Raw genomic sequence first — 111,793 nt, 5'->3', positions numbered from 1 at the left:
GACGTGACGGAAGCGCGCGAACACGCCTGCGCCGTCAGTCTCGGCCGATTCATACAGCTCTTTGGGCACGTTCTGCAGCGCGGCCAGATACAGCAAGATGTAGAACCCGAGCTGCTTCCAGGTGACGTAGAAGGCGATCATTGGCATCGCCAGCCCACTGTTCACCAGCCACGAAGGGTCGGGGGCAAGTGGACCGAGGATGGAGTTGATCAGACCGTTGCCAGAGAACAGCAACATCCAGACGCCCACCAGCGAAACGCTCGCCGTCAGGTAGGGCACGTAGAAGGCAACGCGATACGCCGCCACCCACCGGATCCCGGTGTTCAGCGCAGAGGCGAGCACGAGGGCGAGTACCGCGGTGAGCGGCACGTTGATGACCAAGAAGATCAGGGTGTTGCGGAACGAGCCGAGCACCCGGGGGTCGCTGAGCACAGTCACGAAGTTGTCGAAGCCCACGAATGGGCGGTCAACCTCGATGCCTGGGGCAGTGAAGAAGTAGTCGTGAAAAGCGATGTAGACCGCGAACGCGAGGGGATACGCGAAGATCGCGATCACAAACACGAAGTACGGCAACGCGAACAGGCCACCGATCGGTTGCGCACCCAGAATGCGGGTGCGCAACCGTCGTTTGTCTGTCACGACATCACTCGGCGACGAGTTCATCGATCTTCGTCGAGGCGTTTCCGAGGAAGTCGTCGACCGACTCCGTACCGAAAATCACGGCGGGGGAGTACTCGTCGCGGAACGCCTGCCATGCTTCAACGGAGTTCTGGACACTGGGCACGTCGGCGGTAGCCTCCGTCTGCTCGGCGAACGCAACATAGTTCGGGTTCGCGTCGAAGTACTCGCCGTAGGTGCCGAGAAGGTCGGTACGCATCGGCATCTGACCGGTGAGCTCGAGGAACTGTCCGTCGTTCTCTTCGTTCGTTGAGAACTGCAGGAACTCCCAAGCAGTGCCCTGGTTCTCGCATGCCGTGAACATGCCGACGCTCTTCGAGTCAGCGAAGGTGATGGGCATCTCGCGGCCATCGCTTGTCGGGACCTGCATGAACCCGACGTCTACGGTGTCGGCGTAGGTGGGGATCGCCCACGGTCCTGCCAGCTGCATCGCGGTGGTGCCAGCCGACATTGCGTCGTCGGTGGAAGCCTCGTTCGGGGCGAGCTTCTCGTCGTAGAAGGTCTTCCAGAACTCGGCCACGCTGCGGCCCGCATCCGAATCGAACGTGGACTTGCCGTCTTCGACAAGCATCGTTCCGTTGGTCTCAGCGAGGTACAGCGGGTAGAAGTCGAACCAGGGCTGGTAGAACTCGCTCGTCGGCGCTGGCCAGATCGCGCTTTGCACGCCGGAATCGACGATTGCGCGCGAGCCTTCCAGGAACGCATCGTAGGTGTTCATCTGCGGGTCTTCTGGATCGATGCCCGCGGCCTCGAAGAGAGCCTTGTTGTACATCACCATGACCGGGTTCGACTTCCATGGAAGCTGGTAGAAGCTGCCGTCGCTCGCGTACGCCTCAACGTCGCCACCGCGCTCTGTGATGTAGTCGCTACCGCCATCGAGCGTGCTGAGGTCGACGAGGCCGCCCTGCTTCACCCATCCGGAGACGGCGGCAGGCGCCACGTTGTAGACGAGGCAGGGTGCGGTGCCGGCGGTGATAGCGGCAGTGATCGCCTCTTCAGACGATGATCCGGCGGGAATCTCCTGCGCCGTGACCTGCTGGTCGGGGTTCTCGGCATTCCACGCGTCGACAACGGCTGTGCCCCATGCGAGCTCTTGTTCATTGTTCGACAGCCAGATGTCGATAGCGCCGGTGCCGTCGGCTGAGGCTTCTCCGCCTCCGCCGCCTGCCGAGCATCCGGTGGCGACCAGCGCGACAGCGCCGATGAGTGCTACTGCACGGATCTTCTTCATGGTGTCCTCCTCGACACTGTGTTTTATGCGGATGCCGACGGCGCTGTGCTCTCACGGAAGTGCACGATGTTGCAGTCGACGATCTCGGTGCGCGGCTGCGCCCCGAGGATGTCTGCCCGCAGGAGGCGGGCGGCAGCGCGGCCTCGAGCCGCGGGGTCAGAGGAGACGCTGGTGAGCGCCGGAGAAAGGTGGGCGGAGAGGTGGTCGTCGTCAAACCCTGAAATTGCGAGGTCTCGGGGAACGGCGAGCCCCTGCGAGCGCGCGTATGAAAGACCAGCGATCGCCATCGTGTCGTTCGAGTACAGGATCGCCGTTGGACGGTCGGGGAGCGCGAGCAGTTCAGCGGTGCGCGTGCGACCGCTCGCCGCGGTGAAGTCGCCTTCTCTGAGCAGCTCATCGCTACCGATCTCTGCGGAGTAGGCCTCAGCGCGCGCCTTCGAGTGCACGTAGTCCAGTGGTCCAGAGATGTGCGCGATGCGCTCGTGCCCATCGGCGCGAAGCTGGGCGATGATTTCACGCACGGGGGTGGCGTCGTCCGTGCGCACGCAGGAGAACTCGGTCGGCTCGTCGTACGCGCCGACCAGCACTGTCGGCAGCCCGAGGTCGTCGAGGAACGGCACCCGCCAGTCGTCGGTCCGGAGGTCGAGCAGGAGTGCGCCATCTGCGCGCCCGTGGGTGAGCGTGCGATACGCGCGCTCTTCGGCATCGCGGTCGGGCACGACCTGCAAGAGCAACGCCGTCTCGGTTTCGGCGAGCACTGATTCCACTCCGGCGATGAATGCCGGGAAGAACGAGTCGTTTGCGATGACATCGGGGTCGCGGGCCAAGACGACGGCAACAGCGTTGGCTCGCTGCGTTGCCAGCGCGCGTGCGCTTTGGCTAGGTACCCAATTCAGCTTCTCAACAGCAGCGAGGACTTTTGCCTTCGTGTCGTCGGAGATCGGGCGGTTGCCGCTGAGGGCGTGCGAGACCGTGGCCTTGGTCACGCCTGCTTCACGTGCGACATCGGCAATCGTTGTACGGCTCACGCCACACCTCCAGGGAATCTGGCACGCCGACATGTTCGTCAGTGAACCGGTTTGATGAGTGTAAACCGGTTTGATTCCGAGTGTCAACGATTGGATCTGACCAGGGTGGTCAGGCGACCGATGTCGCGTCAGACGAAGCGGACGGTCTGCTGCAGGCGCGTGCGCACGTCGAACAGCTCATTGCCGCCGATCGCTCGTGCCTGCGGAACGCCCTGCCGCAAGACCATCGCGAGGGCACTGCGTCGCACCACCACAACGGGCACGCCACGGCTGGTGCCCAGCGGCGTCACGGCCTGCGCGAGGTCGTCATCTGGGAGCACGATGATCGCACCGCCGAATCGCACGCGTGCCTTTTTGGCGACAGTTCGCATTCGGCGCAGAGCAGAGGTGACGGGCGCACGCGTACCGACGATGGGGCCGGTGATTTCTCCTCGGCGGAAGCCGACGACGCCGCCGAAGTCTTCCGACATCACCCCGTACAGGCCGGAGGGGCCCAGTACAACGTGGTCGAGTTTGTCATCCGCATCGGCGCCGGCTTCGACGTCGTGCCAAACCGTGAATCCCATTCCCAGATCGGAGACGGTACGCGCCGTCGCCTCTTCGGCCAGCGCATCGGCCAGAATTCGGCGAAGGTCACGGGGTGCCGAGCGCACCAGTGCAGGGTCGTAGGGGTCTGGAACCTCAACGCCACGGCCAGCCCACTCTCGGATGAGCGACAGATAGCGTTCGCGTCGCCACCCTCCGGGGTGACCGTAGGAACGTGCTCGCGGACGTGTGTCTGTGCGAGCGGCACGTGGGCGCCAGCCACTCCATCCGCTGTCTGAGTCTGAACCAGCATCGGTGGTGGGAGAGGCATGCACTCCGCTGCGGCGATCGTAGGCGGCGCGGCCCTCGGCGGTGCCGATCAGTTCCCATGCGCGCTGCACCTGTACGAACGTTTCCGCATCGCCGCCGGTATCTGGGTGCGTTTGCCGCAACCGTAGACGGTACGCGCGGCGCAGCTCATCGTCGTCGACCGTAGGGTCAACTTCGAGAATCTCGTAGGCCGAAGCCGAGAGCGGACTGTCAAACATCGCTCTCCTTCCGCGACCGCGGTGTCCAGGATATCGGGGAGAGTTAGGGTCAACCTGGAAGGTCAACGATGCGTTCGACGCCCGTCACCGGCACGACGGTTCCGCCAGACGCCGCTGCGATCTCATGCTGAAGCTGCGCGAGGGCTATCTCAGGAACCCAGAGCTCCAGAACGGCCATTGCCGCGTAGGCCGGTTCGCCCAGTGAGGCGTCGTGATGCGATGCCCAGTCGCGCAACAGGTTGTCGTAGCGACCGGCATCGGCGTGCGGAACCTCAATCGTCACCTGCCTGAGGGAGGCGCGACGCAGAAGCGTGCTCAGATCGAGTGTCTCGGAAACAGCAGAAGAGTAAGCGCGCACCAGGCCGCCTGCACCGAGTTTCACCCCACCGAAGTAGCGAGTGACCACGGCAACGACGTCCGTCAGTTCCCGCCGGCGCAACACCTCCAGCATCGGTACACCCGCGGTTCCAGAGGGTTCGCCGTCGTCAGAAGAGCGTGCCTGATCGCCGAGGAGACCGGTGACCATCGCCGTGCAGTTGTGGTTCGCGTCCCATGCCCGCTTGCGGATTCCTGCAATCACCGTCTCGGCGTTTTCCACCGAAGAGACGGGCTCGATGCGGGTGAGGAATCGCGACTTTCGCACCGAGATCTCGTGCTCGACCGCCCCCGCGATCGTGGCGGGGTAGCGGCGGGTAGTCACCACCTCACTCTACCGAATCGATTCGATAGGCTGGGTTGCCTCCCCTGATCACCCCCCAGTTCTGTGAGCAGTTTCTTCATGGCCACCTCTCTGACCACTGGCCGCCCGTGGCGCGTCATTCTTTCGTTTGCTATCCCGCTCTTGCTCGGCAACGTAGTGCAACAGCTGTACCAATTTGTCGATGCGATCGTCGTCGGCAGGCACCTCGGCGTCACCTCGCTCGCGGCAGTCGGCGCCACTGGCAGCCTGTTGTTCCTGCTCCTCGGGTTCGCGTGGGGTCTCACGAGTGGATTCGCCATCCCGGTCGCTCAGGCCTTCGGGGCGAGAAATGACTCTGCTGTGCGGCGCTCTGTTGCCACTGGCGTGTTCCTCAGCCTCATCACCAGCGTGATCCTGACGATCGGCGCGCCACTGCTCGCCGGCCCATTCCTCTCGTTGATGCGAACTCCGGACGCGCTGATGGCTGAGGCGACCGTGTTCACGCAGATCAGCTTCCTGGGCGCTGGCGCGACAATGTTCTTCAACTACCTGTCTGCGATCATCCGCGCCATCGGCGACTCCAAAACACCCCTGGTCTTCCTCAGCGTCTCGTGTGCGATCAACATCGGGTTGGTCATCCTGATGGTCGGCCCGCTCGGGTGGGGCGTCGGGGGTGCGGCCCTTGCCACCGTGATCGCGCAGGCGGTGTCTGTGGCGCTCTGCCTCGAGTTTGTGCGGCGGCGTCTGCCGATGTTGCACCTGCGCCGCGCCGACTGGCGCATCTCTCGTTCAGACATCGCAGAGCACTTGCGGCTCGGATTGCCGATGGGCTTCCAGGCATCGATCATCGCGATTGGCACACTCACGGTGCAGGTGGCGCTGAACACGCTGGGCGCAGATGCCGTGGCCGCGTACACAACCGCAGCTCGCGTCGACAGTCTCGCTGTCGCGCTGCTCTCGTCCCTCGGGCTTGCCGTATCAATGTACGCGGCGCAAAACCACGGAGGGCGTCGCCCCGACCGCATCCGTCGCGGAGTCGTAGAGGCGACCTGGATGTCGGTCGCCGCTGGTGTGATCCTGGGGGGCTTGCTCATCGCATTCGGTGCCCAGATGGTACGTCTGTTTATCGGAGAAGGGGCAGACGACGTCGTCGATATGGCGCACCGGATGCTCATCATCAACGGGTGCGGTTACTGGGCGCTCGGCATGCTGTTCGTGTTGCGCGGTGCACTCCAGGGGCTCGGCCACACCCTGGTGCCGACCGTCACCGGAGTGATCGAACTGGTTATGCGGGTCGGCGCAGCGATTGTGCTCGGCGCGTGGATCGGATTCGACGGTGTCGCGCTGAGTAATCCCCTTGCCTGGGTGGGAGCCATCCTGCTGCTCGTGCCGGCCTATGTGCGCGCGCACCGGGCGCTCGGACGCCTGCCGGTTGATCCAGCCGAGGCAACCGAAACGTCGGCGATCGCCATTGTCGGCCCCGTCGACGGTTCGATGGTGGTCGATGCCGTCCTCACGCAGCCCATTCGGGTGGCGCGGCCTCGCCGGCTGAGGTGGCTTCGACGTCGCTGATATCCACCTACAGAATGACGCGACTCACGCGCGCGGTGGATGGGGGGACTCCCCGTGTTCTCTTAGGCTGGAGCTAGCGGATTTTTCGTCGACGGGGGGTCGTCATGAATACAACAAGGGTGGCCAGTGATCTGGCAGCGGTGATGGTACCGCTTGGTTATGCGGGGGCGGTGTTCGCCGTCATTTGCGCGCTTGTCGCCGCGGTCGCGATCGTCCGTGGCAACGGTGGGCTTACCGGTGGGGCAGTCGGCGTGTGGATCGTCTGCGCGTTGCTGAGCCTTGTCGCGTCGTTTGCAAGCGACTGGTTGCCGCCGATTTTGGCAGGCTCCGCGCTTGTGGTGCTGCTGGCTGCGGGTGGAGTCGTGAAATGGATCGTTTCTGCCACCAGCGCTAGGCGAGCTGTCGATGCGACACCTGAGACACAGACCGCCTCGAAGACGGCCATCACGACCGTATCGAAGCCCGCACTCGTCTAGCGGTAGTCGCGGTCGCGGTGCTGTCCGGTTTCGTCGGCAGACTGCACTCTTTCTGCTTCGCGTGCGCGCAGTTCGACACGTCGGATCTTCCCAGAAATTGTCTTCGGCAACTCGGGGACGAACTCGATAATCCGCACCCAAAGATGTGACGAGAGTCGCTCGTGTGCGTGCGCGAAGATCGCCCGTGCGGCCTCTGCTTCGTCTGAGACAGCATCCGTTGCCACGCAGACGTACGCCTTCGGCACGGTAAGGCGCGTGGGGTCTGGGCTGGGAATCACCGCGGCCTCGATCACGAGGTCATGCTCCAGCAGAACCGACTCAAGCTCGAAGGGCGAAATCTTGTAGTCCGACGCCTTGAACACGTCGTCTGATCGTCCGAGGTATGTGAGGTAGCCGTCGCTATCCCGCATCGCGATATCGCCCGTGTGATGGTAGCCGCCGCTGCGGGATTCGGCCGTCTTTTCGGGATCCTGGTAATACCCGGCCATCAGCCCGAGTGGTGACCGTGAGAGGTCGAGCGCAATCTCGCCTTCCGCGTCGACAACCGCGCCGGTGACGGGATCAAGCAGCACAACCGGATACCCGGGAAGCGGCCGACCCATCGAGCCGACCTTGATCTTCTGCCCCGGTGAGTTGCCAATGCACGCGGTCATCTCGGTCTGCCCGAATCCATCGCGAATGGTGCCGCCCCAGACGTCGCGCACTCTGTCGATTACTTCCGGATTGAGCGGCTCGCCCGCGCCGACAAGCTCACGAGGTGGATGGGTCAGGCGCGCGAGGTCTGCCTGAATCAGCATCCGCCACACGGTGGGAGGAGCGCAGAAAGTGGAGACGCGGTGGGTGTCCATCACCTGCATGAGGGTGAGTGGGTCGAATCGGTCGTAGTTGTAGACGAAGACGGTGGCCTCGGCAAGAAAGGGCGAGTAGAAGCTCGACCATGCGTGCTTCGCCCATCCTGGGGAGGAGATGTTGAGGTGGACGTCGTCTGGACGCACGCCAAGCCACCACATGGTCGACAGGTGCCCGATCGGATACGACACGTGGGTGTGCTGAACGAGTTTCGGTCGGCTGGTCGTTCCGGAGGTGAAGTACAGCAGCGCTGTATCGGTTGCAGGAGTGGGGGCGTCGGGGGTGAAGTGGGCGGCAGCGGTCAAAGAGTCGGCATAGCGCAGCCAGTCACGGGGAGCGCCGCACCCGACCCCAATCCGCAGAATCGCCGCATCAATACCAGCCACGCGGTCGGCGAGTGTTCCGAGTGCGATGACCGCGCGGGCTTCGCCGTGGGCGATTCGATACGCGAGGTCTGCCGTTGAGAGCAGGGTGGAGGTGGGGATCGCCACCGCGCCGATTTTGGTGAGGGCCAGCATCACCTCCCAGAGTTCGATCGTGTTGTTCAGCATGACGATCACGTGGTCGCCTCTGACGATTCCGCAGCTGGACAGCCACGTGGCGACCTGATCTGACCTGGTCGCAAGTTCGCCGTAGGTCCAGGAACGGGTGCTCAGGTCTGCCTCGACGATTTGTACTGCAGGGCGGTCGGGATTTTCTCCTGCGACGACATCGAACCACTCGAGTGCAAAGTTGAACTCCGCTACCTCCGGCCAGGCGAAACCGGCGCAGGCGGCGGTGTAGTCGGTGGCGTTCTCGAAAAGGAAGTCCCGCATCTCCCGGATCGTGTGCGTGGCGGCGGTGGCGCTGCGGCTCATGAAGGCTCCTTTGCTGCTTTCTGCCGCTCCCGCGCTGTTCTCGCGCTGTTCCCGTGCTGCTCCCATGCGGCGTGCCCCCATCCTGCCTCACCCGCCCCCTCCGGAGTACCCCCTCCCACCAATCCGCTCCCGTCGCACTTTCTGTCGCTTACATCGCAATTCGCCGACAGAAAGTGCGACGGGAGCAGAATGAATTGGGGTGGGGTTATTGGGGGAGGAGGCCGGTGCCGTCGCGGAGTTCGAAGACGAGCTGCGTTTCGGTGCCGCGCACAACCGGATGCACCGTGATGTGTTCGAGGACGATGTCGCGGAGCGCGGTCGCGTCCTGCACGGCGACGTGGAGAAGAAAGTCGTCTACACCCGCCACATGAAATACCTGAAGTACCCGCGGCATGCTCGCCAGTGCATCGAACAACGCGGTCACATTGGCGCCAGTGTGGTTCGCGAGGCGCACTTTGATGATCGCCTGGAGGGGGAAGCCCAGAGCCGCCTCATCGACCCGAATGCGCGTGTCACGGATGACGCCACGTTCACGGAGAGACCGCACGCGGTGGGCGCACGTTGACTCCGCTAACCCCAGCTGGCGAGCGAGGGCCTTGTTGGTCGTGTCTGCGTCTCGGGTGAGCACGGCCAGCAGCTCCAGGTCGATCTCATCGAGTTGTGCTTTCGGCAATCTACGCGCTCCTCACCTCTGCGTTTCTGCTCAGAATAGTGCCAAGCGGTCTATATCTTGCTTCTTCTGTCGAATCACTGCACGTTCTTCGCGATTCGGGCAACGTAGAGGCATGACTGCACCGTTGCACCCCGACACCATCGCCGTTCACAGCGGCCGCTCCGACCTCGAAGGTCTTGGCGTGCACGCGCTTCCCATCGACCTCTCGACGACGAACCCGCTGCCCGACATCGAGCGCGGTGGCGACTCGTACGAAGCGATGGCGACGGGGGGACGGCCGCCGGCAGACGGCAGCATGGTCTACGCACGACTCTGGAATCCCACGGTCGCGCGGTTCGAAGATGCACTCGCTGAGCTAGAGCATGCCGAAGCTGCCGTCGCATTCGCCTCGGGGATGGCGGCGATGACCGCCGTGATTCTGGCCCACACGGGAGCAACCGGAAAGCGGCATGTCGTGGCTGTGCGCCCTCTTTATGGCGGCACCGACCACTTGCTCGGCTCGGGGTTGCTGGGGGTTGAGACGACCTACTGTCACCCGGATGAGGTCGCGGCCGCTGTGCGCCCAGACACCGGACTTGTCGTTGTGGAAACCCCGGCAAACCCGACGCTGGAGATTGCAGATATCGCTGAGGTCGTGCGGCAGGCTGGCGCAGTCCCTGTCGTCGTCGACAACACTTTCGCGACTCCCGTGCTGCAGAACCCCATCGATCTGGGGGCCGCGATGTCGCTGCACAGCGCCACCAAGTACCTCGGCGGACACGGAGACGTGATCGCCGGGGTCATCGCGTGCAATGAAGAGACTGCGGAAGCACTTCGCCGAGTGCGCGCCGTGACCGGCGGGCTACTGCACCCGCTCGGGGCCTATTTGTTGCATCGTGGCCTCACGACGCTGCCGGTACGCATCCGTCACCAGCAAGAGAGCGCGCAGCGAGTAGTGCAGTGGCTCCTCGATCGGCCAGAGGTGGCTGAGATCTACTATCCCGGTCTTGATGGCGACCCGCGGGGCATTCTCGAACGGCAGATGCGCGGCACCGGGGCGATGATCGCGATGCGCATGCGCGGCGGTTATGCGGCGGCGTCCGCTGTGACAACGGCGACGACGTTGTTCACCCATGCCGTGTCGCTGGGTGGGGTGGATTCTCTGATTCAGCATCCGGCCGCCCTCACCCACCGTCCTGTGCCACCAGAGGCCCGCCCCGCCGCCGATGTGCTGCGGTTGTCGATCGGGCTGGAGAACGTCGACGACCTGATCGCCGATCTTTCGCAGGCTTTTGCCTCAGCCTCAGCCTCAGCCTCAGCCTCAGCCTTAGCCTCAGAGCAAGACTCTTAGAGCGAGGGCAACCGAATCGTGCCGGTGGCGAGACGCTCGGTGGGCATCCGGTCGCGGTCGTAGGTGATTTCGTTGTAGCCGTGCGGGGTGGGCACTCCGTCGTCGTCAAGGCTCACAAAAACGATCTTTTCGATTGTCAAGATGCGCTTGCGAGTGATCATGTTGCGCGCCACGGCGCGCATCGTCAGCGACGTGGTTCCGAAATGTGTGGCCTGCAGGCCGATCTCGATGAGGTCGCCCTGGACGGCCGAGGCTTCGAAGTTGATCTCGGAGATGTGCTTTGTCACCGCACGATAATTGCCCAGCTGCACGATCGCGTAGATCGCGGCCTCTTCATCAATCCACTTCAGCAGGCTTCCGCCGAACAGTGAGCCATTCGCATTGAGGTCTTCTGGACGCACCCATTTGCGGGTCCGAAAGTTGATGCCGTCTTCGGACCACTGCCAAGCCGGTGCCTTAAGTTTCGCCATGCAGCTGAGGGTAGGCGCGTTGTGAGTCGGCGATGTTTCGGAGCGTTTTCGTTCAGCGCACAGCAGGCGCCCCGCGATGTTCTACGATCACGAGCGTGACCGCATACTTCGATCGACTCTCGCACGGCAGCTTCCGGGCAACGCATGAGGTGCAGGGAGCGTGGAACACCGCCGAGCAGCACATCGCCCCGTCGATTGGCCTCCTCGCGCACCTTGTGGAGGCTGATCACCGCGCTCGACGCGATGAGCGGCTCATGTTGGGACGGGTGTCATACGACATCCTCGGCGTGCTGCCGATCGACGTCGTAGACATCGAGATCGAGGTTGTTCGTGCGGGGCGAACGATCGAGCTGGTCGAGGCGACCCTGCGTCATGGCGGGCGTCCTGCGCTGATTCTGCGTGCCTGGTTTATGCAGCACACAGACACCACGGCGATCGCCGGCGGCGGGCTAGATCCGATGCCTCCCCTCGAGACGCACGCTCCCTGGAACATGGGCGAGGTCTGGCCTGGTGCATTCGTGCGTTCGATCGACGTGCAACGCAGTGAGGAAAGACCAGGAAAAGTGTCGGCATGGATCATGCCGCACCCTCCGCTTCTCGATGACGAAGAAGTGAGCTCTACCGCGCGAGCGCTCGGGCTGATCGACCTCGCCAATGGGCTCACGCAGTTGGTGCCGGTGGGAAGCGCGTTTTATCCGAACGTGGAGCTCACCGCGCATCTGTTCCGTGTGCCGGATGCAGGATGGATCGGTCTCGACACCACGGTGACTTTTGGGGCGGCTGGTACCGGGCTCACCCACAGCATTCTGAACGACGCCGCAGGCCCTTTCGGGGTATCCATGCAGAGTCTGACGGTGCGTGCGCGCTAACGCGCCAGCCGGCTACAACGCCGCCGTTACTTCGGGAAGAAGTTTGCCGAGAATCGTGCCGAGCTGTTCACGTTCTGCCGGCGTGAGCGGATCGAGCACGAGTCTGCGCACCTGCTCAATATGCGCGGGAGCAGCGTCTCGCAGAACCGCTCGTCCTTCAGGGGTAAGCGTCGCGGAGAGCGTGCGTTTATCGCTGCTGCACGAAGTGCGTTGCACCCACCCGCGTTGCTCCAAAGCATCGAGCGCGTGGCTGAGACGCGAACGGCTGAGTCCCGCAACGTGGGCGAGCTCTGTCATAGTCACATCCTGGTCGTGCCTGCCGGCCAGCGTAACCAAGATCGCATAGCGCGCATGGTTGAGGCCGACTTCGTCTTTCAGCGACCGGTCAAGCACCTGCGGAAGAAGCTGAACGAAGCGGATGACGGGAAGCCAAGTCGCCAGCTCTTCCTCGTCGAGATCGCGATGCCCCTGTTCCGCCGCGGGGGTGCGTACTTCGCTCACGCTGCCGACAGGTCGAGGGTATGAGCGGTGTGATCGCGTTTGGCTTGCAGGTAGCGAGAGTTGGACTCTGAAAGGTGCACCTCGGTGCGAACCCGCTCGCTCACACGAATGCCGAGAGCCTCAAGCTGCACTTCTTTGTCTGGGTTGTTACTCAGAAGGCGGATGCTGTCAGCGCCGACCGCGCGGAGCATCTGCGCCGCGACCGTGTAGTCGCGCTCATCTTCGCCGCGTCCCAGCGCGACGTTCGCTTCGTAGGTGTCCAGTCCTGCATCCTGCAGAGCGTAGGCATCGAGCTTGGCGTAGAGGCCGATTCCACGCCCCTCTTGACGCAAATACAGCAAGAAGCCGCCTTCCGCGGCAATGCGCTCTACGGCTTCGCGGAGCTGAGGGCCGCAGTCGCACCGTTCTGAGCCGAAGACATCGCCGGTGAGACATTCGCTGTGTGGGCGGACGAGGGGGCCGCCAGAAGTTGCCGCATTTTCTAGCGCTGCGCGCCAGTTTCCGAGTCCGAGGAGAAGGTGCTCTCGCCCATCGACCAGGCCCTCGAATGTGACCACGTCTGCCGTGGTCGAAAATCCGTCTCCAAAGCGCAACGGAACCCGCACGCTGGTACGTTCCGTCGCGACCGGAACAACGGTTGAATTTTCAATCATGCCGAATTAAACGCGTGGATCTGCACGGTATTCCCGCAACTTTTACGCCGCGAAGGAGCGTGATGGGTGCGAGACGAGATCTTGGTAGCCTCGCGGCATGAGTGACTTCGTGAGTGCGGGCGAACTGCAAGAACTGATGGCCAAGGGGGCCGTGCGCGTCATCGACGTGCGGTGGCGACTGGATCGGCCAGAGGCAGGGCACGATGACTACCTGACAGGGCATATCCCCGGCGCCGTTTTTGCTGCGCTCGACACCGAACTTTCCACTCACGGCGCACCCTCAGAGGGCCGTCACCCGCTGCCAACGACAGAGGTTCTTCAAGCCGCCGTTCGCCGATGGGGTGTGCGCACCGGCGACACAGTGGTCGCATACGACGATGCCAAAGGCATGGCGGCCGCGCGCGCATGGTGGCTGCTGCGTCAGGCTGGCGTTGAGGTGCGGGTGCTCGATGGCGGCCTCAGCGCGTGGGTGGCTGCAGGGTTCGCGGTGGCGAAAGACGACGTAGCCCCTGAACGCGGAGACATCGTGCTGGCGGAGCTAGGCCGCGACGCGTTGACGATCGATGAAGCTGCCGGCTTCCCGGCATCGGGGGTTCTTCTCGATGTACGCGCCCCTGAGCGTTACCGCGGTGAAACCGAACCCATCGACCCGATCGCAGGTCACATCCCCGGCGCGCGCAATGTTCCCACCACACTGCACCTCGATGCAGACGGCCGGGTGCGAGACGCCGACGCTCTGCGTGCGAACTTCGCAGAGGCTGGGGTCGTCTCTGGCACTCCGGTTGCGGCGTATTGCGGTTCGGGCGTTACCGCAGCGCACACCGCCCTGATCCTTCACGAACTGGGTATCGAAGCGAAGGTTTTTCCCGGTTCGTGGAGCCAATGGTCAAACACCCCAGGCAGGCCGGTCGCGGTCGGTGATCAGCCGGGCTGACCTTGCGCTGAGTCGCGCGGACCGTAACCCCAGCGCAGCTCAAGTGCTCCGGGCCCAAAGGCTCGACGGACCAGGTGCACCGACCCTCCACGGGTGAGCGGCACAGGGGTGATCGTTACCCCCTCTGGGGTTTCCACGTGTTCCTCGCACCAGTCGGGGATGGCATCGGGGTGAAAGCGCGTCCAGACCAAAAGCTCGCGGCTCTTCTGCGCCAACGCATGGCCAGTTTCACGCGTTGGCGGATAGTTGGGAGGAAGTTCGACAGACCATTCGACGATCGCGGTCTCTGGCGCCGTCAACGGAAGATCGAGCTCGAAAAGAACACCGTGAACCTCGCCATCAGGATGCGAGTAGCGCTGGGAGATTCGCCCTCCCGATACAGCCTCCAGGAGAGGCGGTGGAGTGCGTACCCCTGGGCTGATCTCCAAAAACGGGATGGACGTTATGGTCCCGGCCGTGGACTGCACAATGCTGCGCGTGACGCAGCGACGCACGTTGCCGTCTGCCCCGACGTCGGTCACGGAGTGAGTAGTGAGCTCCCGCGAGGTGTCTGGATACTCCGCGCCGAGAGCATCAAAGACGTCGATGACGGCCTGTTCCAACTCTTGTTCGTCGATCGGAAACTGGTTGGGACCAAGCGGACCGGTGCGGTTTGTGGAACGGAGCAGCCTACTGAGCGAGCCAGTGTCCAGCCCCAGGAGATGCTCGATGTCGGTCACGGCAGCGAGTGACTGCACCCCTTCGGGGCGTCGAGCCCCGGAGCGCCAATAGCTCAGCGTCGCCATCGAGACATGGTTGCCTCGGGCCTTCAGTCGTCGCTGCAGCCAAGACAGCGTCACTGGTCGTGCATTGATCGCGTCACGCAGTGCGTTCGCGAACGAATCCGAAGCAGTTTTGTACGCGTCATCTTCGTAACTCATCACAGAGCCCTTCCTGTATGTGAAGATCAGCGCTCTAAAGTGAGCATACGACCGCACGCGCACACCTTAGGGGACCGGGTGGACAAATGGGGTCACTGGCCGTCTTCACAGACAGGTTGCCCGACTGGGAACGACTGGCCTGACGCAGTGATACCCCCCTTGCTGCGTACATCGTGAAGCCCGGCAATCGATCTGGGGAGATCCGCCGGGCTTCACGAATGCCCTCGCGCCCCGCGTAGACTGAGGGCAACACCCCGGAGGATTCTGGAACGTCATGCCTGCCCCTGCTAGCGCATTCACCATGCGCCACGTGCAATTGCTGCGCGCTCTGTTCGCAGCTGTCGCCGCGACGATGATTACTTTCTCGTCCGACCACTCCGCGGCGGTGGGACTCTCCGTCTTCAGCGGTTTTGTGCTGGTCACCGCTCTGGTGCAGATACTGGCCGCGTGGTTGGTGCTCCCCGCAGGGAATCGCTGGTCTTACGTAGCGCTTGCCGTGGTGGGAATCATTGCAGGAATGGCGAGCGGAGTCCCGGCTTCACGATCAGAAGACCTGTTCTTCATCGTGGTGTCGGCGTGGGCGATCATTAGCGGCGGTATTGAACTCCTTGCTGGCATCAGGTCGCGCGGAGACGCTGACCGACTTTCCCGCGACGCCATCACTGTGGGGGCCCTGGGCATTGTCTTCGGAATCGCGCTCCTGCTGATCCCGTCTGGATTCCTGCACGAGTACACGGTGGCTGAAGCGGGCACTGGTGTGCTCTCCGGCATCATCATCGGTGTCGGCATCCTGGGCGTTTACACGGCCATCGTCGCGGTATTCCTAGGAATCGCAGGCCTGACGCCGAAAAAGGTTGATGCCGCCGAATCACACAACAGCACCGCCCCCGCGGAGCACGGAGGAAAGCGATGAGCGACGAGAAACCCACCCGTCGGGACATCCTGCGGCCCCTGCACCTTCTGGGCATCGCCCTGGGCTGCGGCATTTTTGCGATGGTCGTCACGCTGGTGTCGACGGGAGCTTTCACGTTGCGCGTGAATACATCGATCGCCAACGGCACGTACGACGGGTTGACCCCTATCGCGCTCGGTCTCGTGGTCGGTGGCGGTGCCTTCATCGTCACGCTGCTGATCCTCGCGATGCTGATCCTCGCCGTTGACCCCGCCGACGTGACGAAAACTATTGACCGCCCTGTGCTGTACGACCCTGTGCTGGACGAGTCTGAGCCAGAGGGCGAGGCCGAGAGCGACGAACCCGGTCGCCGCTCCACCTCGTAACGTGGGGGACCGGCGCTGTGCCGGAACAGTGAAACAGCAGAGCGGCTTGTTGTCGTGATGAACGGCTCCGTCGCGCGCGCCTCGATCGGACTCCGTTCGGAGCGAGGGCCGGTCCTCGGCGCACTGATGCTCGCCACCGGGCTTATCGCGATTGACGCGACGATTTTGGCCACCGCCGTTCCGAGTATCGTCCGCGATCTCGGGAGCTACCAGCAGTTCCCATGGCTGTTCTCCGTATACCTGCTCGCGCAGGCCGTGAGTGTTCCGATCTACTCGCGCCTTGCTGACACGATCGGCCGCAAACCGATCATCATGCTGGGTATCGCGCTCTTCCTGATCGGTTCAGTGCTGTGCGGATTCGCGTGGAACATGTCGTCCCTCATCGTCTTCCGCATTGTGCAAGGGCTCGGGGCGGGGGCAGTGGCTCCGATGGCGATGACCATCGTGGGCGATATCTATACGGTCGCTGAACGCGCCAAAGTTCAGGGGTACATCGCGAGTGTGTGGGCAATTTCCTCTGTCGTGGGGCCAGCGCTGGGCGGGGTGTTTGCGCAGTTCGACGCGTGGCGATGGATCTTCTGGGTCAACATCCCCCTGTGCGTGATTGCCGGATGGATGTTGCTACGCAACTACAAAGAGCAGAAGCAGACGCAGCGACACCGCATCGACTATGTCGGGGCCGTCTTGCTCACGATCGGACTCACCGCCGTCATCCTCGGCATGCTCGAAGGTGGCAACGCGTGGCCGTGGCTCTCTGTGCAGAGCGCGCTCTGTTTTGGCATCGGCGTGGCTGCGTTGGCGGCATTCTCGATGGTCGAGCGGCGAGTCGCCGAGCCGATCGTTGACCTGCGCCTTGCAGGCAGGCGACTGATCTTGACGACGACGCTTGTCTCGCTTGGCGTCGGCGCACTGATGATTGGTGTGGTGAGTTTCGCCCCCGCCTACCTCGAAGGCTCGCTCGGGATCGCTCCTTTGCTGTCGGGGTTGGCCGTTGCGGCGCTGACTCTCGGCTGGCCGGTCGCCGCAGCGAACGCGGGGCGGCTGTATATGCGCATCGGCTTCCGCCGCACCACTCTGATCGGGGTGTCCATTACGACACTGGCTGCCATCGTGCTGGCGTCTGTCGCTTCGTGGCCGAATCCGTTCATGATCGCGGCGATTGCATTCTTCTTGGGATTTGGTCTCGGCTGGACTGCGGCGCCCACGTTGATCGCCGCGCAGTCATCGGTCGGTTGGAGTGAGCGCGGTGCCGTCACCGGGATGAACGCTTTTGCCCGATCTGCGGGCAGCGCCGTGGGCGTCGCCATCTTCGGGGCGATCTCCAACACTGTTATTGCGCAAGGCGAAGGCCCCAGCGACCCAGACACCATCATCCGTGCGTCGGTGTGGGTGTTCGTGGCCGTGGCGGTGACGGCCTTACTCACGCTCGTGGCCGCCGTATTTATGCCGAAAGATGACCCCGCTTCGCGCTCAGGTGAGGTGCGCGCCTGAGGTCAGCGGGCCAGACGCTCGGCGATACCTGTGTACGACGCGGGGGTGAGGGCGAGGAGTCGCTGTTTTGCGGCGTCTCCGATCTCTAGACCTTCCACGAACGCCGCCAGGTCAGCGGCACCTACACGATGCCCGCGCGTCAGCTCTTTGAGAAGCGCGTAAGGGTCGGTGATGGTGGAGCGGCCGGCGACGACCTCGGCGCGAATCACGGTCTGGATGGCTTCGGCGAGTACTTCCCAGTTCACGTCGAGGTCGGCCAACAGCACGTCCCGCGACAGGGAAATCGCGTTCAAGCCGCGACGCAGGTTGTCGAGGGCGAGCTGCGAGTGTCCAAAAGCCACACCGATGTTGCGCTGGGTGGTGGAGTCGGTCAGATCCCGCTGCAGACGGCTGGTGACGAGCGTCTGGCCCAGCGAGGCGAACAATGCGCCAGAGATCTCGAGGTTCGCCTCGGCGTTCTCGAAGCGGATGGGGTTGATCTTGTGCGGCATCGTCGAAGAGCCGGTAGCGCCAGCCACCGGAATTTGGGCGAAGTAGCCGAGCGAGATGTACGTCCAGATGTCGGTGGCGAGGTTGTGCAAGATGCCGCCGGCGTGACGCACTCGATCGTAAAGCTCGACCTGCCAGTCGTGCGATTCGATCTGGGTGGTGAGCACGTTGAAGCCGAGTCCGAGGCCCTCAATGTACTCGCGGGCGATGGTTGGCCAGTCGGCGTCTGGGTCTGCGGCCAGGTGGGCCGACCAGGTGCCGGTAGCGCCAGAAAACTTTGCCAGGTAGTCGGATGCCGCAATCTGACCGCGCACGCGCTCCAGACGCCACGCGAACACGGCGAGCTCTTTGCCCATGGTCGAGGGGGTGGCTGGCTGGCCGTGGGTACGCGACAGCATCGCTGCATCGGCGTGCTCCACGGCAAGCTCGCGCAGCTTGGTGATCACGATATCCAGAGAGGGCAACCACACCTCTTCGACCGCACGTTTGACGGTGAGGGCGTAGGAGGCGGAGTTGATGTCTTCGCTTGTGCAGGCAAAGTGCGTGAGCTCGGAAATCGCGTCGAGGCCCAGAGTCGAAAGGCGGTCGCGCACGAGGTACTCGATGGCCTTGACGTCGTGCTGGGTGACAGCTTCTTTCTCGGCAAGCCAATCGATCTCGTCCTGCCCGAAATCACGGTAGAGCGCGCGCAGGCGCTCCTTGTCGGCATCAGAAAGCGGAGACGTCTCGAAGAGCGATCGATCAGTGAGCGCAATCAGCCACTCAACTTCAACTTCTACACGAGCCCGATTCAGGCCCGCCTCCGACAGGAAGTCGGCGAGTCCGGTGACGGCACCGCGATAGCGACCATCAAGAGGGCTGAGCGGCTGCGGCGGGAGTGAAGGCTGAAAAGTCAGGGGAGTCCTCCTGATCGGGCCCCTGAGATGGGGGGCGTGCGGGGGAAACGAAGAGCAGGTTCGAGCTGGTTGAACAGGCCCTGAGTCGCCGTTTCAATCATACCGAGCACGGAATCGAACATGTCTTCACCGGCGTAGTACGGGTCAGGTACGTCGTGGGTCGATGCTTCTGGGTCGAAGGTCAACAGCAGGATGACTTTTCCTTCGTTGTCTTCGTCGTGTGCCCACTCGCGCAAAATGCGCTCATGGGTGCGGTCGAGTGCGACGACGAGATCGTTCTCAGCAAAGTTTGCTGCGGTGAATTGCCGTGCTCTGTGCGCTGAGCCGTCGTAGCCGTGACGGGAAAGAGAGTCGATGGTGCGGTGATCGGCACGCTCTCCGAGGTGCCAGTCACCGGTTCCTGCGCTCCGCGAAACGATGTGGGAGTCGAGCCCTCGCTGTTTCGCAAGCTCGCGAAAAACGACCTCGGCCATGGGGGAGCGGCAGATGTTCCCCGTGCAGACGAAGATCACACGGAAGGGATCCGGGGATGTCACACATACATTCTGCCCGCCGACAGTCATCCTGCCCAGCGCAGGGGCGGCCGCGCGTTTCCTGCACAACCCCAGACCCCTCGAACATCTCCACTGCGGGTGGATTTATCGCTAAGGCTCGTGTCCCGACCCTCGATGCTGGAGCCATGTACATGTTCACGCAGGAGCAGGCCGTCAGTGCAGAAACGGTCTGGCTCTGGCACCTGGTCTATCAAGAGATTGGCACGGCCATTTCGGCACTTGAAGAAGCCGGAGCAACGCTGGTGGCGCTCGTAGACAGCTCGGCTTGGGAGTCCGATGGCTTTCGGGCGCTCAATGAGCTGATCATCCGGCTGCGCGACGACACCGGTGTCGAGCTGGGGAAGCTCTCGGTGCGCGAATGGGAACTGGGTGAGGGGCCAGAAGCATGACCATGGTGGGGGCAGCTGCAGGGGGCGTGGACATTGACTACGGCGGCGCCATTGGGGTCGACACTGATCAGCTACGTGACGTTGGTGCACGAATGCTGACGGTCGCGGCACAGTACGGTGACGTTCGCGCGGCGATCGGTCGCGCGCAGGCGCACATCGCATCAGCGCCGCAAGCCTTCCCTCGTGTCGATGTCGGCGCCTTGCAGCGCAGCGGAGAGCGGGCAGGTGCGCTCGCCGCGGAAGTCGAAAGCGCCTGCACGGGAACGCTCCTCATGGCTGACGCCTTTGAGGTGGTGGAGTTGCGGGCGCAGGCTGAGGCGCTCGCGCTTACTGATGCGGCCGCTGCTGCCGCGTTGCAGGCGCGCGCTGACCGGATGATTGCGGGCGACGAACGGCTGGGCGAGATGGCGGACTGGCTTGTCGCAGGGTGGAAAGAGCAGCGGTTTGAAGGCTTGGGCTCGCAGTACGACATGAATGGCGCGCTCCCACCGGTGTTCCTCAGCGGTGCATGGGTGGGTGTTGCTCTGGGGCTCGGAAAGATCAGACCTGGTGCCATCTTGAAGGGCGTAGCGGATCCTGTGCGCGTGACGCCAGTGGCCACATCGGCACCCGCCGCCGCGACCAGCCTTGCTTCCGCTTTTCGCCGTATGCCCGCGGGGCAAGCTCAGGTAGCCGTCGAGAAGTACACGATGACAGATGGTGCAAGCAGGTACGTCGCCTATGTCAAAGGCACCCAGAACTCCCAGCTGAGGGAGTCGGGTAAACAGGAGCCATGGGATCTCAAGTCGAACGTTGAGCTTTACCGGGGCGATAACGCTGCCTCGTATCAGGCCACGCTCGATGCGCTGGCCGCTGCCGGCGCAGAGGCCGGAGATCAGGTCGACGTGGTCGCATACTCTCAGGGCGGGATGATCGCGGCTCGACTTTCGATGCAGAGCGAGTTCGACGTAGCGATGCAGATGACGGCAGGCAGCCCGAACGAACCGACGCTGTCTGACGATCAAACCTTGCTGCAGCTACGGCACTCAGACGACGTTTTCTCTGCGCTCGCCGCTGGCGGTTCTCCTGAAGGCACAGGGTCGCCGGATAGCTTCACGGCGACTCGAGTGGGTGACCCGCTGCCAGGGCTGCAAGACCTCACGCTACGCACTCACGCGCTCGACACATACATCGAGACGGCCGAGATGGTTGACGCTTCAGTCGACCCCCGCGCCGAAGCTCTTGACGGGTATTGGCAAGAGCTGGGGGAGGCGGTGACCATCGAGCGCACCGAGTTCTACGCCGAGCGAACGAAGTGACCGCGCTGTTCGTCAGTCGCGGCGCGACTTCTTATCTTGCGGGCGCAAGATGGAGCCGAAGATGCCGTTGATCACCGAGATGATCAGGGCGGCGAGCACGCCCCACCAGAAGTCGCCGACGGTAAGGCCCCAGCCGAAGCCACTCGTGATCCACGCGGTCAGCCACAGCAGGAAGCCGTTGATGATGAAGCCGATCAGGCCCAAAGTGAGGATGTAAAGCGGGAACGCGACGATTTTCACCACGGTGCCGATGATCGTGTTCACGAGGGCGAAGATCGCGGCGACGGCAAGCAGTGTCAGAACTACCTGCAGGGTCCCGCCGGGGGCGAAAGCTCTGATCGCAACCTGCAGGGCAGGGATCAGCGTGACAACCCAGATGGCGAAAGCGTTGATGACGACGCGAATAATGAAGCGCATAGTGTGACTATTTTTGCACGGCACTCAGCGGTAGTGATTGCGGAGCAACGCGGCAATCTCATCGAGATCAGCCTTGCTCTGCGCCGTCTGCAGAATGAGGGTGAAGGCAGTGTCCGTGTCCATGTCGACGATCACATCGTTCATCCCGAGAAAAGTGAGCGTGAGGATCCAGGAAAATCGCTTGTTCCCATCGAACAGCGGGTCGTTCTGGCTCAACGACGACAGGAGTCCCATGTCGCGAACGTGGAATCCGATGGCGAGTCACGCGTCCTTAAGCTTTTTCGGCAGGGCGGATATCGGTGCCCATGTCGGTCGCGGCAACTCGTAGACTCAACCTCGTGACCGAGCCGATCCTGCCCCGCATCCGCCCCGCTATCGCTGCCCTGGCGCCGTACAAGCAGGGAAAGCAAGCAGGCCCCGATGCGTTCAAGTTGTCGAGTAACGAGAACCCGTTCGAGCCGTTGCCCTCGGTGCTGGAGGCTTTGCAACGCACGGCGCCGATCAACCGGTACCCAGATGCGACCGCGTCTCGCCTCCGCGCCCGGCTGGGCGTTCGGTACGGCGTAAACGTCGAGCAGGTGCACGTTGCCTCTGGCAGCGTCTCGATCCTGCAGCAGCTGATCCTCGCGACAGCGGCTGCGGGAGACGAAGTGATCTACGCCTGGCGTTCCTTCGAGGCGTACCCGAGCCTGCCTCTCGTTGCAGGCGCGACCGGCGTGCAGGTGCCACTCACGGCAGATGCTCGTCATGATCTCAACGCGATGGCCGATGCGGTCACCGATAACACTCGCGCGATCATTCTCTGCACCCCGAACAACCCGACAGGGCCGATCATCACTTCGGCGGAGTTCACTGCCTTCGTCGAGCGGGTCCCAGCCGACGTTTTGGTGATTCTTGATGAGGCGTACGCCGAGTTCGTGACAGTGCCAGACGCGGTAGACGGCTTGGCGGAGCGTGTGTACGAGAAACACCCGAACGTCGTGGTGTTGCGCACCTTCTCCAAGGCCTACGGCCTTGCGGGGCTTCGAGTCGGCTACGCCATTGGGCATGAGAAGGTTCTGGATTCTGCGCGCACCACAGGCATCCCCCTCTCGGTGACCTCTGCGGCAGAGAATGCCGGAATCGCGAGCCTCGACGCAGAGGCCGAGTTGCTGGAGCGCGTTGCCGTGATCGTCGAGCGTCGCACGCGCCTGCTCGAAGGTCTCCGCGCTGCCGGGTGGGATGTTCCAGACTCCCAGGCAAACTTCGTGTGGTTGCCAACGGGGGAGCGCACTGATGAGATCGCGGCGGCCTTCGTAGCGAACGACCTCGTGGTTCGTCCATTCTCCGGCGACGGAATCCGCATTTCGGTCGGAGAAGAAGCGTCAATCGATCGTGTGATCTCGGTCGCGACTTCGGTTCGCTGAGCGGCGGCGGCTCGCCCTGCGAGGCGCTTCCTCCGGTTTCCCGCCAAATACAAGGGTCTCCTAGTTATGCGTGACCGCGCATGCGAGCGCGGGTAGCGTGAGAACGTGACCACCCCCGAGACACCCCTTGTGCGCGTTCTGGACGAGTTTGGTCGGTTCGAACCGTCGGATGCCGCCGAACAGTACCTTCCACTGATCGAAGCCATCAGTGACGCCGAGCTTGAGCAGTTCTACCGCGACATGGTCGCCATCCGCGCGATCGATACTCAGGCGACAAACCTGCAGCGCCAGGGCCAGCTCGCGCTGTGGCCGCCGAGCCGAGGGCAAGAGGCGGCGCAGGTGGGCTCCGGCCGTGCTGCCCGTCCACAGGACACGATCTTTCCTTCGTACCGCGAGCATGCGGTTACCCGTATCCGCGGCGTCGATCCTGTCGACATCATCAAGCTGATGCGCGGTGTTTCCCACGGTGGATGGGACCCCACAGATCCGAAGAACGGCAACACCCGGCTCTACACCCTCGTGCTCGGCTCCCAAGTGCTGCACGCAGCGGGCTACGGGATGGGTCTCGCCTTCGACGGGCGAAGTGGCACCGGCGACCTTGCTCACGATGAGGCCGTGATCGCCTACTACGGCGATGGTGCTTCGAGCCAGGGCGACGTACACGAAGCGATGGTTTTTGCGGCGAGCTACCAGGCGCCCACCGTGTTCTTCCTGCAGAACAATCACTGGGCTATTTCGGTTCCGGTGGCTACGCAGTCGCGCGTGCCATTGGTTGAGCGCAGCGCCGGCTACGGCATCCCGAGCGTGCGCGTCGACGGTAACGACGTGCTCGCCAGCTATGCGGTTTCTCGTGTGGCGCTGGATGAGGCTCGCAGTGGCAATGGCCCGCAGGCGATCGAAGCCGTGACTTACCGGCTCGGAGCACACACCACCAGCGATGACCCGACCAAATACCGCGGCAGCGACGAAGAGCAGTACTGGGCCGATCGCGATCCGATCGTGCGGATGCGTGCGTTCTTGGAAGGGCGGGGTGCATCGGCAGAACTGTTCGCTGACGTCGAGGCTGAGGCGGCAGACGCCGCCGAAGATCTTCGCGCCAGGAGTGTGGAGCTCGGCTTGCCGAACGCAGAAAAGATCTTCGATCACGTGTACAGCGAACCGCACCCGCTGATCGACGAGCAGAAGGCATGGCGCCAACGGTACGAAGCGTCGTTCGAAGGAGGCGCACAGTGACCCTGGAGACGATGCCGCTCAGCAAAGCGCTGAACGCAGGCATGCGCAAAGCGATGGAGAACGACCCGAAGGTCTTGCTCATGGGCGAAGACATCGGCAAGCTTGGCGGTGTCTTCCGCGTAACGGAGCACCTACAGCGCGACTTCGGCGACCGCAGGGTGCTGGACACGCCGCTCGCCGAATCCGGCATCGTCGGCACTGCGATCGGTATGGCCATGGTGGGTTTCCGCCCCGTCATCGAGATCCAGTTCGACGGCTTCGTGTTCCCGGCGTTCGACCAGATCACTACCCAGCTTGCGAAGCTCACCAACCGGCACGAGGGCGCGATCAGCATGCCCATCGTGATCCGCATTCCTTACGGCGGCCACATCGGTGCTGTCGAGCATCACCAGGAGAGCCCCGAGGCGTACTTCGCCCACACGCCCGGCCTGCGAGTGGTCTCACCATCGACACCTAACGACGCGTACTGGATGATCCAAGAAGCGATCGCCTCCAACGATCCAGTGATCTTCATGGAGCCGAAGAGTCGCTACTGGCAAAAGGGCGAGGTCGAGCTCGATGCGTCTGCCGTGCCGCTGCACTCCTCGCGCGTTGTGCGCACAGGCAGCGACGTCACCCTTGTGGGTCACGGTGCCATGGTCACCACTCTGCTGCAGGCGGCAGCGCTCGCCGAGGCAGAGGGAACGAGCTGCGAGGTTGTCGATGTGCGCTCGCTTTCTCCGGTGGACTACGCGCCCATCCTCGATTCGGTTCGCAAAACCGGTCGCATGGTTTACGCGCAAGAGGCGCAGGGGTTTGCGAGCATCGGCGGCGAGATCGCCGCAACGGTGATGGAGCGCGCGTTCTACGCTCTCGAAGCACCCGTGCTGCGAGTCTCTGGCTACGACACCCCATTCCCGCCAGCAAAGCTTGAGGGCGCGTACCTCCCGGATGCCGACCGCATCCTGGAAGCCGTTGACCGCTCGCTGGCATACTGACACCTCCGCTCGGCCGAAAGGACTCGTCATGAGTACGCAGAACTTCACGCTCCCCGATGTGGGGGAAGGTCTTACCGAGGCTGAGATTGTGGCCTGGAAGGTTGCGCCAGGCGACAGCGTCGCCATCAACGATGTGGTCTGCGAGATCGAGACGGCTAAGTCTCTCGTCGAGCTGCCTTCGCCTTATGCGGGTGTAGTGGGCGAGCTCCTCGCCGCAGAGGGTGCGACCGTCGAGGTGGGCGCTCCCATCATCACTTTTCTGACCGAGCCGGTGGCGGGTACCACTGCTCCTGCACCGGCCGCCCCTGCTGCCGAAGAGGGCGGCGGTTCGGTGCTGGTCGGCTACGGCACCGGCGGCGGCGCCACTTCGCGCCGCAAGCGTGTGCCCGAGCGCCAGGTGCGCTCCTCTGTAGGCGTGATCGCTAAGCCACCGATCCGCAAGCTGGCGCGTGATCTCGGCGTCGACCTCACCACGATCACCCCGTCTGGTGTCGATGGCGAAGTCACGAGAGACGACGTGATGAGTAACGCCTCGCAGGCCAGCGTCTTCCGCAACATCGAGACTCCGGAGTGGGGAACGGTCCGCGATGAGACGGTCCCTGCACCACACTCTGCACCGTCTGGGCTCGCTCGCGGACTCACCTCCACGCAGCCGTCGTCAGCGAATGATGACCGCACGGAGTCGATTCCGGTCAAGGGCGTGCGCAAGGCCACGTCGTCTGCCATGGTGCAGAGTGCTTACTCGGCCCCGCATGTGACCGTGTGGAAAGAGATCGACGCCACCCGCACGATGGACCTCGTGAAGCGCCTCAAAGCTTCTCCTGACTACGCCGACATCAAGGTGTCTCCGTTGCTTATCGTCGCTCGCGCCGTGATCTGGGCAGTGCGTCGCACGCCGATGGTCAACGCCGCCTGGATCGACACCGATGCGGGGGCAGAGATCGCGGTGCGTCACTACGTGAACCTTGGCATCGCCGCGGCCACTCCTCGTGGACTCTTGGTGCCGAACATCAAAGACGCCCAAGACCTGAGCATGAAAGACCTCGCGCGCTCTTTGAACCGGCTGACGCTGACGGCACGCGAAGGCAAGACACCGCCAGCCGACCAGCAGGGCGGCACCATCACCATCACGAACATTGGTGTGTTCGGGATGGATGCCGGGACCCCGATCATCAATCCGGGCGAGGCGGGCATCGTGGCCATGGGCACCATCAGCCAGAAGCCGTGGGTTGTTGACGGTGAAGTGCGTCCTCGTTGGGTGACCACGGTCTCCGGATCCTTCGACCACCGCGTGATCGACGGTGACGGCATGAGCCGCTTCATCGCCGACGTCGCCTCCGTGCTCGAGGAGCCAGCCCTCCTCGTCGACTGACGTGAGACGGCGCGCTGTTGGCGGGTGAGAAGATCGGACATGGCGTACTTCCACCCAGATCTTGCCGCGGCCCGCTTTATCCCGTCGATATCGTTCGGCCCGAGGCTTGCCGCCCTTGCTCGCCGAGGCACACCGAGAGTCGCACAAGCGCCAGACGACATCATCGTCGAAGACCTGCGGGTTCCTGGTCCGGAGGGTGCGCCAGAAGTTGAGCTACGTTCGTACCGCCCGCGGGGTGCGGCCGCGGTAACTCCCGCACTGCTGTGGATTCACGGCGGCGGCATGATCATCGGCAATCACCTCAGCGATCAGCCAGGCAATATCAGCTTTGCGCGGGAGCTGGGGATCACGGTGTTTTCGGTCAAGTATCGGCTTGCGCCCGATAATCCGGCACTGGCGGCTATCGAAGACGTCTACGCAGCGTTCCGCTGGCTGTCTGCGCATGCGGCCGAGCTGGGCATCGATCCGGCCCGGATCGCGATTGGCGGAGCAAGCGCAGGCGGCGGGTTGGCTGCAGGCACCACCCTCTTGGCGCACGACAGTGATGGCCCGGTGCCGATTTTTCAGCTGCTGGTCTATCCGATGCTCGATGACCGCACCGTGAACCGCACCGATCATCATGTGAAGGGCGTGCGCTTGTGGACCAAGCGCAGCAATCGCTACGCCTGGAGCGCTTACCTCGGGAAAGCAGCTGGGGGCAGCTCCGTGTCGGATTACGCCGCGCCAGCGCGGCGGTCGAATCTGGCCGACTTGCCCCCTGCATGGATCGGCGTCGGAACAAACGACCTCTTCCATGATGAGGATGTCCGCTACGCCGAGCGTCTCCGAGCCGCAGGGGTGTCGTGTGAGCTGATGGTGGTGGATGGCGCGTTCCACGGCTTCGACATCGTCATGGCAAACAAGAACATCTCTCGCACCTTCTGGCAGGCCCAAGTGGCCGCCCTGTCGAACGCCTTCGACGCACGGAGCAACGAGAACGAATAACTACGCGCTGGCGCGCAAACGCTGTTCGGCCAGCAGCGGCACGGCGTAGTCCCTCGCTGCGCGCCGTGCTGTGGCAACAGCCCCACGGGAGACCACCTCAGCGCCGAGGGTTGAGGCGAGGATCTCGGGTGCAGGCAGGTGTAGTTCCCCGGGGAGGATGCGCCGCGCGGCCGTGAGCACGGGCTCGATGCTCTCGGCAATCGCCCCGCATACGATCACGCGCGCTGGATCATACATACTGCCCAGTACGCCAACGATTCGGGCGACCGTCGCACCAACCCGCGAGGTAACCAGTAGTGCGTCCGGGTCGCCGGACGCTGCCAGCGTCAAGATGATTCGCGAGTCGACGCGGTCGTCGGCTGCGAGTCTGCCCACCGCACTGTCTGCCGCAATCTCGTCGGCGTCGACGGCAGCCCGCACATGGTCTTGCACGGCGTATCGAAGCCCGATGGCGGATCCGACTCCCACGATGTGGTCGAACACGACGCCCTCGCCGACGCCGCCGTGCGCGCCATGCAAGACGTGGTCATCAACGACCACGCCGCCTCCGAAACGTTCGCTGGAGAGCAGGGCGACGTAGTCGCTGCATCCGATCGCCGCGCCCTCTGCGCCCTCTGCCACAGCCGCCAACTGCGCGTCGTTTTTAATCTCGACGACAGGTGCCCAGTCGCGCAGGGCTTCCGCGAGGCCAGGGTTCGTGCGCTCCCAGAAACCATCCGGATGGGGAGGGGAGACACCGTCGCGATCCACAGGGGCTGCGACGCCGACGCAGATGGCGAGCACGTCTTCTCGTTCCACCTCTGCTTCAGCGAGTGCTTCATCGAGGCGGGTGAGAATCAGGGCGCGTCGAGCGTCCGCAGACTGCAACGGATCGAGATCGACCCTGTGGTGCACGAGCGTGCGGTCCAGAGGGTCGGCAACCGTGACGGCGAGGTGGGTATCGCCGGCGTCAACTCCGACGACGACACCGAGGTCTTTGGCGAGCGCGAATCGGCGGGAGGGGCGTCCGGAACGATAGCTGCCTGCGGCGCGCGCGTTCGGGAGCTCACGCAGCATCTCGGCCCCCAGGAGGGTGTCGATGGCGTCGATGGTGGTCGAGCGGGTCAGGGAGGTGTTTGCCATTGCTTCTGTGGCGGTGAACTTGCCCGCGGTCCAGGCGAAGTCGAGAACGGCACCGACGCTCGCGCGGCCGGTGCCCAGGTCTGCAGAGACATCTGTCACGATGCTTGACCTCCCTCTCTTCTAATGAGACAGTATCGCTCAGCAGAATAAATTCGCTCACTAGATTTAGTGTGTGGATTTAAGCAACCGGAGGGACAATGGTGTCTAAGAAGAAATATGTGGCGCGCGCAATAGCCGCTGGTGTGGGGGTCGTGTTAGTCGGCACCGCGCTCGCGGCGTGTGCGCCGAGCTCCAGTGCGGAGACCATCCGCTTCACGTTTAGTAAGCGCGAGGCGATCGAGTTCATGACCGAGCTCGTCGCCGAATACAACTCGTCGCAGTCCGACGTGAAGGTCGAAATTGACACGTCGGGTGTTGATGTCGTCTCCGCCAGCTTCGTGCGCGGCAATCCGCCAGACATCATGCTCGCGAACTACAACTATGAGATCGCCCGATTCGTGCAGCGGTGCGCTCTCACTGATCTTTCTGACACCGACGCTGCGTCCGAGGTGCGTGACGATCTGCAACCCCTGATGGATCAGTACGGGTCGTGCGAAGGTCGCCAGAGCGCTCTGCCCTACTCGGTGATGGCCGCTTCAGTGATCTATAACAAAGAGATTTTCGACGAGCAGGGGCTGGAAGTCCCGCAGACCTGGGATGAGCTTCTTGAGGTGTGCGAGCAGCTAAAGGCGGCCGGAATCGACCCGTTCTACGCCACATTCAAAGACGACTGGACCGTGGGTCAAGGCTGGTTCGACTACACAGCTGGCGGGTCCCTCGACGTGATCGAGTTCTTCGACGCGCTTGCCACTGAGGGAGCCGACGTCGGCCCCGACTCCGAGGTCTCGTTCGAGAAAGACTTCGCCGATCCCATGGATCGCATGCTCCAACTCACCGGGGAGTACACGAATTCTGACGCTGCCAGCCGCAGCTACTCCGACGGCAACCTCGCGTTCGCGAAGGGGGCGGCAGCGATGTACCTACAGGGGCCGTGGGCCTTCAGTGAGATTGCCAAAACTAACCCGGACCTCGAGCTCGGAACCTTCCCGCTGCCGATGACCGACAATCCGGAAGATCTGGGTGTGCGGGTCAACATGGACCTCGCCGCCATGATCCCTGAAGGCTCGACACATCAAGAAGCGGCACGGGACTTTCTGGAGTACCTCTACCTGCCAGAGAACATCGAGGCGTACAACGCATCGCAGCTGGGGTTCACCCCGACGAACGATGCGGCGCCTTCCGATGACCCCCGCATCGAAGGAATGGTCGAGTACTACGACAACGGTCAGATCTATCAGGGGCCTTCCGTGCTGGTTCCCAAAACGATTCCGGTCTTCAACTACGCGCAGGCAATGGTGCTCGGTGCTTCGCCCGCATCCACGCTGCGCACGATGGATGCGGACTGGGCCAGGGTCGCCTTCCGCGCTCCCATTCCCACAACGCAAGACTCCGCGAACGGCGAGACAGAGGAGTCCGCGCCATGAGCAACACAACCGCATCCACAAACAGAACCGCATCCACAAGTACGACTGTTTTGGTCACAGGCGGAGAGCGAAAGCTCCGACGTCACACCCGTCGGGTAGAGCCGATCTACTATCTGTTCCTGTTGCCGACGCTCGTGATCTTCACTCTTGCGATCACGGTGCCAGGGGTGATCGGCATCTTCTTTAGCTTCACGGACTCGATTGGGATCGGGGAATGGAGCTTCAACGGACTGACAAACTACATTGCTCTGTTCAGCGACCCCGCCATCCTGCAGAGCTACCTCTTCACGTTCGGTTTCTCGATTGCCACCGTGGTTGTCGTCAACGTCATCGCATTCATGCTCGCGGTGGGGCTGACCTCCCGTATTCGGTTCAAGACGAGTCTGCGCGCAATTTTCGTGATCCCGATGGTCATCTCGGGCATCATCATCGCCTACGTCTTCAACTTCCTGTTCTCAAACTCGATTCCTGCGGCCGGCGCGGCGGCGGGAATCCCCTGGCTAGAGACGAGCCTGCTCGCGAACCCTGACCTGGCGTGGGTGGCGATCGTCATCGTCACCGCATGGCAGGCCATTCCCGGCACTTTGCTCATCTACATCGCCGGGCTCCTCTCGGTGCCGGGCGAGGTATACGAGGCGGCGAGTATCGATGGCGCCAGCAAAGCCCAGCAACTGACGCGAATTACACTTCCGCTCGTCGCTGGATACGTCGTCATCAACGTGATTCTTGGATTCAAGGGTTTCCTGAACGCGTACGACATCATCGTTGGTCTCACCAACGGTGGTCCAGGAACCTCTACCCGCAGCGTCGCGATGACGATCATCGCGGGCTTCAATGGCGGCGACTACGCCTACCAGATGGCCAACGCGACCATCTTCTTCATCGTCGCCGTCCTCATCTCCCTCCTCCAGCTGTCGCTGACGCGCGGAAGGAACGCACTCTGATGTCAACGCAGACAATCACCACCCAAACGGCCTCTGGCCGCAAGCCGCGCGTCCGCATGGAGCGCGTCAACTGGTCGGGCACGATCATCTTGATCCTGTGCGCGGTGACCGTGCTTTTACCGCTCTATGTGACCATTTCGATGGCGTTCAAAACGACAGGTCAGGCCGTCGACGGCAACGCCTTCTCGTTGCCTGCGCCGTTCAGTATCGACGGGTTCGTCGAGGCGTGGACGCTGACGAAGTTTCCGGTCGGCGCCGGCATCTCGCTACTGGTTACTGCAGGGACGGTGATCGCGACGATCGTGCTCGCGGCCTTCGCCTCCTATGCGATCGTGCGCAACTGGGATCACCGGCTGTTCCGCTATTCGTTCTTCTACCTGCTGGCAGCGATGTTCATTCCGTTCCCGGTTGTCGCTTTGCCGCAGATCCAGCTCACCGGACGCGTCGGTCTCGACAACCCGATGGGGGTGATCATTCTGGCGACGATGTTCCAGCTGAGCTTCAGTGTGCTGTTGTTCACGGCCTTCCTGCGATCTATCCCCATTGAGCTGGAAGAAAGTGCTCGCATCGACGGTGCTTCCACGTGGCAGACCTTCTGGAAGCTGATCTTCCCGCTGCTCGCACCGATGAGCGCGACTGTCGGCATCTTCGCGTTCCTTTACGCCTGGAACGACTTCATGATGCCGTCGCTGATCATCGCCGATCCTGCGCTGCAGACGCTGCCTGTGCGCCAGCAACTGTTTCAGAGCCAGTTCAGCAGCAACTACAACGTCGCTTTCGCCTCGTACTTGATGGCAATGGCCCCCGCCATCGTCGTCTACCTCTTCACTCAGCGATGGGTGATGGAGGGCGTCACCCAGGGCGCCGTCAAGGGCTGACCCCCGCGGTCCCTGACCCCCGCGGTCCCTGCCCCCCGTGGTCCCTGAGCCTGTCGAAGGGCCCGCCCACCTGACCCCCGTGGTCCCTGAGCCTGTCGAAGGGCCCAACAACAAAGGAGTAATACCCCTCATGACCGATCCGATTCTCGTCGAGACGGCCACCCCCAAAGACGCCTCCTGGTGGCGGCAGGCTGCCGTTTACCAGATCTATCCCCGAAGTTTTGCTGATGCGAACGGGGATGGGATCGGCGATATCCCCGGCATCGTCTCTCGGGCTGATTACCTCTCCGACCTCGGTATTGATGCGGTCTGGCTCAGTCCGTTCTATCCGTCTGAGCTGGCAGACGGTGGGTACGACGTTGCGGACTACCGGGGCGTCGACCCGCGGCTGGGCACGCTCGACGACTTCGACGCGATGGTGAAGGCGTTGCATGCGCGCGGCATCAGCGTGATCGTCGACATCGTTCCCAACCACTCGTCTGACCAGCATGAGTGGTTCCAAGAAGCGCTCGCCGCTGGTCGAGGATCTGCCGCGCGTGAGCGTTACATCTTCCGCGAAGGTGCCGGTCTCGATGGTTCGGAGCCGCCGACGGACTGGGTTTCCATTTTCGGTGGGAGTGCGTGGGAGCAAGTCGAAGACGGCCAGTGGTATCTGCATAGCTTTGCGGTGGAGCAGCCTGATCTGAACTGGGATCACCCAGAGGTGCGCGCTGATTTCTTGAAGACGCTGCGCTTCTGGTCTGACCGCGGTGTAGACGGCTTCCGTATCGATGTGGCGCACATGCTCACGAAAGATCTCAGTGAGCCGCTGCCGTCGCGGGCAGAACTCGAAGCGATGGATCTCACCTCCGGCACCCATCCGCTGTATGACCGCGACGAAGTGCACGAAATCTATGCGGACTGGCGCGCCGTTTTCAACGAGTACGACCCGCCGCGGACTGCCGTCGCTGAGGCGTGGGTGGCCACCGCCGAACGTCGTGCGAAGTACGCGTCAGCAGATGGACTCGGGCAGGCATTCAACTTCGATCTGTTGGTCGCCGACTTCGATGCGGAACAGTTTCGGGGCATCATCACCGACAATCTGCAGCAGGCGCAGGCGGCGGGATCCTCCACTACCTGGGTGCTGTCTAACCATGACGTCACACGGCATGCCACCAGGTACGGACTCCCGGCGCTGAACGGGCGCATGGTCAAACAGGGCACGGAGTGGGTGAAGGCCGGTGGTCCAGCTGATGGTTTGGACCGAGACGGCGGGCTCCGCAGGGCACACGCCGCGACCCTCCTGATGATGGCTCTCCCTGGCAGCGCCTACCTCTATCAGGGGGAGGAGCTGGGGCTTCACGAGGTGGCGGAGATCACGCCAGAGCAACGCCAGGACCCCGGCTTCTTCCGAGGTGCCGACTTCGACGGATGGGGACGCGATGGGTGTCGCGTGCCGCTGCCGTGGACCGCATCTGGACCCTCTTTCGGGTTCGGTGCCGCGGGATCGCACTTGCCGCAGCCCGCGTGGTTCGGTCAGTACGCCGCAGAGGTCGAGGCGGCGAATCCCCACTCCACGCTGTCGCTTTATCGTGAAGCGCTCCGTCTGCGTCGACTGTTGCAGACAGACGAGACGATGGACTGGATCGACACCGGACGCCCCGACGTCTTGCGCTTCACGCGTCCTGGTGGCTGGCAAGTGGTGACCAACTTCGGCACAGAGCCATTTGACCTGGAGCTGGACGCGGGCGAGGTACTGCTCGCCAGCTCTCCACTGGACGGTTCCGCACTGCCTGCCCAGTCCACGGTGTGGATCGCCCCCGCGCCGCTTGCCTAACGAGATGTGAAAACGGAGAGCAGGTGCTCGCTGCGCGGCGTGTCAGTTGTTGACACGCCGCGCAGCGGCATCCCCTCCTCCGTTTTGTGCAGATGGACGACCGCACGCTCGACTTGATAATGGTTCTCATTAGCGTTTAGAGTGAGGATATGAAGAAGCCTGTTGCCCTCGCTGTCGTGTCCGTCGCTGCTCTTGCGCTCGCCGGATGCTCCACCACCCCTGCCGCGGGAGAGGGCGAAGACGGCACCATCACCGTCGTGGCGAGCACCAACGTCTACGGCGACATCGCCGCGCAGGTCGGCGGCGATCGCGTGAGTGTCGAATCGATCATCACGTCCGCTTCGCAAGACCCGCACTCCTACGAAGCGAGTGCTCGCGACCGCCTGACGCTGCAGAACGCCGACCTCGTTGTCGAAAACGGAGGCGGATACGACGCCTTCATCGACACGCTGCTGGAGGACGCAGATGACGTGCACACCGTTACAGCCGTGGAGTACTCCCATGACTACCCAGACAACGATGGGCACGAGGATGAGGCGGAGTCAGAAGACGACCACGACCACGCCGAAGACGAAGATCACGCTGATCACGATCACGCCGAAGACGAAGAGGGTCACGAGGGGCACAACCACATCGAAGGCTTCAACGAGCACGTGTGGTTCGACCCGCACACGATGATCCACGTGGTGGAGGCGATTTCTGACGAGCTTTCAGAAATCGACCCTGACGGTGCAGAGGAGTTCGCCGCGAACGCTGCGGAACTCACCGCCGACCTCGAGGGGTTTGAAGCTGATCTGGCAGGCATCGAAGCAACCTCCGGTGGGGCGAATGTGTTCATGACCGAGCCGCTTCCCGGGTACCTCGCCGCCGCCGCTGGACTCAACGACGTCACCCCAGAAGGATTCGCCGAAGCCGTAGAAGAAGGATCAGACGTCGCCCCCGCCGTGCTGCTTCAGTCGCTCGAAGTGATCGACAGCGGCGAGGTGGTGGCAGTGCTCACGAACGCACAGACCGGTGGAGCCGAAACAGAGCGCGTCGAGGCCGCGGCAGCAGACAATGGCATCACCATCGTCGCCTTTACGGAGCTGTTGGAAGACGGATCGTCGTACTCTGAGTGGATGAGTGACGCGATCCAGAGCCTCGCCGCCGCCGTTCAGTCGTGAGCGGGGCCCTTCGACAGGCTCAGGGACCCGGCGAGGGGCGAGCTCAGGGACCCGGCGAGGGGCGAGTTCAGGGACCCAATGAGGGGCGCGCGGTGCCGGTGTTGGAGATTGCGAACGCGGCGCTGCAGCGCGGCGAGCGCGAACTCTGGTCGGGCCTTGACCTCACGGTAGAGCCGGGGGAATTCATTGCCGTGCTCGGGCCGTCAGGGTCGGGAAAAACCACACTGCTGCGCAGCATCCTCGGCCTCCAGTCGCTGTCGTCCGGCACGATTCGAGTCGCGGGGGAGCCGGTGCACCGCGGCAACTCTCGCATCGGCTACATTCCTCAGCAACGCTCGCTTGCCCCGGATACCAGCATGCGAGCGCGCGATCTGGTCGCTCTCGGGGTGCAGGGGAGCCGGTTCGGCTTCCCGATTCCACACCGCGGAGACCGGGCAAAGGTCGACAACCTTCTCGAGTCCGTCGGAGCATCGCACTTTGCTGAGCGCCGGGTAGGGCTGCTTTCTGGCGGCGAACAGCAGCGACTGCGCGTCGGTCAGGCGCTCGCCGACGAGCCGGCTCTGTTGCTCTGCGATGAGCCGCTGTCGAACCTCGACCTCGCAAACCAACTCGCTGTGACCGACATCATCGATCGTCAACGCCGCGAGCGTGAAGCGGCTGTGCTCTTCGTCACCCATGACATCAACCCGATCCTCGGCAGAGTCGACCGCATTTTGTACATCGCTGGCGGACGCTTTCTGCTCGGCACCCCTGACGAGGTTCTGCAGACTCGCGTGCTCAGCGACCTCTATGGCACTCCAGTGTTCGTGCTCCGCGCGGGCGACCGGCTGGTTGTCGTGGGGGTTCCAGATGCTGAGCCGCACCACGACCACGGCGATCACGAGCACGGAGGAGCGGCATGAGCGTCGCACTCGTCATGAGGCCCCTGGTCGAATGGAGCGACGTTTTCTCGTTCCAGGACTACGGCGAGCTTGTCGCCCTGCTCGCCAACTCGATCATCGCCGGAGCTGTTCTCGGAATCGTCGGCGGACTGATCGGCGTCTTCGTGATGCAACGAGACCTCGCCTTCGCCGTGCACGGAGTGAGCGAGCTGTCGTTCGCTGGCGCCGCCGCTGCCCTCCTGTTTGGGGGCAGTGTTGTCGCTGGGTCGATTGGCGGAGCGCTCATTGCCGCGATCTTGATCGGGATTTTGGGAGCGAAAGCCAGGGACCGCAACTCGATCGTTGGCGTGCTGATGCCTTTCGGTCTCGGGCTCGGCATCCTGTTCCTGTCGCTGTACGACGGCCGCAGCGCCAACCGCTTCAGTCTGCTCACCGGTCAGATCGTTTCGGTGTCTAGCCCCGACCTGGGCTGGCTCGTTGGGATCAGCCTGGTGGTGCTGATCGGGTTGCTGGTGATGTGGAACCCGTTGCGGTTCGATTCGCTCGACCCAGAGTCGGCCGCGGCTCGCGGTGTGCCGACCCGCGCGGTGAGCCTGGCATTTATGGTGCTCCTCGGTTTGATCGTGGCGGTCAGCGTGCACATCATCGGCGCATTGCTGGTGATGGCGCTGTTGGTGACACCAGCGGCTGCAGCCATGCGGGTGGCCGCAGGCCCCATCGCCGTTCCGCTGCTGGCGGCACTCTTCGGCTTCACCGCCGCGGTTGGCGGCATCCTGCTCGCCCTCGCCGGCACCTTGCCAGTGAGCCCGTACATCACCACCCTGTCGTTCACGATCTACGTCGTCTGCTGGATCGTGCAGCGCGCTCGCGGTGGCGTGCGTCGCATCAGGTCCTGATCCTGCCGACTCTCTCAGGGCCTGGCAAGGGCAGCGCACCTAGAATCGTGGGTATGGCTCAGCGGAACACCTGGCAGCGCGAACGCGTGCGCGAAGCACTCGACGACGCCCGCGGATTCGTGAGCGCGCAAACCCTGCACGCGGCACTGCGCGATGAGAACACCGGCATCGGACTCGCGACCGTCTACCGCGCTCTCGCGGGGCTCGCCGCCTCTGGCGAAGCTGACTCGTTGCAGAGCCCAGAGGGTGAGGCGCTTTACCGTGCCTGCACCACGCAGGGGCATCACCATCACCTCATCTGCCGATCCTGCGGTTTGACCGTCGAGATCGAAGCAAAAGACGTCGAGCAGTGGGCGCATCGCACTGCCGCGCTTCACGGATTCACCGACGCCGCCCACGTCGTCGACATCTTCGGGCTGTGCACCCCGTGTGCGAAGGAGCGCGACGCCGAAAGGACCGCAACCGCGTGAGTTCCTCGACAGCAACGAAGCCCCATCACAGTCACGCGCACAGGCAGGCTCCCTCCCCACGTTCCGCATGGGTGGGCGTCGGCCTCGGCGTCGCCATCATCGCGGCGCTGTTTCTTATTGATGCTTTCTTGCCGAAACTGTTCCCCGCTTCGCTGCCCACCAGAGCACAAGACGGGCTCACCCTGGCGCTGAGTGTGCTGATCGAGGCGCTGCCGTTCGTGCTTCTGGGCGTGCTGCTGTCGATCGTGGTGCAGGTGTGGCTACCAGCCGATGTGATTCATCGCTGGCTTCCGCAGCGCGCGTGGGCACGGCGTGCAGTGCTGTCGTTGCTCGGGATGCTGATCCCGGTCTGCGAGTGCGGAAACGTGCCTTTCGCTCGTGGACTGATGATGCGCGGTCTGGCGCCAGCAGAAGCGATGACGTTCTTGATCGCGGCGCCCATCGTCAACCCGATCGTGATCCTCACCACCCACGCCGCGTTCGGCTGGGACGGCGGCATCCTGATCGCACGCCTTGTGGGCGGCTACCTCATCGCGAACCTCATCGGCTGGATCTACAGCCTGCACCCGTCGCCAGACGCGATGCTTACCCAGCGTTTTGTCGACACCTGCGACAGGGTCACCCACGAACCAGGAACACCGGTCCGCCGCAGTCTGACGCAGTTCATCGTGGAGCTCAGGGCCGTGATGCCGGCGCTCGTGATTGGGTCAGCCATTGCCGGGGTCGTGCAGGTGCTGATCCCGCGCGAGATGCTGCTGGCGATCGGCTCGAATCCGGTGCTGTCGATCGTCGCGATGATGGTGCTCGCGATGACGGTGGCGATCTGCTCGAATGTCGATGCGTTCCTTGCACTGTCGTTCGCTTCGACATTCTCTTCCGGGGCTCTGATTGCGTTCTTGCTGGTCGGGCCGCTCGTTGATATCAAGATGCTTGCGATGATGCGGACCACGTTTACCACCCGCACTCTGGTGGGAATCGTCGGGATCGTGTTGGCTTCGGCGTTCGCCATTGGAATCGGGGTGAACGTTTTTGTCTGAGCAGACGGACACCAGGCGGCGTGCACTCGCCACGCGCTGGCTAGGGGTGGGGCTTACGACTGTCGTCGCCGTGGTCACTCTGAGCCTCGGCATTACCGGCCAGCTCACGCTGTACATCAGCCCAGACACGGTGTGGTTCGCGTGCGCAGGCGCGGTTGTTGCTCTGGTGGGCGCCATCTGGTCGTGCACGCTTCCGCTCGGGGCAGAGGGCGATCACGGACATGATCACGGCCACGAAACCGGCCACGAAACCGGCCACGAAAATGGCCACGCGGGAGGTTCAGAAGAGTCTGACCGAGGCGCCTCCTCCAGGCGGCGCACCTTGGCAGGCGTGGGCGCTGTCACCGGCGGCGTGATTGCGACCGGAGTCGTCGCCGCTGGACTGATGCTTCCACCGGCTTCGCTGTCTGTAGAGCTCGCAATGTCTCGCGCAGGCGAGCAGTCCGGGCTTTTTGCAGGTTCTGACTCCGTGACCCTCGGGGTCGCAGACACCTCGACATTCGGTGTGGGCGACTGGTCGAGCGTCTTCGCCGCGTCAACCAACACCACCGCCTACGACGGCGCAGATGTGACCCTGACAGGGTTCGTGACCCCGGACTCTTCTGGCGACGACATGAACCTCACTCGCCTCGTTATCACGCACTGTGTGATCGATGCGCAGACGGCGACGTTGCCGATAGACGTAGATTCAGGCGACTACGCGACAGGGCAGTGGGTGGAGATCACCGGAACCGTGCGCGCAGATTCAGAAGGCAAACTCAGCATCGAGCCCACCGACGTCGTGAAGATCGACGAGCCGGGAGACCCGTATGAGTACTGAGGACGAGCACGAGGAGGCGCCAGCCGTCCCGCAGACGCGCGCCCAGATGCGCGCAGCGCGAGAGGCGGCAGAGGCGGCGGCTGCCGAGCGTGAAGCGGCGGAGCAAGAGGCGGCAGAGCGCAAAGTCGCGGCCTTCGAGGCGGCCGCCCAGGAAGACGTCGAGGCGACAGCGACCCCGACAGCGACCCCGGCACCGACGATCCCCGAGCCCTCTGGACCTATTTTCCTCCCCGCGGCTCCCGCAGAGCCGGCGGAGAGTGCGGAGCCCGACCCAGACCTCCAGCCACCGGCGCCCTTCGGACGCGATGCTGATGTGCCAGCGAGCCAGCCCAAGACTTCGCGCAAATTCGTGATCACACTCGCATCGGTCCTCGGCGTTTTGGTGCTGGGCGGCATCGGTCTCGGCGTTGTCAGCCTGCTGCAGGGGCCACGGATCAGCAACGTGCAGGTCGATGCGGCTCAGGCGATTGAATCCTCCGGAAGCAGGGTCATCCTCACGGCCAACCAGACACTCGCCGACATCGATCCAGAGCAGGTCACGGTGGAGCCTGCTGTGCCCTTCACTGTGGACGCGTCTGGTCGCGGTGTAGGTGTGCGGTTCACGGTGCCGCTCGACGACTCGACCACGTACACGGTCAGCGTCGCCGACGTGGTGGGTACAGGTGGCGGTCCGAGTACGACGCTGACGACAAGTTTTGAGACGCCAGCATCCAACATTTTCTTGTTACGGCGAGAGGTCGACGGTATCGACAAGATTTTCCTCACCGATCTCGGCGGCGAGCAGGCCGTGCCCGTGTTCGAGCACGACAAGATCAACGACTTTCGGGCAACGTCGAACCAACTCGTCGTCTCTGTCGAAGATGATGACGGCTCACGCCTGTTCGTCATGGACCGCGACGGGGCGAACGAGCGCGAGCTGACTCTCCCCGGCGAGGGCTACGTGGGGGCAATTCAAGTCTCCGATCGAGGCGGTTTCGTCGGCTACAGCTATTCGGATCGCGAACTCAGTGACACCGAGGGCCGAGCGAGCGTGCTCGTCACCCAATCGCTGAGTGGCGAAGATGAGCCAGAAATCACCGAAGTGGCTGGCGAAGAAGCCAGTGTCTTCGCGTGGCAGTTCGTGCCAGACAGTGCCGCTGTGCTGTTTATCGACTTCGATGGCGCGCTCGCGTTGATAGACCGCTCGACCGATTCCGATGTGCAATCGCTCGGGCTTGCCTCCACGATTCAGGGCATCTCACGAGGCACTTACACCGCGATTGTGGAGCGGTTGGACGGCACAGTTGTCGAACTCAATCTGGCGGACGGCACGGAGGAACCCCTTGCTGCTTCCGACCCCGATTACGGCACTGCTACCTCCATCACACCGTTCCCCGGCGGAACGCTCCGCCACGTCGTCGCTCGCGACGAGGCTGGCCTGCCGATCGGCCAGGCTGTCGTCCGCGTCGATGACGACGGCACGGCGACCCCGCTGGTCGAGGTGGGATCGACGGATTCTGTGCTGCAAGCATGCGCATCGCCCAGCGGCCAGTACGCGGCTGTAGCGGTGGCGCCAGACCTGGCGAACAATCCCTACGACGGAATGTTGCTTCCGCTGCCAGAGAATGTCGAAACACATCTGATCGACATGGAGACCGGCGAAGAGCTCGTCGCCCTTACCGGTTTCGATGCGTCCTGGTGTCAGACGGGCCCGCGGTTCTGACATGCCTTCGCAGGATGCTCTGCGCCGCGCTACTCGTTCGGAGCTGAGCGGATCGGCTGTCGACATCGCGCCGCTATTGCTCGGCGGGGAACTACGGACGTTCGTTCCCCGCTCTGCTGTCGCGTCAGATGATTCAGAGCCGGTTGCGGTGCGACTGCGGATCACCGAGGTTGAGGCCTATCACGGGCAGGGAACGGGCGACGTTGCTGACCCTGGTTCGCACGCCCGCATGGGGCGAACGGCGCGCAACGCGACGATGTGGGGCGCGCCAGGACATCTCTACGTCTATCTAAGCCACGGCATCCACTCCTGCGTCAACGTGGTGTGTGGGCCAGAGGGTCAGGGCGATGGGGTGCTCCTGCGTGCAGGAGAAGTGGTGGACGGGGTGGAAGCCGCCGCACACCGGCGCGGGGCTGCTCTGCCGCTGGGAGGCATCGCTCTTCGCGATCTTGCCCGAGGGCCAGGCCGGCTCGGACAGGCGGTGGGCCTGCGGCATCCGCGCCATGACGGTATTGATGCGCTCACCGGGGATCTGCGCGAGGGGGCACGAGCCGAGCTGTGGCTAGGCGCTCCGCGTACCGGCATCGCGCGAGGCCCACGGGTCGGCGTCGCTGGTATCGCGGGGACCGCAGCATTTCCCTGGCGATTCTGGATCGATGGCGACCCGACGGTGTCGACATTCCGATGGGGCAGGGGTGCTCAGGCCGTCGAGAGCTGAGGGAAGAGTCTGGTAGGCTCTTCTTCGTCTGCGCACACTCCTGTGCGTAGTTCGCGTGTTTCTGTGTCCTGAGCTTGTCGAAGGGCCGTGACGCGCAGACAAGGGATCTTGGGTGAGGCCGTCCGGCCTCACGGTATAGAAGGAGTCACCATCATGGCAGCAGTGTGCCAGGTGACCGGAGCTGTTCCCGGCTTTGGTCACAACGTCTCGCACTCGCACCGCCGGACGAAGCGTCGCTTCGACCCGAACGTGCAGAAGAAGACCTATTTCGTTCCGTCGCTCGGTCGTAAGATCACCCTCAACGTGTCCGCTAAGGGCATCAAGGTGATCGACGTCCGCGGCATCGAGAACGTGGTCAAGGACCTCCAGGCGAAGGGTGTGAAGCTCTAATGGCCAAGAAGGCTCAGGACGTACGTCCGATCATCAAGATGCGTTCCACGGCAGGTACGGGTTACACGTACGTGACGAAGAAGAACCGTCGCAACACCCCCGACCGCCTCGTGCTGAAGAAGTACGACCCGGTAATCCGCAAGCACGTCGAATTCCGAGAGGAGCGTTGATCAATGGCTAAGAAGAGCAAGATCGCTCGCAACGAGCAGCGCAAGGTCATCGTCGAGCGTTACGCAGAGCGTCGCGCCGAGCTGAAGAAGACCCTTGTCGACCCGAACGCCACTGACGAGGCCCGCGAGGCCGCGCGTCTCGGCCTGCAGAAGCTGCCGCGCAACGCGTCGCCGGCTCGCGTGCGTTCGCGCGACGTCATCGACGGTCGCCCCCGCGGTGTCCTCACGAAGTTCGGCATCTCGCGTGTCCGCTTCCGTGACATGGCACACCGTGGCGAGCTGCCCGGCGTGACCAAGTCCAGCTGGTAAGCACTTCAGTCCCTCAGGGACTAAAAGGGGCGAGGATCTTCGGATCCTCGCCCCTTTTGCGTCCCCTGTCCCTCTTCCTCTCCTCGTCCCCATCCCCATCGTCCACCCCGTCCGGAGGAGTTCTCTCCTTACGGAGGAACCCTGCCCCCAGAACCTCCTCATGAGGGAGTGTTCTCCTCCCGCAGAGCGTTCGTGCACAGGAGGAGGCTGCGGGGGTTACTCCACCGAGCGCGGGGCGCGTGATGCGCGGACGGTCGCGGGTCTTGCATCATCGTCGGATGGATCCCCTCAAAGCTCTGCGAGAGCGCGGCGGTGTCGCACGAGTCGAGGCGTTGAAGCGGGCGGGGGTGACAGCACATGCACTGCGGCTGGCGACGAGCGAGCGGCGAGTGTTATCGGTTCGTCGAAGATGGGTGGCGCTGCCCGATGCAGATCCGCTCCTCATCAGTGCCGCGCGACAGGGTGTGGTGCTCAGCTGCATCACTCTTGCCGAGCGGAAAGGCCTCTGGGTACTCGATGCCTCGTCGCTGCACGTGGCGGCTCCGCCGAAAGCTGGTCACGCAACATCGGCGGGTGGCGTCATCCACTGGAGCCAACCGGTCGTTCCACGCGATCCAGACTCCTGCGAAGACACGATTGAGAACGCGCTCACGCTGGTGGCGCGGTGCCAACCGTACGAGAGCGCACTCGCTACGTGGGAATCCGCTCTAAGGCAACGGCTCGTCGATCCGGGCGCGCTTGAACGGCTGCCTCTGCCTCCGCACGCACGTCGCCTCCTCGATGACGCTCGCCCGTTTGCAGACTCCGGCACCGAGAGCATCTTCTTCACGCGCCTGGGGTGGCTGCGGATCCCGATTGTGCCGCAAATGTGGATTCACGGGCATCGCGTCGACTTCTTGCTGGGTGAGCGACTCATCATTCAGATCGACGGTGGCCACCACGTCGGCGTGCAACGCACAAGCGATATCGCGCACGACGCGCTTCTGAAGCTGCACGGATACCACGTGCTTCGCATCGGCTACGACCAACTAATGCGGCACTGGCCGAGCGTGCAACAGACCATCCTCATCGCGATCGGCCAGCGGTTGCACATCGCGCCGTGAGCGCTCGGGCGGACACCTCTCCCTACGGCGGAGATGCGGCTCAGGAGGCTCCGCCCGGGGGTGCGTTCTCCTCCGGAGAGAGGGAGGAGGGAGGAGGATTTGGGGCTCGAAAGCCTCGAAATCTGTGACTGGAGTGACAAAAGTGACACGAAACGCCATGTAATTGCCCAAAACCCGCGAAATGACGCGGAAATGGGGGTGGTGGTTGGTACATTCGAGGCGGTCGCAAGACCAGGAGCATCCGCTCCGTTTTCCCACAACGATGCGACGGGATTTCGTCGCTGGAGGATGACATGGCTGACAAGTCCATCACCAAGACCGAACTCGTCGCGAGCATCGCAAGCGCGACGGGCCAGAGCCAGGCCACCGTCTCCGGTGTTCTCGACTCGCTCTTCGCCACGGTTTCTGACGCTGTTGCCAAGGGCAGCAAGGTCTCGATCCCGGGTTGGATCTCCTTCGAGCAGGTCGACACCGCAGCCCGCACCGGCCGCAACCCGCAGACCGGCGCCGAGATCAAGATCCCGGCAGGCAAGCGCGTCAAGGTGACCGCTGGTTCCAAGCTCAAGGCTGCCGTCAAGTAAGACTGCACCCTGTCGAAAGCCGCTCCCGTTCGGGGGCGGCTTTCGTGCTTTCTCCCCGCCGCGCGCGCCTAGGCTGGAGGGGTGAGTTCTCGCGCCGCAACAACCAGCCGAGCCACGGCGTATCGAGTCGCTGGAGTAGGCATCCTCCTCGCTTCTGCGCTGGTGGCTGTGGTGTGGGCACTTATCGTCGGCGGTGGCGCTGAGCCGCCTCTGCTCCAAGACCCTGGCCCCTTCGTGCTTTGGGGAACACCGATCGCCAGGCTCGTGATGAACATCGCAGCCGCCGTCATGCTCGGCTCGCTGGTGCTGGCACTGTTCGGCCTCCGCGCGGGTGACGGTTCCTTCGATGCGGCGTTGAACATTGCCTCTATCGGCGCCGCTGTCTTCACGGTCGCTGCGGGTCTGACCGGATTCTTGGCCTTTATGGCCGCGTTCAACCCCCAGCTCAGTATTGAGCGAGAGTTCGGTACCCAACTCGGCCGCTTTTTGCTGGAGCTGCCCCTCGGGCAGTCCTGGCTCATCACCACAATTTTCGGTGCGATCATCACGGTGCTCGCGTTTGCATGGCGCTCCTGGACGCCGACCTTCCTCACAGCGCTCCTTGCCGCTGCCTCTTTCCTCCCGCTCGCCACCCAGGGCCACGCGGGAGATCTCTCCGGGCACGCACTCGCGGTGAACTCGATCCTTTTGCACACAGTCGGTGCTGCCGTGTGGCTCGGCGGACTGTTGTTGCTCGTGCTGTTGCGCGGGCGTAAAGACGTCACTCCTACGACGCTCGTTGCTCGCTACTCCTCGCTGGCGATTGCAGCCTTCGCCGTGGTCGCTGTTTCAGGCGTCACTCGGTCGATTGTGGCTGTGGGGGACTGGGAGGCCCTGTGGACCACCCCGTACGGCTGGATCGTGCTGGCCAAGGTCGTGCTGCTGATCGGGATGGGGATACTCGGTGCTTGGTATCGCGCCAGGTTGATTCCCAAGCTGGCAGGGCCGCGGGCAGCAGGCTGGTTCTGGCTGCTCGTGCTGTGCGAGGTCTCGCTGATGGGACTCGCCTCCGGTGCTGCAGCCGCGCTGGCGCGCACGCCTCCGCCCACCGGTGAGACCGCGGCTTTCTTGCAAACGCCAGCCCAGATCCTCACTGGCTCGCTTCTGCCGCCTGAGTTCACACTTGAGCGCTGGTTCACGGCGACCGATGTCGATATTCTCTGGGTGGTCGCCGCCGGCTTCGGGGTGTTCTTCTACCTGGCTGGTGTCCGTCGCCTGCGGTTGCGCGGTGACCGCTGGCCGATCTACCGCACAGTCTTCTGGCTGCTCGGACTGCTGATGCTCGTGTGGGTCACCAGCGGGCCGATCAACGCGTACCAGGAGTACCTGTTCAGCGTGCACATGCTCGGCCACATGATGCTGTCGATGGCGATCCCGCTGTTGTTGGTGTCCGGTGCGCCCATCACGCTCGCGTTGCGCGCCATCCGTAAACGCGACGATGGAACCCGCGGCGGTCGCGAGTGGATCATGTGGGCGGTGCATTCGCCCTTCTCCCGCGTCGTCACGCATCCCCTCGTCGCAGCTGCGGTCTTCATCGTGTCGCTCTGGGCCTTCTACTTCACCGATCTCGTGCGCTGGTCGATGTTCGAGCACCTCGGCCATGAGTGGATGATCATCCACTTCTTGATCACGGGCTACCTGTTCGCGATGAGCCTGGTGGGCATCGATCCGGTGCCATATCGGTTGCCGTACCCAGGGCGCTTGATCACGCTGATCGCTGTGATGGCGATGCATGCCTTCTTCGGCGTCGCGATCATGATGCAGGAGGGGCTGATGGTCGCCGACTGGTTCGGCGCGATGGGCCGCGACTGGGGGGCGACGCCCATGGAAGATCAGTATGTGGGCGGTGGCATCGCCTGGTCGATCGGAGAGATCCCCACACTGATCGTCGCGATTACGGTCGCTATTCAGTGGAGCCGCGACGACACGAAGGTGCAGAAGCGTACCGATCGGAACGCTGATCGCACCGGAGATGCTGAGCTTGAGGAGTACAACGCCAAGCTCGCCGCGCTGGCCGAGCGGGATCAGCGCCGCGAAGCGCAGGGCAAGCAGTAGAGCCGCGAGTTCGCGCCGTTAGTCGACGGGAGGCTCGCCAGGTGACCCGACCCTGATCGATGCGGACCCATCGGGAAGAATCACAATCTCGCCGTCGAGCAGGAACGGCACATCCTCTGATAGCTGCTGCACTGAACCGTCAAACAGCGAGAGGATCTCGACCTCGACATGCGCCACGGCTTCGGTCTCTGGGATCCGCCACTGCGCCCCGTCCGGCGACACGGTGACCACCGGCTGCGTGACGATGGACCACTGGGGAAGCGACGCAATGCGGTTGGTTACCCGAAGACCGAAGGGGCACGCGGTCGGCTGGAGGACTTCTTGTGTCGCGCACTCCGCGAGGAATCCGTCCACCCGCTGCTGCACGACAGCCACAAACTCATCGGTCGGCGTAGTTTGCACATCAAGCGGTGTCACGGCGAGCGGAGTGTCTGCAAGCACGCCGAAGCCGGACGCAGTGGAGATCGCGGTATCTACGGTGACGGAATACAGGCCAGGGGTGAACACGAGCAGCGGCAGCGGGTCGAGCCCTGCTGCTTCTTTGCCGGCGGCTGACACCTGTCTGCGGTCAACCTCGAAGCCGTTCACGGCAAACTGGTCAGAGCCGCGCACCGTCAGATCGACAACCGCGAGGGGACTGGTGGTGAAGCGCCAATTGGGCGTTACCCCCACCCAGCCGTCTTGCTCGATAAGAAAAGTACTCGAACCAGCGTGACCACTCGCCTCGTAGCTGACGGTCACGGCAGTGGTGTCTTCTCCTGGCTTTTCGGATTCGACGACCACATCGGTCAGCGGGGCGAGGGCCGCTTGACGCAGCATCGCCTCAGACGCCGCAGGATCGATACCGGCCTTCTCGAGAGTCTCGCGGTCGATGGCAACGCCGGGCACACGAAGCGCGTCGGCCGCGCGGCCAGACGAGAGTAAGTCGAGGTAGCGGGTCACGAACGCGGAAGGCCCGTAGAACTGCTGATAGAGCGTCACACCGCCTGCGCCGATGGCGGCGAAAAGGAGGACGCCGATGACGCCAAGAATCGCCAGATCGACGCCCAGGCGCGACCGCCGGGGCGTGCGCTTGCGAGCCCGCTCCATGGCGCCAGTCTAGGAGCGCGTCCTGAGGGGATGCCGAGCGTCGGTGGGCGTGTATAGAAGCCGGGACATAGCATGGGTGGCGCCCCGTTTTCCGTCCGCTGGCCCTTGTGAGTGTTGTGTCCCTTCCCGCCCTGTCTGAGGAGCAGCAAGAGCTGTTCCGACTCATCGAAGACACCGGTGAACATGTTTTCATCACAGGACGCGCTGGCACAGGCAAATCGACGCTGTTGCAGCACTTTGCCTGGGAGACGAAAAAGCAGATCGCTATCTGCGCGCCCACTGGTGTTGCTGCGCTGAATGTGGAGGGGCAGACGATCCACTCCCTGTTCCGACTACCGATCGGTCTCATTGGTGATGCGGATATCGAGCAGAACGATGCGACCAGGCGCATCCTGAATGCCATCGAGACGCTCGTGATCGATGAGATCTCTATGGTCAACGCCGATTTGATGGATGCGATTGACCGATCCCTGCGGCAGGCGAGAGGGCGCCGCGGCGAACCGTTCGGCGGAGTGCAGGTCGTGATGTTCGGTGACCCGTACCAGCTCGCCCCCGTGCCGCCACGCGGCGACGAGGCCCGCTACGTCGAGGACCACTACCGCTCGTTCTGGTTCTTTGACGCGAAGGTGTGGGCTGGCCCTTCGACAGGCTCAGGGACCCAGGGGTACGGCTCAGGGACCCAGGGGTACGGCTCAGGGACCCAGGGGGCCGGCTCAGGGGCACGGGGGTACGGCTCGTCGGACCAGGCGGGGCTGTTTGAAGTCGACATGAGCGCGAAGCTGCATGTGCGCGAGCTGGTGCAGATCCACAGGCAGTCAGACGACGGATTCAAATCGATGCTCAATGCCGTGCGGTACGGACGAGTTACTGCAGAGATCGCCGGGGTGCTCAACACGCAGGGCGCGCGCACACCCCCTGAGCCGGAACCGGGCGAGGTTCCGATGATCACGCTGGCAACCCGCAACGACATCGTCAACAGCATCAACAGCCGCCATCTGCAGGCGCTATCCGGCAAAGAGCAGACGGCACGTGCCGAAGTCAGCGGAGACTTCGGACGTGGTGAAGCGTCGCTGCCCGCAGAATCAGAGCTGAAACTGAAGGTCGGCGCGCAGGTGATGTTCCTGCGCAACGACACCGCCATGTCAGGAGAGCCGCCTCGCTGGGTAAACGGCACTATCGGCACAGTGACGAGGATTCTTGGTGGGGCAGTGCGGGTCGATATCGACGGTGAAGAGGTCGATGTGGAGCCAGCCGTGTGGGAACGTTTTCGCTATGCGTACGACCAGAGCACGAAGAAGCTCTCGCGGGATGTGGTGGCCGAATTTACCCAATTCCCGCTGCGTCTTGCGTGGGCTGTGACGATCCATAAATCGCAGGGCAAAACCTACGAACGCGCGATCATCGACCTCGGCGCCGGGGCGTTTGCTCCAGGGCAGACCTACGTTGCCCTGAGCCGGTTGACGTCGCTTGACGGTCTATACCTGTCGCGCGCGTTGCGGCCACGGGACATCCGCGTGGATGAAAACGTGCGTCGGTTTATGCGTGACGCGTGGTTGGCTGCGTCGACGCCCGAGGTCGCGTCCGACTGACGCTTCGACAAGCTCAGCGACCCTCGGCGTGCGACGCTTCGACAAGCTCAGCGACCCACGGTCCCTGAGCTTGTCGCCCCCCGGTCCCTGAGCTTGTCGAAGGGTGGTCCCTGAGCCTGTCGCCCCCCGGTCCCTGAGCCTGTCGCCCCCCGGTCCCTGAGCCTGTCGAAGGGTGGTCCCTGAGCTTGTCGAAGGGTGGTCCCTGAGCCTGTCGAAGGGCTACGCCGCCACGCGAGCGCGGTCGAGGTCTTCGAACAGCTCAGTGTTGAACCGGTAGGCGAGGAGCACCTCGTCGATCACGCGCTCACGCTCCGCTTCGTCCCACGGGGCAGCGTCGAGCTGTTCGCGGTACACGTCCTTAAATGCGGCAGGGTCGGCAATGTCGTCGAAGAGGTAGAAGCCGATGCCGTTGGTTTCGAACCCGAAGCGGCGGGCCATGATGCGCCCGATAAAGATGCCGCCAGAGAGGTCGCCGAGGTAGCGGGTGTAGTGGTGGGCGACGAAACCGCCTGCCCAGGTCGCCCCGACCTGCTGGATACGTTCGACGTAGCGCTTGGTGGTGGGGAGTGCAGTAATCTGCGTGCGCCAGTGTGCTCCGAGCAAGAACTCGAGGTCGGCTTCCAGCGCCGGCAGCCGGGTGAGCTTGTCGCTGATGAAGACGGCAGCCACGGGGTCTTGGCGCATGCGCGCGCCAGCGCTCTCCAGTGCCTCATAAATGAAGTAGTGCTGAGCGACGAGTGAGATGTAATCCTCACGTGAGCCCTCACCCTTGAGCAGGTCGGACATGAAGCCGGCGGTCTCGCTGCGGGAATGCGATCCGGACGAGCGCTCACGCAGGGCGGCGGAGAAAGAGAGGATCTCGGGCATGACCTTAGTGTAAGGCTGGCCTTACCTTTGGCGAAAGGGGTACGGCGTCGTTGGTCGCAACGTGACTATGCGTGGGGGCGGGGCTCAATGCCCAACCGTGCACAGGCGGCGTCGTACACCGCGACGACCTCTCGGCGCACCGCTGGGCGGTCGCTGATCGGGCCGCCTGGCCAGGGGACGCGGAGTTCCGATACTGCCCCGCGGCTGATCTGCCACACTCCGCCGTCACCATCGAACCCGGTCATCACTGCGTCGGTAATTTCCGTGCCAGAGGGGGCGGCGAAAGCCCGAGCGATGAGCAGGTTGTCATCGTGGTGATCGCTGTTCATATGGCGAAGTACAGCGGCAATCACATCGGCATCGAAAGTGTGGGTCACCACCCCACAGTACGTCGCGGTGGGCTGTCGCCGAGCGCGCTCTCAGCATCTGCGCTCTAGAATCGGTAGACATGTCTTCGGGGGTTCCTTCCATGCAGCTTCTCTCGTCGCGCCGGTGGCGCGCCGCAACGGCCACGGCGGCCGTGCTTGCTCTTGCTCTAACCGGGTGCTCATCCGAAGAGTCGTTCACGTATACGCCACCGGCTCAGGTCGATGGCCCACTGCCCGATGACACCGTTGCGGCGATGCAAGCAGCGGTCGACAATGCTGTCGCCTCGTCTGGCGCTTCCGGCGCAATCGTGGGTGTCTGGGCTCCGTGGAGTGGCAGTTGGGTCACCGCAGTCGGCACACAGGAGCGCGACGGCGGCGGCGAAATCTCCACCGATATGTCGTTTCGTATCGCTGATGTGACGCGTTTGATGACGTGCGACGTGCTCTATGCCCTGTACGACGAGGGAACGGTTGAGCTCGATGCCGCCGTCCCCGACTACGTCTCTGGCGTTGCCGACCTCACCGACGTGACGTTGCTTGATTTGTGTAACGGCACCAGTGGGCTCGGATCGTCTGAGGCGACAGTGAAGTCGGCCTGGTTCAACACCCCTGAGCGCGTGTGGGCTCCGTTGGAGCTCGCCGGCTACGGACTCGCTCGTGAACGCCTTGCTCCGCAGACGACGTATCGCGACTCTGATGCGAACTACCTGCTCCTGGGGCTCGCGCTGGAGCGGGCGTCGGGGATGACGGCATCGGAGCTGATCGAAGAGTACGTCGCCGACCCCCTCGATCTGCCTGACACGTCGCTTCCCGGCGCCGCGGCTGCACCGCCAGCCGGAGACGCCCCGATGAGCGGTCACTATATGTCCGCCGTTGAGGGTGGATACAACTGCGCGGCCCCTGTCGATATCACCACGCTCTCGTCGAGCACCGGCTTCACAGATTCCGGCGTCGTCTCTAACATCACCGACCTCGGTCGCTACGCACAGGCCGAGGCAAAGCAGGCTTTGCGCACGCAGGAGAACCCCGACCGTTACGGTGCACCGCTTCCGGTGAGCGAGAAGAGCCCTTCTTGGTACCAGGCCACTGGTGGCGCGTACCTGGTGGGGTCGATGATCGGCCAGCACGGCTGGACCCCGGGATATGCCACGGCTGCCTACTCTGACCCGACGACCGGGTTCACGGTCGCTGTTGTGTTGAACGATTCGACGGCAGCGTCGAGCTTCGCGCAGAAGCTCTCGTGGGAGCTCGCCGCTATTGCCTCCAAGGCTCCCGCAGCAGAAGGCGAGACTGCTCCGGAGTTCGGCCTCCCGTTCACCGCAGAGCAGTACCACCAGTCGATCACCGACGCGGCGATCGTGTGCGTGGAGCCCGCAGCCGAGTAACTCGCGTAAGCGTTTCCGGCTGCGTTCAGTCAGGGGCGGCGTGTACCGCCCGCTCGCGGCTGGCACTATGCCCCGTGCGGGTTTTGATGACCCTAGAGACACGTGAAGCTGAGTGAAGCGCCTTCAGCTTCCGCCGCACTCGTTGTTTTGGATCGCAGGGTGGTTCTCCCAGCACCACCATCAGTGGGTGCTGGCTATCACGACCGTGGATGACGGATGCTTCAACCACCGCCGATGATGATCTAGGGAGAACTTATGGCACTCGCAGCGTGCTCGGACATTGAAGTGCATGCGTGTATCGACGATCTTCTAGGCGATGGGAGTTATCGATTCTTCAGTCAAGGCTACAAATCGACTAATCCGCAACTGCACGATCTTCGCGTGACTCACACGGCTTCGGAGTCCACGCTCTCAGCCCACGCAAGCTTGGCGATGAAGGGGCTGTGGTCGGTCAAGGGCCAGTCGGAGCAGACCCCGCACCTAGGCACCACGGATGTGCTTGTCCTCGCCTGCAAAATGGCTGAGGCTCTCTTGGCCAGCCGATACTCCCCGGAGATCTTGATAGGGGCCTATCTGAAGTCAGTCAGCATTTCCGGCGGAAGCGAACCAGTTGAGGGAACGTTGGACCGTCTTGACTGTCTGGCGAGAGTGCAGGGCGCTGCGAACGGATCTTCATCGGTTCTATCGTGTTCGGTCGCCTCCATGACTGCCACGATAGAAGTGATTCACAGTTCTTTTGAGCAGGAGCTCTTGGCGGTTCGATCCTCGTCTGAGGAGGACTTGGTCGGTGCTGCAGGCACGCGTCTATACGGCGACCTCTGGGCAGACCGACACGTTTCACTCAAGGACGTTCGGCTTAGCGCCCAGGAAGGAACCGTCCACGCTCAGCTTTCGTTCCGCCACCAGACACCCTGGAGTCAGGGGATAGACAGACGCGGCTTAGAGGCGGCCTATCCTCACGGTCTTTCCGCCATCGAGTACTTTGTTGCGACCCTCCAGCTGGGTCAAGTCTTGCTCTACCGTTTCGACTCGTTGGCCCGCGCGGACAGCAACACACTGTGGATGCGAAAGACTCGTATGGCGCTCAGCCGGCCGACTCATCGGCGCGCTGGTGAACCGGGCATTGGTCTGGGCGTGCACCTCCGCAACAACCGCGTGATCGAGAAGGATGGCGGTTCGTGGCGCTGCGCCGACGTTGTGGGGACCTTCGACGATGGTGAAGTTGTGTGCAGTGTGACTCATCGCCTCCCCGCTCGCCGCGATCTCCAGGCGCAAGGCGTCGAGCGATGAGTGCGGTATCGGCAGTCGTTAGGGGATTGGGTGGTGCACTTCCTGAGCGAGTTGTTACCAATCAGCAGCTAGCCAGCCTTGTGGACACCTCGGACGAATGGATCAGACGCAGGACCGGCATCGTGGAACGCCGCCATGCCAAAGCCGGAGAGACTACGAGCGGGTTGGCTACCGCCGCCGCACAACGCGCATTGGCCAGCGCAGGTGTCAGATCCGCCGATCTGCTGATCGTGGCGACTTCAACTCCGGATAAGGTCTGCCCGGCGACGGCGCCGAAGGTGGCAGCCAACCTCGGGATTCGTGGCGTCGCGGCCTACGACGTTTCCGCTGTCTGCTCGGGATTTGTGTATGCCTTGGCCACGGCATCATGGGCCATCAGTTCTGGAGCCGTGGAGTCGGCCCTCGTTATCGGTGCGGATACCTTTACCCGCTTGATCGACCCCACGGATCGCGCGACAGCGATCATCTTCGGAGACGGCGCAGGCGCTGCCTACCTTTCTGCCGGAACTGCCGACGAGCCCGGGGCTGTCCTGGCGTCCACGCTCCATTCCGACGGCACAGGGGAGACGCTCATCCAGGTGCCACGAAGAGACGGGGCCTTTTTTGAGATGCAAGGCAAGGAGGTGTTCACACAGGCAGTGTCTGCAATGTCTGATTCCGTGCACACCGTGCTTGCCAAGGTTGGCTGGACGGCAGATGACGTGGACTCGTTGGTCGCGCACCAGGCGAACCTGCGGATACTGAACGCCGTCGCCTCAGTTGCCGGAGTGTCAACCGCGAAGGTCGAAATTCACTTGGACAGAGTGGGCAACACCTCGGCCGCATCGATTCCTTTGGCGATGACCGATGCTGAGTTAAGGGGTCATAGGGCCCCGGGAGACAAGGTGGTCCTCACAGCCTTTGGCGGTGGAATCACCTGGGGGGCCATTGCCATGACCTGGCCAGTGGTCACAGTCATTGATCCGCACTAGAGGCGGATACTTCAACCCTGCCGGGACCGTCCCTGCAGGATCACTGTGGCGCCGACGAGCTCGGGGTCACGCGCAGAAAAAAGGGGAACGCAATGGAAATTTCCGCACTAGATGTCATCGATTCGATTCGTGCCACCATGGACGACCTCAGTCACATGGGACCGGACGACCCTTTCGTCGACCTCGATATCGACTCGTTGTCCCTTGTTGAGGCTGCTGTGGTTCTCAGTACTAGGTTCGGTGTGCGTATCGACGAATTTGAACTGTCAGACGCCGGAAATGCCAGAGCCGTAGCAAGCAAGCTGACAGAGAAGCTGGCACTGTCGACCACTTAGTCAAAACTCGTATATGCGCTACATCGTCACACTTTTCCGATCACGCGGAAACGACGTGCGCTCCAGGGGAAAGGGTTTCTTCCACAACCTGCAGTACGTCCGAACTGGTGCGGTGAAACAGGTGGCCACCGACCGAAACGTCTACCAGTCGAGGTGTCATCGCGCACCAGGAAGCCCACCTTGTGAACTCTGAGGCAGACACCACGAGATCGTCGCTGCTGTAGAAGATGGTTGCCGGCACCTTGAGCTGTCCCATCGGAGGTCTACCGGGGTACGTCGCCAACAGGGCAAGGTCTTCGAGTAAGACCTCCCTCGCACGCTCCGACATTGCACCAAAACGATCGGCATCGGTGTTTCCACCTTCCGGATTCATGGACGGTGGAGGAGAGGCAGCCAGGAAGACGTGATTCACGCGTCCACTTTCCTGGAGCCGGATAGCGGCCTCAAACGCGAGGATTGCCCCCATGCTGTGGCCGTAGATGGCGAACGATGGCGAGGGTGATGCGGCAACTTGATGGGCAATGACATCCGAAGCTTCAGACACCGAGCTGAAGTCTCTTCCTCGATAGCTGAGCTTCGTGACCGTGATTCCGGGAAAGCGCCAGGCAGCGAAACTTGCGGTGGTTCCGCCCGCATGATGCAGGCAAAACAGGTGCATGCCGAAGGCCTGGCCCTAGATGAAGGTGGGTTTGCGTTCATCGTGCTCTACGCGCGATGAACCTATGGCGCTCATATGTTCCTCCGCCCACTCCTTCATGTCGAACACGATCTGGAGAAGCGAATGACCGCGGGGTGTGAGCTCGTAGTCTGTGCGCACGGGGACTGAAACGGTGATGTAGCGAGAAATCAAACCGTCGCGTTCCAGCGAGCGCAACGTAGAGGTGAGCATTTTCTGACTGGCGCCCGGAATCTTCTTTCGAAGGTCACGGTGGCGCTGTTGACCGTCGACCAACGCGAGCAACACAAGCGTCACCCATTTTCCACTGATCAGCTCAAGCAATAGTCGGGCCGGACATAGGTCCAAAGAGGCGTTGTGGTGCTTCTGTTCGCTCTGACGTCGTTGATTGGCTGTAAGAGTCATGTTTCCAATCTGTGCCCGGTTCGGGTGATGCTACAGCCTCAACGAGTCCGATGTCCCGTATCGGCTGATCTGAAAGTTGCGGGAGAGGGCACCTCTAGGTGCCCTAGGCACAAGTTAGTGCGCTCTTACATAGCCCAGGTATCTCGATCAAGCTCGTGCCTGTCGGCACACTGCGCCTCGTTCGCAGAGATTTGAAAGGAAGCCAATGGCTACCATCCTCCACATCAACGCTTCACCTCGCGGCGACAACAGCGAGTCGCTTCGGTTGGCACGGTACTTCCTTGGGTCGGTCCAGGCCGCCGGTACGAGTGGCATCAAGTTGGACACGTTGAACTTGTTCGACGATGGGGCCCTGCCTGCTTTTGGTACAACCGCGGCAGCCGCGAAGATGGCTGTCTTCTCCGGTCAGGACCAGACGCCGGAGCAGCTCATCGCGTGGGAATCGGCCCGTGCCGTGTTTGAACAGTTCGCTGCCGCGGATGCCTACGTCTTCAACATTCCTATGTGGAATGCAGGTGTTCCCTACGTCCTCAAACAGTGGATCGACATCATTACCCAGCCTGGCTGGAGCTTCGGCTTTGATCCAGAAAAGGGCTATAGCGGTTTGATGGAGGGCAAGCAGGCTGTTGCCATCCACACCAGTGGTGTTTACGCCCCTGGAGTGCCGGCCGCGTTCGGATCTGATTTCAGCACCACGTTCTTCGCCGACTGGCTGAGTTTCGTAGGCATCGAAGACGTCACGCACGTTCGCTTTGCTCCGACTGTGCTCAACGGTGACGTGGATGGTACGCGCAAGGTTGCCGAGGTCGAGCTTGCCGGTGCGACATCTGGGTTCTTAAACAGGCTCAGTGCCGTTGGCGCCGCCCAGCTCGCAAGCGATTAGGGGGAGACATAATGCGCATCGGCATTTCAGGGACTTACTCTTCGGGGAAGACGTTCACATCGATGGCTTTGGCGAACTACACGGGGCTGCCAAGAACAAAGGCCAGGACTATGCGGGAGATACTGCCTGAAGCCGCACCGGGTAAGTCCCTCGAAGAATGCACGGCCGCGGAACTCATCCAGATGATTGTGACGCGACATGTGGAACGGGCCGTGTACGAGGACAAGCTTTCCGACGGATTCGTGTCAGACGGTTCCTCCTTGCAGGAATGGATCTACGGGTCCGTGCGGGTCTCGCTTGGTCTGAATCCGAGCGCATCGGCTGAGCTGCAGGCAGGAGAGACGGTAGAGAAGACACCGGAACTCGCCTTCTTCGAGGAGGTGATGGCAAGCCTCGGTGTGAGCTTCAAAAGGCATGTCAAGAACTCCTTCGATGTATTCGTTCACCTGAAGAATGAGCTGCCGCTTTCGGCCGACGGCCACCGCCCAGTCAACGATCAGTTTCGGAACATGTCCGACGCGATCTTGCAACAGACCATGAGTGAACTGAGTATTCCGTTTCACGTGGTCTCGGGTTCGGTTGAGGAACGAATCCGACAAATAGCATCCTCGTTTGCCCTGGAGCCACGTATGGCTACCTCGGAGGCCGTGCGCCTGGCGGCCGAGGAATACGCACAGCTCGACGTCCGCTCCGAACAAGAGCGAAGCGGATAGTAGCTGCCTACCCCGCGAACCGCTTCGACTATTGGAGCACCCATGGATACAGGCCAGTCTTTCTCCAAGCATGTACGCCTCGGCAACTTTCTGCGCGCGCGCAGGGAACAGGCTCGTCCAGAGGATCTAGGTTTGCCGGCTAGCGTGCGACGCCGGACGCCAGGACTTCGTCGTGAAGAAGTCGCAGTGCTCGCGAATGTAGGCGTCTCCTGGTACACCTGGGTTGAGCAAGGCCGGGCCGCCGGAGTCTCGGCGGAAGTCCTTGGGTCCATCGAAGATGCGCTCAGGCTTAGCCCCGAGGATCGTACGCACATCCGTCGGCTCGCAGCCGGACACCGCTCGCCCGACAGATCGGGCGACTCTGCCTCTGAGCAGCCTGTAGCGATAGATTCCGAGCGGCTTGATCTTCTCCAGCGACTGGTCGATGCGACGCCCAATCCCAGCTACATCGTGGATCCCCTGTGGACAGTTGTCGTCATTAACCCTGCTGCCGTCAGCGTCTTCGATGCCTGCGTCGGGGCCAGCTTTTTGCACAATTTCTTCATAGATCCGGAGCATGTTCGTCAGGAGATGGTGGCCCGTTCTTTAGTGGCGCAGTTCCGGGCACAGTCGGCGCGCTTTATTGACGATCCTCGCTTCGAGATCATGGCGCGCGGCCTCTGCGAAGTGTCAGAACTATTCCGTGAGCTGTGGCAAAGCCAAGTGGTGGGTGATTCGTACCACGTGGCCGTCGTCTGTCAGCACCCATTGCTGGGCAGGCTGAGCTTTGACCCCATGGTTCTGGAGGTCCTGAATTTCCCAGCGCTCCGGCTCTTCATCTACTTACCCCAAGATGGCGCAGACACGGAGAGATCAGCTCTCGGGCAACCCGACAGCTCTAGGCACTCAGACAGCTGACGGCTCCACCTGCGACCAGTTCGGCCGCAGCGCATTAGACGTATCCAAGGAGTAGTCATTTCCGAGCAATCTACGCCCGCCATTGTTTCGCCACCTAGTAAGCATCAGCTGGCACTGATGATCTGGATGGCGGTGTTTCCCACTCTGACGCTTATCAATCTTGTGTTCGGAGACTGGCTCGCGACACTGCACGTGATGTTGCGCACCTTTATCGTTGTCACCAGTGCTGTTCCGATTGTGGTTTACGGCCTGATGCCCTACCTCTATCGCATACGAGCCTGGATTATCACCCGTGCGTTGTGAAGCTGGGATGACTGCCCAGTGGTTCAGGAACCGTCGCTGATCTCGTCTTCCGAAACGCCAGGCCCTGGCCCCGGTCGAACTGCTGCGTCTGGCGCAATATCGATGCGGGTGTTGCCGTTATGTTCGCTGACCTCGATGCGCGGGGCGGCATCGGACTCTGTCGCATCAGGCGCGGAGGTTAGCTGGTCGTGACGCTTCTCCGCGCTTGTCATCTCTTCATCTGGGGTGTGCTCTGAGCTGGGCATGAGGCTCCTTCTTCCGGCTTGTCTTTCGAAGGCTAGAAGGCATGGCCACGAGGTGACATGGGGTTGACAACCCTTGGCGACAGACGGTGGAAGATAGAGAACGATGACTTTCTCGTTCTTACCCGCACCTGCATCCACTCTTCTCGTCGGATACGGTCAGCTCGGAGCGCTCCTCGCCCCGAAGCTGCGCGCTGATGGTGGCGAGGTGTTCGCGTTGCGCCGGAGTGACGATGAGCTGCCAGAGGGGGTGTCCGCGATTCGCGCCGACCTTTCGGCTCCGCTCTCGACGGTTTTGCCGAGAGTCGATGCGATGGTGGTCACGCTGCCGCCGAGCGGCCCCGCTGGCTACCGCAACGCCCTGACGCACCTGGCTGCCGCGTTGCCTGAGACGCCGGCTCGTACGATTTTTGTCTCGTCAACGGGGGTGTTTGAAGGGTGGGGAGCGAAGCGCCCGATCACCGAACAAGACGAGCCGGAGCCCACGAGCGCCCGCGCGCAGGAACTTTACGACGGCGAGCGTGCGGCTATCGAGCTGTTCGACGCCGTGGTCGTTCGGCCTGCAGGGATCTACGGCCCAGGGCGCGATTTTCTGATTCGTCAGGTGCGCGAGCACGCGACAGTGAACTACCGTCGCCGCACGAATCGTGTGCACGATGCGGACCTCGTGCGCGCACTCGATCTGCTGGTGCGGATGCCGTCTCCGCCGGCCGTGTTGCACGCCGTTGATGCGGCACCTGCGCCGCTCGGCGATGTCGTGGAGTTCATTGCTCGCACACTCGACATCGCCCCACCGCCCGACGATGTGTCGGCCGCTGCTGCTGGCACCGTCCTTGACGGCGCGCTCCTGCGTGCAGTGCTGGGAGATCTGGAGTACCCCGGTTACAAAGCCGGGTACGCCGCGATGCTCAAGAACTAGCGGCGATCCATCCCCGGGTGGCGCCGAGCACGCGGCTGCCGTCTGTATCGACCAGTGATGCGCCGACAAACGCCGTGGCGCCCTCGGAGGTCTGCCAGCGGAACCGGTACTCGTCAGAAAGAACGGCCGCCGCGATAGCCGCACCGGCGGACTCGGCAGATTGTGCATTCGCAAATGCCGCGGTGGAGCGCGCGATGTATGCGTCGAGCATTTCGCCGTACGGGCCTCCGGTGGCTGTGCGCTCGGCGTTGGTGACGAAGTCGCTGGCGACGGCTGCTGGCTCGATCACGCTGACCCGCACGCCGAAACGCTCGGCGACAGGGGCGAGTGACTGCATGAATCCCTCGACCGCGAACTTCGCGCCGCAGTAGCTGTCGGCGAACGGCTGGCCGACCGCGCCGCCGACACTGGTGACTGTAAGGATCTGCCCGGTGCCGCCCTCGCGCATCCCTGGCAGAACGAGCTTCGTGAGGTTGACCGGGGCAAGGTAGTTGACCTCTAGCTGATCGCGCACTTCCTCCATGCTCGCCTGCTCAGCGCTTGCCACGCTCCCGCGGCCGGCGTTGTTGAGGAGCACGGCGATGCCTCCGAGCTCCGCCTCGATCTCGGAGACCAGCGTGGCTGCCGCAGCGTGATCGACCACGTCGAGCGCACGCACGTCGACGGTCGTGCCCGCCTCAGCCGCAGCGGCGAGAAGACGGTCTGCCCTATTCACATCGCGCATCGTGGCGACGACGTGGAAACCGCTCCGGGCCAATTCGATGGCGGCGTGAAGCCCCATGCCGGAAGAAGTGCCAGTGATCAGTGCGACATCAGTCATCCGAAAACCCTATGCGTCTGGGGATCGCGGTGGATGCTGCAACCGATATTCCCGGTAGCAGGAGCCGGCTTTACGTTACGTCGACGTAAAACGTTCGGCCTATTGCGGTAAATCTCTTGCGCGAGAGTGGAGGTACAGGGCAGAATCTCTACCATTGCGAGAATCGTTGCTCAGAATGTGAGAATTATGAGTTTCGAGAATCGCGGCCACGGCGCCAACGCGCGACCGACAGGAAGAGAGAACGCCGACATGACAGAACGCCGACGCCACGCCGAGGTCTCGGGTGGCGGCTTTGCGGGCCTCACCGCTGCCACAGCTCTTGCCCAGAAAGGCTGGAGTGTGCGCCTCCATGAGCGCAGCCCAGAGCTGCGCGCTGAGGGCGCGGGCATCGTGTTGTGGAACAACAGTCTTCAAGTGATCGACGCGATCAAAGCCGGACCAGACCTGATGTCGAACTCGATGACACCTCCCGCGTACGAGACGCGGATGAATAACGTCATCCAGTCGCAGGAGACACTCGACGGCATCCGTTGGCGTACGCTCACGCGTCCTCACCTGCACGAGACGCTTCTCGTCGCGGCGCGCGAGGCTGGGGTGGAAATTCTGAGTGGTTCAGAGGTCACCGGAGCAACCGCCGACGGGACGATCTCGTTCGCGAATGGGGAGACGGCAGAGGCCGACTTGATCATCGGCGCAGATGGGGTTGGATCGGCGGTGCGAGATTCCCTAGGAGTTCCGCTGAAGCGCGAGCGCTCGCGGGACGGCATCACGCGTTTTCTGGTGCCGCGTCGCAAAGCCGAACTGCAAGCGCTCGAGCCAGACACCGAGTGGGACAACGTCATCGACTTCTGGAACCTTGAACCCCGGGTGCTGCGTGTGCTGTACACGCCGGCCAACGACCAAGAGTTGTATATCGCTCTGATGGCTCCCGCCGCCGACGCGCAAGGTTCCCGCGTGCCCATCGACCTTGAGCTCTGGACGTCGGTTTTTCCCCAGCTGGCACCGGTGTTGGAAGACGCGGCGAAGCTCCCAGGGCGCTACTACGGCTACCAGACCACGCGACTAGATCGTTGGACCGAAGGCAAGGTGGCGCTTATCGGCGATGCGGCACACGCAATGTGCCCCGCGCTCGCTCAGGGAGCAGGGTGCGCAATGCAGAACGCATGGACGTTGGCTTCCGCTGCGACCGACGGTGCCTCGATTCCAGAGGCGCTAAAGGAATGGGAGCAGCTTGAGCGTCCATTGACTGACCTCGCCCAGGACCGCTCCCAGTGGTACGCCGACACGCGTGAGATGGCTAAGGGGCACCAGTTCCAAGGCGAATCTGTGACCACGGCCCTCTATAACCCGACCGATCCACACCGACACGAGGTTCCTGCATGAGTATCGATTCCTTTTACCAAGTCCGCGCGTTCCACTCCTTCGTGCAAGAGTCGCTTCACGATGTCGGGCCAGCGCCTGAGCTGCCACTTATCAAAGCGGCAGTCGCTGTTGTCATCAAGAACCCCTTCTCTGGTCGCTGGGTCGAAGACCTCTCTCCGCTCACCGCCCCGAGCGCCAGCTTGGGCACCGAGCTGGGAGAGCGTGCGTTGGCTCTCCTCGGCGGACGTCCAGCGGAGAGCTACGGCAAGGGCGGTATCGCGGGGCTTGACGGTGAGCAGGAACATGTTGTTGCTTGCGTGACTACCGTCTTCGGCAATGCACTGCGCAGCTCCATCGGTGGAGGGGAAGCGTGGATCTCATCCGCGACCAAGTCAGCATCTGCGGGAAGTTCGATCGATATTCCTCTCGCGTACAAAGATGAGGTCTATGTGCGATCGCACTACGACGCGATCACGCTGACGTTGCCTGATGCGCCTCGCGCCGATGAACTGGTGATCATCGCGGCAGTCGCGACAGGAGGGCGCCTGAACGCCCGCGTGGGTGGCATCACCGCAGCTGAAGTCATTGCCCGGACCTAACAAGCAGCAGTATCGCCCGTGGCGACACCGACCAACCAGAGGAGACAGCGTGACGTACACGCATTCGCAGTATTACGAAGACCAGTCCATCGCCAGCGTGCTTGCTGACGTGGCGCGCGCACATCGGATTCTCGAGCTAGAGGGCCACGGCGACATGTCGATGGGCCACCTTTCCTTTCGGGATCCGTTCGGGCGTGGGCTGTGGCTCAAGCGGGGAAATCTCGCGCTCAGTGAGGTAGAGGGCGACGACTTCATTCTGATCGACTTCGATGGAAATGTTCTCGAAGGTACGGGGTTGCGTCATCTGGAATGGCCGCTCCACGCGGAGATCATGAAAGCGCGCCCCGATGTGAACTTTGTGGGGCACTCGCATGCGCATTTCTCGACGTTGCTGAGTGCTTCTCACGAACAACTCAAGCCATACAACAACCACGGAGTCTGGTTTGCCTACGAGGGCGTCCCGAGGTTCACCGAGACGAGTCACATCATCACCACTGTTCCACTCGGCGTCGCGGCGGCCGCCTCCCTCGGTGACGCGCAGGCGTTGTTGCTCGCAAACCATGGCATCGCCTTTGTCGGCTCCACCGTGGCCGAGGTGACTCTCACCGGTATCTTCCTGGAGAAAGCAGCGCGCTTCCAGGTCGACCTCGGTGCCTCAGGGTTCACCCCAATAGAGCCCACCCCCGAGGAGACGAAGGAGAAATTCGACCGCATCTACCCGGCGAAGGCACAGCATAACTTCTGGACGTACTTCAACCGTCGTCTTGAGCGCGTCGAAGCCGCCCATGGCATCGGAATCTCTCCGGTTGCCCTTCCGCCAGCCATCTGAGCCGTATCAACCGAAAGAGAGCAACGATAATGAGCAGCCTTCCCCGCATCGCCACCGTCGTGGGTTCCGGAACCATGGGGCCCGGCATCGCCGCCACCCTCGCTCGTGCAGGCGTCACTGTGCGTCTGTACGACATCTCAAACGAAGCCATCGAACGCGCGGAAGCCGCATATGGCGTCGTCCAGGGTGTTCTCGCCGCGGTCGATTCTCCATCGGCAGCCGGTGGGTCAGTCACCTTCGGCACCGACCTCGACGCCGCAGTCGAGGGCACTGAGCTGATCATCGAAGCGGTGCCAGAGCGACTTGAGCTCAAGCAAAAGGTGCTCGCTGACCTCGAAGCCCGCATCGGCGACGACGTGATCATCGCAACAAACACTTCGGGTATCCCGATTACCACCATGGGCAAGACGATGACCTTGCCAGGGCGCCTCATTGGGATGCACTGGTCGAACCCGCCGCACCTGATCCCGATGATCGAAGTCATTCCGGGCGAGGATACAGACCCCGCCCTCGTGGACGAGCTCATCGCGATCGTGAAGGCGTTTGACTACGTCCCCGTGCTTGAAAAAGAGATTCCCGGGTTCGTGGAGAACCGAGTGCTCTACGCAATTCTGCGCGAGTGCATGGCGCTGCTCGATGAGGGAATTGTGACGCCAGAGGGTCTTGACGCCTGCGTCAAATGGGGCATCGGCTACAAACTGTCCGTTATCGGCCCCACCCGTCTGCTCGACATGGCCGGCCTCGACATCTACCAGGCGGTCTCGGGCTATCTGAACAAAGAGTTGGACGCGAGCACCGAGACGCCGCAGCTGATTCTCGACAAGATTGCTGAGGGCAAGCTCGGCTTCAAATCCGGCGGAGGAATGTACGAGTACGGGCCAGGAGACGTCGATGCCAAGCGCAAAGAGATCATCACCGGCCTGATCGCGGCACGTAAGACACTCTCCTCCATTCCCGAAGTGTGATGACTCACACTCCGTCAATCACAGGCATCGAGGACGGACTCTTCCGCACGCAGGGCGCCGATGTTGATATCGCGTTCCGCGTGCGGGGGTCCGGCCCCGCCGTTGTGCTCCTGCATGGCACCTCGGCGAATCACGCCGTGTGGGAACCGGTAGGTGACGAGCTAGCGCACAGCGCAACTGTTATTGCCCTCGATCAGCGAGGGCACGGACGCAGTGACAAACCGCGGATGGGATACACCGCTCCCGACTTTGCGGATGACGTCGTAGCCGTGCTCGATGCCCTAGGCATCGAGAGCGCGATGGTCGCCGGGCACTCCCTCGGCGGACGCAATGCCTGGGTTGCGGCGGCACAGCATCCAGAGCGCGTAACCGGTGCCGTTGTCGTGGACTACACCCCGTACGTCGAGGCATCTGTGCTTAACGCTCTTGATGTGCGGGTTGCTGACGGATTTCGCGATTTTGCAGACACCACAGAAATCGCGGAGTACCTGCGTGCCAGGTACTCCGCGATTCTCCCCGGTGCCGTCCACCGACGCGCTCAATGGGGGTACGAACAGAACTCCGACGGTCGTTGGGTTGCACGCGCGGATAAGAATGCGATGCGCCTTCTTATCGAGGGATTTCGAACACCATGGGACGCTGAGTTCCGCAGCGTGCCGACGAGGATGACCCACCTCCGTGGTGCAAAAAGCCGAATCGTGAGCGATGACGCGTGGCAGAAAGCACGCGCTGATCGTGCCGCTGACCGCTGGGTCGTCGTGGACGAAGCGGATCATTACATTCCAGAGGAGCACCCGCTCCTCGTAGCCGCCGAGATCGCTCACGCTCTCGGCATCTGACCGAAAAGGAAGCCATGCCTCTCTTCATCGATAAGCTCACCATCGCGAGTCCAGACTTTGACGCCCTTGGTCGCATTCCCGACCGGCTCACAGCGGACGGGGGCAACGATGCTCCAGCTCTCTCGTTCTCGGGCGCTCCAGAAGGTACCGTCGAGCTCGCCGTCGTCATGCACGACCCGGATGCTCCACTGGCGCACGGGTTTACGCATTGGGTCGTTTACGGCATCCCAGCCGACGCGGCCGAACTTGATCTCGCCGCCGATGGCGTCCGTGAGGCTCCCAACGGTACGACGCAGGCCTCATGGTTCGGTCCGCAGCCTCCAATCGGACACGGTCAGCACCACTACTACTTCTGGGTCTACGCGCTGAGCGCGCCTGTGGACGGTGCGCCAACTCGCGAGGAGTTCCTTGCTTCGCACGCCGACTCGATCATCGAGCAGGCTCGCTACGTCGGTACGTTCTCGCGCTAAGGATTTGCCCATGTCCATCACCGATGCCCACATGCATGTCGGAGACTTCCCGACATTTGGTGTGAAGCTCGATGAGGCGCATCTCGCCGACTATCTTGCCCGGAACGATATCGACACCGGTTTCGTTTTCCACCAGGACAACGCCATGGTGCAACGAGTTATCCAAGACGTTCCCGGCGCCTACGGCCTTTACTGGGCGAACCCAAAGCTGGGGGATCCGATCCCTGAGTTGAGGGACTTTCTGGACGACCCGAAGTTTCGTGGAGTCAAACTTCATCCGCTGATGGATGGGTTTCACCCGGACGACCCGATGGTATGGCCGATTATGGAGCTGTTGATTGAACACAATCTGCCTGCGCTCATTCACTGCGGCCACCCGATTTTCTCGCTGCCGTGGAGCATCGAAGAACTGATTGCGCGATACGAAGACGCCAAAATCATCCTCGGGCATATGGGGCACGGCAACATCATCTACATTGATGCGTCGATTGCCGTCGCTCAACGGCATCCGAATGTGTGGCTCGAGACCAGTGGGATGCCGATGAGTATCAAGATTCTCGAAGCTGTGCAAAAGGTGGGATCTGACCGGGTCATGTACGGATCTGATGGACCGTGGCATGAGCCGAAAGTTGAGCAGCTCAAAGTTCAGCTCGCCGGTCTCGATGCTGACGATCTCGAAGACGTCATGCATCACACGGCTCAGCGGTTGTTTTTGGGGAACAGCCTCTGATCCGCGGTGCAGACGAAAGAAAGGAGAGCCCGTTGCGACCTTGTCATCGCGATGGGCTCTCCTTCCTTTCTGCTTCTAGTTCGGGTGGAGCGCAGCGAACGACTCAGCGATAGCCAAAACGCTGGCGTGTACGGGGCCTGCCGTAATAGCGGGGATAACCGCGGCGTCTACGACGTAGAGCCCATCGACGCCGCGGAAGCGGAGATCAGGCATCACCGGCGCAGCATCATCGTGGCCCATACGTAGGGTGCCCACCGGATGGTGATGGGTGATCGCGGAACGAGCGATGAATCCGTCAGCCTCTCGATCGCTCAGCGTCCCGGTGCCGGGAAGTAGCTCCCGGTCGCGCCATTTCGCAAGACCTGCAGAGGCGCCAACGAGGCGGGCGTGCGCGAGTGCCGCACGGAACGCGACGCGGTCGTGGCTCGTCTCCAAATATCGAGGATCGATAACCGGTTCATCGCTAATCTCAGGGCCAGAGATGTGGAGCGTTCCACGGCTGGTCGGATTCGTGACGCCGAACAGGAGTGTGTAGGCCTCACCGTCGACCGCATGTTCGCGCTCGGTCGTTGAGAATGACTCCGAGATGCTGGGGCCGACCACGCATCCCACGACGATGTCGGCGGCGCCCTCCACGCGGTCGAGGCCATCGAGCGAGAGGTAGGTCATCGCCTCCGATAACTGCAATCGCGTGTGAGGAACGGCGCGCCGTGAGTGGTACACGTTGCCAGCGCCGAGAAGGTGGTCGTGCAGGTTCTTCCCCACGCCAGGTGACTCCAACAGTGTCTCCACTCCGGCGCGGGAGAGTGCATCGGGGTCGCCCACGCCCGATCTCATGAGTAGCAGCGGGTCACCGATGGAGCCGCCAGCGAGGATCACCTCGTCGGCCGTGATGATCTGGTCTTGGGCGCCGTGGGTCACCTGCGCGCCGCGCACACGTCCACGCTGGATCACCAGGCGGTGCACAGTGACGCCAGTGAGAACGGTGAGGTTCTGGCGGTCGAGCACGGGATCAAGATACGCATCAGCGATGGTTACCCGCTCGCCGTCTCGGATAGTGAGGGAGTTGAGTGTTGCCCCCAGCATCTCTCCGCCGTTGTGATCCGGAATCCGCGCCACTCCGAGGCTCTCCCATGCCGAGAGGTAGTCCGTCACTAGAGGACTAGATAGTTCCGGGCCGGGGAGGAGGACAGGAAGCGGGCCATCGCCTCCGTGCACGGTGTCGGCCCCACCCGAAAAGGTTTCCATCTGACGGAAGTGGGGGAGGAGCGACTCCCATGACCACCGCGTGTCACCCGTTTCCGCTACCCAGCGTTCAAAGTCGGCGCGACACCCGCGCATGTGTGCCATCGCGTGGAGGAGGCTCGAGCCGCCGAGGCCTTTCCCTCGTGCCCAGCTGAGTTGTCGCCCGCCGAGTCCTGTTTGGGGTGTGGTGCGGTAGTCCCAGTCGTATGGGCGCCCATGGATGTGGGGCCACAGGTCCGGGCGACGCATCTCGGGATCATCGACCCGAGCGCCTGCTTCGAGCACAAGGACTCGGCGCGACGGGTCAGCGCTCAGGCGGTTTGCCAGAACGCTGCCCGCCGAGCCGGCACCCACGATGAGGATGTCGGCGTGCATCGACTCAGTTGCGTGTGTGGCCAGCGTCGACCACGAGCGTCTGACCCGTGATCCATCCAGCCTTCTCTGATGCCAAGAAAGCTACGGCCGGCGCGACATCTTTCGGCAGGCCGCGACGATCAAATGCCTGCATTGGCACGACAAAGTCGAAACCGTTCACGTGAGGGCCCTCCAGCACTCCCTCGCTGGCGATGATGCCGGGGGCGACAGCGTTGATGGTGATGCCATTCTTGCCAAGCTCACCGGCGAGACCGCGCACGAGTCCGATCGAAGCTCCTTTTGTCGCGACGTAGTGCGCGCAGTTCGGGGTTCCAGCGACGAACGTGTTCGATGCGATGTTCACGATGCGGCCGTAGCCCGCGCGACCCATTACCTCGGTGACCGCGTGTGTAATGAGGTAGATGCCGTCGAGGTTGACGGACATGACGCGACGCCACTCCTCGAAAGTGATGTCTTCCCACGGGGTGAGTGGAACAAGGGCGGCGTTGTTGACGAGGATGTCGATGCGACCGAGCTCATCAGCCACCTCTGCGACGACGGCCGCTACTGCTGCAGGGTCGCTGACATCGAGTGTTTTTGCGATACCGCCGATGCGATCGGCAACATCGGCGGCGCCAGCCGCGTTGATGTCAGTGACGACGACCTGCACACCGTCTGTTGCCAACTCTTCGGCGATAGCGGCTCCGATGCCCTGGGCGGCTCCGGTGACGATCGCGACCCGCTGCTCTTTCTCGGCCATGTGCTGTTACTCCTTATATTTCTGTTGTCAGTGCTGGGGTGGCCGATTGGCCGCGTGGTCGAGCTCAGCTGCCGCCGTAGTATTCGGGCGCCAGTTTCCAGGTGACGAAGGGCTTGAGCTCGTGTGAGGGGTACACATCGGCATCCTTCGTGCGTGCCAAGTAGTTCAATCGCCTGATCGCCTCGACGGACTTCGTCGGGTCAAGGTGGAAGCCAGCGATCCACTCCTTTTCCAAAGTGGTGTGCGTGTATGCCGCATCACCGCAGAACAGCATGTTCCTCTCATTCTCGAGCTCGACCAGTAGGGAGTAGTGGCCGATGGTGTGCCCGGGAGTTTCGAAGAGCCAGACACCCGGTGCCACTTCGTAGTCGCCGGAGATCGGTTTGTATGTCACGGCTTCATGGTCGAACGACAGGTCGGAATAGCCCAGCTTTTCGAAGGGCTCTGGGACCTTGGCATGACGCAGCTCCTCTTTATGCACGAGCGTTGTCGCAGAGGTGAGGAACTTATTGCCCCCGACATGGTCGAAATGGAAGTGCGAGTTGACGACGATGTCGATGTCTTCGGGCTTGTAGCCGATTTTTGCGAGCTGGGCGGGGATGGTCTGTTCCGCAGTCTGCTCTGGCAGCTCGAAGGGAAGCACGCGCTCGACGTGGTCAAGGTCGAATCCGGTGTCGTAGAGAATGAGGCCATCTGTGTGCTCAATCAGCACACTGTAGACCGGGAAACGTACGGGATTGCCTGCGTTGATGTGCCAATGCACGTCCGACTCGTCGATGACGAGGGTTCCCCCGTCGAGGAGATAGACCTTTGGGTCCGTCATCGTTGACCTTACCTTTCATAGATTCTCATATTGCGGTAATTGAGGTTCAAACTATGAGAACAATGTGGAAGGTGTCAAGAGGTGGTTGTGGAGTTTTACGCGCTCGAAACAACGCAAGACGCACGCTGTCTCACCCGGCAGTTACTCCGGGGTGGTCCTCGAAGAGCTCGGCGAAGTCATAGTGCGTCCAGCGATAGCAGTGCTCCAACATGGGCTCTGCTGCAAAGTCGCCGATGCACGTGGTGTCTTGATAGCGGTCGCTCGTTGAGCTTTCGTAATGCACGCGGCAAAGTACGCGCCACATCGTCTCAGAGTCGACGCCCTCGTCTAGGGCGTGCTCGGAGGGTAGCCAGCACTCGGTGCGCGTAATCTCGTCTACCGCGACGCCGGATGTGGGGCCGGCTACCGCCGCAAGCTGCGCAAGCGCGGCCGTGTCGCGTTCGGATAGCTGCGGCTGCGCGGCGCAACCGGTGATGGCAAGGGAGAACGTTAGCGTGATGCACGCGATTGCGGACTGCCGGTTCATGGTGGACCTCCACCCCTCATCATCGAGGGATCGTGTTTCAGCGGTGTAAATACTAAAATTCACCGTTGACGCGTCGCCAGGTTTCTCATACTGTAGCGCTATCCCGACACATTGTGAGAAAGATTGCCCTGGCAAGGCGACGAGGATCGGGACTTTCCGACTGAGAGGATCTTCGGCAATGCCTATTACCCTGAGCGACGCACAGCGCCGCAGCACACGCACAGCCACCGCCGCGGCGATCGTCGTCATCGCGTTCGGTCTCGCAGCCTGCTCGAGCGGTCGAGGGGGAGACTCCCCTTCGACCGAGCCGAGTGACGACGCGGGCACAACCGTCGAGCAGTTTGCGCTCGTCTCCCCTGAAAATGAATCAGACTTCGGTTGGAACCAGGCTGGTCTTGACGGTGCTACCGCAGCATCTGAGGCCCTTGGTATCGAGGTTACGCTCGTCCCCGACGCGGGTTGGGATAACACCGAGACAGTCCTTGGTCAGGTCGCGGACAGCGGCGCACAGTTCATCATTGCGCACGCCTCGGGTTACGGGGTGGCTGCGACGAGCGTCGCCGAAGCCAAGAACGTTCCTATCCTCATCCAGGATGCGGGAGAGAACATTCCAGGCAAGATCGCCATCACCAAAACCGAGGCTCAAGAGGGCGGTTACTTGGCAGGTATCGCCGCGGCGATGACAACCACGAGCAACACGGTCGGCATCGTCGTTTCTGCCGATGACCTCAACTGGTTCAAGATGTCCTCCGGGTTTGCGGAAGGCGTCTACAGCGTCGACCCGAGCATCTCGGTGCTTTACACGTCGGTTGGTCCCGCAGCCTATGCAGATGCAGCCGGGGGCAAGGCGGCAGCAGAACAACTGATCGCCTCCGGTGCCGATGTCATTTTCGGCATGGGTGACGGCGCGACGCACGGCTACCTCCAAGCAGTCGAGGCGGCGGACGGTGTCAAGTACATCGCAGACATCGGTGACGTGACCGCCGGCCTGGGCAACACCGACGTGTTGCTGACCTCGGTTCTCTGGAACTACGCCTCAACCTACGAGCAGGCCATCGAAGATGTCGAGGCTGGCACTTTCGGCGAGCAGGGGTACTCACTCACTGTGGAAAACGGTGGCCTCACGCTACAGGAAACAGACAACCTGACGGCCGAGATTCAAGCAGCCATCGAGACTGCGATGGAGAGCATTGCCGATGGATCGATTGTTCCCACTGCGGCTGAGAACGCCGCTCAGGTGAACGAAGTCATCGCAGCCAAGGGCGCCTGACCTCCAACGAAGAGCCATCGGTGCCGGGATGCCCGTCCCGGCACCGATGCCCAGGCGCATACATCGCAAGGAGACGCACATGACATCATCCACAGAGCCGAGTGTGATCTCGCTCCGTGAGATCACGAAGGCCTTTCCGGGCGTCGTGGCGAACGACCGAATCTCGCTCGACATCGCCAGTGGACAGGTCCACTGCCTTCTCGGCGAAAACGGGGCAGGAAAATCTACCCTCATCAGCATCCTTGCGGGCATGCAACAGCCCGACTCCGGCACCATCTCGATCGATGGTGTACCCACTCCGATCAACTCGCCGCGCGCAGCCGTGGACAACGGCATTGGCGTTGTGCACCAGCACTCCACACTTGTTCCCGCATTCACGGTTCTCGAAAACTTGATGCTGGGCGAGAACGGATTCATGCTCGATCGCAAGTCTGCCCTCCAGCGACTCGAGGAATTGTCGGATCTGCTTGGCGTGCGCATTGAGCCCAATGCCCTCGCCTCTGACCTTGGGCTCGGTCAGCAGCAACAGGTCGAGATCGCGAAGGCGATGTGGAAGGGCAGCAGACTCCTGATCCTCGATGAGCCGACCTCGATGCTCACCCCGCAGGCGATCGAGCACCTGGGTCAGAGTATCGAGAGGGTAAAGGCGCGCGGGCTCGCTATCGTCTTCATCACTCACAAACTGCGTGAGGCCTATGCGATGGGCGATTGTGTCACCGTCCTGCGGGGCGGGCGCAACGTCGGGCATATCTCGGTGGACGAGCTCGCCAACTATTCGGAAAGTCAGGCGCAAGACGCGATCTTGCACGCCATGTTCGGCGATGACCTTGCGAAGGTCGACGACGCCGCCGAGCTCGCGGGTGCCACTGAAGCGACCAGAGAGAGCGCGCGAGTGGACCGGAGGGGGAGCCCTGTTCGGCTGTCTCTTGCCGCGGTTTCTAGTCACGGACTCGGGCGCGATGTGGAGGTCGACGAAGCCACGCTCCAGGTGCATGAAGGGGAGATTCTGGGTGTCGCCGGTATTGATGGGCACGGCCAGGGCGCGCTCGCAGAGGTCGTTGCCGGTCAACGCCCCGCATCGCATGGCACCGTGCTATTCGATGGGCAAGACGTCACCCGCCTCGGTGTTCGTGGGCGTCAGCAACTCGGACTGCGCTACGTCACTGATGACCGACTGCATGAGGGGACGGTGGCATCGATGTCAGTGTCACTCAACCTGGTGATCAAGCGCATCGGGCAGCGGCCTTTCTGGAAATGGGGACAGATCCAAGACAAGGTCGTCGACGCAGAGGCAGAGCGTCTTATCGAGGAGTACGGCATTCGCACGCCGTCGTCATCGACGCGTGCTGGCACACTCTCGGGCGGCAATATTCAGAAGATCCTCCTCGCCCGTGAACTTACCCACGGGGCGCGTTTGGTGATCGTAAACAAGCCCACCTACGGCCTCGACCTCAAAACAGTGCGACTGGTGCGCGAGATCCTCATCGACTTCGCAGCGAACGGCGGGTCGGTGCTTCTCCTTTCGACCGACCTCGACGAGCTGGTCGAGCTCTCTCACCGCATCGAAGTTATCTCCCGCGGCCGTCTCGTCGGCAGCGTCATCAACGACGGGCCGGGGACGGCCGAGAAGGTGGGGCAGCACATGACTGGCGCGATTGAAGGAGTGAGCGCGTGACGATGACAACTCCCGGTCCCACGACCACGGCCTCGATGGCTATTGTTCCCCCGAGTCGCGCTCGGCGGCTGGGGGCAGACCTCGTCCGTTCCGTGTTGCCCGTCGTGCTCGCCCTCATCACCTCTGGCTTGATCATGCTCGCAATGGGCACCAACCCGCTGGACTTCTTTGCGGGCGTGTGGACGTACGGAATCACGGGCGATAACTGGCAACGCAGCCTCGTGCTGATGGCGCCGCTGCTGATCGTCGCGCTGGGGCTCATTATCGCTTTTCGTGGTCAGCTGTGGAACCTGGGTTACAACGGGCAATATCTGCTTGGCGCCCTTGTCGCCTCTGGCGGTGGCCCGTTGCTGTTCGCGGTTATGCCGGCATGGATTGCGACAATAATCATTTTCGTCGGTGCCGTTTTGCTGGGCGCTGTCTGGTCGCTCGTGCCAGCGATCTTGAAGGCGCGGTACGGCACGAACGAGATCATCACCTCGCTTGTGATGTCATTCATCGCCGTCGGACTGGTGAACCTGGCCATCAAGGGTCCGTTGAAGGACCCGACCACGCCGATGCCACAGACCCGAGTGATCCCGGACGACCAACTGCTGCCGTACATTCCTGGAACCGAAATTCATATCGGATTCGTCATCGCGATATTGCTCGCCGTGCTGGCACAGTTCGTCCTCAGTCGCACGTCGTTCGGTCTGCGCCTCGACGTTTTTGGTGCGAGTCCGAAGGCGGCGAGGCACGTAGGGATCAACTCCACCTGGATGGTCATTCTGATCTTCGCGCTGTCAAGCGGCATGATCGCTTTCGCCGGAGCGATCGATATCCTCGGGCAGTACAGCTACCAGCGCGCGAACTGGAACCCGGCCTATGGTGCCGCGATCCTTCCCTTCGTTTTCTTGGCAAGGCTGAGCCCTGTGGGCTCCATACCGCTCGTTGCTTTCTACGCGGTGCTAGCCACCGGGGGAACTCTTGCTACTCAGCAGGCCGGCCTCAACGTCGACTTCCTGTTGGTGATTGTCGGACTCATCCTCATCTTTATGACCATCACTGAGTACATCGGCGATCGCCGACGACTCGGACAGAGTTATCTGCCGGCGGGGTTGCGTCGCACACTGACACGCCCGTTCGCCCGCGACGGAAGGAAGACTTCATGAGCGACCTGGTCTCCGCGACGTTCGTGACGGTGTTTATCGTCAGCGTGCTCGCCCAGGCGATGCCGCTAATCCTTGCTGCTGCTGGTGAGACTGTCGGTGAACAAGCAGGCGTGCTCAACCTCGGTATCGAGGGCGTCATGCTGATCGGAGCGTACTCCGGGTTCGTGGCCACTCTCGTGTCCGGGAGTTTCTGGTTGGGGATGCTCGCTGGTGCTGTCGGCGGTGTCGTTGCCAACTTGGCGATGCTGATATTGAACGTCTGGTTGGGGCTCAACCAGATCGTGATCGGCCTCGCGGTGACGCTTGTTGGCGAAGGTCTCACGTCTGTGCTTTACCTACAGAACTACGCGAAGACGACCACAGGGTTGGGGAAGCCGCCTGAATTTGCCATCCCAGGGCTCTCCGAGATCCCCGTTATTGGCCCGGCGCTTTTTCAGCAGTCGTCAATCTTCTGGATCATGTTGCTCCTGGTGATCGCGCTCGGGTTCCTGCTCTCACGAACAAACTGGGGACTATCGACGCGCTCTGCGGGACAGAAGCCTTCTTCGCTGGACGCGGCTGGCGGAAGCGTTGTGAAGACGCGGTCTCAGGCCGTCATCCTCAACGGAGTGTTCGTAGGACTCGGCGGGGCCTACCTCGCCATTCTCACGACCTCGACGTTCACGCCGATGATTACGAACGGCCTCGGTTTCATTGCGATCGTGATCACGATGCTCTCCCGCGGCCGGATGTGGATGGTGATCATCACATCGATGATCTACGGCCTTGCGGTTGCCATCGGACCAGCGTTGCAGGTGATTGGGGTCAACGTTCCAGCGGACTTCATCAAGATGCTGCCGTTCATCGTGGTGATGATCACCCTCATCATCTTCGCCCGCAGTTCGGTCGTACCACCGGCGCTGGGCGCTGCCTACACACGCGGTGCGCGCTGAGGCGTACCGTTCCAACTCGAGAGGAATTCTTTTCATGGCACTCCCCGATTTCACACTCTCCGCGGGCCCCGTAACTGTCTCTCCGCGGACGCAAGCGGCGCTGGGGCGCCCGATTCTGTACCACTACGATCCTGAGTTCCAGGCGGGCTTTCGGCGCACGGAACAGAAGGTTGCCGAGGTCTTCCGGACCAAGAACGACATCATCCTTATGCAAGGTGAGGCCATCGTCGCGCTCGAAGGCGCGCTTCGTTCGCTCATCACGCCAGGGATGCACGTGTTGAACCTGGTGCAGGGTGTGTTCGGGAAGGGGACCGGCTACTGGGTGAGTGGCTTTGGGGCAGTGCTTCATGAAATCGAGGTCGGATATGACGATGCCGTCAACCCCGGCCGAGTGGAAGAGTACCTCGATGCGCACCCAGAGATCGAGATGGTCTGCCTTGTCGCCTCTGAGACTCCGTCTGGCACAGTGACCGATGTTGCAGCAATCGGGCCAATGTGTCGCGACCGCGGCATTTTGACCTACATCGACAGCGTGTCTGGTGTGTTGGGAATGCCGTGGGAAACAGACGCCTGGGGGTTGGATATCTGTGTATCTGGCGGGCAGAAGTGTCTGGGAGGACCCGCTGGCGTGGCTCTCGTCTCGGTCAGTTCGCGGGCGTGGGAAGCGATGTACGCCAACCCAGCAGCGCCACGCGACTCCTATCTTTCGCTCATCGACTGGAAAGAGAAGTGGCTCGGCGAGGGGCGCTTCCCCTACACCCCGTCAGTGAGCGACATGTACGGCCTCGAGTCCGCTCTTGACCAGGCACTGGAAGAAGGGGTCGACGCGGTCGTTGCTCGACACGAAGCTGCAGCCGAGGTCACTCGCGCAGGAGCGAAAGCAATGGGGCTCGAGTTCTGGGCAGTGCGCGAAGAGATTATGTCCGCGTGTGTCACCTCAATCCGGTTGCCCGATTCGGTTGATAACACGCGCGTTCGAGACCACGCGAGGGACGTGTATGGTGTGATGTTGTCGCACGGCCAAGGGGCAGGAAACCTTGTGCGTCTTTCGCATATGGGACCGACGGCCGGTGGGCTCCACTCCCTTATCGGACTGGCCGCGCTGGGACGGACTCTTGCCGATCTCGGAGTTGCTGTAGACATCGGAAACGGCGTAGATGCGGCGCTCGCCGTGTTGAGCGCGCGCCGGGTGTGACATGCGGAGATGATGAGCATCGACGAGTTCGGTGGGAGGGGTTGCGATGGGAGGGAACGCGATGGGGAAAGAGAAGCAAGAAAAAGCAGCGATCCAGACGGCTGTAGAGAAGTCTGGAGCGGCTGACGCGCATCCGCAGCGAACGAAAGGCGTCGATAGCGCGCGCCGTGCCTTGCAGATATTGCTGCAATTCACGGAGGCGACCCCGGAGCTGACACTGGAGAATCTGCTCGAGGATCACGATATTTCCGTGCCGAGCGCGTACCGGTACATTTCGCTGCTGCGAGAAATGGATCTCATCGAAGAGCGAGAGAAGGGACGCTTTGTGTTGTCCCCGCAGGTGATGCGCCTCGCCAGGGCGGCCGAGGCGACCTTCGACTATCGTGCTCAGGCCCAGCCGATCCTGAATGGGCTAGCCTCGGCTACCGGCGAGACCGCCCTGTACCTACGGCGCGTCAACGATTCGGCCGTGTGTCTCGCGATAGCCGAGTCAGATCACCCGATCTCAATCTCCTTCCAGCCTGGCCATCTCATGCCATTGCACAGTGGTGCTGCGGCAAAGTTGCTTCTCTCCTCGCTTCCGCAGGCAAAGCTCAACCAGTACCTGCAACGTGTGGGGCCCACACTGACCAAGCCAGTGCGTCAGCGGCTAGAGCAAGACCTCGACGACATCCGCTCGTCCGGCTATGCCGAAAGCGTGGGCGAAGTTGACCAGGGAGTGTGGGCGAGTGCTGCCGGCATTCGGTCAGACGGAGCCGTCATCGGAGCGATCACGGTGGTGGCGCCTGCGTACCGGCTCTCTGAGGAGCACCGGGTCGAGATCACCGAAGCGGTGCGCGCATCGGCGGCCGCGCTGGAATCATCACTCGCCGCACGGTTCGGGTGAGTGGGCACGCGGCCTGCTGATCTAGATGTGGAGGGGGTGACGGGTATCGGACCCGTCGACAAGCGTCACCACCAGCGAGGGTGAATGTCGATTCGGTCGCCATGGGCGTCAAGATACCAATGGGCAACCGTCGTCCCGCTGCGGTCGCGATCGATGGTGATCTCCGCAGCACCGGCTGGTGTCTGGCGCCAGTCATTCGTTGCACGGGTAAGTGCTGCAACGAGCTCGGCCCGCATGCCCTGTTGGTTCATCACCTGGTTGCCCGGGTACCAGGACTCGATCGTTCTCAGACTCATGCCAATTCCTGGCCGTCCGTGACGACGCCAAGCATTCTGAGCATGCCTTCCCAAGGGCACGACGGTGTGCAACTCAGGAAGCTGAACGATGAGGTCGCGGAGAAGCAATGAGTCAGCCGCGTGTTCCTGAGCCGTGGGTTTCGTTTGAGTCTGTCCGAGGTGCCAGGGGACGGTATTCCAGATGAGGACGCTGTCCACTAGCCCGGCATCCTTCCTGGCGTTCCACAGGTTCCGTGCTGTGGGATCCGCATTGTCGGATGAGATGAACCCCGATCCGGGTTTTATGTCGGGCGCATTCGTCAGCGGCCTGGGCGCTTCGAGCAGCAGCAGTACCCGCGCATCATTTCCCGCGTCCAAGGTCATTGGCGCGGTGAGATTCATGAGCTAATCGTAGGACGCATTCCGATCTGCCATTCACGGCTCAACCACGGTGCTGCGAGAGCCCATTTTTAGAGTTGCAGTAACTTAGAAGCACCAACATTCTGGCTACATCGTCCCGGGAGATGATGCGTCCCGTCTGCTCGCCCCACTGTGTTGTTCGCATCGTGAGCAACGCTGCAAATGCGCGAATCTGCTCTTCAAAATTGAGAATGAGGATTCAGTGCACTACGAACGACACGCTCAGGCCGACGCGCCTGCGGCCCAACAGTCGCTCAGAAAGCGCTCGCCCCTGCCGCACTGCTCATCGCAATTGCAACCACCATGCTCGTCGCCGCACGCCGACGCGCCTTCGTGGACTGATTGGTTGGCGAACCTATATGTGGAGGGGCTGACGGGAATCGAACCCGCGCTATCTGCTTGGGAAGCAGAAGTTCTGCCATTGAACTACAGCCCCGTACCTGCATCCGAGGAGCGGGCGAACGCCAGCTTACCCGGCGAAGTGACGATGGCCAAAGCGCGAGGCGTCTGCGACAACTAGGCTGGGGCCGTGCTTCTCAGCGACCACGACATCAAGGCAGAACTCGCATCCGGGCGCATTGGGCTCGAACCCCATGAGCAAGGGATGGTCCAACCGTCGAGTATCGACGTGCGTCTGGATCGGTACTTCCGGTTGTTCGACAACCATAAGTACCCGTTCATCGATCCGTCCGTCGATCAGCCGGAGCTCACGCGGCTGATCGAGGTCGACCCAGACGAGCCGTTCATCTTGCATCCAGGCGAATTCGCGTTGGGAGCGACGTTTGAACAAGTGACGCTCGCCGACGACATTGCCGCCCGGCTCGAGGGCAAGTCGTCGCTAGGCCGCCTCGGGCTCATCACCCACTCCACCGCAGGGTTCATTGACCCAGGATTCACCGGGCATGTGACGCTGGAACTCGCCAACGTTGCGACGCTTCCGATCAAGCTCTGGCCGGGGATGAAGATCGGTCAGCTGTGCTTCTTCCGACTCACCTCGCCGTCGGAGAACCCGTACGGCTCTGGGGCGTACGGTAATCGGTACCAGGGCCAGCGCGGACCGACTGCATCGCGGTCGTTCCAGAACTTCCATCGAACGGATGTCGGCACCACCGACGTCGGAGCAGTCGGAGGCTGACATGAGCGATTCACACGGCACGTCCCCGCAGGAACCAGAAGCACCAGAAGATGCAGCCGTTCCGGATGAGCCGGTGATTCCCTCTGCAGACGACGTCATCCCGCCGCCCCCTCCTGAGATCCCGATTCCCGAAGGTCTGCTTGCCCCGCCGCAATTAGCGGTGGCATCTGCGGACGACATCCTGCCTTCCGCCATCCCTGCAACACGGCGTGGTTCCGATCGCCCGCGGCCGACTCCGGCAATTCTGAACGGCACACCGCCTTCTGCGGTGGCGGAAGACTGGGCGCAACCCTCTGTTGCACCCGAGGTGCCGACCACAGGCGGCTACCGCGGTTTCAGTATCGTGATCTTCCTGTTTTTGTTTCTGCTCTTGGCTGCAGCCGTCGCCGTGTTGATCTACCTGATCAACACCACGAGTTTTTCCTTCGCCAGCGCCGAGAGTGACTACTTCGCACACCTGCTGATCGCCTAGCTCGTCGCCCGGCGTTCATAACTCAGGAACATTAGCCAGCAGCGTTCCAGCCGAGGGCGGTAGCGACCAAAACGCGACACATTTCCTGAGTTATGAACGGGGTGCCCGCGTGCCACCCGCCCCAATGAGTAGGTCTTCGGGCGTCAGCGCGGCGCCTTCACCGGGAGCAGCAGCAGGAAGCCGGCGATCAGAACGACGACGATCCCGAGAATCCCGTATGCGGTTTGGCTCGTCAGCACGATCAGGAGGGTCCACGCGCCTGCAGCCATCCAGCTCGCCGCGCGGCCGGTGGTGGCGTAGAGGCCGAAGATCTCGCCCTCCCGACCGGCGGGGGTGACCCTGGCAAGGAACGACCGGGCCGCTGCCTGCGCCGGACCAACGAAGGCACACAGCACGAGACCGCCGATCCAGAACACGATTGCACCGCCATCGCGCAGGAAGAAGACCGCGAGGCCAGCGACGATCATCGATCCGATGGAGGCGAGGATGATTCGCTTCGGCCCGAACCTGTCATCGAGGCGGCCGGCCGCGATCGTCGACACCCCGGCGATCAGGTTCGCGGCGATCCCGAAGATGATGATTTCTTGGCCTTCGAACCGGAAAACTGCCGTGCCGATGATCGCCCCAAAAGCGAATACGCCGCCTAGTCCGTCGCGGAACACCGCGCTCGCCAGCAAATACCAGAACGTGGGGCGCGTTTCTTCATTGCGGTAGAGCCCGGCGACGTCTTTCACCAGCAGCGGGTAAGACGCGAAAAATCCCACTTTGCGCTCAGGGCGTCCGAGCGACGGTTCCGGCACATTCAAGAAGATGGGGATGCTGAAGATAATGGCCCACACCGCGCAACCGACGGCGATCAGGCGGTATGCCAGGCCGTTGTCCGTCGACATGCCGAACCAGTCGAAGGTGTCGAGCACGACCACAATCACCAGTGCGACGATGCCCCCGAGGTATCCGAAACCCCATCCGAGCCCGGAAATGCGGCCGACAGTTTTCGGGTTTGCAATGCCGATAAGCATCGCGTTCGAGTTCACCGCGGCGATCTCTTGGAACACTGTCGCTGCGGAAATCAGTGCAACGCCCAGCCAGAATAGGCTCGGCGTTGGTGTGACGAACCACAGGCCGAGCATGCAGATAACCAGGGCGCCGGTTCCAATCCCGAGCCACAGCTTCTGGCGGCCGGCCGCGTCTGCGCGCTGACCAAGCACGGGAGCGAGGAGCAGAATGCCGAACGCGGCGATCGTGGATCCCAGCCCCAGACCCGAAGCGAGGTTCGCCTCGGCGGCGAGACGCACGGGGTCGTTTTCGCTCAGCGCCGCAATATCTGCAGGGAGGAAGGATTCGCCGACGAGGTACAGCGCGGTGAAGACGAACGTCAGGATGACGGTGTTGAACGGCTGCGTCGCCCAGTCCCACAACGCCCAGGAGTAGACCTGTTTTTTGGGTGCAGGCGTGTCGCCGCGAAGGTCGAGACCGACCACAGCCACGGCGCCGGTGGTGGCAGTCGCGACGGGTTCGGGGCTCCGCGGGCGACGTTCGGATTCGCTCATGCTGGCAGTCTGACCGTCCGTGGTGAACGGCGGGTGACGCCGCGCCGCACCCCCCCACCCCTCACCTCTCACCCCCGAGCCAAACTGTTCCCGTCGCAATATCTGTCGCTTGCGAGGCTCTCCAGCGACAGAAAACGCGACGGGAGATTCAGAGGGCGGGGCCGCGGCGGATGCGTATGGGGCCGCTGGTCTCGTCGATCTGCACGCGCTCGCCCTTCTGGGTCACGACGACTTCATTTTTCACCGCGAGCTCGGCGGCAACGCGGCGCACATCTGACATGTGCGTGCGCCAGTTCGCGCCGCCCACGATCCGAGCAACGTCACTCGGACATATCGACGTGTCTGAACGCTTGCGCGTGAGTGCCCGGATTGCAGCGGTGATGCGCTCATCCAGAGCGTCACCCTCGGCGTCCTCCCACCATGGAGCTCCTCGCTCGCCTAACGCATGTTTTGCATCACTTACTCGGTGTCGTGCATCGGGTTCTGACGCCTTGACCGCTCGTCGCGCCGCCATCAGCTCATCGACCAGCTCTTGACGCAGCGCATCGGGAATCGACGGATCGGTTGCGCGCCAGCGTCGGCCGTTCACGATGATGTGATGGCCGTCTTCGGTGCGCTCTGGCCCCTTGTCTTCGTCGCGTCTAGCCGTTTCGCCTTTCCCCATGCCGACACTCTTCCTCTTCATCCGTACTTTCTCCCACCCCCTTGACGCCCCTTGTCGCGCGCTCCTCGTTCGCTCCCGTCGCACTATCTGTCGCTCCCACGCGGATTTGGCGACAGAAAGTGCGACGGGAGCAAACGGAGTGGAGAGTGGGGGGAGAGTGGGGAGAGGGGGAGAGGGGGAGAGTGGGGAGTGGGGAGTGGGAGATACGGTGGAGGTACCCCACCCGAGGAGTGCCGTGTTTCGTAGCCCCGCCCGCTTGTTCCGAGTTCTTGCCATTGCGGAGGCGATCACCTGGACCATCCTGATCTCCGCGCTCATCGCAAGGGCGATGGGAGTGTCCGGCATCGTCGTCACGGTTGGCGGTGGCATCCACGGGTTCATCTTCTTGACATACGCGGCGACGGCGATCCTGGTTGCGCTCAATCAGCGGTGGCACATCGGCGCCGGCGCGCTCGCCGTCGTCAGCGCAGTCGTTCCATACGCGACGATCCCGACCGAGATTTGGTTGCACCGCAGCGGCAGGCTGAACGGATCGTGGCGGCTCGAAGAATCCGATGACCGGCGCGACCGTCGCTGGTATGACCGGCTAATGCGGTGGTTCCTCAAACGCCCGTGGGTGCTGGCCGTGCTGATCGCCGTCGCGATCGTCGCGCTCTACGTGATTCTGCTGATGGTCGGCCCTCCCGGCGGTAAGTGACCGCTCGGGATCACTCTGTGACGATGATCGTGTTCTTCTCGTTGACCACGTCCATGGTCGCCGCAGCGTCCGCACCATTGCAATCGACGATCACGTACAATACCGCTTCCATCTGCGTAAACGCCCGCACGGCGATCATCCAGGAGCGGTCTCCTTCTGCCCCTGTCACCTGACGATTCTCGACTCCTCCTGCACCGCCGACGAGAGTGCTGAATTCGCCGGTCGTGGCAAGCGGTGTGATCTCCTCGGCCGATGACTGCACCATCAGGGCAAGCATCTCGTCAGATGACGCGCTGTCGTCGCCATCGACCATCGGGGCATCACTGATGTTCCCCTGCCAGAACTCCGCAGTGCATGCGCCATCGAGCGTGCCGTATGTCCAACCCCCGTTGCCGTCGTCGGGGGAGACCGTTTGCCAGTTCTCGTCGGTCATGAACCCGTCACCCCATTCGACAAAAGCGGTGGGGGAGAGTCCTGCTCCTTCGGCAAAAGTGAGGGTCTCACTCGCTGAGGGCGATGCTGCTGAGGGCGATGCTGCGGGAACCTGTGTCGAAAAGCACCCGACGAGTGGCAACGCGATGACGGTCACGATGGCCGCAGCGGCCAGACGCGAGAAACGGGGGGCTGTGCGGCTCATGCCGGTCAGCCTAGCTGGGGCCACTCGCGCTAACCTCAGGCTGTGGATAATGAGGCGCTGGCCGGTGGAAACACGAGCGGTGTCGTCTCTCGCGTCGGGAACTCGGTGCGCAAAAAGTGGACGGATTCGACGGCGAGTGTCACCGACTTCGTGGGTTTTCTGCGTGGTCGAGGCGTCGATGCGCCAGAGCGTCGAGGGCGTGACGCGCAGGGGCGGCAGATCATTGAGTTCGTTCCTGGCTCCCTCGCCATGACCCGGACTCCGCTGGCACCAGCGGAGTTGCGAAAAGTTGGCATCATGATCCGCGAGATCCATGATGCCGCTGCGTCGTACGCACCTGCCGCAGCTGCAGTGTGGGAGACGGCGATCCCCGCACCGTCCGGCGAACTCGTTTGCCACAACGACCTAGCGCCCTGGAACCTCATCATCGGTGAACGCTGGGCTTTCATTGATTGGGATGCAGCCGCGCCAAGCACCCGTCTCTGGGACCTTGCCTACGCGGCCCAAGCCTTCACGCTCAGTGACACGGAGCGCGCTCCAGAGGCGGCCGCTGCTGACCTGGCGGTATTCGTCGACGGGTATGACGCTGATCAGGCGATGCGTGAGAGCCTGCCGCGCGCCATGCAAGAGCGGACAGCGGCGATGCTGGCGCTGCTCGAAACGGCTCGGGCGACGGGAGAGGAACCGTGGGCATCGATGTGCGTGAACGGACATGGCGCCCACTGGAAAGCGGCCTTGCAGTACGTGAGCGTGCACCAGGCGGTGTGGTCCCGCGCCCTTCTCGCCGATTGACGAAGGAGGAGCGCGGGCTCACACCTGCAGTATCTCTCAGAGCGGCGCGACGGGCTGCTGCAGTTCAGTGACCCAGTCGGACTGATCTTCTGTTTCTGCGCGGACGTAGAGTTCGCGGCACGCTCCGGCAGGTGCCAACCCGCGCCCGATGATCTCGGCGTGTACCGCCTGCCAACTCTCAGAGATGTGCTCCATAGAGCCAAGATGGATGCCACAGACTGCTGTTTCTGTCGCCGGCAACTCGACGATCTCGAAGCCGTCTCTTGGCGCCCCACTGTAGGCGTATCCGACGACGACTTGCAGTCCATCGTCGAGCATTTCGTACTGCGCGATCGGGGTGGCAAGCGAGGAGTCAGCGCCGATGATCTCGGCGACGGCATCGAAGGAGGGGCCCACAAAGTCAGCGACCGCCGACTGGTCAGCGACGATCGTGCGGAGGGCGGCGAGGCGAACGGCGGGAAGAGGCTTTTCTACAGTTTCGATCTGGGACAGCTGCTTCTCTTTCTCGATGAGGTGGAGGCGCCGTTCGACGTCGACGAGCCTTCCAGCGGCAACCCGATGCTCCCGTTCGACTTCTGCGCGGCGGATTCGGAGCAACGAGGCGATGCGCTCTGCGTCGACACCGCGATCGAGAATCGACGAGATGTCGTCGAGCCCGAATCCCAGCTGGCGCAGGGCGACGATCCGGTGCACGCGATCCAGCTGCGACGGGTCGTAGGAGCGGTAGCCGCTGAACTCGTCCACGTGGGCGGGCACGAGCAGTCCAGCCGTGTCCCAGTGCCGGAGCATCCTGTGGGTCACTTGGCCGATCTGCGCGAACGCTCCGATGGACAACATGCCTCAGTTCTCCCGTCTGCCACTGTGTCAGGGTCAAGTGCCCCGCTCAGATCCTTGTGTGCAGTGGGAAGAAAACCAAACTTGAGTCGTGTCGTATCAACTCCATTTGACACCTCTGAGTCGGCTCGTTACAGTTGAGTCATAGCGACTCAGGTTTAACTGAGCGCCGCAGATTTCCTCACCACACGAACTTCCAACAAAGGAGAAAACACATGGCACGTGCTGTCGGTATCGACCTCGGAACCACCAACTCCGTCGTCAGCGTCCTCGAGGGTGGCGAGCCCAAGGTCATCGCCAACGCAGAGGGCTTCCGCACGACCCCTTCGGTCGTGGCTTACACGAAAGACGGGGAGGTGCTCGTCGGTGAGACCGCGAAGCGCCAGGCCGTCACCAACGTCGACCGGACGATTGCTTCCGTCAAGCGCCACATGGGCACCGCGTGGAACTTTGACGTCGATGGCAAGAAGTGGACGCCGCAGGAAATTTCCGCACGCATCCTCATGAAGCTCAAGCGCGACGCAGAGTCGTACCTGGGCGACACGGTGACCGACGCGGTCATCACCGTTCCCGCGTACTTCAACGACGCTGAGCGTCAGGCAACGAAGGAAGCTGGCGAGATCGCAGGCCTCAACGTCCTTCGCATCATCAACGAGCCGACCGCTGCAGCTCTTGCATACGGCCTGGACCGTGGCAAGGAAGATGAGCTCATCCTGGTCTTCGACCTCGGTGGCGGAACGTTCGACGTTTCTCTGCTCGAGGTGGGCAAGGACGATGACTTCTCCACCATTCAGGTGCGCTCGACCGCCGGTGACAACCGTCTCGGTGGTGACGACTGGGACCAGCGTCTCGTTGACTACCTGATGAAGCAGTTCAAGGAGACGACCGGCGTCGACGTCTCTGCAGACAAGATCGCTCTGCAGCGTCTGAAAGAGGCGGCTGAGCAGGCGAAGAAGGAGCTCTCCTCCTCGACCTCGACTTCGATCAACCTGCCGTACCTGTCGCTGACCGAGTCTGGCCCGGTTTCGCTTTCGGAGACCGTCACCCGCGCAAAGTTCGAAGACCTCACGAAGGATCTTCTCGACCGCACCAAGAAGCCATTCGAGGATGTCATCCGCGAAGCCGGCATCAAGGTGTCCGAGATCGATCACATCGTGCTCGTCGGTGGTTCGACGCGTATGCCCGCTGTTGCTGAGCTCGTCAAGCGCGAGACCGGCAAGGAAGCGAACAAGGGCGTCAACCCCGATGAGGTTGTTGCCGTCGGTGCCGCCCTTCAGGCCGGTGTCTTGAAGGGTGAGCGCAAGGACGTGCTGCTCATCGATGTCACCCCGCTCAGCCTCGGTATCGAGACGAAGGGTGGCATGATGACCAAGCTCATCGAGCGCAACACGGCCATCCCGACCAAGCGCAGCGAGACCTTCACCACGGCAGACGACAACCAGCCGTCTGTCGCGATCCAGGTGTTCCAGGGTGAGCGTGACTTCACGCGCGACAACAAGCCGCTCGGTACGTTCGAGCTCACCGGCATCGCCCCGGCACCTCGTGGCATCCCGCAGATCGAGGTCACCTTCGACATCGACGCCAACGGCATCGTGCACGTGTCCGCGAAGGACAAGGGCACCGGTACCGAGAAGTCGATCGTCATCTCCGGTGGCTCTTCGCTTTCGAAGGAAGACATCGAGCGCATGGTGCGCGAGGCCGAGGAAAACGCTGCAGAAGACAAGCAGCGTCGAGAGGCGGCAGAGACTCGCAACCAGGCGGAGACGCTCGCGTACTCGATCGACAAGATGATCTCCGAGAACGACGACAAGCTGCCAGAAGACGTGAAGACCGAGGTCAAGGCCGACGTCGACGCGTTGAAGACGGCGCTGGCTGGCGAAGACGACGAGGCCGTAAAGACCGCGTTCGACAAGCTCAACCAGTCGCAGTCCAAGCTCGGCGAAGCTATCTACGCCTCCTCGCAGGCAGAAGCTGCGTCGGAAGCTCCGGCTGACGGCGAGGCTCCGGCTGATGACACCTCCTCTGACGAGGACGTCATCGACGCCGAGGTCGTCGACGAAGAGGACGAGAAGAAGTAATCATGACGGACAAGAACTTCGACGAGAACCAGTTTCCTGAGTCCGCCGAAGGTCGCAGTGAGGGGTCGGATGCTCAGGCATCCGGCCCCGCGCCGCACCACCAGGACTCCACCGAGGCAGCCGCTTCCGAGGGCTCGGACGAGACTCCCCTCGACGCTGCGGAAGAAGTGTCGAGTGATGAGGCTGACGCTCTCACCATCGACGACATTCTCGGTGCTACCCAGACCGGAGAGGCTGCAGCAGAAGATGCTGTACTCGCCGACCTGGAGACCACGTTGCTAAACGACCTCAAGCGGTTGCAGGCTGAGTACGCCAACTACCGCCGCCGCACAGAAGAGCAGCGTCAGGTAGAGATCGAACGGGCAAAGGGTGAGGCCGCAAAGGGTCTTGTCCCCGTGCTCGACGACCTTGATCGCGCTGCTCAGCATGGCGACCTTGTCGATGGCACTCCGTTTGCGGTCATCGCCGACAAGGTTCGTACAGTGGTCGAGCGCCTCGGCGTGGTCGCATACGGCGAAAAGGGCGACGAGTTTGACCCGCAGCGCCACGAGGCCATCTTCCAGCAGCCCACTCCTGGGGCCGAGAAGACCACGATCCTTGAGGTTGTTGAGGTGGGGTACCGTCTCGGCGACGTCGAGTTGCGCCCCGCGAAGGTCGTCGTCGCAGTACCTGCAGAGTAGGTGATCGATGGCCAGCCAAGATTGGTTCGATAAGGACTTCTACAAGACTCTCGGGGTCTCGAAGGACGTCAGTGATGCGGATCTAAAAAAGACGTATCGCAAGCTTGCGCGGAAGTACCACCCCGACTCCAATCAGGGTGATGCCAAAGCAGAGGCGATGTTCAAAGAGGTCAGCGAGGCATACTCCGTCCTCTCCGACGCGGAACAGCGCAAAGAGTACGACGAGATTCGTGCGATGGGCTCCGGTGCCCGCTTCACAGCAAGTGGTGCGGGGGCCGGCGGCTTCGAAGACGTCTTCAGTCGGTTCGGACAGCAGGGAAGAGGTCAACAGCAGTCCGCGGACTTCGAAGACATCTTCGCGATGTTCAACCAGGGACAGGGCGGCGGCTTCGGAAACGGTCGCTTCGGGCAGACGAGCGGCGGATATCGCGGCTTCGGTGGTCCGCAGCGCGGTGCCGATGTGACAGCTCGCACCACGCTGGACTTCATCACCGCTGTGCAGGGGGAGACGATTTCTCTGCAGGGGGATGACGGTAGGCCGTTCAAGGTGAAGATTCCTGCCGGCGTCGCTGATGGCCAGAAGATTCGGTTGCGTGGCCGCGGTCGACCCTCGCCAGACGGCGGGGAGAGCGGTGACGTCGTGGTGCAGATCGCAGTGCGACCGCACCCGGTCTTCACCCGCGATGGTCTCAACCTGCGGCTCGTGGTTCCGGTCACCTTTACGGAGGCGACGCTCGGCGCGACCATCGAGGTGCCCACTTTGGGTGGCGACGTGGTCAAGCTTCGTGTGGCCCCCGGCACACCCTCCGGCCGAGTGTTGCGCGTGAAGGGTCGTGGTGTGACGACTTCGAAGGGCACGGGCGATCTGCTCGCCGAGCTTCAGGTCGCTGTGCCGACGCACCTCGACGACGCAGCGCGTGAAGCGTTGGAGAAGTTTCAAAAGCTTGAGCCCACCGAGAATCCGCGCGCGGAACTCATGGCGAAAGCCCGGCGATGACCACCGCCACCGCCGAGACAGGCCGTTCTACACAGAACGTGCCTGTTTCGGCGGTTCTGCCTGTGCGCGATTGAGCGAAAGGAGACACGCCTGTGATGAACGCTGACACCCCGCTGTTCGCGATCGCGGCAGCGGCAGAGCTCTCCGGTCTGCACCCACAAACTTTGCGGCAATATGACCGGATCGGACTGGTGGTCCCAGGGCGCACCTCCGGGGGTTCTCGCCGCTACTCCACTCGAAACATCGAGCAGTTGCGCGAAGTGGCGCAACTCTCGTCCGAAGGTGTGAGCCTCCCCGCAATCGCTCGCCTTCTTGATCTGGAGGATGAGAACCGCCTGCTACGCACTCGTATCACCGCGCTAGAGCACGCGCTGCGCACGGAGCGCGAAAACCGTCCAGGCGTGCGGGTGTTCGCCGTCGGCTCTACCGGTGTCGTGCCTGTTCCTACTGGCCGCCGCATTCGTCGCTCGACGGAGGTCGTGCGCTGGAATCCGCGCGGAGGCGTGTAGCGAAAGAGTGCGTATCGGTGTGTATCCTGTCAACAGTTAACAGGAGGTCGCCATGACGCAGTCCGTGAAGCGCGGAGAGTCTCTCGGCGCGCAGGTGGCCCAGGTGCTGCGAAAGCGCATCGTGCGTGGTGAGCTCGCGCGCGGGGCCCGCATCACCGAAGAGGCGCTCGCCGAAGAGTTCTCGGTCAGCCGTGGGCCCATTCGCGACGCTCTCACCCAGCTCAGCTTTGAGAAGCTCGTTGAGGTGCAGCGCCCTCGGGGCGTTTACATTGTCGGGCTCACGCCAGACGACGTCGAGCAGCTTTACAGTCTGCGCGGCGCACTAGAGCAGCTTGCGCTGGCTCAGGCTATGCGTGTCGAAGACGAGTCGCGCTGGGCGGCGATGGCGGCCACCGTCGACAGGATGGCCAGTGCAGCCGACGCCGGTGATCACGCCGCGTTTGTGGCTGCCGACCTTGAGTTTCACTCGCAGATTTACGCGCTCGCCGACCACCCGAGGCTGGAGGGGGCGTGGAGCCAGTATCTGCCCACCTTTGCGGCGTTGTTGGAAGTCACCATCAACCATGACAACGATCTGCATGAGTCATCCGACGACCACGTAACGCTGATGAAAGTGATGCGCACCGGCACTCCTGAGCAAGCGTCTGCTGTGCTGACGGCGCACCTCGACGGTGCACGCGACCGGATGCTCAGCGAAATTTCCACGCGCTCCTAACCATGACGGCTTCAACGGGAAACTGTTGACTGTTAACAGTCAACAGTGTTAGCCTCGGGGAGTCGACAACAAGGTCGACCCATTTAGAGGAGCAAAGATGCCCCGCAAGCGCATCACCCGGGCGGCTGCCGCAATCGCCGCGCTCGCCGCTGCCACTCTCGTCGTCTCGGCCTGCACCAAGGTAGAAGAGACCGAAGAGACCGAGTCTTCCTTCCCTGAGAGCGACATTCGCCTGATCATCCAGGCAAACCCCGGCGGAGGCTCTGACCTTTCGTCGCGTGCGCTCGCCACCGAGCTGGAGAAGATCCTCGGCGTCAGCGTCATCCCCGAAAACATGCCGGGCGCTTCAGGCGCGCTCGCGATGGAGTACGTCGGTTCGCAGGACCCCGATGGCTACGTCATCGGATTCGCACCCGTCGAGATCGCGATGCTGAACACCACGCAGAACGCGGACGTCCTCCCGGAGGACTTCGACCTCCTCGGCCAGATCATGCTCGCCCCCGGCGTCATCACGGTCGGCGCGGACAGCGGCATCGAGTCGCTCGAAGACCTCGTCGCTCAGGCAGAGACGGGTGCCGTCACGGTCGCCAACTCCGGCGCTGGCTCCATCTGGGAGGCTGCGACCCTCGGGCTCGGCGACGCGACCGGCGCAGAGTTCACCCCGGTTCCGTACGACGGTGGCGCCACTGCCGTCTCCGCCGCAGCATCCGGTGAGACCGTTGCCGCAGTTTCCGGCCTCGGTGAAGCGCTGGCTCAGGGCGATGCTGTGCGAATTCTTGCCGTCATGAACGACGAGCGTCACCCCGACGCTGAAGACGTCCCCACTGTCGAAGAGGCCATCGGTGACGACATCGTCTTCGGTGGATGGGGCGGCATCTACGCTCCCCAGGGCCTGCCGGACGACGTGAAGGAAACGCTCGAAGCTGCTGTCAAGGAAGCTGTGGAGTCTGACTCCTACCAGCAGTTCCAGGCCGACGCTGGCAACCTTGTCGTGTACCGCGACTCTGCCGAGTGGACCTCGTACGTTGACGAGCAGTTCACGCTGTTCCAGGAACTCCTGGGCTAAGTAGCAGGCGGGACCGGTGCAGCTGCCGGTCCCGCCTCTTCCTTTTCTGCACAAAGTACGGGTCACGCAAGGAGCGATATGTCCCCCTCAGATGCCCAAGCGGCCGAGTATCAGGGTGCGCCCGCATCCCGACCGCTGGAGATTGCATTCGGCGTCGTGGCTCTCGCCTTCACCTCGGGGTACCTCTTTCTTGCCACGCAGGTTCCGCTGCGACGTGAAGCGGTCGCAGGGCAAATCGACGCGCGGTTCTGGCCGACGCTCATCGGAGTGACCGGAGTTGTGGTTGCCCTTGTCGTGCTTGCTGTGGCGATCACGCGTCCAGCGCCCAGTCGAGAAGACCTCGAGCGCATCCAGCCAGGCGGTGTCACGCGGGTCGTCTTCACAATCGTGATCACCGGCATCTTCATCGCGCTCTGGTCGCTCGGCTCGGTCATCGTCTTCGGCTACCGCGTAGAGATGTTCCCCATCGCGGCTGCTGTGCTCATGGCAGCCCTCATGCTTTTGTACGGCCACCGTCGCTGGCTGAGCTTGGTCATCTACTCCGCCTCGATCACGGCGTTCGTCTACGTCGTGTTCGGAATGCTCTTGAGGATCCCCCTGTGAACGCGCTCATGGAGGGGCTGAACTCGCTCCTCGACATCTCGATCCTGCTCTACATGCTCGTCGGGCTTCTGCTCGGCTTCATGGTTGGAGCGTTCCCCGGCATCACCGCCACAATGGCCGTGGCGCTCGCCGCCGGCTTCACGCTGACGCTTGAGCCGGTGCAGGGACTCGCCGTTCTGCTGACGATCTACGTCGCCGCGAACTTCGGTGACCGGGTGCCGTCGATTCTGATCAACACCCCGGGTACTCCTGCCTCGATTGCCACCACACTCGACGGTTATCCGATGGCGAAGCAGGGCAGGGCAGGGTTGGCCCTCACCATCTCGGCCATCGTCTCCGCGATCGGCATCCTCGCCTCACTCGTGCTGTTCTCGATTGCTGCCGTGCCCATCGCCAGCTTTGCGCGTGACTACTTCAAATCCCCAGAGCTTTTCGCGCTGGTGGTCTTTGGTATCGCGATCATGATCGGCATCTCGTCGAAGTCGATGCTCAAAGGCATCCTCGCTGGCCTCTTCGGTCTGATGCTGGGCACCGTAGGCACCTACGCTGCCACGGCAGACCAGCGCTTCACCTTCGGGGTTCTCGAACTCGTCGAAGGCGTGAACTTCATCGCCGTGATCATTGGCCTCTTCGGTATCGCCGAGCTCTTCGATCAGTTGCTCACCTACCGCAAGTCTGCCGTTCGCCCCATTTCTAGTCTCGGACGCTGGCTCCCTAACCGTGCTGAGCTGAAGCAGAGCGGCCGCGCAACAGCGGTCGGTGGCGCGGTCGGTCTCGGTGTGGGCCTCATTCCTGCGGCAGGTGGCGACATCGCCGGCCTCATCGGGTGGGAGCGTGCGCGGAAGGTCTCCAAGCATCCGGAGATGTTCGGCAAAGGATCCATCGAAGGTGTCGCAGCCTCCGACTCTGCCTCCAGCGCGACGCTCGGCGGCTCGCTGACGACCACGATGGCGCTCGGTATCCCCGGCGACTCTGTGATGGCCGTGATGATCGGCTCGATGATCATCTGGGGCATCACTCCAGGGCCCACCCTGTTCACGAACCGTCCAGACCTGGTCGTCTCCATCGTCGGCATCATGCTGGTCGCGACGATTCTGTCGCTCGTGCTGAGCCTGGTGCGCATGAAGGGCATGGTCAAGCTCCTCGATGTGCCGCAGCCATACCTCTGGACCGGCATCCTGATCTTCTGCATCATCGGTACGTACGCCACCTCCAACAGCCTCTCGACTGTGGTGACCATGCTGATCTTCGGCGTCGTGGGCGTGATGCTCAAGCGCATGCAGGTGCCAGCTGGCCCGGTCGTGCTGGGTCTTCTTCTCGGACCCCTCGCCGAAGAGAACCTCGCCCGCACCCTGGCTATCCTCCCCACACGTCCGTTCTTTGAGGTCGTCAGCCCGATCGCGATCATCCTCCTCGCGCTCGCCGTGCTTTCGATCGTGATGCCAGCGATTCGCGCCGCCCGCAAGCCGCGCGCCGCGCGTGCATCGCTCGAAGATTCGATTCTGCACACCGAGAGCATCGTGCAGATCGAGAAGGCGCACGACGAGCTCGCCGCGCAGCCTGATCTGTTGACCTCCACTGTCCGCAATGTCGACGCGCCTTCGCGTCGCACCCGCAAGTCCCGCAAGAACTCCAAGGAGACCGAGAAGTGACCCGCTACGACATCTTGACCGCCGTACCCACCGCGTTCCACCGCGATGGTTCCCTCGACATCGAGGGGTCGCGCGCGATCTTCCGATTCGTCGCCGAATCGGGCAACGAGGGTGCCTTCGTGCTGGGCACGACGGGGGAGTTCCCCGCGGTCGACGCGAGCGAATTCACCGTCATCGTCGAGGCTGCCCTTGCCGAGTTGAAGGACCGGATGCGCGTTGTCGTGCACGTTGGTCAGCCGAGCGCTTTCGAAGCAGTGCGTCTAACACGCATCGCTCGCGAGTTGGGGGCAACCGAGTTCGCAGCCCTCACGCCGTACTACCTGCCGGCCACCGACGACTCGATCTTCGACTACTACCGCGCCGTTTCTGACGCGGTCGGCGATGGTCGCCTCTACGTCTACATTTACCCCGCGCGCAGTGGCAACCCGGTCTCGCCGGAGCTGCTCGTGCGCCTGGCTGAGCTGCCCAACATCGTCGGGGCAAAGATCAGCGAGCTGTCGCTTGAAGAAATTGCGGCTTATCGCGCCGTGGTTCCTGCGGACTTCGATCTCTACACCGGCGCTGACCGTGACTTGATCGCGGCCGTCGAGGTAGGCGCGCAGGGCGTGGTTTCCGGCGTCTCTTCGGTGACGCCCAAGCCGTTCCGCGCGCTCGCTGACGCGGGGCGCTCTGGCGACGCCGCGGCGATTGCCACGGCTCAGGAAGCGGTAGATGCCGTTGTCTCGCTCATTGGTGGCGACATGGCTCGGATGAAAGAGGCGTACCGCGTGCTGGATGTCGTTGACACTCACTGCCGCATGGCCATTGCGGAGCCCACCGACGCGCAGCGCACAGCCGTCGCTGAAGTGGTGGCCGCACACCGTTGAGTAAGCGTGGGCAGGCCGCGAACGAGCGGCCTGCGCACGATACGGTTGCATCACCCGCCTCAGACGGTCGGGGAGCAGGGGTGCGCATGGCCACAATTTACGACGTCGCAGAACGCGCTGGTGTGTCGCCAGCGACGGTCTCGCGCGTGTTCAACGGCACCAGCGTCTCGGCCGAGAAGGTGGCAGCGGTGCGCCAAGCGGCCGCCGATCTCGACTTCACTCCGAACCGTGCGGCACGCATGCTGCGTACCCAGAGCTCCGAGGTCATCGCGCTCGTTATCCCCGATATCGAGAACCCGTACTTCACGGAGATGGCGAGAGGTGTGGAGGACGTCGCCTCCGAAGCCGGATTCTCGGTGGTGCTCTGCAACTCCGATGCGCAGGTCGCCAAAGAGGCGACCTACCTGCGGATCGCGATTGCCGAGAATATGTCTGGCGTGATCATTGCGACTGCCAGTGAGGAGTCCGACCTCGGCGGCATTCTGGCGACCGGTCGACCGGTGGTTGCCGTAGACCGCAGTACGCACTATGACATTGACGGTGTCACGATGGCGAACCGCGCGGCCGGTACCTCAGCCACGCAGAGTCTGATCGATGCGGGCTATCGGCGGATCGCCTACATTGGCGGTCCTGCCCATATCGACACGGCCGCTGAGCGGGCGGCGGGTTGGCGGTCCGCGCTCGCAACTGCGCAGTGTGGAGATGACCTCGGCGATCTTGTGCGCTTCGCCACCTACCGCGTCGATGGAGGTCGGGCAGCGATGGAAGAGCTTTTGGCGCTGCCGGATCCGCCGGACGCCGTGGTGGCTGGCAACAACCTCATCGGAGTTGGAGCAATCCAGGTGCTCACCGAGCACGGGCTCACGCCGCCGCAGGTGGGCGTCGCCGTGATCGGCTCTCTGCCATTCACGACGCTCTCGCCGACGGCTGTCACTGTAGTGCGGCTGCCCGCAAGGCACATGGGGGTGACCGCCGCACAGATGCTGCTGCAGCGCATCAAGGGTGACGCGCAACCTGCCCGGGCTGTGGTGTTGCGCAACGAGATTCAGCCAGCGAGCCCGCGCCACTGACGCGCACGTTTAACGAGTGCCCCACATACGTGTGGCCAAGTTTGCAACCTCTGTGTCCAGCGTTTCGAGCTGTGCAGTGAGCCTGGCTTCCATGGTCTCGATCTGGGTGGTGAACCTGGCATCCATGGTCTCGAGCTGTGCTGTGAATTTCGCATCCATGGCCTCGATCTGTGCTGTGAACTTCGCCTCCATCGTTTCGAGCTGCGCTGTAAACCGAGCATCCATGCTCTCGATCTGGGCAACGAGAAGGGCGCCCATCGCGTCGGTGCGCCCCTGAGACCCCTCGAACTGCGCGGCGAATTCGCGACGCAATGAGGCGATCATGCTGTCGTGCTGGCGCACGAGCACCGTCAGCAGGCCGAGCATGCTGGCGGCGAAGACACCTATGAGTATCCAGACCTGTGGCTCGTTCATCTGCATGGCTCCATCCTGTGCGGGAAAGCCCAGATTGTCACGGTATTCCGGTGGGACATGGGCGTAAACGTGCGACCGGTGTACAACGGCTTATGAATGCCGTTTGTGCAGGTGGAGTGCGAGCGTCCTTGCGGCGTGAAATCGATTTCGCGTACAGTGATGATGGGTCAGTTTTCGGCCCACTGGTTTCGAGGAGGACTCCATGCGCTGCACCATCGGAGTGGATGTCGGCACGTCCAGCACGAAGGGTGTGTTGGTGGATGCCGCCGGCCGTATCTTGCACTCGACGACCCGCGCGCACGACGTCGATCGACCTCACACCGGCTGGGTCGAAATGGATGCGGGCATCTGGTGGGACGAGTTCGTCTCGATCGCCCGCGAGCTCACTGACGCAGAGCCAGACGCTGAGGTGATCAGCGTGGGCGTCAGCGGCATGGGCCCCTGCATCCTGCTCGCCGATGAACATGATGAACCGGTGCGCCCCGCGATCCTCTACGGCGTAGATACTCGCTCGACCGCGCAGATCGAGCGCCTGACCCGCGAACTCGGGGTCGACGAAATCACGCGCGTCGGGGGATCAACCCTCACCTCTCAGGCGGGTGGTCCGAAGATCTCCTGGGTTGCCGACGAAGACCCAGAGGCATGGAGGCAGGCGCGACGGCTGTATATGCCAGCGTCATGGCTCGCGCGAAAGCTCACCGGCGCCTACGTTCTTGACCACCAATCCGCCAGCCAAGTCTCCCCGCTCTACGACATCGAACGCGAGCAGTGGCACGCCCCGTGGTGGGATCGCTACGCCGGAACGATCGAACAGCCGCCTCTGCGCTGGGCTGGCGATGTGGCCGGCGAGGTGACGGCATCAGCAGCGGCCGCCACCGGCATCCCCACAGGTACTCCCGTGATTACCGGCACCATCGACGCATGGACCGAAGCGGTCAGCGTGGGCGCGCATGAACCGGGCGACCTGATGCTGATGTACGGCACCACGATGTTCATGGTCTTCACCAACAGCGTCGCTGCCGGTGAAAAGACGCTGCGAACGCCCTCGATGTGGACTACCGCTGGCGCGTTTGCCGGCACCCGCAACCTCGCAGGCGGTCTCTCCACATCGGGAGCGCTGACCGGGTGGCTCAAGGGGCTGACCGGTGCGGACTATCCCGAACTGCTCGCTGACGCAGAGGCGGCGGGCCCTGGCGCCCGTGGTCTTCTTCTGCTGCCCTACTTTGCGGGGGAGCGCACGCCCATCCAAGACCCCGATGCCAGGGGCGTGATCGCTGGGCTCACGCTCGAGCACACCAGGGGCGACCTCTATCGTGCTGCGCTGGAGGCGACAGCGCTCGGCGTGCGGCACAACGTTGAGACGATGCGTGCCGCTGGGGCGGAGATCAACCGGATCGTCGCTGTCGGCGGCGGCACCCAGGGGCGCCTCTGGTTGCAGATCGTCTCTGACGTCACCGGACTCGTGCAGGAAGTGCCGGCGACGACCATCGGGGCGAGTTACGGAGCGGCTTTTCTTGCCGCGACGGCAACGGCTGAACCAGGTGTCGCGCCAAACATCACCGACTGGAACCCTGTCACCGACCGCATCCACCCCAATCCTCTCCTGCGACCGCTCTACGACGCCCTGTTCGACCGCTACGTGCGGTTGTACGAGGGGTCAAAAGACGTGGTGCACGAACTCGCCGCCGACCAGCGCGCTGCCACCCACCCAACCCCCTCATCCACCCCCGTATCGGAGGACTCATGACCTACACATTCCCGGAACAGACGCCGCGCCCGTCATCCGCGCCCAAAACTGCATATCTCATCGCGTCTGGCGACCTGCGCGAGGCGGCCAACACCGGCGGGTGGCCAGTCCAGGTCGAATTGGAAGCCGGCGTCACCGGTGTCTTCAACGACCTGGGATGGACTGTCATCCGCGCCAACGAAGTTGACCCAGAGACCGGCCACGGCTTCATCTCCAGCCAGCGCATGGGACTCGAGGTGTTCAAGAACATCCCCACCGACGCACCGCTCATCGTCGCGGAAGCCGTCTGGCAGTACTCGCACCACGTACTCGCTGGACTGCGCACGCACCAGGGCCCGATCCTCACGGTGGCGAACTTTGCCGGAGACTGGCCTGGCCTCGTCGGCCTTCTCGGGCTGAACGCCGGCCTCACCAAGATGGACAAGCCGTACGCATCGATCTGGTCCGTCGACTTCACCGATGACTGGTTCCGTGCCGGCATCAAAGAGTGGACAGAGACCGGCGTAATCACTCACGACGCTTCCCATGTGCGCCCGCTGCCAGAACTCCCAGACAGTGCAGAGAAGCAGTTGGGTGAGGCGCTTGCCGCTGAGCTGCGTGCAGAGAAGGCCATCATCGGTGTGTTCGATGAGGGTTGCATGGGCATGTACAACGCGATCTTCGATGACGAGCTGCTCAATCACACGGGCATCTACAAGGAGCGCCTGTCGCAGTCAGCGCTCTACGCCGAGATGCTCAACGTGACAGAAGACGAAGCAGACGCCGCATATGACTGGCTGATCGACGCGGGCATGACCTTCAAGTACGGCGAAGATGCCGCCACCGAACTCACCCGTGAGCAGGTGCAGTGGCAGCTGAAGATGTACATCGCCGCGCTTCGTATCGCCGATGACTTCGGTCTTGATGCTGTCGGTATCCAGTATCAGCAGGGGCTCAAGGACCTGGTCCCCGCTTCTGACCTGGCCGAAGGCATCTTGAACTCGACCGAGCGCCCTCCGGTGCTCTCGCGCGACGGCTCTCGCGTGCTGCATGAGGGGCGCGCTTTCCCGCACTTCAATGAGGCAGACGAGGGTGTCGCCGTCGACGCGCTCGTGACCGACCGCGTGTGGCGCGCGATGGGTCTCGTGCCAGACAACACGCTCCACGATGTGCGTTGGGGTGAAGAGTTCGACGGACAGTTCGTGTGGGTATACGAGATCTCCGGTTCGGTTCCTGCATCGCACCTGGGTGGGTGGCAGAACGCGGAGGGCTGGCGCCAGGGTCACGTCTTCTTCCCTGCGGGTGGCGCGACGATCAACGGTGTGTCCAAGCCGGGTGAACTCGTGCTGTCGCGCGTTTTCATTGCCGACGGAATTCTGCAGGCCGACATCTTCCGTGCCTCGGTGGTGGAGCTGCCAGCGGAAGAGACCCAGCGTCGCAAAGACGCCACGAACCCGGAGTGGCCAATCGCGCACGTCGTGCTCCACGGTGTCTCTCGCGACCAGTTCATGGCCCGCCACAAGGCGAACCACGCGCAGATGGTCTACGCACCTGACGCTGACACCGCAGACAAGGCGCTGATCGCGAAGGCAGCAATGTTTGCTGGCATGGGGATCAAGGTGAACCTGGTCGGCGACGTCACCGTCTGACCGTTCTAAGGGGCCCTCTCGGGGTGCGTGGGAAGCCAACGCGCCTTGAGGGGGCCCCTTTTTTGACGGTCGCCGAAATTTACTCTTGCGACCAACTACTAAAGCGTATTAGTGTCACTTTCAATGGGTCTGGCCCCGACCTCGCCCATCGCGCTAATGCGCTTCAGTAATCACAGAGACGTCTACAGGAAGTGTGTTCAATGAAGAAATCACGGGTTGTCGTTGCAGGCACCGCCGTCGCTCTCACAGCCATGCTCGGCGGCTGTGCCACTGGCGGAGCTCCGTCAGGTTCAGGCAGCGACGCAAACGGTGAAGTTACCGGCGAAATCACGTTCCAGACCTGGAACCTGAAGGCCAACTTCCAGGAGTACTTCGACGGCGTGATCGCCGACTTTGAAGAGGAATACCCCGGCACCAGCGTGAAGTGGGTAGACCAGCCAGCAGAGGGCTACGCAGACAAGCTTTCGGCGGATGCCGCGGCAGGCACTCTTCCCGACGTTGTAAACCTTGACCCAGGCACCGGGTACCCCCTCGCGCAGGCCGGCATGCTGATGAACCTCGCCCAGAATGACCCAGAGGCGGAAGACCTGTACCTCCCCGAAGCGTGGGAGGCGATGGACTGGAAGGCCCTCGACGGCAACTTCGGCTACCCGTGGTACCTGAACACCGGCCCCTCGATGTTCAACACGGCGCTCTTCACTGAAGCGGGTCTTGACCCAGAAAACCTGCCAGAGACATACGACGAACTGTTCGAGCAGGCCGGAGAGATGGCGGATGCTGTCGGTGGCAAGTACTCGATGATCGGTCGCACCCCGAACATCGAGATCTTCGGGATGTATGGCGTTGAGCTAATGAATGCTGATCAGACCGAGTTCACATTCAACAACGCCGACGGCGTCGAGTTGGTCGAGAAGTACAAGGAGCTCTACGACGAGGGTGCCTTCCTGCCGGAATCGCTCTCGACGGACTACACCGGCATCGACAAGTCGTTCCAGGCGGGCAAGATCGCGTACATGCCCGGCAGTGCGTACAACGTGCAGGCGCTGCAGGACAACGCCCCCACGGTGTTCGAGAGCCTGGCGCTGACGCCGCTGATCACCAACGAGAAGCCGAACATGTACATTCAGCTCGTTGCTGTCTCGGAGCAGTCGGAGAACAAGGCTACGGCGAAGGAATTCGCGCGCTTCGTCACCAACGCGCAGAACCAGCTGGCCTTCGCAAAGGAAGTCAATATCTTCCCCTCCACCGTGGGAACGATCGACGACGAGTTCTTCACGACAAGCGACGGTTCGGCCAACGATGAGGTGCGCGTGATGGCGGCCGCCCAGCTGCAGGACGCCGTTGTTTACTCGCCTGCTTCGTTCACCGAGCCGATGAAGAGCGAACTGCGTGACCAGCTAGCTCAGGCGATGCTCGGCGAGAAGTCGGCGCAGGAAGCCCTCGACGCGACTGTCGAGTACGCCAACCAGCGTCTGTCGAACTAACGGAATACCCGGATGTCGACGACCACCCAGCGCACCGCCCGGCCGGGGTCAGCCCCTGGCCGGGCGGTGCCCGCCGCACCCTCTTCTGGCAAACGTCGCGGCATTCGTTACAACTGGTGGGGAACGCCATGGCTGTTTCTCGCCTTCGGCCTGACGATCGTCGGCGTGTTTACTGTCTATCCGTTCCTGAACACCCTGATCCTCTCGTTCACCGACGCCACGCGACTGCGGGCGGGCGAGTTCGTCGGGTTCGAGAACTTCGTGCGCATGGCTGGCGACGACCGCTTCTGGACGGCGCTGCTGAACTCGACGCTCTATACCGTCGTCGTTGTTCCGCTGATGATGCTGCTGCCGTTGCTCCTGGCGCTGTTGGTCAACAGCTCAGTGCCCGGTATCAGCGCCTTTCGCACGGCCTATTACCTTCCCGTCGTCGCCTCGGTCGTGGCCGTCGGCGTGATCTGGACGTGGATGCTCGACAGTCGCGGTCTGGTGAACCAGACGCTGATCGCGTTGCAATTCATCGCCCAGCCCATTCCCTTTCTTTCCGATCGCTGGCTACTGCTTTTCAGTGCGATGGCCGTCACAGTGTGGAAAGGGCTGGGGTACTACATGGTTATCTATCTGGCGGCGCTGTCGAACGTCAATCGCGAGCTTTACGATGCTGCCTCCGTCGACGGTGCAAGCGCCTGGCGCACCTTCTGGTCGGTGACCGTGCCTGGCGTGCGCAACACAATCGTCTTGGTTGGTGTGCTCTCGGCAGTCGCCGCGTTCCGCGTATTCACCGAGGTTTTCGTGCTCTCAGGCAACACAGGAGGGCCGGGTGGAAAGGCGATGACCATGGTCATGCTGATCCAGCGTGAAGGTACCGGTCTCGACGCCCAGCTTGGATACTCCTCCGCGATCTCGTTGGTGATGTTCTTGATCACCATCGGATTGATGTTGGCGATGCTCCGCCTCCAGACCAAGGGAGGGCAGGACTGATGGCTGCGACGTCAGTGCTCGATCAGAACGAAGAGATCGCCCAGCGTGCTCGTGAAATTCGCAAGGCACGCTTGCGCAAGAAAGCGCCGGGGATGGTCCTCCGGTACATCTTTCTCTTCGCGATGCTCATCATCATGGTGGGGCCGTTCCTCTGGCAGCTATCGACCTCGCTCAAAGGCATGGGGTCTGACCTGTACTCGTTGCCACCAGAGTTCTTCCCGAAAGACCCGACGCTTGATGCCTATGGCCGGGTGGCCGAGGTCGTGCCCGTGTGGCGGTACGTGCTCAACTCGTTCATCGTCGCTGGCGGCGCGGTAATCGGTGAGGTCATCGGTGCAACCCTCGCCGGGTACGCCCTTGCGCGTCTGCGCTTTCGCGGCGCCAAACTCGCACTGTCGGTGTTCCTCGTTGGAATCCTCATTCCCGGCGAAGTCATCCTGATCGCGAAGTACCTGCTCACTCAAGAGCTGGGGCTGAACAACACGCTCCTCGGGGTGATCTTGCCGACCGTCGTTGGGTCCCTCAACGTGCTGTTGATGCGCAGTGCCTTCATGGCAATCCCCACGGCCATGGACGAGGCGGGAATGTTGGACGGCGCGAACGCCTGGCAACGGTTCCGTCACATTGCCCTGCCGTCGGTCAAGGGCATGATGACGGTCGTAGCGATCTTCTCGTTCGTCGGGGCCTGGGATGAGTTCCTCTGGCCGCTGATCGTGCTCTCGGATCAGAACCTCTACACGCTGACCGTCGGGCTCAACTTCTTGCAGGGCACGTTCACCAACGACCCCAGGGTGGTGGCGGCGGGAACGATCATCGCGATCGTGCCGCTGATCGTGCTGTTCTTCGCGCTGCAGCGATACTTCTTCCGCGGCATCGGCGAGGGCGGACTGAAGGGATGAGCGGCGTGAGCGGCACAGCAAAGCGCCCCAACTTTGTGTTCGTCCTCACGGATGACCATGCGGCGAACGCGATCGGTTGCTACGGCTCGGTGATCAACGAAACACCCGGGATCGATGGCATCGCGGAGGCCGGGGTCCGTTTCGACACTGCTCTGGTCGAGAACGCCCTGTGCACCCCCAGTCGGGCGGCAATTCTCACCGGCACATACTCGCACCGAAGCGCCGTGACGACGCTGGCCACCCACCTCACCAACGACCACGAAACCTTCATCACCGCGCTGAAGGCGGCCGGTTACCGCACGGCCATGTTTGGCAAGTGGCATCTCGGGCATGGCGAAGGATATGACCCCGCAGGCTTCGACCACTGGGAGGTGTTGCCAGATCAGGGCGAGTATCACGACCCAGAGTTCTACACCCCAGAGGGGCCAGTGCGCTTTGAGGGATATGTCACCGACATCATCACAGAGCGTTCCCTGGCCTGGATGGCAGAGCAGGGAGACGAACCGTACTGCGTACTGGTCTGGCACAAGGCGCCCCACCGGCCATGGCAGCCGCATCCGAAATATGCGGATGCCTATCCGGACCCGATTCCGCTTCCTGCGACTTTCTTCGATGATTACGACGGTCGCGGAACCCCCGCACACCACGCCACGATGCGAATTGCCGACTATCTGACCGATGTCGATCTGAAGGAAGATCCCCCGGATGAGCTTGACTACCGCCAGCGTGCGATCTGGAAGTACCAGCGGTACATGCAGGACTATTTGCGGTGTGTTGCCTCGGTCGATGAGGGCGTAGCCAAGATCACGCGGACGCTGCGTGAACGCGGCCAGTGGGACGACACCGTCACCCTCTATGCCTCCGACCAAGGCTTCTACCTCGGAGAGCACGGCTGGTTCGACAAGCGTTTTATGTACGAAGAATCGTTGCGGATGCCTCTCGTGCTCAGCTACCCCGCCCGTGTTGCGGCTGGACAGCAAATCACGAGTCTGGTGTCGAACGTCGATATCGGCCAGACGATCCTGTCGTTTGCAGGCGTCGATGCGCCATCGGGGGTGCAGGGGCGTGATCTGGTTCCGTTGCTTGCCACGGCGTCAGGCGCTCAGCCAGAGGCCGAAGCTGTTCGTGACGCGCACTACTACCGCTTTTATGAGCACGACGACCATATGCACCATGTCTGGGCGCACTATGGAATCCGCACGGAGCGCTACAAACTCATCTATTACTATGCCGACGGTATGGGGCTCCCCAATACCTCTGACATGACGTACCCCCCGGAGTGGGAACTGTTCGATCTGAAGCTCGATCCTTTCGAACTCCAGAGCGTGCACCAAGACCCTGCCTACGATGGGGTGCGCCGCGATCTGACCCTGAAGTTGTGGGATCTCCAGCAGGAGCTGGGTGACGTTCCCCATCCCCGCCAGCCAGCACCGGAAAGACTGTTGCAATGACCTTCGCCCTTACGCCCGATCAGCCTCTGCGATTCGGGGCGAACTACACCCCGGCGACCGAGTGGATGCACTCGTGGCTCTCGTTTAATCCCGACAACGTGCGGCGCGACTTCGCTGGTCTCGCAGAGTTGGGGTTGGACCACGTGCGGCTGTTCCCGCTGTGGACAGTGCTGCAGCCGAACCGCACCCTCATTCGCCAGGAGGCGATCGACGACGTACACACGGTCGTCGACATCGCGGCGGAGTTCGGCATGGACGCGAGCGTCGACGTGGTGCAGGGGCACCTCTCCAGCTTCGATTTCATCCCCTCGTGGCTGTTCACCTGGCATGACAAGAACATGTTCACGCACCCGCAAGCGTTGAGCGGACAGGTTGAGCTCGTGTCGGCGCTCGGGCGATCGTTGGCTGGCGCGTCGAACTTTCTCGGGTTTACGCTCGGGAACGAGACCAACCAGTTCTCGGCGAAGAACCACCCGTCGCCCTGGCCGGTGACCCCGGATGAGGCCGGCAGCTGGCTCACCGCGCTGCTGGATGCGGCGGAGCGGTCCGCGCCAGGATTCCCGCATGTGCACAGCGAGTACGATGCCGCCTGGTACATGGACGGGCATGGGTTCACGCCAGCTCACGCGGCACGGCTGGGTGCGATGACGACCGTGCACTCCTGGATTTTCAACGGCACAGCTCAGCGTTACGGTGGTCGATCGGTCGCAAGCGATCGCCACGCTGAGTACATGATCGAGATGGCGCGCGGCTTTGCGACGCAGCCGGATCGTCCGATCTGGCTGCAGGAAATCGGCGCTCCGGCGAACTGCCTCACCCCAGAGGAGACCCCGGACTTTCTGGAAGCGACCGTGCGTTCCGCGGTACGCACCGAGAACCTGTGGGGTGTGACCTGGTGGTGCTCGCACGATGTGAGCCGCGAGCTGGCTGACTACCCAGAGCTGGAGTACACGCTGGGCCTGCTCGATAACGGGGGAGGGGTAAAGCCCATCGGTCAGCGCTTTGCCGAGATCATCCCGGAGCTGCGCCAGCGTCGACCGGCACCCGCACGCAATGTCGGCATCGTGATTCCGGTAGACGAGAACGAGATCCCGGTGAGTCGAGGGGCGATGAGTCCTGGCGGTGCCATCTTCCAGGCGTGGGTCGATGCCTGTGCCGAGGGGATTGACCCCGCAATTGTCACGTCGAAAGACGCGGAGAACCCGGCCGCGCTGGCCGCACGGGGGATCACCGAACTGATCCGGCCTATGCTGAACGCGACAGTGGTCGAGGAGTACTCCTCGAACAACACCGTGGTGGAGGACACAGCGTGACGAGGCCCAATGTAGTCGTGATTTATGCCGATGACCTGGGGTACGGTGACGTCGGCTGCTTTGGCAGTGACGACATCCGCACACCGCATTTGGATGCGCTGGCTGCCCGGGGAATTCGTCTGACCGACTGGTATTCAAACTCGCCGGTCTGTTCACCCTCTCGCGCGTCCCTGCTGACGGGACGCCACCCTGCCCGTGCTGGCGTGCAAGAGATTTTGGGTGGTGAGCGGGGGACTCCAGGGCTGCCGGCGCAACCGACCCTCGCGACGCGCCTGAAAGACGAGGGGTACGCCACCGGCCTGTTCGGCAAGTGGCATCTCGGAACCAGTGAGGGCTATCGCCCACGGGATCGAGGGTTCGACCACCACTTCGGCTTCCTTGCTGGCTGTGTCGATTACTACTCGCACATTTTCTACTGGGGGCATGGCGTCAATCCGGTTCATGACCTGTGGGATGACGAAAAAGAGGTCTGGGACAACGGTCGCTATCTCACAGAAGTCATTGCCGATAAGGCTGTCGACTTCATCGGGGAGAACGCAGACAATCCGTTCTTTTGCTTTGTGCCCTTCAACGCGCCGCACTATCCGATGCATGCGCCGCAGGAGTATGTGGATCGGTTCCCTGAGCTTGACGACGAACGGCGCATTATGGCGGCGATGGTCTCTGCCATGGACGACGGAGTCGGCCGCATTGTGCAGGCGCTTGAGGCGCACGGCGTCGCGGAGAACACGCTGGTGTTCTTCTCCTCAGACAACGGACCTTCTGCAGAGAGCCGCAACTGGCTCAACGGCGAAGAGATCGATTACCAGGGCGGATCGACAGGCGGGCTGCGCGGCCACAAAGGCTCCCTCTTTGACGGTGGTATTCGGGTGCCGGCGATCGTGTCGTGGCCTGCGGGACTGCCGAGCGACATCGACTGGACGACGCCGGGGATGATGATGGACCTCGTCCCCACGATCCTTGATGCGATCGGGGTGGCGGCAGAGGGCGAGATCGATGGCGTGAGCGTCTTGCCGCACTGGCGTGCGCAAGATGAAGCGGAAGAGCGCACCCTGTTCTGGGAGTACGGCCCGCAGCTGGCGGCGCGCCGTGGTCCGTGGAAGCTCGTAACCTCAGCCAGGGAGCACCTCGGTGGCCCGTTTGAGCTGGGAAGCGTGATGCTGGTGAACCTCGACGACGACCGTGCAGAAAGTCGCGACGTCTCCGCCGAACACCCGGAGATCACCGCCGCGTTGCGTGCAGAGCTGATGGCCTGGGCCGAAACCTTCGCGTGGGACCCGGCTCCCTGGCTGGCGTCGGCCTGACCGATTCTGCGGGGGCGCCTAGCGAGCGGCCCCAGTGCTTTCGCGCACTGTGAGCCTGGGCGTCGGCCCCGAGGTACTCGATAGCGGCTCAGGGGAGTCGATCTGCGTCAGCAAAAGCTTCGTCGCGGTTTCGCCGAGTTCGAAGGTGTCGCGCGTGAGGCAAGTGAGCGATGGGCGCACGAGCCCTGCAATCACCGAGTCGTCGAAGGAGGCAAGCGAGAGCGCTTCAGGAACACCAATCCCCATTTCTTGCGTGACGCGGAGTCCCGCAACGGCCATCACGTCGTTGTCGTACACGATGGCGGTGGGGCGCTCGCTGCGGCTGAGCAGACGACGAGTGGCGTCGGCGGCACGTTCAGATGAGAAGTCGGTGATGATCGTTTCGGTGTGGATGCCGCGAGGGTCGAGCTGGTGAAGCACGCCAGCGCGCAGGGTGGTGTGCTCAAACTCGGCTGGCCCTGTGATGTACGCGATGCGCTGGTGGCCGAGGGCAACGAGATAGTCAAAAAGCGTGTGGGCGGCCTGCGCATCGTCGATCCAGACGGTCGGCGCACTGCCCTCGGCAGACGGGTGCGAACCGACGACGACGGCCTTCGCTCCCATCTGCGATAGTGCCTGCAGCCGAGGGTCGTCTTCTCTGGGGTCGATCACGATGACGCCATCGACCTGGTGCGCGCTGTGCCAGCGGCGGTACAGCGCGATTTCTTCGTCAATAGACGCGACCAGGCGCAAGTGCATGCCGACGTGAGTAGAAGAGAGCCCTGACTGGATGCCCGCGATCAGATCGGTGAAAAACGCCTCGGTGCCGAGCGTGCGCGCTGGCCGATTGACGGCCAATCCGATCACTCCGGCACGCGAGCCAACGAGCGCCCTGGCGGCTGAGCTCGGTTGCCACTGCAGATCGTGCGCAATCGCCAGAATGCGTTTGCGTGTTTCGTCACTCACTCCAGGGCGGTCATTCAGCGCAAACGAAACTGCACCCACAGAAACACCAGCGAGCCTGGCGATATCCGTGATGGTCACGCGCTTGTCTGGTGTCATAGACTCACCGTACTAGATCGTTTTAGTTGCCATGATCCACCTTTGGAGTTTGACCCATGCATGACGACACCTCACTCACCGTCGGCCGTGTGAAACGGGTGCTCGATGAGCGCATCCGACCCGCTGTCCACTCGGCATCTCTCGCTCTTAACGTAGAGGCACACGAGCTGCCAGGCGAGCCTATTGCGGCGGTGGACGGCATTGCGCTTGACTACGCACCGACGGGCATCGGCGCACCCTGGGGTGCTGCCTGGGGTACGACCTGGTTCAAACTCACCGGCCGCGTTCCAGCCGAATGGGCAGGGCGACGCGTCGAGGCGATCATTGATTTGGGCTTCGATGTAAACATGACGGGCTTCCAGTGCGAAGCCCTCGCCTACCGCTCAGGCGATGCCGGGGGTGACCCGGTGCCGGTCAAGAGCCTCAATCCGCGCAACCAGTGGGTTCCCATCGCCGAGACCGCGGCGGGCGATGAGCCGGTGGAGCTCTACCTTGAGGCCGCCTCTAACCCGGTTTTGCTCGACTATCACCCCTTCTTGCCGACGCAGGAAGGGGACATTCTCACCGCTTCGAAAGACCCGCTGTACCGGTTGCGCCGAATGGATCTGGCCGTGTTCGAGCAGGAGGTCTTCGACCTGTCGCTCGATCTTGAGGTGCTGTTCGAGTTGCAGGCAGAATTGCCGGCCACCTCCCCCCGGCGCATGCGCATTCTGCAGGCCATGGACGATGCCCTTGATGTGCTCGACCTGCAGCGCATCGTCGCGACGGCCCCAGATGCCCGCGCCCAGCTGGCAGATGTTTTGGCGGCCCCCGCAGAGGCGAGCGCACATCGTATCTCGGCGATCGGACATGCCCATATCGACTCCGCCTGGCTCTGGCCTGTGCGCGAAACGATCCGCAAGGTGGCCCGAACGACCTCGTCGATGACCTCGCTGCTGGAGGAGCAGCCGGAGTTCCAGTACGGCATGTCCAGTGCTCAGCAGTACGCCTGGATCAAGGAACACCGTCCAGAGGTGTGGGCACGCATCAAGGCCGCTGTGGCTGAAGGGCGATTCTTGCCCCTGGGTGGCATGTGGGTGGAGTCAGACACCGTGATGCCGACGGGGGAGTCGCTTGTGCGGCAGTTCTCGCACGGTCAGCGATTCTTCGAGCGGGAATTCGGCATGCGCTCGAAGGGCGTCTGGCTGCCAGACAGCTTCGGGTACTCGCCTGCGTTGCCGCAGTTGATGCGTCGTGCGGGATTCGAATGGTTCTTCACGCAGAAAATCTCCTGGAACCAGCAGAACGTGTTCCCGCACCATTCCTTCCTCTGGGAGGGCATCGATGGGTCGCAGGTATTCACGCACTTCCCCTCCATGGACACCTATAACTCTCAGTTGAGCGGTATGGAGGTTGCGAAGGCCTCGAAGCAGTTCAAAGAGAACCGTCTGAGTTCGCGGTCGATCGCGCCGGTCGGCTGGGGTGACGGTGGCGGAGGAACGACCCGCGAGATGACCGGAAAGGCCGCGCGTCTGCGCGACCTTGAAGGCAGCGCCCAGGTCGTGTGGGAGCACCCTGATGCCTTCTTCGATGCGGCGAAGGCCGAGCTTCCGAACCCCGCAGTGTGGGTGGGTGAGCTTTATCTTGAGCTGCATCGCGGAACCCTCACCAGCCAGCACGCCACCAAGGCGTTGCACCGGTGGGCAGAGCACGCGCTGATCGAGGCAGAGCTGTGGGCGGCGACGGATGCTGTGCGCACCGGTGCCGCGTACCCGCAGGCCGAGTTCGAGCGGCTGTGGCAGGCCGTGCTGTTGCATGAGTTCCACGACATCTTGCCTGGCACGTCCATCGCGTGGGTGCATCGCGAAGCCGTCGCCGTGCTTTCGGATGTGTTGTCGGATGCGAATGACCTCGCGGATGCCGCGCGTCGCTCGCTCGCGGGCGACGGCGAAAGCGTGCTGCGCTTCGAGCCGACGTCGGTGGGCGGCGGACGTGCGCTCGGGGCGGCTTTTGTCGCTGAATCCACGGCGGCTCCGGTGTCGATCGTCGAGGAAAATGGCGGCTGGCGCCTGGAGAACGAGCTCGTCTCGGTACTCGTTTCAGCGGAAGGGCTCATCGTTTCGGCCGTCGATAAGGCATCGTCTCGTGAAGCCGTCGCGGAAGGCAAAGCAGCGAACCTGTTCCAGCTGCACCAGGACTTCCCGAATATGTGGGACGCGTGGGATATCGATCGCTACTACCGCAACAGCGTCGAGAACCTCACGGCGGTGTCGTCGATCACGGCAACGGTAGTGGGCGGCGTCGCGGAGATTGTGGTCGTTCGTCCGTTCTCCGAGTCGAGCATCCGGCAGACGATCTTGCTCGCTCCCGAATCGCGCACCGTGCAGCTGCGCAACGAGATTGACTGGCACGAGACCGAGAAGCTTCTCAAGCTCGCTTTCCCGCTCGATGTGCAGGCCGCGCATACCGAGGCGGAGACCCAGTACGGCTATCAGTCCAGAGTGACGCACACGAACACGAGCTGGGAGGCCGCGAAGTTCGAGACATCGATGCACCGTTTCGTTTTGGTGCGCGAGCAGGACTTCGGTGTCGCCCTCGTAAACGACTCGATCTACGGCTATGACACCTCTCGTGAGGTGACAGACGACGCAGTCGCGACCACCGTGCGACTCTCGCTGCTGCGTGCCCCGCGTTTTCCCGACCCTGACACCGACCACGGACACCATGAGATCGAAGTGGGCTTCGTGATCGGCGCAGATGCCGCGATCGCCACTGCCGAGGGCATTCGCCTCAACTCCGTGCCCACCACCGTGCGTGGTGCGCGAGAGGTGGAGCCGCTCGTCAGCGTGCAGGGCGAAGGCATCGTGGTGTCGGCAGTGAAGCTCGCCGACGATGGATCAGGTGACGTGGTCGTGCGTGTCTACGAAGCACTCGGGCGACGAGTGGCCGGGGCGTTGACGGCGGACTTTGCGCACCAAGAGGTGCGGGAGGTCAGCCTGATCGAAGACGATATCGACGGTGCGCGAATCGGCGGGGAGCTGCGGTTGCGTCCGTTTGAGGTGCGCACCCTCCGTATCGTTCGCTAAGGCACGAGGAGTCTCGCTGCTCGGCGCGTTTGTGGAGGACGAGTGGGTTCTTTCGCGTGTGCTGGAATATTGCTCTGAGCTGGGGTTATTGGGGTGGGAATGTCGGTGGCCCCGTGTTGACTGAGGGGTATGAGCAACCCGGTGCAGCTTCTTGAGAAGGTCTCTTCTGACCTTGATGTGGTGTTGCGTTCCGACGTAGTTGCCGGGTTGTCGGTGACGGCGAAAATGGAGCTTTTACGCGCGGCCGGTGAGGTGCAACGTCGCGTGGAGGCGGTCATCGTTGAGACGGTGGCGTCGGTAGATGTGCGTCCTGCAGGGTCGGGTGAAGCTGGTTTCTGCGGGCTGTTTGGCTGCCGGAGCGTCGGCGAGTTGTTGCAACGGGTGTTGCGAGTCGATGCAGCCGGTGCGGGTCGGGTAGTGAAAGCTGCGAAAGCAGTGCGCCGTGAGATCTGTATTTCTTCTGGGGAGTGGTTGCCGGCGCGGTGGCCTGCCCTGCGGGCGGCGATGGTCGATGGTGTTGTCGGGGTCACGGGTGTGTTGGCGGCGATCGGGCCTGTGGAGCAGGCCGGGGCCCGGGTCCGTGTCGAGGACCGGTTACGGGCCGACGCGGAACTTGCCGCGCATGCGCGGGGGCTTGTTGCAGACCTCGACGCTGCAGAAGATGACCCGAATAGTGGTGCAGAGGTGGGGCCGGTGGCGACGCCGGAAGATTTGCGGGTGTTGTCGTTGGTGATCGTGCAATACCTGGACCCTGACGGGGCAGAACCTGCCGAAGACATTGCGATGCGTGCCCGCGGGATCGTGCTCGGACGCGCCAAAGACGGTGTCATCCCGATCAGGGGTGGACTACTCCCAGAGACGGCGGGGCAGTTGCAACGCATCTTCGACGCGTACTTGAACCCCAAAGTCGACGGACCCCCACTCCCCGGGGTGGTGTTCCACCCCACCGACGACACGGACGACACAGACGGCGCAGGCGCCGGGTTGTTGCCTGAAGGCGATCCAGGACACATGGTTGACCCGCGTAGTCGTGCACAGAAACAGCACGACACGCTCGCGGCAGCACTCGGGATCGCGGCCCGACATGACGACATGCCCCGACTGGGTGGTGCGGCCCCGACCCTGATCGTGTCGGTGACCGCAGAAGACTACGCCGCGAACTCCGGCTGGGCACACATCGACGGCATCGACACCCCCGTCCCTGTGCGCACCGCCGCCCACACCGCCTGCGCCGGCGGAGTGCAACGAGTGCTATTCGACCCCGCAGGACGCATCATCGGCATCAGCACCACCGACCGCATCTTCACTGCCCACCAACGCCGTGCGATCACCCTCCGCGACCACACATGCCTCATCCCCGGATGCCACGTCCCGGCCACCTGGTGCGAAATCCACCACGTCACCGAACACACCAACAACGGCCCCACCCACACCGACAACGGCGTCGCCCTCTGCTGGCACCACCACCGCACCCTCGACACCAGCGGATGGCACATCCGCATGAAACACGGCATCCCCCAAATCCAAGGACCCGGATGGTGGGACCCCACCCACAAATGGCGCACACCCACACGCACGTCCAGACGCACACCCGCACGCCGGGTGATGGTCGGGGATGAGGGCGGCAGCGACGTGTCGTCTAGGCCGGATCGATCCGCAGCACGTCGGGCGACTCTCCACCGGTGACGTCGTCGGCGATGCGGATGCTGCGCGCGAGATCGTCAAGAGCTCCGGTCAATGTGCCGAACCGTTCCTTGTCGTTGCATACTGCCGTCAGCGTCACCAAGTGCGTCCCTGTGTCCCAGGTGTAGGTAGCAAATGGCGGGGAAGCGGGGGAGGGTGGCATTGGTACGAGCAACTTCTCACCAGCCCCCAGGCGAGTGGGGAACGACTCCGTGTCGTCATAGTCCATGGGCAGAGAAGCCCGCGCGATGCGCACCTCAGGCGTCAGCTCTTGCGCCGTCGCCATCGCCACAATCAGCTCCGGCTCGGCCTTCCACGTCCACACCAAAACGCGACCGGCCGCTTTTTTCATCAGCATCGGAGCCGCCTGGCTCATCGCCCACGCGCCGAACCGTGAGCCGGGCCGCTCGGTCGCTCCCACTGCGGCATTGACCTGGCCGAGAAGCATGCGAATGGCAGCCTTGCGGTGGCGGCGTCCCTTCCAGCCCAACGATTCCGTCACAGGAATCCATAG

115 protein-coding genes and 1 tRNA gene (2 of these 116 cut by a window edge) are annotated in these 111,793 nt (G+C 62.7%); 80 read left to right on the top strand and 36 right to left on the bottom strand.

Annotation, left to right across the window (positions count from 1 at the left end; all coding sequences use genetic code 11):
- From AB0O87_RS02645 to AB0O87_RS02625, 5 genes are all read right to left on the bottom strand, one after another.
- Positions 1-663: the 5' portion of a sugar ABC transporter permease gene (locus AB0O87_RS02645; RefSeq protein ID WP_363511464.1), read on the bottom strand. It extends 258 nt beyond the left edge of the window; only the first 663 of its 921 coding nucleotides appear in the window; its start codon is at positions 661-663; the stop codon falls past the left edge of the window.
- Positions 644-1,909 (bottom strand): extracellular solute-binding protein, encoded by a 1,266-nt coding sequence (locus AB0O87_RS02640; RefSeq protein WP_363511462.1) that lies wholly within the window; start codon positions 1,907-1,909, stop codon positions 644-646. The genes AB0O87_RS02645 and AB0O87_RS02640 overlap by 20 nt, the downstream gene beginning before the upstream one ends.
- Positions 1,910-1,932: 23 nt before the next feature.
- On the bottom strand, positions 1,933-2,937 hold the full coding sequence (locus AB0O87_RS02635; RefSeq protein ID WP_363511460.1) for a LacI family DNA-binding transcriptional regulator: 1,005 nt from the start codon (positions 2,935-2,937) through the stop codon (positions 1,933-1,935).
- 128 nt (positions 2,938-3,065) lie between these two features.
- Positions 3,066-4,010, bottom strand: a complete 945-nt coding sequence (locus AB0O87_RS02630) for a DnaJ domain-containing protein (RefSeq protein ID WP_363511458.1) — start codon at positions 4,008-4,010, stop codon at positions 3,066-3,068.
- A gap of 49 nt (positions 4,011-4,059) precedes the next feature.
- Positions 4,060-4,710 (bottom strand): YigZ family protein, encoded by a 651-nt coding sequence (locus tag AB0O87_RS02625; protein WP_363511456.1) that lies wholly within the window; start codon positions 4,708-4,710, stop codon positions 4,060-4,062.
- Positions 4,711-4,788: 78 nt separating this feature from the next.
- On the opposite strand from AB0O87_RS02625, the gene AB0O87_RS02620 reads away from it, so the two are divergent.
- Both AB0O87_RS02620 and AB0O87_RS02615 read left to right on the top strand, forming a co-directional pair.
- Positions 4,789-6,261, top strand: coding sequence for an MATE family efflux transporter (locus AB0O87_RS02620; RefSeq protein WP_363511454.1), 1,473 nt, complete (start codon positions 4,789-4,791; stop codon positions 6,259-6,261).
- A 104-nt stretch (positions 6,262-6,365) separates the two neighbouring features.
- Positions 6,366-6,737: a hypothetical protein gene (locus AB0O87_RS02615; RefSeq protein WP_363511452.1), complete on the top strand. Its 372-nt coding sequence runs from the start codon at positions 6,366-6,368 to the stop codon at positions 6,735-6,737.
- Here the strand turns inward: AB0O87_RS02615 and AB0O87_RS02610 are convergent.
- Both AB0O87_RS02610 and AB0O87_RS02605 read right to left on the bottom strand, forming a co-directional pair.
- Complete coding sequence (locus AB0O87_RS02610) at positions 6,734-8,443, bottom strand: AMP-binding protein (protein ID WP_363511450.1); 1,710 nt, start codon at positions 8,441-8,443, stop codon at positions 6,734-6,736. The genes AB0O87_RS02615 and AB0O87_RS02610 overlap by 4 nt on opposite strands.
- Before the next feature lie 205 nt (positions 8,444-8,648).
- Entirely contained in the window at positions 8,649-9,116 is a 468-nt protein-coding gene (locus tag AB0O87_RS02605) for an Lrp/AsnC family transcriptional regulator (RefSeq protein ID WP_363511448.1), read from the bottom strand.
- Positions 9,117-9,228: 112 nt separating this feature from the next.
- On the opposite strand from AB0O87_RS02605, the gene AB0O87_RS02600 reads away from it, so the two are divergent.
- A complete protein-coding gene (locus tag AB0O87_RS02600; RefSeq protein WP_363511446.1) occupies positions 9,229-10,446 on the top strand; it encodes a PLP-dependent aspartate aminotransferase family protein in 1,218 nt (405 codons plus the stop codon).
- Here the strand turns inward: AB0O87_RS02600 and AB0O87_RS02595 are convergent.
- The gene (locus AB0O87_RS02595) at positions 10,443-10,916 is read right to left on the bottom strand and encodes a hotdog domain-containing protein (protein WP_363511444.1); all 474 of its coding nucleotides are present in this window, start codon (positions 10,914-10,916) and stop codon (positions 10,443-10,445) included. The genes AB0O87_RS02600 and AB0O87_RS02595 overlap by 4 nt on opposite strands.
- 95 nt (positions 10,917-11,011) lie before the next feature.
- Between AB0O87_RS02595 and AB0O87_RS02590 the strand changes: the two genes are divergently transcribed.
- On the top strand, positions 11,012-11,785 hold the full coding sequence (locus AB0O87_RS02590) for a thioesterase family protein (RefSeq protein WP_363511442.1): 774 nt from the start codon (positions 11,012-11,014) through the stop codon (positions 11,783-11,785).
- Positions 11,786-11,797: 12 nt separating this feature from the next.
- Here the strand turns inward: AB0O87_RS02590 and AB0O87_RS02585 are convergent, their stop codons facing one another.
- Positions 11,798-12,286 (bottom strand): MarR family transcriptional regulator, encoded by a 489-nt coding sequence (locus tag AB0O87_RS02585; RefSeq protein WP_363511440.1) that lies wholly within the window; start codon positions 12,284-12,286, stop codon positions 11,798-11,800.
- Positions 12,283-12,939 (bottom strand): GTP cyclohydrolase II, encoded by a 657-nt coding sequence (gene ribA, locus AB0O87_RS02580; RefSeq protein ID WP_363511438.1) that lies wholly within the window; start codon positions 12,937-12,939, stop codon positions 12,283-12,285. Before ribA ends, AB0O87_RS02585 begins: the two co-directional genes overlap by 4 nt.
- A 97-nt stretch (positions 12,940-13,036) precedes the next feature.
- Here ribA and AB0O87_RS02575 point away from each other — a divergent pair, with 97 nt between their 5' ends.
- Positions 13,037-13,873, top strand: coding sequence for a sulfurtransferase (locus tag AB0O87_RS02575; protein ID WP_363511436.1), 837 nt, complete (start codon positions 13,037-13,039; stop codon positions 13,871-13,873).
- Here AB0O87_RS02575 and AB0O87_RS02570 read toward each other — a convergent pair.
- Positions 13,861-14,793, bottom strand: coding sequence for a hypothetical protein (locus tag AB0O87_RS02570; protein ID WP_363511434.1), 933 nt, complete (start codon positions 14,791-14,793; stop codon positions 13,861-13,863). The two genes, AB0O87_RS02575 and AB0O87_RS02570, sit on opposite strands and share 13 nt — an antisense overlap.
- A gap of 274 nt (positions 14,794-15,067) precedes the next feature.
- Between AB0O87_RS02570 and AB0O87_RS02565 the strand changes: the two genes are divergently transcribed.
- Genes AB0O87_RS02565 through AB0O87_RS02555 form a run of 3 tightly spaced genes read left to right on the top strand, consistent with a single transcriptional unit; the run spans position 15,068 to position 17,562 of the window.
- Positions 15,068-15,706, top strand: a complete 639-nt coding sequence (locus AB0O87_RS02565) for an acyl-CoA synthetase (protein WP_363511432.1) — start codon at positions 15,068-15,070, stop codon at positions 15,704-15,706.
- Positions 15,703-16,071, top strand: coding sequence for a hypothetical protein (locus tag AB0O87_RS02560; RefSeq protein WP_363511430.1), 369 nt, complete (start codon positions 15,703-15,705; stop codon positions 16,069-16,071). Before AB0O87_RS02565 ends, AB0O87_RS02560 begins: the two co-directional genes overlap by 4 nt.
- Before the next feature lie 57 nt (positions 16,072-16,128).
- Positions 16,129-17,562 carry an MFS transporter gene (locus AB0O87_RS02555; RefSeq protein WP_363512893.1) on the top strand — a complete coding sequence of 478 codons (1,434 nt, stop codon included), beginning with the start codon at positions 16,129-16,131 and terminating at the stop codon, positions 17,560-17,562.
- Between the two features lie 2 nt (positions 17,563-17,564).
- Here the strand turns inward: AB0O87_RS02555 and purB are convergent, their stop codons facing one another.
- On the bottom strand, positions 17,565-18,947 hold the full coding sequence (gene purB, locus AB0O87_RS02550) for an adenylosuccinate lyase (protein ID WP_363512890.1): 1,383 nt from the start codon (positions 18,945-18,947) through the stop codon (positions 17,565-17,567).
- Positions 18,944-19,483 carry a low molecular weight protein-tyrosine-phosphatase gene (locus AB0O87_RS02545; protein WP_363511428.1) on the bottom strand — a complete coding sequence of 180 codons (540 nt, stop codon included), beginning with the start codon at positions 19,481-19,483 and terminating at the stop codon, positions 18,944-18,946. Before AB0O87_RS02545 ends, purB begins: the two co-directional genes overlap by 4 nt.
- Before the next feature lie 143 nt (positions 19,484-19,626).
- On the opposite strand from AB0O87_RS02545, the gene AB0O87_RS02540 reads away from it, so the two are divergent.
- Positions 19,627-19,890, top strand: coding sequence for a hypothetical protein (locus AB0O87_RS02540; RefSeq protein ID WP_363511426.1), 264 nt, complete (start codon positions 19,627-19,629; stop codon positions 19,888-19,890).
- Complete coding sequence (locus AB0O87_RS02535; protein WP_363511424.1) at positions 19,887-21,188, top strand: hypothetical protein; 1,302 nt, start codon at positions 19,887-19,889, stop codon at positions 21,186-21,188. The genes AB0O87_RS02540 and AB0O87_RS02535 overlap by 4 nt, the downstream gene beginning before the upstream one ends.
- Positions 21,189-21,200: 12 nt before the next feature.
- Here AB0O87_RS02535 and AB0O87_RS02530 read toward each other — a convergent pair whose 3' ends face one another.
- Positions 21,201-21,605 carry a phage holin family protein gene (locus AB0O87_RS02530; protein ID WP_363511422.1) on the bottom strand — a complete coding sequence of 135 codons (405 nt, stop codon included), beginning with the start codon at positions 21,603-21,605 and terminating at the stop codon, positions 21,201-21,203.
- 24 nt (positions 21,606-21,629) lie between these two features.
- Positions 21,630-21,839, bottom strand: coding sequence for a hypothetical protein (locus AB0O87_RS02525; protein WP_363511420.1), 210 nt, complete (start codon positions 21,837-21,839; stop codon positions 21,630-21,632).
- Between the two features lie 71 nt (positions 21,840-21,910).
- Between AB0O87_RS02525 and AB0O87_RS02520 the strand changes: the two genes are divergently transcribed.
- From AB0O87_RS02520 to AB0O87_RS02500, 5 genes are all read left to right on the top strand, one after another.
- Positions 21,911-23,011 carry a histidinol-phosphate transaminase gene (locus AB0O87_RS02520; protein WP_363512887.1) on the top strand — a complete coding sequence of 367 codons (1,101 nt, stop codon included), beginning with the start codon at positions 21,911-21,913 and terminating at the stop codon, positions 23,009-23,011.
- A 105-nt stretch (positions 23,012-23,116) separates the two neighbouring features.
- Positions 23,117-24,244, top strand: coding sequence for a thiamine pyrophosphate-dependent dehydrogenase E1 component subunit alpha (locus AB0O87_RS02515; protein WP_363511418.1), 1,128 nt, complete (start codon positions 23,117-23,119; stop codon positions 24,242-24,244).
- An 11-nt stretch (positions 24,245-24,255) separates the two neighbouring features.
- A complete protein-coding gene (locus AB0O87_RS02510; RefSeq protein WP_363512884.1) occupies positions 24,256-25,221 on the top strand; it encodes an alpha-ketoacid dehydrogenase subunit beta in 966 nt (321 codons plus the stop codon).
- Between the two features lie 28 nt (positions 25,222-25,249).
- Positions 25,250-26,593: a dihydrolipoamide acetyltransferase family protein gene (locus AB0O87_RS02505; protein WP_363511416.1), complete on the top strand. Its 1,344-nt coding sequence runs from the start codon at positions 25,250-25,252 to the stop codon at positions 26,591-26,593.
- Positions 26,594-26,632: 39 nt separating this feature from the next.
- On the top strand, positions 26,633-27,577 hold the full coding sequence (locus tag AB0O87_RS02500) for an alpha/beta hydrolase (protein WP_363511414.1): 945 nt from the start codon (positions 26,633-26,635) through the stop codon (positions 27,575-27,577).
- Here AB0O87_RS02500 and AB0O87_RS02495 read toward each other — a convergent pair whose 3' ends face one another.
- Positions 27,578-28,798 carry an ROK family protein gene (locus AB0O87_RS02495; protein ID WP_363511412.1) on the bottom strand — a complete coding sequence of 407 codons (1,221 nt, stop codon included), beginning with the start codon at positions 28,796-28,798 and terminating at the stop codon, positions 27,578-27,580. It lies immediately after the preceding gene.
- Positions 28,799-28,896: 98 nt separating this feature from the next.
- On the opposite strand from AB0O87_RS02495, the gene AB0O87_RS02490 reads away from it, so the two are divergent.
- From AB0O87_RS02490 to AB0O87_RS02405, 18 genes are all read left to right on the top strand, one after another.
- Positions 28,897-30,222 (top strand): ABC transporter substrate-binding protein, encoded by a 1,326-nt coding sequence (locus AB0O87_RS02490; RefSeq protein ID WP_363511410.1) that lies wholly within the window; start codon positions 28,897-28,899, stop codon positions 30,220-30,222.
- Complete coding sequence (locus tag AB0O87_RS02485) at positions 30,219-31,166, top strand: sugar ABC transporter permease (protein WP_363511408.1); 948 nt, start codon at positions 30,219-30,221, stop codon at positions 31,164-31,166. The genes AB0O87_RS02490 and AB0O87_RS02485 overlap by 4 nt, the downstream gene beginning before the upstream one ends.
- On the top strand, positions 31,166-32,044 hold the full coding sequence (locus tag AB0O87_RS02480; protein ID WP_363511406.1) for a carbohydrate ABC transporter permease: 879 nt from the start codon (positions 31,166-31,168) through the stop codon (positions 32,042-32,044). The genes AB0O87_RS02485 and AB0O87_RS02480 overlap by 1 nt, the downstream gene beginning before the upstream one ends.
- Positions 32,045-32,174: 130 nt before the next feature.
- A complete protein-coding gene (locus tag AB0O87_RS02475) occupies positions 32,175-33,860 on the top strand; it encodes a glycoside hydrolase family 13 protein (RefSeq protein ID WP_363511405.1) in 1,686 nt (561 codons plus the stop codon).
- 149 nt (positions 33,861-34,009) lie between these two features.
- The gene (locus tag AB0O87_RS02470) at positions 34,010-35,023 is read left to right on the top strand and encodes a zinc ABC transporter substrate-binding protein (protein WP_363511403.1); all 1,014 of its coding nucleotides are present in this window, start codon (positions 34,010-34,012) and stop codon (positions 35,021-35,023) included.
- A gap of 92 nt (positions 35,024-35,115) precedes the next feature.
- Positions 35,116-35,925, top strand: coding sequence for a metal ABC transporter ATP-binding protein (locus AB0O87_RS02465; RefSeq protein WP_363511401.1), 810 nt, complete (start codon positions 35,116-35,118; stop codon positions 35,923-35,925).
- A gap of 14 nt (positions 35,926-35,939) precedes the next feature.
- Positions 35,940-36,800 (top strand): metal ABC transporter permease, encoded by an 861-nt coding sequence (locus AB0O87_RS02460; protein ID WP_363512881.1) that lies wholly within the window; start codon positions 35,940-35,942, stop codon positions 36,798-36,800.
- A gap of 53 nt (positions 36,801-36,853) precedes the next feature.
- On the top strand, positions 36,854-37,270 hold the full coding sequence (locus AB0O87_RS02455) for a transcriptional repressor (protein WP_363511399.1): 417 nt from the start codon (positions 36,854-36,856) through the stop codon (positions 37,268-37,270).
- Positions 37,267-38,307, top strand: coding sequence for a permease (locus AB0O87_RS02450; RefSeq protein WP_363511398.1), 1,041 nt, complete (start codon positions 37,267-37,269; stop codon positions 38,305-38,307). Before AB0O87_RS02455 ends, AB0O87_RS02450 begins: the two co-directional genes overlap by 4 nt.
- Positions 38,300-39,127 (top strand): TIGR03943 family protein, encoded by an 828-nt coding sequence (locus AB0O87_RS02445; RefSeq protein ID WP_363511396.1) that lies wholly within the window; start codon positions 38,300-38,302, stop codon positions 39,125-39,127. Before AB0O87_RS02450 ends, AB0O87_RS02445 begins: the two co-directional genes overlap by 8 nt.
- Positions 39,117-40,829 (top strand): Ig-like domain-containing protein, encoded by a 1,713-nt coding sequence (locus AB0O87_RS02440; RefSeq protein ID WP_363511394.1) that lies wholly within the window; start codon positions 39,117-39,119, stop codon positions 40,827-40,829. Before AB0O87_RS02445 ends, AB0O87_RS02440 begins: the two co-directional genes overlap by 11 nt.
- Before the next feature lies 1 nt (position 40,830).
- Positions 40,831-41,547, top strand: coding sequence for a DNA-3-methyladenine glycosylase (locus tag AB0O87_RS02435; protein ID WP_363511392.1), 717 nt, complete (start codon positions 40,831-40,833; stop codon positions 41,545-41,547).
- A 153-nt stretch (positions 41,548-41,700) separates the two neighbouring features.
- Entirely contained in the window at positions 41,701-41,937 is a 237-nt protein-coding gene (gene rpmB / locus AB0O87_RS02430) for a 50S ribosomal protein L28 (protein ID WP_017203559.1), read from the top strand.
- Positions 41,937-42,107 carry a 50S ribosomal protein L33 gene (rpmG, locus tag AB0O87_RS02425; protein WP_363511390.1) on the top strand — a complete coding sequence of 57 codons (171 nt, stop codon included), beginning with the start codon at positions 41,937-41,939 and terminating at the stop codon, positions 42,105-42,107. The genes rpmB and rpmG overlap by 1 nt, the downstream gene beginning before the upstream one ends.
- Before the next feature lie 3 nt (positions 42,108-42,110).
- Positions 42,111-42,416, top strand: coding sequence for a 30S ribosomal protein S14 (gene rpsN, locus AB0O87_RS02420; protein WP_046014936.1), 306 nt, complete (start codon positions 42,111-42,113; stop codon positions 42,414-42,416).
- A gap of 278 nt (positions 42,417-42,694) precedes the next feature.
- The gene (locus tag AB0O87_RS02415) at positions 42,695-43,519 is read left to right on the top strand and encodes a DUF559 domain-containing protein (RefSeq protein ID WP_363511388.1); all 825 of its coding nucleotides are present in this window, start codon (positions 42,695-42,697) and stop codon (positions 43,517-43,519) included.
- A 293-nt stretch (positions 43,520-43,812) separates the two neighbouring features.
- Positions 43,813-44,100, top strand: coding sequence for an HU family DNA-binding protein (locus AB0O87_RS02410; protein ID WP_017203554.1), 288 nt, complete (start codon positions 43,813-43,815; stop codon positions 44,098-44,100).
- Between the two features lie 81 nt (positions 44,101-44,181).
- Entirely contained in the window at positions 44,182-46,194 is a 2,013-nt protein-coding gene (locus AB0O87_RS02405; RefSeq protein ID WP_363511386.1) for a cytochrome c oxidase assembly protein, read from the top strand.
- 18 nt (positions 46,195-46,212) lie between these two features.
- Here AB0O87_RS02405 and AB0O87_RS02400 read toward each other — a convergent pair whose 3' ends face one another.
- Entirely contained in the window at positions 46,213-47,283 is a 1,071-nt protein-coding gene (locus AB0O87_RS02400) for a hypothetical protein (RefSeq protein WP_363511384.1), read from the bottom strand.
- Positions 47,284-47,399: 116 nt separating this feature from the next.
- Here AB0O87_RS02400 and AB0O87_RS02395 point away from each other — a divergent pair, with 116 nt between their 5' ends.
- Positions 47,400-48,872: a DEAD/DEAH box helicase gene (locus AB0O87_RS02395; protein WP_363512878.1), complete on the top strand. Its 1,473-nt coding sequence runs from the start codon at positions 47,400-47,402 to the stop codon at positions 48,870-48,872.
- A gap of 219 nt (positions 48,873-49,091) precedes the next feature.
- Here the strand turns inward: AB0O87_RS02395 and AB0O87_RS02390 are convergent, their stop codons facing one another.
- Both AB0O87_RS02390 and AB0O87_RS02385 read right to left on the bottom strand, forming a co-directional pair.
- On the bottom strand, positions 49,092-49,739 hold the full coding sequence (locus tag AB0O87_RS02390) for a biliverdin-producing heme oxygenase (RefSeq protein ID WP_363511382.1): 648 nt from the start codon (positions 49,737-49,739) through the stop codon (positions 49,092-49,094).
- A 65-nt stretch (positions 49,740-49,804) separates the two neighbouring features.
- The gene (locus AB0O87_RS02385; RefSeq protein WP_363511380.1) at positions 49,805-50,116 is read right to left on the bottom strand and encodes a DUF2470 domain-containing protein; all 312 of its coding nucleotides are present in this window, start codon (positions 50,114-50,116) and stop codon (positions 49,805-49,807) included.
- Between the two features lie 71 nt (positions 50,117-50,187).
- Between AB0O87_RS02385 and AB0O87_RS02380 the strand changes: the two genes are divergently transcribed.
- The 4 genes from AB0O87_RS02380 (at position 50,188) to AB0O87_RS02365 (ending at position 54,088) form a co-directional block, all read left to right on the top strand.
- Positions 50,188-51,492, top strand: a complete 1,305-nt coding sequence (locus AB0O87_RS02380; RefSeq protein WP_363511378.1) for a serine hydrolase domain-containing protein — start codon at positions 50,188-50,190, stop codon at positions 51,490-51,492.
- Positions 51,493-51,747: 255 nt separating this feature from the next.
- On the top strand, positions 51,748-52,782 hold the full coding sequence (locus tag AB0O87_RS02375) for an AvrD family protein (RefSeq protein WP_363511376.1): 1,035 nt from the start codon (positions 51,748-51,750) through the stop codon (positions 52,780-52,782).
- Complete coding sequence (locus tag AB0O87_RS02370) at positions 52,779-53,753, top strand: beta-ketoacyl-ACP synthase III (RefSeq protein WP_363511374.1); 975 nt, start codon at positions 52,779-52,781, stop codon at positions 53,751-53,753. The genes AB0O87_RS02375 and AB0O87_RS02370 overlap by 4 nt, the downstream gene beginning before the upstream one ends.
- A gap of 92 nt (positions 53,754-53,845) precedes the next feature.
- Entirely contained in the window at positions 53,846-54,088 is a 243-nt protein-coding gene (locus AB0O87_RS02365) for an acyl carrier protein (RefSeq protein WP_363511372.1), read from the top strand.
- A 40-nt stretch (positions 54,089-54,128) separates the two neighbouring features.
- On the opposite strand, the gene AB0O87_RS02360 is transcribed toward AB0O87_RS02365, so the two are convergent.
- Both AB0O87_RS02360 and AB0O87_RS02355 read right to left on the bottom strand, forming a co-directional pair.
- Complete coding sequence (locus tag AB0O87_RS02360) at positions 54,129-54,746, bottom strand: alpha/beta fold hydrolase (RefSeq protein WP_363511370.1); 618 nt, start codon at positions 54,744-54,746, stop codon at positions 54,129-54,131.
- A gap of 15 nt (positions 54,747-54,761) precedes the next feature.
- Entirely contained in the window at positions 54,762-55,169 is a 408-nt protein-coding gene (locus AB0O87_RS02355; RefSeq protein ID WP_363511368.1) for a helix-turn-helix domain-containing protein, read from the bottom strand.
- A gap of 205 nt (positions 55,170-55,374) precedes the next feature.
- On the opposite strand from AB0O87_RS02355, the gene AB0O87_RS02350 reads away from it, so the two are divergent.
- From AB0O87_RS02350 to AB0O87_RS02335, 4 genes are all read left to right on the top strand, one after another.
- Complete coding sequence (locus AB0O87_RS02350; protein ID WP_363511366.1) at positions 55,375-56,052, top strand: NAD(P)H-dependent oxidoreductase; 678 nt, start codon at positions 55,375-55,377, stop codon at positions 56,050-56,052.
- Positions 56,053-56,063: 11 nt separating this feature from the next.
- Complete coding sequence (locus tag AB0O87_RS02345) at positions 56,064-56,765, top strand: AAA family ATPase (RefSeq protein ID WP_363511364.1); 702 nt, start codon at positions 56,064-56,066, stop codon at positions 56,763-56,765.
- Positions 56,766-56,807: 42 nt separating this feature from the next.
- Positions 56,808-57,662 carry a helix-turn-helix transcriptional regulator gene (locus AB0O87_RS02340; RefSeq protein WP_363511362.1) on the top strand — a complete coding sequence of 285 codons (855 nt, stop codon included), beginning with the start codon at positions 56,808-56,810 and terminating at the stop codon, positions 57,660-57,662.
- A 126-nt stretch (positions 57,663-57,788) separates the two neighbouring features.
- Positions 57,789-57,965, top strand: a complete 177-nt coding sequence (locus AB0O87_RS02335) for a hypothetical protein (RefSeq protein WP_363511360.1) — start codon at positions 57,789-57,791, stop codon at positions 57,963-57,965.
- 23 nt (positions 57,966-57,988) lie between these two features.
- Here AB0O87_RS02335 and AB0O87_RS02330 read toward each other — a convergent pair whose 3' ends face one another.
- Positions 57,989-58,210 (bottom strand): multidrug transporter, encoded by a 222-nt coding sequence (locus AB0O87_RS02330; RefSeq protein ID WP_363511358.1) that lies wholly within the window; start codon positions 58,208-58,210, stop codon positions 57,989-57,991.
- 103 nt (positions 58,211-58,313) lie between these two features.
- Between AB0O87_RS02330 and AB0O87_RS02325 the strand changes: the two genes are divergently transcribed.
- Entirely contained in the window at positions 58,314-59,126 is an 813-nt protein-coding gene (locus tag AB0O87_RS02325) for a sugar nucleotide-binding protein (RefSeq protein WP_363511356.1), read from the top strand.
- Here the strand turns inward: AB0O87_RS02325 and AB0O87_RS02320 are convergent.
- Positions 59,116-59,946: an SDR family NAD(P)-dependent oxidoreductase gene (locus AB0O87_RS02320; RefSeq protein ID WP_363511354.1), complete on the bottom strand. Its 831-nt coding sequence runs from the start codon at positions 59,944-59,946 to the stop codon at positions 59,116-59,118. The genes AB0O87_RS02325 and AB0O87_RS02320 overlap by 11 nt on opposite strands.
- A 186-nt stretch (positions 59,947-60,132) precedes the next feature.
- Here AB0O87_RS02320 and AB0O87_RS02315 point away from each other — a divergent pair, with 186 nt between their 5' ends.
- The 7 genes from AB0O87_RS02315 to AB0O87_RS02285 are packed head-to-tail and all read left to right on the top strand — an operon-like array spanning position 60,133 to position 65,740.
- Positions 60,133-61,329: an NAD(P)/FAD-dependent oxidoreductase gene (locus tag AB0O87_RS02315; protein WP_363511352.1), complete on the top strand. Its 1,197-nt coding sequence runs from the start codon at positions 60,133-60,135 to the stop codon at positions 61,327-61,329.
- Positions 61,326-61,907: an amino acid synthesis family protein gene (locus AB0O87_RS02310; RefSeq protein WP_363511350.1), complete on the top strand. Its 582-nt coding sequence runs from the start codon at positions 61,326-61,328 to the stop codon at positions 61,905-61,907. Before AB0O87_RS02315 ends, AB0O87_RS02310 begins: the two co-directional genes overlap by 4 nt.
- Before the next feature lie 49 nt (positions 61,908-61,956).
- On the top strand, positions 61,957-62,736 hold the full coding sequence (locus AB0O87_RS02305) for a class II aldolase/adducin family protein (protein WP_363511348.1): 780 nt from the start codon (positions 61,957-61,959) through the stop codon (positions 62,734-62,736).
- A gap of 29 nt (positions 62,737-62,765) precedes the next feature.
- Positions 62,766-63,701 carry a 3-hydroxyacyl-CoA dehydrogenase NAD-binding domain-containing protein gene (locus AB0O87_RS02300; protein ID WP_363511346.1) on the top strand — a complete coding sequence of 312 codons (936 nt, stop codon included), beginning with the start codon at positions 62,766-62,768 and terminating at the stop codon, positions 63,699-63,701.
- Positions 63,701-64,540 (top strand): alpha/beta hydrolase, encoded by an 840-nt coding sequence (locus tag AB0O87_RS02295; RefSeq protein ID WP_363511344.1) that lies wholly within the window; start codon positions 63,701-63,703, stop codon positions 64,538-64,540. Before AB0O87_RS02300 ends, AB0O87_RS02295 begins: the two co-directional genes overlap by 1 nt.
- Before the next feature lie 14 nt (positions 64,541-64,554).
- Entirely contained in the window at positions 64,555-65,010 is a 456-nt protein-coding gene (locus AB0O87_RS02290) for a YbhB/YbcL family Raf kinase inhibitor-like protein (protein ID WP_363511342.1), read from the top strand.
- 10 nt (positions 65,011-65,020) lie between these two features.
- Positions 65,021-65,740 (top strand): amidohydrolase family protein, encoded by a 720-nt coding sequence (locus tag AB0O87_RS02285; protein WP_363511340.1) that lies wholly within the window; start codon positions 65,021-65,023, stop codon positions 65,738-65,740.
- 75 nt (positions 65,741-65,815) lie between these two features.
- Here the strand turns inward: AB0O87_RS02285 and AB0O87_RS02280 are convergent, their stop codons facing one another.
- The 4 genes from AB0O87_RS02280 to AB0O87_RS02265 form a co-directional block, all read right to left on the bottom strand.
- A complete protein-coding gene (locus AB0O87_RS02280; protein WP_363511338.1) occupies positions 65,816-67,360 on the bottom strand; it encodes a GMC family oxidoreductase N-terminal domain-containing protein in 1,545 nt (514 codons plus the stop codon).
- A 4-nt stretch (positions 67,361-67,364) separates the two neighbouring features.
- Entirely contained in the window at positions 67,365-68,099 is a 735-nt protein-coding gene (locus AB0O87_RS02275) for an SDR family oxidoreductase (protein WP_363511336.1), read from the bottom strand.
- 64 nt (positions 68,100-68,163) lie between these two features.
- Positions 68,164-68,922, bottom strand: a complete 759-nt coding sequence (locus AB0O87_RS02270) for an N-acyl homoserine lactonase family protein (RefSeq protein ID WP_363511334.1) — start codon at positions 68,920-68,922, stop codon at positions 68,164-68,166.
- A 130-nt stretch (positions 68,923-69,052) separates the two neighbouring features.
- Positions 69,053-69,448 carry a hypothetical protein gene (locus AB0O87_RS02265; protein ID WP_363511332.1) on the bottom strand — a complete coding sequence of 132 codons (396 nt, stop codon included), beginning with the start codon at positions 69,446-69,448 and terminating at the stop codon, positions 69,053-69,055.
- A gap of 178 nt (positions 69,449-69,626) precedes the next feature.
- On the opposite strand from AB0O87_RS02265, the gene AB0O87_RS02260 reads away from it, so the two are divergent.
- The 6 genes from AB0O87_RS02260 to AB0O87_RS02235 all read left to right on the top strand — a co-directional run bounded on the left by AB0O87_RS02260 (position 69,627) and on the right by AB0O87_RS02235 (position 76,557).
- The gene (locus tag AB0O87_RS02260; RefSeq protein ID WP_363511330.1) at positions 69,627-70,718 is read left to right on the top strand and encodes a BMP family ABC transporter substrate-binding protein; all 1,092 of its coding nucleotides are present in this window, start codon (positions 69,627-69,629) and stop codon (positions 70,716-70,718) included.
- Positions 70,719-70,797: 79 nt separating this feature from the next.
- Positions 70,798-72,393, top strand: coding sequence for an ABC transporter ATP-binding protein (locus tag AB0O87_RS02255; protein ID WP_363511328.1), 1,596 nt, complete (start codon positions 70,798-70,800; stop codon positions 72,391-72,393).
- Positions 72,394-72,395: 2 nt separating this feature from the next.
- Complete coding sequence (locus AB0O87_RS02250; protein ID WP_363512875.1) at positions 72,396-73,544, top strand: ABC transporter permease; 1,149 nt, start codon at positions 72,396-72,398, stop codon at positions 73,542-73,544.
- Entirely contained in the window at positions 73,541-74,476 is a 936-nt protein-coding gene (locus AB0O87_RS02245) for an ABC transporter permease (protein WP_363511327.1), read from the top strand. The genes AB0O87_RS02250 and AB0O87_RS02245 overlap by 4 nt, the downstream gene beginning before the upstream one ends.
- Before the next feature lie 34 nt (positions 74,477-74,510).
- Positions 74,511-75,671, top strand: a complete 1,161-nt coding sequence (locus AB0O87_RS02240) for an alanine--glyoxylate aminotransferase family protein (RefSeq protein ID WP_363511325.1) — start codon at positions 74,511-74,513, stop codon at positions 75,669-75,671.
- Between the two features lie 61 nt (positions 75,672-75,732).
- Entirely contained in the window at positions 75,733-76,557 is an 825-nt protein-coding gene (locus tag AB0O87_RS02235) for an IclR family transcriptional regulator (RefSeq protein ID WP_363511323.1), read from the top strand.
- 65 nt (positions 76,558-76,622) lie between these two features.
- Here AB0O87_RS02235 and AB0O87_RS02230 read toward each other — a convergent pair whose 3' ends face one another.
- Together AB0O87_RS02230 and AB0O87_RS02225 are read right to left on the bottom strand one after the other, a co-directional pair.
- A complete protein-coding gene (locus AB0O87_RS02230) occupies positions 76,623-77,234 on the bottom strand; it encodes a uracil-DNA glycosylase (RefSeq protein WP_363511321.1) in 612 nt (203 codons plus the stop codon).
- A 380-nt stretch (positions 77,235-77,614) separates the two neighbouring features.
- Positions 77,615-77,688, bottom strand: a tRNA-Gly gene (locus AB0O87_RS02225).
- 93 nt (positions 77,689-77,781) lie between these two features.
- Between AB0O87_RS02225 and dcd the strand changes: the two genes are divergently transcribed.
- Together dcd and AB0O87_RS02215 are read left to right on the top strand one after the other, a co-directional pair.
- On the top strand, positions 77,782-78,387 hold the full coding sequence (gene dcd / locus AB0O87_RS02220; protein WP_363511319.1) for a dCTP deaminase: 606 nt from the start codon (positions 77,782-77,784) through the stop codon (positions 78,385-78,387).
- Between the two features lies 1 nt (position 78,388).
- Positions 78,389-78,859 carry a hypothetical protein gene (locus AB0O87_RS02215; RefSeq protein ID WP_363511317.1) on the top strand — a complete coding sequence of 157 codons (471 nt, stop codon included), beginning with the start codon at positions 78,389-78,391 and terminating at the stop codon, positions 78,857-78,859.
- 143 nt (positions 78,860-79,002) lie between these two features.
- On the opposite strand, the gene AB0O87_RS02210 is transcribed toward AB0O87_RS02215, so the two are convergent.
- Complete coding sequence (locus AB0O87_RS02210; RefSeq protein WP_363511315.1) at positions 79,003-80,409, bottom strand: MFS transporter; 1,407 nt, start codon at positions 80,407-80,409, stop codon at positions 79,003-79,005.
- 148 nt (positions 80,410-80,557) lie between these two features.
- Positions 80,558-81,094, bottom strand: coding sequence for a DUF3253 domain-containing protein (locus tag AB0O87_RS02205; RefSeq protein WP_363511313.1), 537 nt, complete (start codon positions 81,092-81,094; stop codon positions 80,558-80,560).
- A 214-nt stretch (positions 81,095-81,308) separates the two neighbouring features.
- Between AB0O87_RS02205 and AB0O87_RS02200 the strand changes: the two genes are divergently transcribed.
- Positions 81,309-81,770 (top strand): DUF3817 domain-containing protein, encoded by a 462-nt coding sequence (locus AB0O87_RS02200; protein ID WP_363511311.1) that lies wholly within the window; start codon positions 81,309-81,311, stop codon positions 81,768-81,770.
- Between the two features lie 10 nt (positions 81,771-81,780).
- Here the strand turns inward: AB0O87_RS02200 and AB0O87_RS02195 are convergent, their stop codons facing one another.
- A complete protein-coding gene (locus AB0O87_RS02195) occupies positions 81,781-82,407 on the bottom strand; it encodes a hypothetical protein (RefSeq protein ID WP_363511309.1) in 627 nt (208 codons plus the stop codon).
- 42 nt (positions 82,408-82,449) lie between these two features.
- On the opposite strand from AB0O87_RS02195, the gene AB0O87_RS02190 reads away from it, so the two are divergent.
- Positions 82,450-83,199, top strand: a complete 750-nt coding sequence (locus AB0O87_RS02190; RefSeq protein WP_363511307.1) for a phosphotransferase — start codon at positions 82,450-82,452, stop codon at positions 83,197-83,199.
- 36 nt (positions 83,200-83,235) lie between these two features.
- Here AB0O87_RS02190 and AB0O87_RS02185 read toward each other — a convergent pair whose 3' ends face one another.
- A complete protein-coding gene (locus AB0O87_RS02185) occupies positions 83,236-84,036 on the bottom strand; it encodes a MerR family transcriptional regulator (protein ID WP_363511305.1) in 801 nt (266 codons plus the stop codon).
- A 212-nt stretch (positions 84,037-84,248) separates the two neighbouring features.
- Between AB0O87_RS02185 and dnaK the strand changes: the two genes are divergently transcribed.
- From dnaK to AB0O87_RS02135, 10 genes are all read left to right on the top strand, one after another.
- A complete protein-coding gene (dnaK, locus tag AB0O87_RS02180) occupies positions 84,249-86,111 on the top strand; it encodes a molecular chaperone DnaK (RefSeq protein WP_363511303.1) in 1,863 nt (620 codons plus the stop codon).
- Between the two features lie 2 nt (positions 86,112-86,113).
- Entirely contained in the window at positions 86,114-86,791 is a 678-nt protein-coding gene (locus AB0O87_RS02175) for a nucleotide exchange factor GrpE (RefSeq protein WP_363511301.1), read from the top strand.
- A 7-nt stretch (positions 86,792-86,798) separates the two neighbouring features.
- On the top strand, positions 86,799-87,788 hold the full coding sequence (locus AB0O87_RS02170) for a DnaJ C-terminal domain-containing protein (protein WP_363511299.1): 990 nt from the start codon (positions 86,799-86,801) through the stop codon (positions 87,786-87,788).
- 95 nt (positions 87,789-87,883) lie between these two features.
- Positions 87,884-88,297, top strand: coding sequence for a MerR family transcriptional regulator (locus AB0O87_RS02165; protein WP_363511297.1), 414 nt, complete (start codon positions 87,884-87,886; stop codon positions 88,295-88,297).
- A gap of 52 nt (positions 88,298-88,349) precedes the next feature.
- On the top strand, positions 88,350-89,012 hold the full coding sequence (locus AB0O87_RS02160; RefSeq protein ID WP_363511295.1) for a GntR family transcriptional regulator: 663 nt from the start codon (positions 88,350-88,352) through the stop codon (positions 89,010-89,012).
- Positions 89,013-89,109: 97 nt separating this feature from the next.
- Positions 89,110-90,078 carry a tripartite tricarboxylate transporter substrate binding protein gene (locus tag AB0O87_RS02155; protein ID WP_363511293.1) on the top strand — a complete coding sequence of 323 codons (969 nt, stop codon included), beginning with the start codon at positions 89,110-89,112 and terminating at the stop codon, positions 90,076-90,078.
- A gap of 78 nt (positions 90,079-90,156) precedes the next feature.
- Entirely contained in the window at positions 90,157-90,681 is a 525-nt protein-coding gene (locus AB0O87_RS02150; RefSeq protein WP_363511291.1) for a tripartite tricarboxylate transporter TctB family protein, read from the top strand.
- Positions 90,678-92,333, top strand: a complete 1,656-nt coding sequence (locus AB0O87_RS02145) for a tripartite tricarboxylate transporter permease (RefSeq protein ID WP_363511290.1) — start codon at positions 90,678-90,680, stop codon at positions 92,331-92,333. Before AB0O87_RS02150 ends, AB0O87_RS02145 begins: the two co-directional genes overlap by 4 nt.
- Positions 92,330-93,199, top strand: coding sequence for a dihydrodipicolinate synthase family protein (locus AB0O87_RS02140; RefSeq protein WP_363511288.1), 870 nt, complete (start codon positions 92,330-92,332; stop codon positions 93,197-93,199). The genes AB0O87_RS02145 and AB0O87_RS02140 overlap by 4 nt, the downstream gene beginning before the upstream one ends.
- Before the next feature lie 86 nt (positions 93,200-93,285).
- Complete coding sequence (locus AB0O87_RS02135; protein WP_363511286.1) at positions 93,286-94,269, top strand: LacI family DNA-binding transcriptional regulator; 984 nt, start codon at positions 93,286-93,288, stop codon at positions 94,267-94,269.
- Between the two features lie 9 nt (positions 94,270-94,278).
- On the opposite strand, the gene AB0O87_RS02130 is transcribed toward AB0O87_RS02135, so the two are convergent.
- Positions 94,279-94,689, bottom strand: a complete 411-nt coding sequence (locus AB0O87_RS02130; protein ID WP_363511284.1) for a hypothetical protein — start codon at positions 94,687-94,689, stop codon at positions 94,279-94,281.
- A 196-nt stretch (positions 94,690-94,885) separates the two neighbouring features.
- Between AB0O87_RS02130 and AB0O87_RS02125 the strand changes: the two genes are divergently transcribed.
- The 8 genes from AB0O87_RS02125 (at position 94,886) to AB0O87_RS02090 (ending at position 105,490) form a co-directional block, all read left to right on the top strand.
- Entirely contained in the window at positions 94,886-96,430 is a 1,545-nt protein-coding gene (locus AB0O87_RS02125; RefSeq protein WP_363511282.1) for an FGGY family carbohydrate kinase, read from the top strand.
- Complete coding sequence (locus tag AB0O87_RS02120) at positions 96,427-98,058, top strand: fucose isomerase (protein ID WP_363511280.1); 1,632 nt, start codon at positions 96,427-96,429, stop codon at positions 98,056-98,058. Before AB0O87_RS02125 ends, AB0O87_RS02120 begins: the two co-directional genes overlap by 4 nt.
- A gap of 200 nt (positions 98,059-98,258) precedes the next feature.
- Positions 98,259-99,542, top strand: a complete 1,284-nt coding sequence (locus AB0O87_RS02115; protein WP_363511278.1) for a sugar ABC transporter substrate-binding protein — start codon at positions 98,259-98,261, stop codon at positions 99,540-99,542.
- Between the two features lie 12 nt (positions 99,543-99,554).
- The gene (locus AB0O87_RS02110) at positions 99,555-100,523 is read left to right on the top strand and encodes a sugar ABC transporter permease (protein ID WP_363511276.1); all 969 of its coding nucleotides are present in this window, start codon (positions 99,555-99,557) and stop codon (positions 100,521-100,523) included.
- Positions 100,523-101,422 carry a carbohydrate ABC transporter permease gene (locus tag AB0O87_RS02105; RefSeq protein WP_363511274.1) on the top strand — a complete coding sequence of 300 codons (900 nt, stop codon included), beginning with the start codon at positions 100,523-100,525 and terminating at the stop codon, positions 101,420-101,422. The genes AB0O87_RS02110 and AB0O87_RS02105 overlap by 1 nt, the downstream gene beginning before the upstream one ends.
- Positions 101,419-102,873, top strand: coding sequence for a sulfatase (locus AB0O87_RS02100; RefSeq protein ID WP_363511272.1), 1,455 nt, complete (start codon positions 101,419-101,421; stop codon positions 102,871-102,873). The genes AB0O87_RS02105 and AB0O87_RS02100 overlap by 4 nt, the downstream gene beginning before the upstream one ends.
- Positions 102,870-104,186, top strand: coding sequence for a glycosyl hydrolase (locus AB0O87_RS02095; RefSeq protein ID WP_363511270.1), 1,317 nt, complete (start codon positions 102,870-102,872; stop codon positions 104,184-104,186). Before AB0O87_RS02100 ends, AB0O87_RS02095 begins: the two co-directional genes overlap by 4 nt.
- Positions 104,183-105,490, top strand: a complete 1,308-nt coding sequence (locus AB0O87_RS02090) for a sulfatase-like hydrolase/transferase (RefSeq protein WP_363511268.1) — start codon at positions 104,183-104,185, stop codon at positions 105,488-105,490. Before AB0O87_RS02095 ends, AB0O87_RS02090 begins: the two co-directional genes overlap by 4 nt.
- Positions 105,491-105,508: 18 nt before the next feature.
- On the opposite strand, the gene AB0O87_RS02085 is transcribed toward AB0O87_RS02090, so the two are convergent.
- Entirely contained in the window at positions 105,509-106,531 is a 1,023-nt protein-coding gene (locus tag AB0O87_RS02085) for a LacI family DNA-binding transcriptional regulator (protein WP_363511266.1), read from the bottom strand.
- Between the two features lie 56 nt (positions 106,532-106,587).
- Here AB0O87_RS02085 and AB0O87_RS02080 point away from each other — a divergent pair, with 56 nt between their 5' ends.
- Positions 106,588-109,596, top strand: coding sequence for a glycoside hydrolase family 38 C-terminal domain-containing protein (locus AB0O87_RS02080; RefSeq protein WP_363511264.1), 3,009 nt, complete (start codon positions 106,588-106,590; stop codon positions 109,594-109,596).
- A 129-nt stretch (positions 109,597-109,725) separates the two neighbouring features.
- Positions 109,726-111,282, top strand: coding sequence for a DUF222 domain-containing protein (locus AB0O87_RS02075; protein WP_363511262.1), 1,557 nt, complete (start codon positions 109,726-109,728; stop codon positions 111,280-111,282).
- On the opposite strand, the gene AB0O87_RS02070 is transcribed toward AB0O87_RS02075, so the two are convergent.
- Positions 111,236-111,793: the 3' portion of a hypothetical protein gene (locus AB0O87_RS02070; protein WP_363511260.1), read on the bottom strand. The gene runs 30 nt beyond the window's last position; 558 of the gene's 588 nt are visible here — the last part of the coding sequence; its start codon lies off the right edge, out of view; the stop codon is at positions 111,236-111,238. The two genes, AB0O87_RS02075 and AB0O87_RS02070, sit on opposite strands and share 47 nt — an antisense overlap.

Origin of the sequence: Microbacterium sp. NPDC076768, assembly GCF_040687205.1 — a bacterium.
Lineage (GTDB): Bacteria > Actinomycetota > Actinomycetes > Actinomycetales > Microbacteriaceae > Microbacterium.
This window is presented reverse-complemented; position numbering and strand designations above follow the sequence as displayed.

Bases quoted from the DNA above. Each gene is read 5' to 3' on its own strand.
- AB0O87_RS02640 (WP_363511462.1), bottom strand. From the start codon at position 1,909: ATGAAGAAGATCCGTGCAGTAGCACTCATCGGCGCTGTCGCGCTGGTC.
- AB0O87_RS02630 (WP_363511458.1), bottom strand. From the start codon at position 4,010: ATGTTTGACAGTCCGCTCTCGGCTTCGGCCTACGAGATTCTCGAAGTT.
- AB0O87_RS02620 (WP_363511454.1), top strand. From the start codon at position 4,789: ATGGCCACCTCTCTGACCACTGGCCGCCCGTGGCGCGTCATTCTTTCG.
- AB0O87_RS02615 (WP_363511452.1), top strand. From the start codon at position 6,366: ATGAATACAACAAGGGTGGCCAGTGATCTGGCAGCGGTGATGGTACCG.
- AB0O87_RS02610 (WP_363511450.1), bottom strand. From the start codon at position 8,443: ATGAGCCGCAGCGCCACCGCCGCCACGCACACGATCCGGGAGATGCGG.
- AB0O87_RS02600 (WP_363511446.1), top strand. From the start codon at position 9,229: ATGACTGCACCGTTGCACCCCGACACCATCGCCGTTCACAGCGGCCGC.
- AB0O87_RS02595 (WP_363511444.1), bottom strand. From the start codon at position 10,916: ATGGCGAAACTTAAGGCACCGGCTTGGCAGTGGTCCGAAGACGGCATC.
- ribA (WP_363511438.1), bottom strand. From the start codon at position 12,939: ATGATTGAAAATTCAACCGTTGTTCCGGTCGCGACGGAACGTACCAGC.
- AB0O87_RS02575 (WP_363511436.1), top strand. From the start codon at position 13,037: ATGAGTGACTTCGTGAGTGCGGGCGAACTGCAAGAACTGATGGCCAAG.
- AB0O87_RS02570 (WP_363511434.1), bottom strand. From the start codon at position 14,793: ATGAGTTACGAAGATGACGCGTACAAAACTGCTTCGGATTCGTTCGCG.
- AB0O87_RS02565 (WP_363511432.1), top strand. From the start codon at position 15,068: ATGCCTGCCCCTGCTAGCGCATTCACCATGCGCCACGTGCAATTGCTG.
- AB0O87_RS02560 (WP_363511430.1), top strand. From the start codon at position 15,703: ATGAGCGACGAGAAACCCACCCGTCGGGACATCCTGCGGCCCCTGCAC.
- AB0O87_RS02555 (WP_363512893.1), top strand. From the start codon at position 16,129: ATGAACGGCTCCGTCGCGCGCGCCTCGATCGGACTCCGTTCGGAGCGA.
- AB0O87_RS02540 (WP_363511426.1), top strand. From the start codon at position 19,627: ATGTACATGTTCACGCAGGAGCAGGCCGTCAGTGCAGAAACGGTCTGG.
- AB0O87_RS02535 (WP_363511424.1), top strand. From the start codon at position 19,887: ATGACCATGGTGGGGGCAGCTGCAGGGGGCGTGGACATTGACTACGGC.
- AB0O87_RS02530 (WP_363511422.1), bottom strand. From the start codon at position 21,605: ATGCGCTTCATTATTCGCGTCGTCATCAACGCTTTCGCCATCTGGGTT.
- AB0O87_RS02525 (WP_363511420.1), bottom strand. From the start codon at position 21,839: ATGGGACTCCTGTCGTCGTTGAGCCAGAACGACCCGCTGTTCGATGGG.
- AB0O87_RS02520 (WP_363512887.1), top strand. From the start codon at position 21,911: ATGTCGGTCGCGGCAACTCGTAGACTCAACCTCGTGACCGAGCCGATC.
- AB0O87_RS02510 (WP_363512884.1), top strand. From the start codon at position 24,256: ATGCCGCTCAGCAAAGCGCTGAACGCAGGCATGCGCAAAGCGATGGAG.
- AB0O87_RS02505 (WP_363511416.1), top strand. From the start codon at position 25,250: ATGAGTACGCAGAACTTCACGCTCCCCGATGTGGGGGAAGGTCTTACC.
- AB0O87_RS02500 (WP_363511414.1), top strand. From the start codon at position 26,633: ATGGCGTACTTCCACCCAGATCTTGCCGCGGCCCGCTTTATCCCGTCG.
- AB0O87_RS02490 (WP_363511410.1), top strand. From the start codon at position 28,897: ATGGTGTCTAAGAAGAAATATGTGGCGCGCGCAATAGCCGCTGGTGTG.
- AB0O87_RS02485 (WP_363511408.1), top strand. From the start codon at position 30,219: ATGAGCAACACAACCGCATCCACAAACAGAACCGCATCCACAAGTACG.
- AB0O87_RS02480 (WP_363511406.1), top strand. From the start codon at position 31,166: ATGTCAACGCAGACAATCACCACCCAAACGGCCTCTGGCCGCAAGCCG.
- AB0O87_RS02475 (WP_363511405.1), top strand. From the start codon at position 32,175: ATGACCGATCCGATTCTCGTCGAGACGGCCACCCCCAAAGACGCCTCC.
- AB0O87_RS02470 (WP_363511403.1), top strand. From the start codon at position 34,010: ATGAAGAAGCCTGTTGCCCTCGCTGTCGTGTCCGTCGCTGCTCTTGCG.
- AB0O87_RS02460 (WP_363512881.1), top strand. From the start codon at position 35,940: ATGAGGCCCCTGGTCGAATGGAGCGACGTTTTCTCGTTCCAGGACTAC.
- AB0O87_RS02455 (WP_363511399.1), top strand. From the start codon at position 36,854: ATGGCTCAGCGGAACACCTGGCAGCGCGAACGCGTGCGCGAAGCACTC.
- AB0O87_RS02440 (WP_363511394.1), top strand. From the start codon at position 39,117: ATGAGTACTGAGGACGAGCACGAGGAGGCGCCAGCCGTCCCGCAGACG.
- AB0O87_RS02435 (WP_363511392.1), top strand. From the start codon at position 40,831: ATGCCTTCGCAGGATGCTCTGCGCCGCGCTACTCGTTCGGAGCTGAGC.
- rpmB (WP_017203559.1), top strand. From the start codon at position 41,701: ATGGCAGCAGTGTGCCAGGTGACCGGAGCTGTTCCCGGCTTTGGTCAC.
- rpmG (WP_363511390.1), top strand. From the start codon at position 41,937: ATGGCCAAGAAGGCTCAGGACGTACGTCCGATCATCAAGATGCGTTCC.
- rpsN (WP_046014936.1), top strand. From the start codon at position 42,111: ATGGCTAAGAAGAGCAAGATCGCTCGCAACGAGCAGCGCAAGGTCATC.
- AB0O87_RS02415 (WP_363511388.1), top strand. From the start codon at position 42,695: ATGGATCCCCTCAAAGCTCTGCGAGAGCGCGGCGGTGTCGCACGAGTC.
- AB0O87_RS02410 (WP_017203554.1), top strand. From the start codon at position 43,813: ATGGCTGACAAGTCCATCACCAAGACCGAACTCGTCGCGAGCATCGCA.
- AB0O87_RS02400 (WP_363511384.1), bottom strand. From the start codon at position 47,283: ATGGAGCGGGCTCGCAAGCGCACGCCCCGGCGGTCGCGCCTGGGCGTC.
- AB0O87_RS02390 (WP_363511382.1), bottom strand. From the start codon at position 49,739: ATGCCCGAGATCCTCTCTTTCTCCGCCGCCCTGCGTGAGCGCTCGTCC.
- AB0O87_RS02380 (WP_363511378.1), top strand. From the start codon at position 50,188: ATGTCTTCGGGGGTTCCTTCCATGCAGCTTCTCTCGTCGCGCCGGTGG.
- AB0O87_RS02375 (WP_363511376.1), top strand. From the start codon at position 51,748: ATGGCACTCGCAGCGTGCTCGGACATTGAAGTGCATGCGTGTATCGAC.
- AB0O87_RS02370 (WP_363511374.1), top strand. From the start codon at position 52,779: ATGAGTGCGGTATCGGCAGTCGTTAGGGGATTGGGTGGTGCACTTCCT.
- AB0O87_RS02365 (WP_363511372.1), top strand. From the start codon at position 53,846: ATGGAAATTTCCGCACTAGATGTCATCGATTCGATTCGTGCCACCATG.
- AB0O87_RS02360 (WP_363511370.1), bottom strand. From the start codon at position 54,746: ATGCACCTGTTTTGCCTGCATCATGCGGGCGGAACCACCGCAAGTTTC.
- AB0O87_RS02355 (WP_363511368.1), bottom strand. From the start codon at position 55,169: ATGACTCTTACAGCCAATCAACGACGTCAGAGCGAACAGAAGCACCAC.
- AB0O87_RS02350 (WP_363511366.1), top strand. From the start codon at position 55,375: ATGGCTACCATCCTCCACATCAACGCTTCACCTCGCGGCGACAACAGC.
- AB0O87_RS02345 (WP_363511364.1), top strand. From the start codon at position 56,064: ATGCGCATCGGCATTTCAGGGACTTACTCTTCGGGGAAGACGTTCACA.
- AB0O87_RS02340 (WP_363511362.1), top strand. From the start codon at position 56,808: ATGGATACAGGCCAGTCTTTCTCCAAGCATGTACGCCTCGGCAACTTT.
- AB0O87_RS02335 (WP_363511360.1), top strand. From the start codon at position 57,789: ATGGCGGTGTTTCCCACTCTGACGCTTATCAATCTTGTGTTCGGAGAC.
- AB0O87_RS02330 (WP_363511358.1), bottom strand. From the start codon at position 58,210: ATGCCCAGCTCAGAGCACACCCCAGATGAAGAGATGACAAGCGCGGAG.
- AB0O87_RS02325 (WP_363511356.1), top strand. From the start codon at position 58,314: ATGACTTTCTCGTTCTTACCCGCACCTGCATCCACTCTTCTCGTCGGA.
- AB0O87_RS02320 (WP_363511354.1), bottom strand. From the start codon at position 59,946: ATGACTGATGTCGCACTGATCACTGGCACTTCTTCCGGCATGGGGCTT.
- AB0O87_RS02315 (WP_363511352.1), top strand. From the start codon at position 60,133: ATGAGTTTCGAGAATCGCGGCCACGGCGCCAACGCGCGACCGACAGGA.
- AB0O87_RS02310 (WP_363511350.1), top strand. From the start codon at position 61,326: ATGAGTATCGATTCCTTTTACCAAGTCCGCGCGTTCCACTCCTTCGTG.
- AB0O87_RS02300 (WP_363511346.1), top strand. From the start codon at position 62,766: ATGAGCAGCCTTCCCCGCATCGCCACCGTCGTGGGTTCCGGAACCATG.
- AB0O87_RS02295 (WP_363511344.1), top strand. From the start codon at position 63,701: ATGACTCACACTCCGTCAATCACAGGCATCGAGGACGGACTCTTCCGC.
- AB0O87_RS02290 (WP_363511342.1), top strand. From the start codon at position 64,555: ATGCCTCTCTTCATCGATAAGCTCACCATCGCGAGTCCAGACTTTGAC.
- AB0O87_RS02285 (WP_363511340.1), top strand. From the start codon at position 65,021: ATGTCCATCACCGATGCCCACATGCATGTCGGAGACTTCCCGACATTT.
- AB0O87_RS02280 (WP_363511338.1), bottom strand. From the start codon at position 67,360: ATGCACGCCGACATCCTCATCGTGGGTGCCGGCTCGGCGGGCAGCGTT.
- AB0O87_RS02275 (WP_363511336.1), bottom strand. From the start codon at position 68,099: ATGGCCGAGAAAGAGCAGCGGGTCGCGATCGTCACCGGAGCCGCCCAG.
- AB0O87_RS02270 (WP_363511334.1), bottom strand. From the start codon at position 68,922: ATGACGGACCCAAAGGTCTATCTCCTCGACGGGGGAACCCTCGTCATC.
- AB0O87_RS02265 (WP_363511332.1), bottom strand. From the start codon at position 69,448: ATGAACCGGCAGTCCGCAATCGCGTGCATCACGCTAACGTTCTCCCTT.
- AB0O87_RS02260 (WP_363511330.1), top strand. From the start codon at position 69,627: ATGCCTATTACCCTGAGCGACGCACAGCGCCGCAGCACACGCACAGCC.
- AB0O87_RS02255 (WP_363511328.1), top strand. From the start codon at position 70,798: ATGACATCATCCACAGAGCCGAGTGTGATCTCGCTCCGTGAGATCACG.
- AB0O87_RS02250 (WP_363512875.1), top strand. From the start codon at position 72,396: ATGACAACTCCCGGTCCCACGACCACGGCCTCGATGGCTATTGTTCCC.
- AB0O87_RS02245 (WP_363511327.1), top strand. From the start codon at position 73,541: ATGAGCGACCTGGTCTCCGCGACGTTCGTGACGGTGTTTATCGTCAGC.
- AB0O87_RS02240 (WP_363511325.1), top strand. From the start codon at position 74,511: ATGGCACTCCCCGATTTCACACTCTCCGCGGGCCCCGTAACTGTCTCT.
- AB0O87_RS02235 (WP_363511323.1), top strand. From the start codon at position 75,733: ATGGGGAAAGAGAAGCAAGAAAAAGCAGCGATCCAGACGGCTGTAGAG.
- AB0O87_RS02230 (WP_363511321.1), bottom strand. From the start codon at position 77,234: ATGAATCTCACCGCGCCAATGACCTTGGACGCGGGAAATGATGCGCGG.
- AB0O87_RS02215 (WP_363511317.1), top strand. From the start codon at position 78,389: ATGAGCGATTCACACGGCACGTCCCCGCAGGAACCAGAAGCACCAGAA.
- AB0O87_RS02210 (WP_363511315.1), bottom strand. From the start codon at position 80,409: ATGAGCGAATCCGAACGTCGCCCGCGGAGCCCCGAACCCGTCGCGACT.
- AB0O87_RS02205 (WP_363511313.1), bottom strand. From the start codon at position 81,094: ATGAAGAGGAAGAGTGTCGGCATGGGGAAAGGCGAAACGGCTAGACGC.
- AB0O87_RS02195 (WP_363511309.1), bottom strand. From the start codon at position 82,407: ATGAGCCGCACAGCCCCCCGTTTCTCGCGTCTGGCCGCTGCGGCCATC.
- AB0O87_RS02185 (WP_363511305.1), bottom strand. From the start codon at position 84,036: ATGTTGTCCATCGGAGCGTTCGCGCAGATCGGCCAAGTGACCCACAGG.
- dnaK (WP_363511303.1), top strand. From the start codon at position 84,249: ATGGCACGTGCTGTCGGTATCGACCTCGGAACCACCAACTCCGTCGTC.
- AB0O87_RS02175 (WP_363511301.1), top strand. From the start codon at position 86,114: ATGACGGACAAGAACTTCGACGAGAACCAGTTTCCTGAGTCCGCCGAA.
- AB0O87_RS02170 (WP_363511299.1), top strand. From the start codon at position 86,799: ATGGCCAGCCAAGATTGGTTCGATAAGGACTTCTACAAGACTCTCGGG.
- AB0O87_RS02165 (WP_363511297.1), top strand. From the start codon at position 87,884: ATGAACGCTGACACCCCGCTGTTCGCGATCGCGGCAGCGGCAGAGCTC.
- AB0O87_RS02160 (WP_363511295.1), top strand. From the start codon at position 88,350: ATGACGCAGTCCGTGAAGCGCGGAGAGTCTCTCGGCGCGCAGGTGGCC.
- AB0O87_RS02155 (WP_363511293.1), top strand. From the start codon at position 89,110: ATGCCCCGCAAGCGCATCACCCGGGCGGCTGCCGCAATCGCCGCGCTC.
- AB0O87_RS02150 (WP_363511291.1), top strand. From the start codon at position 90,157: ATGTCCCCCTCAGATGCCCAAGCGGCCGAGTATCAGGGTGCGCCCGCA.
- AB0O87_RS02135 (WP_363511286.1), top strand. From the start codon at position 93,286: ATGGCCACAATTTACGACGTCGCAGAACGCGCTGGTGTGTCGCCAGCG.
- AB0O87_RS02130 (WP_363511284.1), bottom strand. From the start codon at position 94,689: ATGCAGATGAACGAGCCACAGGTCTGGATACTCATAGGTGTCTTCGCC.
- AB0O87_RS02125 (WP_363511282.1), top strand. From the start codon at position 94,886: ATGCGCTGCACCATCGGAGTGGATGTCGGCACGTCCAGCACGAAGGGT.
- AB0O87_RS02120 (WP_363511280.1), top strand. From the start codon at position 96,427: ATGACCTACACATTCCCGGAACAGACGCCGCGCCCGTCATCCGCGCCC.
- AB0O87_RS02115 (WP_363511278.1), top strand. From the start codon at position 98,259: ATGAAGAAATCACGGGTTGTCGTTGCAGGCACCGCCGTCGCTCTCACA.
- AB0O87_RS02110 (WP_363511276.1), top strand. From the start codon at position 99,555: ATGTCGACGACCACCCAGCGCACCGCCCGGCCGGGGTCAGCCCCTGGC.
- AB0O87_RS02105 (WP_363511274.1), top strand. From the start codon at position 100,523: ATGGCTGCGACGTCAGTGCTCGATCAGAACGAAGAGATCGCCCAGCGT.
- AB0O87_RS02100 (WP_363511272.1), top strand. From the start codon at position 101,419: ATGAGCGGCGTGAGCGGCACAGCAAAGCGCCCCAACTTTGTGTTCGTC.
- AB0O87_RS02095 (WP_363511270.1), top strand. From the start codon at position 102,870: ATGACCTTCGCCCTTACGCCCGATCAGCCTCTGCGATTCGGGGCGAAC.
- AB0O87_RS02085 (WP_363511266.1), bottom strand. From the start codon at position 106,531: ATGACACCAGACAAGCGCGTGACCATCACGGATATCGCCAGGCTCGCT.
- AB0O87_RS02080 (WP_363511264.1), top strand. From the start codon at position 106,588: ATGCATGACGACACCTCACTCACCGTCGGCCGTGTGAAACGGGTGCTC.
- AB0O87_RS02075 (WP_363511262.1), top strand. From the start codon at position 109,726: ATGAGCAACCCGGTGCAGCTTCTTGAGAAGGTCTCTTCTGACCTTGAT.